This is a genomic window from Streptomyces sp. NPDC048353, from assembly GCF_055587165.1.
In genome coordinates this window covers 306632-421974 of sequence record NZ_JBVJGU010000002.1, presented here as the reverse complement: position 1 = coordinate 421974, position 115343 = coordinate 306632, and the positions used below count along the sequence as shown (strand labels likewise).

The following is a 115343-nucleotide window of genomic DNA, read 5'->3' as shown; positions in this document are numbered from 1 at the left end:
GGCGGGAGCACTGGAACGACTACGCGGAGGGCCTTCCGGAGTCGACCAAGAAATCGGTTCTCGACTACACGGACGAACACGGAGGCCAACCAGATCCCCGCTATGCCACCTACTCGGAGATGAACGCGTATCTCCGAGGAAATCCCGAGCTGGGGACTCCGGATGTCCTCCGCAACATCGAGGAGGTCGACAAGGCTCTCGCCGGCCGCCCCGTCCCGGAGGATGTCACGGTGGCACGCGGCCAAGGGGTGGCCCACCTCGGCGTCACACGACCCGAAGAGCTGGTCGGCAGGACTCTGGACGAACCGGGCTACATGTCCACCTCGCTCGGCAGCGCGGCTTTCGGCAACAAAGCGGGCATCCTGCACCTCCGCGTCCCCGAGGGAACCGATGCCCTCTGGGTGGAGAAGGTCAGTCATTACGGTATGGGCGAACGGGAACTACTCCTCGGACGCGGCATGAGCTACAACGTGACACGGGCCTTCGCGGACGACACCGGTCAATGGCACATCTACGGGGAGATCCTGCCCCGGAACTAGGGAAAGACAGCAATGAACAGCGAAAAGGAATCGCCCCGTTTCGTGAAGCGGAGAACCGGTGGCCACACCGAGGACTACGGATCCGTCGTCGTGCCAGGGCCTCCGGAATATTCGTCCCGAACCCGTGAAGCCGTGCAGTATGTCGCGCTGGCCGACACCGGCGGCACGGTGATCGGCTACCTGTGGATCAGCGACCGTGCCGACGCCGCGGGCTGGGTCCCCCGACGAGAAGGCTCCAGCGGCGACGTCGCGTGGATCGACGGGCTCCGTAAGGCGAAGGCGCGAGGGCTGACGCCGTCGGGAGCGCTGACCCGGATGACCATGGAGTCGCCCTCCCCCAGCAGCCACGTGGTACCGGGCTCCCTCGCGGAGGCCCCCCACTCGGACGCGATCCTCGATCTGGCCGGCCACCCGCCCACGGAGCGCCCGTGGCACGCGGCTACCGGGGTCCTGCTCGGCCTGGCGCTCGGTGACGCCATGGGCTACCCCACCGAGTTCCTGACCATGGAGCGCATCACCGCCACCTTCGGGCCGTGGCACACGATGGAGATGCCACTCTCCGCCGGCGATGTCGTGCGGGTGACCGACGACACCCAGATGACCTTGGCGGTCGCGGAAGCGCTCGCGGACGTCACCGTGAGTCCTCGCGTGACGGGTGGGGCCTGGGGGGCAGCCCAGACCTTCACACCGGCGCAGGTCGAGGAGGCCCTGCGACGGCACTTCGTGACCTGGCTGCGCTCCCCGGACAACGACCGGGCCCCCGGACAGACCTGCCTGGACGCCTGCACCGGACTCGAACGCGGTGTCCGATGGCAGGACGCCACGGTCATCAACTCCAAGGGCTGCGGCGCGAACATGCGCGTGGCCCCCGTCGCCCTCGTACCCGGCCTGACGGCCGAACAGCGCTCGGGCATCGCACAGCTGCAGGCCGCCATGACGCATGGCCACCCGACCGCTCTTGCCGCAAGCGATCTCACGGCCCATGCGGTGTGGCTCCTCGCTCACGGCTGCGCCCTGGACGAGCTCATCCCGCAACTGCGCCTCCACGCGACACAGTCGCGGCGGAAGTACCACGAGGCCTGGCTCGGCGACCTGGCGCACAAGGCCGGAGCACCGGACCCCGAGACCTACATCGCCTTCGGATGGGACGAGTGCCTTCGCGCCCTCGACACGGTGGCCGACGCCCTGCGCGACCCGGACGTCGACCGCGACCCCTGCGAGGCGGTCGGCGCCGGCTGGATCGCCGAGGAAGCCCTCGCGACGGCGCTGTACTGCTTCCTCGTCGTGGACGGCTACGCCCGTCGGGCCATCCAGCGCGGAGCGCACTCTTCCGGAGACTCCGATTCCATTGCCGCCCTGGCCGGCGCCTTCGCCGGAGCGAAGCACGGCCCCGCGTACTGGCTGCCCGAGTGGACCGAGGTGCTGGAGTACCGCGACCACATCCGCGCCCTGGGCCGGGCATGGGATTGAGTACCGAGAGGACGTGCCTGGAGGAGACCGCGGTGAGCGCTCGTACCCCACCCTCCAAGTGACCGCGTCGCGATCCGGCCACCCGCACTTCGGTGCCCCACGAGACAAGGACTGCCCGCATGCACCCCGAACGGGAATCCGACCCCCGCTTCGTCAAGCGGACGACCAATCCGCACTTCGAAGAGGACTTGCAGTTCCTGATCCAGCCGGGCGGGCCGCAGCGGTACGCACGCGAAAGCAGCGGGCCCGTGCAGTACGTCAGCGTGGCCGACGCCCGCGGCTCGGTGATCGGCTATGTGTGGGTCAACGACAGGGACGCCGCCGCGAACTGGATCGTACGCAAGGACGGCGGTTCCGAAGCGTTCAACGAAGGTGACGTGTGGGTGGGCCGCCTCTATGACGCCACAGCACGCGGGCTCGCGCCGTCCGAAGCGTTGGCCGAGATGATCCGTGATTCGCCCTTCGTCGAGTCCAGCCACGTCGTACCCGGCTCACTCGCCGAGGCCCCGTACCCCGGTGTACTCGAGGCACGCGCAGGACAGCGTCCGAAGGGGGCCGCGACGCGGCCGGCGAGCGGGGTGCTGTTCGGTCTCGCCCTCGGGGATGCCATGGGCTACCCGACGGAGTTCCTCACCATGGAGCAGATCGGGGCCAGGTTCGGTCCCTGGCACACCATGGAGCTGCCCCTTTCCCCGGGCGGCGGGGTGCGGGTCTCCGACGACACCCAGATGATGCTGGCCGTGGGCGAAGCGCTGGCGGAGGCCACCGGCAGTCCGGACAGCGCCGCACAGGGGCGCGCGGCACGGGGGGCCGAGGGAGAGCGGGACGTCCGAGGCGGACGCAGGCCGCAAGGAGCCGCGCAACAGGGAGGTGCCTCGCTCACGCCCGCCGCTGCGGAAACGGCCCTACGGAAACACTTCGTGCGCTGGCTGCGCGACCCGGACAACAACCGGGCTCCGGGCCGGACCTGCCTGGACGCCTGCGCGGCTCTGGAACGCGATGTCCCCTGGCAGGCCGCGAGCATCGTCACCTCCAAGGGGTGCGGCGCGAACATGCGGGTGGCCCCCGTCGCCCTCGTGCCCGGTCTGACGGCCGAGCAGCGCTCGGGCCTCGCCCAGCTGCAGGCCGCCCTGACGCACGGCCACCCGACGGCGCTCGCGGCGAGCGACCTGACGGCCCACGCCGTGTGGCTCCTCGTCAACGCCTGCCCCCTGCCGCATCTCCTCGATGAACTTCGCGCCTATGCGCGGGCCTCGCGGCGGACCTACCACGCCGACTGGCTGGGCGGCCTCGCCCAGCGGGCGGGCGCGCCGGACCCCGAGACCTACATCGCCTTCGGGTGGGACGAATGTCTGCGCGCTCTCGACCGCGTGAGCGAGGCGCTGCGCGAGCCGGACGTGGACCAGGACCCCAGCACGGTGGTCGGCGCCGGCTGGGTCGCCGAAGAAGCGCTCGCCACAGCCCTGTACTGCTTCCTGGTCGTCGGTGGCGACGCACGCCACGCACTGCGCCGCGCTGCCCACTCGTCCGGAGACTCCGACTCGATCGCGGCCCTGGCGGGCGCCTTCGCCGGGGCGGTGCACGGCATCAAGTACTGGCCGCCGGAGTGGCGCGAGGTGATCGAGTACGGGAACCGTCTCAGTGCCCTGGGCACGGCCTGGGACTGACCACCGCGTGCCGACCATGCAGACACAGAATCCGGTGCAGCAGGCGACCGCCTGGCTGAGCGCGGTCTACGGCGGGCTCGTCGAGCTCGCCGTGCCGCGCCCGGTGTACGAGACGGACACGGCATGGCTGCTGTCCTGTCGGGCCCTCCCGCAGCCGGGGTACCCGCCCTCGCCGATGCTCGCGGCCTCGCTCGTCGTGCCCAAGGACGGCAGTTCGCCGTTCCACCCCGCCTCCAGCGCCCCGTCGGCGGACCTGGAACCGGCTCCCCCGCACGAGACCGCCGCCCGGGTCCGTCGCCAGGCGCGTCGCATCAACGCCCGCGGCTGTGTGGCGGCGCTGCACCCTGCGCTCGACGGCCACCGCGCCGTCGCCCTGCCGTGGCGCCCCGCCCACGAGGCCCCCGGCTGGTGGGACCGGCTGCACCGCCGGTACTTCCCCGGCTTCGCGCCCGTGCCGGTGGACGACTGGAACGACGTGATCAAGGCCCTTCACGTACCGGGCCCGGATACCCGTGGGCTCGTCTGGGTACGCCGTGAAGCCGGTGGTCAGGAGGCGACCGGGAACCTCCTCTACGCCCATAACAACAAGGGCCAGGTCACCTTCCTGGACGGTGTCACGCGTTCCCTGGCCGTGCTGGACACCTCCGACGTCCGTCGGCTGGTCCTGCTCCGGGCGCTCCCCGCGCAGCCCTGACGGCGGGCGGCCGCCAGCCCCCGCAGCCGCCACCCCGACGCCCCGCGCCCCCCTCCCCCGCAACCCCTCGCCCATGTGACCTATCCCCGCACAACCTTTCGGGCCCTGTCGCCGTCTTCGTTAACGCTCGATGACCGGTACACAGCGCGGGGGAAGCACCACCAGTGGACGACATATCCGTGTCCGGGGCCGCTCGGCCCCGGCGGCGCAGGGTGCTCGCGGGGGCCGTCGCGGCCGCTGCTCTCGGGGGGAGCGCGGTTCTCGGGGGGTGTTCCGTGCCCGCGTCACGGCGGGCCGTGCCCGCCGCCGATCCCGCGCCCGGGATGCCGATCGCCCGCTCCGGGCGCGCGCAGCTGATGCAGTTCGCCGCGCACCCGGACGACGACCTCTACTTCATGAACCCGGACACCCAGCGCATGCTCGACGCCGGTGTCCCCCTCGTCTCCGTCTACGTCACCGCCGGCGAGCACACCGGCGTGAACCGCGTCGCGGGGATGCCCGCGGCCGCGCCCGACAAGGCCGCCTACTCCTCCGCCCGGCACCAGGGCCTGCGCCAGGCGTACGCCGAGGCCATCGGGCTCGACCGGTTCGCGACCTGGCGCCGGGACGTCGTCACCCTGCGCGGCGGCCGGCAGGCCGAGATCGACACCCTCGCCCACAACGGACGCCGGGTCGAGCTGATCTTCCTCAACCTGCCCATGCACACCCCGCGCCGGTACATGGCCCTGCCCGCCCTCTGGCGCGACCGGGCCCTCGAACTCCCCACCCACGTCTCCACCGGCTCCCCCGTCCGCCGTTCGCAGACCTACGACCACGGCCGGCTGGTCGACGTCCTCGTGGGCCTCCTGGAGCGGTACCGACCGACCGTCGTGCAGACCCTCGACCCCGACCCGGACATCCAGCTCAGCGACGAGGCCACCCGCAAGCGGGACAGCGAGCAGCCCGGCTACTCCGACCACGGCGACCACACCGCCGTCGCCTGCTTCTCCTGGGCGGCGCTCGTCCGCTGGGTCGCCGACTCCGCCCGGGACGGCGCGCCGATACCGGCGTTCGCCGCCACGGCGTTCCGCGGCTACTACAACCGCCACTGGCCCAAGAACCTCCCCCCGCAGGTCCTCCGCGAGAAGGCCGGGCACCTCGTCCCGTACGGCGGCGACCCCTCCTGGGAGTGCGGCAACCCGTCCGGCTGCGGCGACTACGGCGTCGGCGGCGACCGCCCCCTCACCAACAAGAAGGGGTGGGTGCGCGCCACCCACCACCGCTGGCCCGGGCGCGGCCCGGCCGTCCACGCCCAGCCGGACGGGCGGCTCGTCGCCCACGGCGTGCTCGGCCTGCGCGCCGTGCGCTGGCGCGAGACGGAGCGGGGCTCGGGGCTCTGGGGCGAGCCCGAGGACCTCGGGGGCGGGCCGCTCGCGCCCGAGCTGGGCTCGGCGGTGCTGCCCGACGGCCGGGTCCTCCTCGTCGGGATCCGGTTCGCCGCCCTCGGCGGCCACGGCGGTCCGAACCGGCGCGAGGTCGTGCTCCTGGAGCAGCGCTCCCCCGGCGGCCCGTTCCGCGCCTGGCGGGGCCTGGGCAATCCGGAGCGCGGCGACGACCGGGGGCGCCGGATCGGCGTGCCGGTGGCCGTCACCGCCCCCGACGGCCGCGTCCATCTCTTCGTACGCGACGCGGGCAAGGGCGTCTCGACGCGGGTACGAGCCGCCGACGGCACCTGGAGCCGCTGGCGGCCCCTCGCCGGGGACGCCGAGGTGCAGGACGGGCTGACCGCCCTCGTCGACGGGGCCGGCCGGGTCCACGTCCTCGCGGCCGGCCGGGAGAGCGTGGCGCACTGGATCGACGGGGTTCCGGCCGCGCCGCTCGCCGGCGCGGGCGACCCGGTCGCCGCCGTCCCCGCCCCCCGCGGCACCGACGGCGGTGCCGACGGCGTCGTGGTGTACCGCCGTGCGCCCGCCTCCCCAGAGCTGCTGTCGAGCACCGGCGCCGGCGTCTCCTTCGACGGGTACGGCGTGGTGACCGCCGCCGGCGACGGCCGGTCGCCCGTCCTCCTCGGCAAGGACCTGCGCGGCCGGATCCAGCTGCGCGGGGCCGGCCGGCTGCACACCCGTACGCAGGGAACGGCCGCCGTGGGCGGCACCGCCCTGCTGCTCGGCCCCGACGGGCCCACCGCCGTCGGCCTGGGCGCCGACGCCCGGCCCTGGCTGTGGCGGCCGGAGCGCGGCGCACGGAGCTGAACGCGGCCCGCCGTACACAGAGCCGTACACAGAGCTGCCCACAGAGCTGCCCACCGAGCCGCACGCAGAGCCGCATGCAGCGCAGCGCATAAAGACGCGGGCCCGCCTCCCCCGAGGGAGACGGGCCCGCGTCCGTGCGTGCGCTCAGATCACTTGGTGAAGTACCCCGTGATGTCGGCGATCAGGTCGACCGAGCCCGCGCGGTTGTAGAAGCTGACCTTGCCGTTGACGACCGGGACGACCACCAGGTTGGGGATCGTCTGGCCGGCGGTGAAGTTCAGGTTCGACGCGCTGGTACGAGCCGTTCCGTCCGGGTAGACCGAGACGAAGCTGGCCGAGGTCGGGTTGGTCGCCGTGACGTTCAGGACGACGGCGGTGACCTTGTCACCGGCCGGCACGCCCTGCACGCCCGCGACCGGCAGGGTCACCACGCCGCCGGCCGCGACCGGGGCCTTGGCGACACCGAGGCCGGAGCGGGTGTCCATCAGCCGCTTCGGACCCAGGTTGATGTGGGACGCGCCCTCACCGCCCGAGGTGAAGTAGCCCGTGATGTCGGCGATCAGATCCACCGAGCCCGAGCGGTTGTAGAAGCTGACCTTGCCGTCGACGACCGGGACGACCACCAGGTTCGGGATCGTCTGGCCGGCGGTGAAGTTCAGGTTCGACGCGCTCGTCCGGGCCGTGCCGCTGGGGTAGACCGAGACGAAGCTCGCCGAGGTCGGGGCGGTCGCCGTCACGTTCAGGACGACGGCGGTGACGTCCTCCTCCGGAACTCCCTGGACGCCCGCGACCGGCAGCGTCACGACGCTGTCCGGGCCGACCTTGGCCTTCGGAACGCCCAGACCGGCGCGCGTGTCCATGAGCCGCAGCGGGCCGTGGTTGACGTGCGTGGAGCCCGTGGTCTCGGTCGTGTAGTAGCCGGTGACGTCGGCGATCAGGTCGACGGTGCCGGCGTGGTTGTAGAAGCTGACCTTGCCGTTCACGACCGGGACGACGACCAGGTTGGGGATCGTCTTGCCGGCGGTGAAGTTCAGGTTCGAGGCGCTCGTCCGGGGCGTGCCGTTCGGGTAGACCGAGACGAAGCTCGTCGCCGTCGGGGCGGTGGCCGTCACGTTCAGCACGACCGCGCCGACGTGGGTGGCCGGAATGCCGTTGGCGCCGGTGACCTGGAGGGTCACCACGCCGGCCGGGCCGACCTTGGCCTTCGGCACGCCGAGACCGGCGCGGGTGTCCATCAGCCGGGTCGGGGTGACGGGCTTGAACGTCTTGGGACCGGGGACGGTCACGGTGACGGCCGGGCTGGTGGTCGTCTTGCCGGAGGTGTGCGTGGCCCGGATGGCGACCTGGTGGTTGCCGTAGCCCGTCACCGTGGTCGCGGCGCTGCGGATGTGGCCCCAGGACCAGCCGGCGACCTGACCGTCGACGAGGACCTCGAACTTGTGGATGAGGCCGTTGACGGTGGAGGTGGACCAGTTGACCGTCAGCGGGCCGGGCGTCTCGTAGCCGCCGCCGGCGGGTGTCGCGCCGCCGCCCAGGGAGTCGACCTTCAGGTTGGCGACGGTGCCGGTGGCGTGGCTGCGGATGGTCGGCAGCTGCGGGTAGAGCATGATGCCCGGGCACTGGGTGTTGAAGCCGTTGCGGTGGCCGGAGGTCGCGGCGAAGGAGTAGACCTTGCCGGCCTCGAACTTGTCACCGAAGTAGTTGGTCTGCGCGGCGCCGGCGGTGAGCTGGGCGGTGCCGCCCGGGTTCACGCCGTACTGCCCCAGCTTGTACGCGATGACCCGGGACGCCGAGATCAGCGCGGGGTTCGAGGCGGCCTGGCTGGTGTAGTCGCCGATGACCGCGACGCTGGTGGACTCGGAGTTCCAGCCGTACGTGTGCGCTCCCTGTACGGGCTGGTCGATGCCGCCCTCGCGGCCCTCGAAGATGGTCCCGCACTTGTCGACGAGGAAGTTGTAGCCGATGTCGCGCCACTTCTCGCCGGTCGTCACGTGGTAGCGGAGGATGCTTCGGACGATGGCCGGCGACTCCGAGCAGTCGTAGGCCTCGCTCGTCGTGTGGTGCACGAAGGCGGCCTTGATCTTCCCGCCGGGCAGGTAGATCGGGGGCTCGGGCGTGGGCACCTCGTCGTCCGCGCGCCACTCGGCGCGGGTGACGATCTTCGGCTGCGGAGCGGTCGACGCCGGACCGGGCGTGGTCGGCGGGGTGTCGGCGACGAAGGCGGCGGGCTCGGCGTCGAGCGTGCCGTTCTCCTTCGCCTCGCCACCCGCACCGCCGGGGTCCACCATGTTGAGCTGCAGGCCGGCCGGGAGCGTACCGGCGGCCGCGCCGTCGCTCACCCGGACCTCGGCGCCGTCCGATGCGCCCACCCAGATCGGCTCGGTGGCGGCGCCCGCGCCGGGCCGCTTGCCGTCCATGCCGACCGGCAGCGGCTCCAGCTCGATCCAGTCGGACCACTCGCCGGTCTCGATACTGCGGGCGCGCGCCTCTATCGTGCCCTTGATCTTCTCGTCGGAGTCCGCCCAGGAGACGCCGAGGAGGCCGAACGGCTCGGTGGTCCGCTGGGTCAGGACGGCCTCGCCCTTGCCCTTGTCGGTGAGCGCGAGCTTGTGCAGCTCGCCCCGGCCCGACACGCCGTTCCCCGCCTCGGTGCTGTACACACCGGGCTTGTCCCCCGCCCCGGCCTTGTCCTCCGTACCGAAGACGGCGCCGTTCGCCGCGGCCTGGATACCGAGGACCGCGAGGACGCCGACGGCGGTCCCCAGCGCGGTGCGGCGCACCAGCGCCGCCTTCGTCGTCCGTCTCGCTCGACGTCCGGAACTCAAGATGTCTCCCCACCCCTGATGGACATGACACACACAACTGTTCGCATGCTAACTGGCCACTCCCGCCCCATCCGTCACCGGGGCGACACAAGAAGGCCCCCGCCCCACCGCGAACGGTGGATCGGGGGCCTTCTGTTGAGGCTCCGTCAGGAGTGGCTCAGGTCAGATCGACAATTACTTGTTGATCTTGACGACCTGGCCGGCGCCCACGGTCCGGCCACCCTCACGGATGGCGAACTTGAGGCCCTCCTCCATGGCGACGGGCTGGATCAGCTCGACGGTCATGGAGGTGTTGTCGCCCGGCATGACCATCTCGGTGCCCTCGGGGAGGGTCACGACGCCGGTCACGTCCGTGGTACGGAAGTAGAACTGCGGGCGGTAGTTGTTGAAGAACGGGGTGTGACGGCCACCCTCGTCCTTCGACAGGATGTAGGCCTGGGCCTCGAAGCTCGTGTGCGGCGTGACCGAACCGGGCTTGATGATGACCTGGCCGCGCTCGACGTCCTCGCGCTTGATGCCACGGAGGAGCAGACCGACGTTCTCACCGGCCTGGCCCTCGTCGAGCAGCTTGCGGAACATCTCGATGCCGGTGACCGTGGTGGTGACCTTCTCGGTCTTGATACCGACGATGTCGACGGTCTCGTTGACCTTGAGGACACCACGCTCGATACGACCGGTGACGACGGTGCCACGACCGGTGATCGTGAAGACGTCCTCGATCGGCATCAGGAACGGCTTGTCGACGTCACGCTCGGGCTGCGGGATCGCCTCGTCGACGGCGGCCATCAGGTTCAGGACCGACTGGCCCCACTCCTTGTCGCCCTCGAGCGCCTTGAGCGCCGAGACCTTGACGACCGGCAGGTCGTCGCCCGGGAACTCGTACTCGGAGAGGAGCTCACGGACCTCGAGCTCGACGAGCTCCAGGATCTCCTCGTCGTCCACCATGTCGGCCTTGTTCAGGGCGACGACGATGTAGGGAACGCCGACCTGGCGGGCCAGGAGCACGTGCTCCTTGGTCTGCGGCATCGGGCCGTCGGTGGCGGCGACCACGAGGATGGCGCCGTCCATCTGCGCCGCACCCGTGATCATGTTCTTGATGTAGTCCGCGTGACCGGGGCAGTCGACGTGGGCGTAGTGACGCGACTCGGTCTGGTACTCGACGTGCGCGATGGAGATGGTGATACCGCGCTGGCGCTCCTCAGGAGCCTTGTCGATCTGGTCGAAGGCCGAGGCCTCGTTCAGGTCCGGGTACGCGTCGTGCAGCACCTTGGTAATGGCGGCCGTGAGGGTCGTCTTACCGTGGTCGATGTGACCGATGGTGCCGATGTTGACGTGCGGCTTAGTCCGCTCGAACTTCGCCTTCGCCACTGGGTCCTCCTGTGGAGTGGTTCTGTACGCCTTGCTTCATCGGCGCCAGGTGATCTTTGCTGGGATGCCAGGCGCCGGGGCCCGATCCCTCGGGTTTCGGGGGAATGAGCCCCAGCGACTGGTGTCAAGCCTAAAGCGTGAACTTGGGAGAGTTACTCGCCCTTGGCCTTCGCGATGATCTCCTCGGCGACGTTCCGCGGAACCTCGGCGTAGGAGTCGAACTGCATCGAGTAGCTTGCGCGACCCGAGGTCTTGCTGCGGAGGTCGCCGACGTAGCCGAACATCTCCGAAAGGGGCACGAGGCCCTTCACGACGCGAGCGCCGCTGCGCTCCTCCATGGCCTGAATCTGGCCACGGCGGGAGTTGATGTCACCGATGACCTCGCCCATGTAGTCCTCGGGCGTGGTGACCTCGACGGACATCATCGGCTCGAGGATGACCGGCGAAGCCTTGCGCGCGGCCTCCTTGAAGGCCTGCGAGCCGGCGATCTTGAACGCGAGTTCGGAGGAGTCGACCTCGTGGTAGCCACCGTCGAGAAGAATGACGCGAACGCCGGTCATCTCGTAGCCGGCCAGGATGCCGAACTGCATGGCCTCCTGCGCACCGGCGTCGACCGAAGGGATGTACTCCTTCGGGATGCGGCCACCGGTGACCTTGTTCACGAACTCGTACGAGGTGTCGCCACCCTCGATGGGCTCGATCGCGATCTGCACCTTGGCGAACTGACCGGTACCACCGGTCTGCTTCTTGTGGGTGTAGTCCATGCGCTCGACGGCCTTGCGGATCGTCTCACGATACGCGACCTGCGGCTTACCGACGTTCGCCTCGACCTTGAACTCGCGACGCATGCGGTCGACGAGGATGTCGAGGTGAAGCTCGCCCATACCACCGATGATGGTCTGGCCGGTCTCCTCGTCCGAGTGAACCTGGAAGGAGGGGTCCTCCTCCGCGAGACGCTGGATGGCTACACCCAGCTTCTCCTGGTCACCCTTGGACTTGGGCTCGATGGCGACCTGGATGACCGGCGCCGGGAAGTCCATGGACTCCAGGACGACCGGGTTCTTGTCGTCGCACAGCGTCTCACCGGTGGTGGTCTGCTTCAGGCCCATGACGGCGACGATGTCGCCGGCGCCCACCGAGTCGATCTCCTCACGCTTGTTCGCGTGCATGCGGTAGATCTTGCCGATGCGCTCCTTCTTGCCCTTGACGGAGTTCAGCACCGCGGTGCCGGCCTCCAGGCGACCGGAGTAGATCCGGACGAAGGTGAGCTTGCCGAGGTGCGGGTCGCTCGCGATCTTGAACGCGAGGGCCGACAGCGGCTCGTCGTCGGACGGCTTGCGCTTGATGACCTGCTCCGGGTCCTTGACGTCGTGGCCCTCGATGGCCTCGACGTCCAGGGGGGAGGGAAGGTAGCGCACGACCGCGTCGAGCAGGGGCTGGACGCCCTTGTTCTTGAACGCGGTGCCACAGAAGACGGGGGTGATGGTCTTCTCGCCGCCACCCTTGCCGGAGGCGATGGTGATACGACGGATCGCGGCGTACAGCTGCTCCTCGGTGGGCTCCTGGCCCTCGAGGAAGAGCTCCATGACCTCTTCGTCGTTCTCCGCGACGGTCTCGACCAGCTTGCCGCGCCACTCTTCAGCGGCCTCGGTGTGCGAGGCGGGGATGTCGACGACGTCGTACATCTCGCCCTTGGTCGCTTCCGCGGACCAGACCAGGGCCTTCATGCGGACGAGGTCCACGACACCCTGGAAGTCCATCTCGGCACCGATGGGCAGCTGCATGACGATCGGGACGGCGCCGAGGCGGTCCACGATCATGTCGACGCAGCGGTGGAACTCGGCACCCGTACGGTCGAGCTTGTTGACGAAGCAGATACGCGGGACGCCGTAGCGGTCCGCCTGACGCCAGACAGTCTCGGACTGGGGCTCGACACCGGCGACGCCGTCGAACACCGTCACCGCACCGTCGAGCACGCGGAGCGAACGCTCCACCTCGACGGTGAAGTCGACGTGGCCCGGGGTGTCGATGATGTTGATGGTGTGGTCAACGTCTTCCAGCGGCCAGTGGCAGGTCGTCGCGGCAGACGTGATCGTGATGCCGCGCTCCTGCTCCTGCTCCATCCAGTCCATCGTGGCAGCGCCGTCGTGGACTTCACCGATCTTGTAAGACACACCGGTGTAGAACAGGATCCGCTCGGTGGTGGTCGTCTTGCCCGCGTCGATGTGGGCCATGATCCCGATGTTGCGGACCTTGGCCAGGTCAAGCGAAGTGGTAGCCATAAGGCTTCAGTCTTCTCTCGGTCTCGATGTGGGGTCGAACTACCAGCGGTAGTGCGCGAAGGCCTTGTTGGACTCGGCCATCTTGTGCGTGTCCTCACGCTTCTTGACCGCAGCACCGAGGCCGTTGGAGGCGTCGAGGAGCTCGTTCATGAGGCGCTCGGTCATGGTCTTCTCGCGGCGGGCGCGGGAGTAACCCACGAGCCAGCGCAGCGCGAGGGTGGAGGCGCGACCGGGCTTGACCTCGATCGGCACCTGGTAGGTGGCGCCACCGACACGGCGGGACTTGACCTCGAGGGACGGCTTCACGTTCTCGAGGGCGCGCTTCAGCGTGATGACCGGGTCGTTGCCGGTCTTCTCGCGGAGGCCTTCCATGGCGCCGTAGACGATGCGCTCGGCGGTGGAACGCTTGCCGTCCAGCAGGATCTTGTTGATCAGCGAGGTGACAAGAGGAGAGCTGTAGACCGGGTCGATGATGACCGGGCGCTTCGGGGCGGGGCCCTTACGAGGCATTCTTACTTCTCCTTCTTGGCGCCGTAGCGGCTGCGAGCCTGCTTACGGTTCTTGACGCCCTGCGTGTCGAGGGAACCGCGGATGATCTTGTAACGAACACCCGGCAGGTCCTTCACACGGCCACCACGCACGAGCACGATGGAGTGCTCCTGCAGGTTGTGACCCTCACCCGGGATGTAGGCCGTGACCTCGATGCCGGAGGTCAGACGCACACGCGCGACCTTACGGAGGGCCGAGTTCGGCTTCTTCGGGGTGGTCGTGAACACACGCGTGCAGACGCCACGACGCTGAGGGGAACCCTCGAGTGCGGGCGTCTTGTTCTTCTCGACCTTGTCCTGCCGGCCCTTCCGGACCAGCTGCTGGATCGTAGGCACTACTTCTCCGGTTTCTGTGTGCCGTCGTAAAACTAACCTGGAACATCGCCGACCCACGCGGTCGGGTGTGTCGAATACTGCGGACCTCCGCCGAGGGCGGGAAGGCGCAGATTGCGGTGGCTGTTGACGGACTCGCCATGCGGTTGAGGACACGCACACGAGCCCAGGCACACCCCAGGCACAAGGTCTGAGCGTACCTACCGTACGGACTCCGGTCAAAACAAATGCCCGCGCGCACCGGCTCCCGGCCGGCGCGGCGGAGCGTGGAGCCGCGAACGGGCGTGGTGGGGGCGGGAGTCGGGGCGAACGGCTGGGCGGGGGCCGGAGGGCCGGGTGACGCCGCTCACGTGAGCGGGCCGGGCCCTCCTGCCGCCGCGCTCGCCGCCCTCCCGCGCCCCACGGCCCCTTCCGGCCCCAGGAGACGCCTGGTGGCCCCCGGCCGTGGTGAGCCGCCTCACCGCCCCCCACCACCGTCCTGGCAGGGCCACCGCCCCCGCGCGCGCCGGCCCTCCTCCAGGCGGCCGTCCAGACCCGGCTGGACCCCCCTGGAGCGCGCCCGCCGGCCCCTCGCGGGCAGCACCGCGCCCACCACGTGCGCGGACCCGCCCGCGCACGCCGAAGGGCGGCCGCCCCGTACGCAACGGGGTGGCCGCCCTTCAGTGCTTCAAGCGACTCGCTTACTGGTTGTACGGACCGTAGTCGTAGTCCTCCAGCGGAACGGCCTGGCCGGAGCCGGTGCCGAACGGCGAGTAGTCGATGTCGTCGTAGCCGACGGCCGAGTACATCGCGGCCTTGGCCTCCTCGGTCGGCTCGACCCGGATGTTGCGGTAGCGGGACAGGCCCGTACCGGCCGGGATGAGCTTACCGATGATGACGTTCTCCTTGAGGCCGATCAGGGAGTCCGACTTGGCGTTGATCGCCGCGTCGGTCAGAACCCTGGTCGTCTCCTGGAAGGACGCCGCCGACAGCCACGACTCGGTGGCGAGCGAGGCCTTGGTGATACCCATCAGCTGCGGACGGCCGGAGGCGGGGTGACCGCCCTCGGTGACCACACGACGGTTCTCGGTCTCGAACTTCGAGCGCTCGACGAGCTCGCCCGGCAGCAGCTCCGCGTCGCCGGACTCGATGATCGTCACACGGCGCAGCATCTGCCGGATGATGATCTCGATGTGCTTGTCGTGGATCGACACGCCCTGCGAGTTGTAGACCTTCTGGACCTCGCCGACCAGGTGGACCTGGACCGCGCGCTGACCGAGGATCCGCAGCACGTCGTGCGGGTTGGTGGCACCCACGGTGAGCTTCTGGCCCACCTCGACGTGGTCGCCCTCGCCCACCAGCAGACGGGCACGCTTCGAGATCGGGAACGCCGTCTCGTCGCTGCCGTCGTCCGGGGTGACGACGATCTTCTTGGTCTTCTCGGTCTCCTCGATGCGGACGCGGCCGGCCGCCTCCGAGATCGGGGCGACACCCTTGGGCTGACGGGCCTCGAAGAGCTCGACGACACGCGGCAGACCCTGCGTGATGTCGTCACCGGCCACACCACCGGTGTGGAAGGTACGCATCGTCAGCTGGGTACCGGGCTCACCGATGGACTGGGCGGCGATGATGCCGACGGCCTCACCGATGTCGACCAGCTTGCCGGTGGCCAGCGAGCGGCCGTAGCAGAAGGCACAGGTACCGACGGCGGACTCACAGGTCAGGACCGAGCGGGTCTTGACCTCCTCCACGCCGGCGCCCACGAGGGCGTCGATGAGCACGTCACCCAGGTCGACGTTGGCCGGCGCGATGACCTTGCCGTCCACGACGACGTCCTCGGCGAGCATCCGCGCGTACACGGAGGTCTCGACGTCGCCCGTCTTCCGCAGGATGCCGTCGGCACCCTTCTCGGCGATCTTCAGCTTCAGACCGCGCTCGGTGCCGCAGTCCTCCTCGCGGATGATCACGTCCTGCGAGACGTCCACCAGACGACGGGTCAGGTAACCCGAGTCGGCGGTACGCAGGGCGGTGTCGGCCAGACCCTTACGGGCACCGTGCGTCGAGATGAAGTACTCGAGGACGGTGAGACCCTCACGGAAGGACGCCTTGATGGGACGCGGGATCGTCTCGTTCTTGGCGTTCGACACCAGACCACGCATACCGGCGATCTGCCGCATCTGCATCATGTTTCCTCGGGCACCCGAGTCAACCATCATGAAGATGGGGTTCGTCTTGGGGAAGTTCGCGTTCATCGCCTCGGCGACCTCGTTGGTCGCCTTGGTCCAGATGTTGATGAGCTCCTGAGTGCGCTCTTCCTTGGTGATGAGACCGCGCTCGTACTGCTTCTGGACCTTCTCGTCCTGCTCTTCCCAGCCCTTGACGATCGCCTTCTTGGCCTCCGGCACGACGACGTCGGAGATGGCCACGGTGACGCCGGAACGGGTCGCCCAGTAGAAGCCCGCCGCCTTCAGGTTGTCGAGCGTCGCCGCCACGATGACCTTGGGGTAGCGCTCGGCGAGGTCGTTGACGATCTCGGAGAGCTGCTTCTTGCCGACGGAGTAGTCGACGAAGGGGTAGTCCTCGGGCAGCAGCTCGTTGAAGAGCGCACGGCCCAGGGTCGTCCGCAGACGGAACGAGTCACCCTGCTGCCACTGCGGCTCGCCCTCCTCGGCGACCGGGGGAACCCAGCCGCGCGGGGGAACGGTGCCGATGGGGAAGCGGATGTCGATGGGCGACTGGAGCGCGAGCTCACCGTTGTCGAACGCCATCGTCGCCTCGGCCGTGGAGCCGAACGCGCGGCCCTCGCCCTTGGTGTCCCGCAGCTCACCGTCGGTGGTCAGGAAGAACAGACCGAGGACCATGTCCTGGGTCGGCATCGTGACCGGACGGCCGTCGGCCGGCTTCAGGATGTTGTTCGAGGACAGCATCAGGATGCGGGCCTCGGCCTGCGCCTCCGCGGAGAGCGGCAGGTGCACGGCCATCTGGTCACCGTCGAAGTCCGCGTTGAACGCGGTGCAGACGAGCGGGTGGATCTGGATGGCCTTGCCCTCGACCAGCTGGGGCTCGAAGGCCTGGATGCCGAGGCGGTGCAGCGTGGGCGCACGGTTCAGCAGGACCGGGTGCTCGGCGATGACCTCTTCGAGGACGTCGTACACGACCGTGCGGCCGCGCTCGACCATCCGCTTGGCGCTCTTGATGTTCTGCGCGTGGTTCAGGTCGACCAGGCGCTTCATCACGAACGGCTTGAAGAGCTCCAGCGCCATGGCCTTCGGCAGACCGCACTGGTGCAGCTTCAGCTGCGGACCGACGACGATGACGGAACGCGCGGAGTAGTCCACACGCTTGCCGAGCAGGTTCTGACGGAATCGACCCTGCTTGCCCTTCAGCATGTCGCTGAGGGACTTCAGCGGACGGTTGCCGGGGCCCGTGACCGGGCGACCGCGACGGCCGTTGTCGAAGAGGGCGTCGACCGCCTCCTGGAGCATCCGCTTCTCGTTGTTCACGATGATCTCGGGGGCACCGAGGTCGAGCAGACGCTTCAGACGGTTGTTGCGGTTGATCACGCGGCGGTACAGGTCGTTCAGGTCGGAGGTCGCGAAGCGGCCACCGTCCAGCTGCACCATCGGACGCAGGTCCGGCGGGATCACCGGCACGCAGTCGAGAACCATGCCCTTGGGGCTGTTCGCGGTCTGCAGGAACGCGGAGACGACCTTGAGGCGCTTGAGCGCACGGGTCTTCTTCTGGCCCTTGCCGGTACGGATGATCTCGCGGAGGCGCTCGGCCTCCTCGTCCAGGTCGAAGGACTCCAGGCGCTTCTGCAGCGCCGCGGCACCCATCGAACCGTCGAAGTACGTGCCGAAGCGGTCACGCAGCTCGCGGTAGAGGAGCTCGTCGCCCTCCAGGTCCTGGACCTTGAGGTTCTTGAAGCGGTTCCAGACCTCGTCGAGACGGTCGATCTCGCGCTGCGCACGGTCGCGCAGCTGCTTCATCTCACGCTCGGCACCCTCGCGCACCTTGCGGCGCACGTCGGCCTTGGCGCCCTCGGCCTCGAGCTCGGCCAGGTCGGTCTCGAGCTTCTTGGCGCGGGCCTCCAGGTCGGAGTCGCGACGGTTCTCGATCTGCTGACGCTCGACGGAGACGTGCGCCTCCAGCGACGGGAGGTCGCGGGTGCGACGCTCGTCGTCGACGAACGTGATCATGTACGCGGCGAAGTAGATGACCTTCTCGAGGTCCTTCGGCGCGAGGTCGAGCAGGTAGCCGAGGCGCGACGGGACGCCCTTGAAGTACCAGATGTGGGTAACGGGAGCGGCGAGCTCGATGTGGCCCATCCGCTCGCGGCGCACCTTCGCGCGGGTGACCTCGACGCCACACCGCTCACAGATGATGCCCTTGAAGCGGACACGCTTGTACTTGCCGCAGTAGCACTCCCAGTCCCGGGTCGGACCGAAGATCTTCTCGCAGAAGAGTCCGTCCTTCTCGGGCTTGAGCGTGCGGTAGTTGATGGTCTCCGGCTTCTTGACCTCGCCGTGGCTCCACTGACGGATGTCGTCAGCGGTGGCCAGACCGATCCGGAGCTCGTCGAAGAAGTTGACGTCGAGCACTATGCGTCAATCCCTCTCAGGGTTGTAAGTCTTGGGGTCTGAAACGGGGGTCCTGGGGCCGGCCGGGGACTCAGCGATGGTGCACCGAGTCCCCGTACCGGACTCCCGTCAGACCTCTTCGACGCTGCTCGGCTCGCGCCGGGACAGGTCGATACCGAGCTCCTCCGCTGCGCGGAAGACGTCCTCGTCGGTGTCGCGCATCTCGATGGACATGCCGTCCGAGGAGAGCACCTCCACGTTGAGGCACAGGGACTGCATCTCCTTGATGAGCACCTTGAAGGACTCGGGGATGCCGGGCTCAGGGATGTTCTCGCCCTTGACGATCGCCTCGTAGACCTTCACGCGGCCGGTCACGTCGTCGGACTTGATCGTCAGCAGCTCCTGGAGGGCGTACGCGGCGCCATAAGCCTCCAGCGCCCACACCTCCATCTCACCGAAGCGCTGGCCACCGAACTGGGCCTTACCACCCAGCGGCTGCTGGGTGATCATCGAGTACGGACCGGTCGACCGGGCGTGCAGCTTGTCGTCGACCAGGTGGTGGAGCTTGAGGATGTACATGTACCCGACCGAGATCGGGTCCGGGAACGGCTCGCCGGAGCGGCCGTCGAACAGGCGCGCCTTGCCGGAGGGGAGCACCATGCGCTCGCCGTCGCGGTTCGGGATGGTGTGCTGCAGCAGACCCGCGAGCTCGTCCTCACGCGCACCGTCGAAGACGGGGGTGGCGACGTTGGTGCCCGGGGCGACCTGGTCGGCACCGATGGCCTGCAGGCGCTGCGCCCACTCGTCCGCGAGGCCGGAGACGTCCCAGCCGCGGCTGGCGAGCCAGCCGAGGTGGATCTCCAGGACCTGTCCCGGGTTCATTCGGGACGGGACACCCAGCGGGTTGAGGATGATGTCGACCGGGGTGCCGTCCTCGAGGAAGGGCATGTCCTCGATCGGAAGGATCTTGGAGATGACACCCTTGTTGCCGTGACGGCCGGCGAGCTTGTCACCGTCGGTGATCTTGCGCTTCTGGGCGACGTAGACGCGGACCAGCTGGTTCACGCCCGGAGGAAGCTCGTCGCCCTCCTCGCGGTCGAAGACGCGGACGCCGATGACCTTGCCGATCTCGCCGTGCGGGACCTTGAGCGAGGTGTCACGCACCTCGCGGGCCTTCTCGCCGAAGATCGCGCGGAGCAGACGCTCCTCCGGGGTCAGCTCGGTCTCGCCCTTGGGCGTGACCTTGCCGACCAGGATGTCGCCGGCGACGACGTCCGCACCGATGCGGATGATGCCGCGCTCGTCGAGGTCCGCGAGGACCTCCTCGGAGACGTTCGGGATGTCCCGGGTGATCTCCTCCGGGCCGAGCTTGGTGTCACGGGCGTCGACCTCGTGCTCCTCGATGTGGATCGAGGAGAGGACGTCGTCCTGCACGAGGCGCTGCGACAGGATGATCGCGTCCTCGTAGTTGTGACCCTCCCACGGCATGAACGCCACGAGCAGGTTCTTGCCGAGGGCCATCTCGCCGTCTTCGGTGGCGGGACCGTCGGCGAGGACCTGGCCCTCGATGACGCGCGAGCCCTCGTCGACCACGACCTTCTGGTTGACGGAGGTGCCCTGGTTCGACCGGGAGAACTTGTGCAGGCGGTACGTGGTGTACGTGCCGTCGTCGTTCGTGGTCGTGATGTAGTCCGCGGAGACCTCCTGGACCACACCGTCCTTCTCGGCCTTCAGTACGTCGCCGGCGTCGGTGGCACAGCGGTACTCCATGCCGGTACCGACGAGCGGGGCCTCGGACTTGATCAGCGGCACCGCCTGCCGCATCATGTTCGCGCCCATCAGGGCACGGTTGGCGTCGTCGTGCTCGAGGAACGGGATCATGGCGGTCGCGACCGACACCATCTGGCGCGGCGAGACGTCCATGTAGTCGACGTCGGTCGGCGGGACGTAGTCGACCTCGCCGCCTCGGCGGCGGACCAGGACGCGCGGCTCGGTGAACTGGAGCTCGTCGTTCAGGATCGCGTTCGCCTGGGCGATGACGAAGCGGTCCTCCTCGTCGGCGGTGATGTAGTCGACCTCGTCGGTGACCTGACCGTCGACGACCTTGCGGTACGGCGTCTCGATGAAGCCGAACGCGTTGACGCGGCCGTACGAGGCGAGCGAACCGATCAGACCGATGTTCGGGCCTTCGGGGGTCTCGATCGGGCACATGCGTCCGTAGTGGGACGGGTGCACGTCTCGGACCTCGAAGCCGGCCCGCTCACGGGACAGACCACCGGGACCCAGCGCCGAGAGACGACGCTTGTGCGTCAGACCCGACAGCGGGTTGTTCTGGTCCATGAACTGCGACAGCTGGCTGGTGCCGAAGAACTCCTTGATGGAGGCGACGACCGGCCGGATGTTGATCAGGGTCTGCGGCGTGATCGCCTCGACGTCCTGCGTGGTCATGCGCTCGCGCACGACGCGCTCCATACGAGCCAGACCCGTGCGGACCTGGTTCTGGATGAGCTCGCCGACATTGCGCAGACGGCGGTTGCCGAAGTGGTCGATGTCGTCGGTCTCGACGACGATCTCCCGGCCCGACTCGCCGACCGTCTCGGTCTCGCCCGCGTGGAGCTTCACGAGGTACTTGATGGTCGCGATGATGTCGTCGGTGGTGAGGACACCCGCGTCCAGCGGCTCATCGGCGCCGAGCTTCTTGTTCACCTTGTAGCGGCCGACCTTCGCGAGGTCGTAGCGCTTGGGGTTGAAGTAGAGGTTCTCGAGCAGCGTCTGAGCGGCCTCGCGCGTCGGCGGCTCGCCCGGACGCAGCTTGCGGTAGATGTCGAGCAGCGCGTCGTCCTGGCCCTGGGTGTGGTCCTTCTCCAGGGTGGCGCGCATGGACTCGTACTCGCCGAACTCCTGCAGGATCTGCTCGGTGGTCCAGCCGAGCGCCTTCAGGAGGACGGTGACGGACTGCTTGCGCTTGCGGTCGATGCGGACACCGACCATGTCGCGCTTGTCGATCTCCATCTCCAGCCAGGCACCCCGGGAAGGGATGATCTTGGCGGAGAAGATGTCCTTGTCGGACGTCTTGTCGATCGAGGAGTCGAAGTAGACGCCCGGCGAGCGGACAAGCTGCGACACGACGACACGCTCGGTGCCGTTGATGACGAAGGTGCCCTTGTTGGTCATGAGCGGGAAGTCGCCCATGAAGACCGTCTGGGACTTGATCTCGCCGGTCTCGTTATTGGTGAACTCGGCGGTGACGAAGAGCGGGGCGCCGTACGTGAAGTCACGGTCCTTGCACTCGTCGATCGAGTTCTTCGGCGGCTCGAAACGGTGGTCGCGGAAGGTCAGCGACATCGACCCGGAGAAGTCCTCGATCGGGGAGATCTCCTCGAAGATCTCCTCCAGACCCGACTTCCTGGGGACGTCCTGTCCCGACTCGAGAGCTGCCTCGACGCGAGCCTTCCAGGCGGCGTTACCGAGCAGCCAGTCAAAGCTCTCGGTCTGCAGCGCGAGGAGGTTCGGAACCTCGAGGGGCTCCTTGATCTTTGCAAAGGAGATGCGCAGCGGGGCGGTGCTGGCGCCGTTGTTCGTATTGGTCGAGGCGTTGCGCGAGGCGGCCAAGAGGGGGTCCTTCCGAGGGCTCGGACTCACTACGCGCGTACCGGTTCCAAGCTGTGCATGAAGACGGACGTTCCGGACAGTGGCCGTAAAGCCAGGTCAGGGCGGTCGTGTCCACGATGCTTATGCGAGGGGATGCCCCTGGTGACGGGCAGGGGGCAGCTAACAGGCAGCGCAAAGGGTCAGTGTAGCCACTCGGCTCACTGATGTCCAGGGCGTACTTTTCTCGACCCTCGTTGTTCTCAACTCCGCGGTACCTCGCGCCGTGTGGCGCACCTCGATACTGCCCGTTCCGTCGTCGATCCATGCCTCGGATACGGATCGTTGTGACGACGCGTCCTGAGAATTGCGCGCTGCGTGCGGTTCGTCAAGGCCCCCCGGTGAGCGGGGGCGCACGGCGAAGATCACCATACTCCGACAGGAACGCCCTCCACGACCCCCGACGCGCCCGCTCCGGGGAACGCGGAAGGGCGACCACCCGGATGGGTGATCGCCCTTCAGAAGGCGCCTGAGCGGCGCCTGAGCGAGTCAGGAGACTCGCGAGGTGTTACTTGACCTCGACGGAGGCGCCGGCGCCCTTGAGGGACTCGGCGGCCTTCTCCGCGGCCTCCTTGGCGACCTTCTCGAGGACGGGCTTCGGCGCACCGTCGACGAGGTCCTTGGCCTCCTTCAGGCCGAGGGAGGTCAGCTCGCGCACGACCTTGATGACCTGGATCTTCTTGTCACCGGCGCCGGTGAGGATGACGTCGAACTCGTCCTGCTCCTCGGCAGCCTCGGCGGCGGGGCCACCCTGGGCGGGGCCGGCAACGGCGACGGCCGCGGCGGCGGTGACGTCGAACTTCTCCTCGAAGGCCTTCACGAACTCGGAGAGCTCGATGAGGGTCATCTCCTCGAACTGGGCGAGGAGGTCGTCCTGAGAGAGCTTCGCCATGATGGGCGATCCTTCCACTAATTCGGCTGGTGCCGATGTACATGTAGGCGGGCGTACTGTCGGCCCGCTGCGACCGTCCCCCCTGGTGGGGTGAGGGTCATTGCGCGAGCCGAGTTACTCGGCACCGCCCTGCTCGGCGAGCTTGACGCGAAGCGCTTCCGCGGTGCGGACGAACTTCGACGGCAGCGCCTGGAAGAGCGAGGCAGCCTGCGACTGCTTGCCCTTGAAGGCACCGGCCAGCTTGCTGAGCAGAACCTCGCGGGACTCGAGGTCCGCAAGCTTCTTGATCTCGTCGGCGGACAGCGCCTTGCCGTCAAGGACACCGCCCTTGATGACGAGGTTGGGGTTGTCCTTGGCGAAGTCACGAAGACCCTTCGCCGACTCCACCGGGTCACCGGTGATGAAGGCAGCGCCCGTCGGACCGGTGAACTGGTCGTCGAGCGAGGTGATCCCGGCCTCGTTGGCCGCAATCTTGGTCAGCGTGTTCTTCACCACGGCGTACTGGGCGTTCTCACCGAGCGAACGGCGCAGCGTCTTCAGCTGCGCCACGGTGAGACCCCGGTACTCGGTCAGCACGACGGCGCTCGAGCTCTGGAACTTGTCCTTGAGCTCGGCTACCGCGGCAGCCTTGTCGGGCCTTGCCATGAGCGTCGGCCTCCTTCCGGGTGATGAGGACCGCTCAGAAGGGGCTGAACAAAACAAAACGCCCCGGCGCAGGCGCACGGGGCTCAGCTCGACCGGATCGAACGATCCGGGAACTCTTCCACGGTCACCTGCGCGGGTCGTTCGCATCTCAGCGAATCCTTCGGCCACCGCACCCCTTGCGAGAGCACGGCAACGACCAGCGGTCTTTGGCTTCTGGGGAAGAGTACGCGAAGGGATCGGCGACGAGCAAATCCGCCCGTACGGCTCAGGCGCCGCCGAGTCCGGAGCCGAGCTCCTTCAGCATCCCGAAGAGGTCCACGGTGTCCTCGGCCGGCGGGGCCTGGACGGTGGCCTGGGCGCCGTAGTCGGAGTAGTGGGCCTCGAGGCGGACCGTGCCCTGGGCCATGGTCATGTCGACGAGCATCCGTGCCGGGTAGCCGTCCTCGTCGACCCAGACCTCGGTGTCGTAGCCCTTCATGCCGGCCTTCTCGACGCTCGCGATCAGCTCCTCGCGCTCCTTGGCCGAGAGCACGGAGGAGGCGCCCTTGTTGGAGTCGAGCATCTGCTCGAAGCTGAGCGTGCCCTTGTAGTGCCGGGTGTCGACGCCGTCGATCTTCTCGGCGCCGACGTGCTTGAGGTCGGGCGACTCGAGCAGCAGGGCGAGCTGCTGGGACGGGTCCTGGTTCGCGCTCTCCAGTCCGCCGGTCAGCTGCTTCTGCAGGCCCTTGTCGCCGGAGGCGTCCGCGGCCGCCTTCAGGTCGAGCTTCATCCAGCGCTTGCCGTCCATCTCCGCGGCCCGCGCGACGCCCATGTCCATGTACATGGCGTTGTCGAGCATGATCATGCGCATCCGGCTCGGGCCGTCCCCGCCCGCCGCCCGGAGCATGGAGCCCTTCATCGTCATATCCATGACGGTGGGGTTCCACCCCTGGACGCCGGTCATGGTCATGCTGCCGCCGCCTTCCAGCGTGGCCGGCATCGTCATGGTCATCCGGACCTTCGCGGACTTGGCCGCCGAGGTCTTTTTGTACGCGGCCTGGATGACCTGTGTGGCCGTCTGGCGGTTCTCGGGCGCCCCCGCGGACTTTCCGCCCTTCTCGCCGTCCTGGCAGCCCGCCAGACCGGCCACGACGGCTACGGCCGTCAGACAGACGGCGGCGCGCTTCCCCGTGGACATGCTCATGAGTCCCCACCCTGTGGTCATCGGTACGTCTGTTCATCCGTACATCGGTCGAACTGCACGGTAACCCGAACGGCCGACATCGGCCCACGAAAAAACCGGCCCCCGGCCCCTCCGGAGAGGGGCTGGGGGCCGGTTCGACCACTCAGTGAGCCGTATGGGGCTCGGCCCGGTCAGACAGCTGCCGGGTCCTCCTCGACGAGGAGGTTGCGGGTGCGGTTGGAGTCCAGCGGGATGCCGGGGCCCATCGTCGTCGTCAGGGTCGCCTTCTTGATGTAGCGGCCCTTGGCGGCGGACGGCTTCAGACGGAGGATCTCCTCCAGCGCCGCGGCGTAGTTCTCGACCAGCTTCGTCTCGTCGAAGGAGACCTTGCCGATGATGAAGTGCAGGTTCGAGTGCTTGTCGACGCGGAACTCGATCTTGCCGCCCTTGATGTCGTTGACAGCCTTCACGACGTCGGGGGTGACGGTGCCGGTCTTCGGGTTCGGCATGAGACCACGCGGGCCGAGGACGCGGCCGAGGCGGCCGACCTTGCCCATGAGGTCCGGGGTGGCCACCACGGCGTCGAACTCGTTCAGGCGGTTGCCCTTGGAGATCTCGTCGATGAGCTCGTCGGAGCCGACGATGTCGGCGCCCGCGGCGATCGCGGCCTCGGCACGGTCACCGGTCGCGAAGACCAGGACCCGGGCGGTCTTACCGGTGCCGTGCGGGAGGTTCACGGTGCCACGGACCATCTGGTCGGCCTTGCGCGGGTCGACGCCCAGGCGGAAGGCGACCTCGACGGTGCCGTCGAACTTGGTGGCGGCGGTGTCCTTGGCGATACGGACGGCCTCGAGGGGGGCGTAGTTACGCTCCCGGTCGATCTTGGCGTCCGCGCTGCGGAGAGCCTTGCTGCGCTTCACTTCTGCTCCTGTGCAGTAGCACCATGCGGCTTACGCCGCGTGGCAGGTATGGAGTCGTGGTGCGGGCCGCGCCGGCCCTACCACTGGAGGTCACGAGGGGGTGATCAGCCCTCGACCGTGATGCCCATGGAGCGGGCGGTGCCGGCGATGATCTTCGACGCGGCGTCGAGGTCGTTGGCGTTCAGGTCGGGGAGCTTGACCGTGGCGATCTCGCGGACCTGGGCGGCCGTGAGCTTGGCGACCTTGGTCTTGTGCGGCTCGCCGGAGCCCTTGTCCACACCCGCGGCCTTGAGGATCAGCTTGGCGGCCGGCGGAGTCTTGGTGATGAAGGTGAAGGAGCGGTCTTCGTAGACCGTGATCTCCACCGGCACGACCATGCCACGCTGCGACTCGGTCGCGGCGTTGTAGGCCTTGCAGAACTCCATGATGTTGACGCCGTGCTGACCGAGCGCGGGGCCGACCGGCGGGGCCGGGTTCGCCGCACCGGCGTTGATCTGGAGCTTGATAAGCCCCGTGACCTTCTTCTTCTTGGGAGGCATTGCTCTCTCCGGGTCCTAGTGAGAGTGTTCAGCCCGCCATCCGGTCATCCGGATGGAGGCATACCGCACAACGATAACGGGTATAGACGTGCGGCTAAAAACCGAGCAGGTCAGAGCGGCTGCGAGAGCCACTCTGACCTGGGTCGGAAACCTGTGACCGGTGAGGGTCCGGGAGGGTCAGTTCTTCTGGATCTGGTCGAAGCTGAGCTCGACCGGGGTCTCGCGACCGAAGATCTCGACGAGTCCCTTGACCTTCTTCGAGTCGGCGTTGATCTCGTTGATCGTGGCCTGGAGGGTGGCGAAGGGGCCGTCGGTGACGGTGACCGAGTCGCCGACCTCGAAGTCCAGGACCTGGACCTCGACCTTGCGGGCCGGAGCCGGCTTGCCCTCGGCCTCGGCGGCCTCGCGGGCGGCCTTCTCCTCGGCCTCGGGGGCGAGCATCTTGACGATCTCGTCCAGGGTCAGCGGGTACGGGTCGTAGGCGTTGCCCACGAAGCCGGTGACGCCGGGGGTGTTGCGGACGACGCCCCAGGACTCGTTCGTCAGATCCATGCGGACGAGAACGTAGCCGGGCAGCTTGTTCTGCCGGACGTTCTTGCGCTCGCCGTTCTTGATCTGGACGATCTCTTCCTCGGGGACCTCGGCCTGGTAGATGAACTCCTCGACGTTCAGCGAGACGGCACGCTGCTCGAGGTTGGCCTTCACGCGCTTCTCGTAGCCGGCGTAGGTGTGGATGACGTACCACTCGCCGGGCAGGCCGCGGAGCTCGTCGCGGAGGGCCTGGATCGGGTCGACGGGAGCGGCGGGCTCCTCCTCGGCCTCCTCGGCCTCGTCCTCGACGGTCTCGTCGGCGGAGGCCTCGGCGTCTTCGTCGGCCTCTTCGGAGTCCACGGCGTCGGCGTCGTCCTCGACGTCCGCCTCGTCCTCGTCGATGTTCAGCGCGGCCTCTTCGGCCGCCTCGCCCGCAGCGGCGTCAGCAGCCTCAGCCTGGTCCTCGTCGGCCGCCTCGACGATGTCGAGCTCGTCCTCAACGGACTCGACAGAATCGACGGGGTCGTTCAGGTTCGGGTCAGACACGGTGGCTGCTTCTTCCTGGATACAGATGGGGTGGAACAAGAAATCAGCCGAAGACGTACTTGACTGCTTCCTGGAAGCCATAGTCAATCACGGTCACCAGACCGATCATGATGACAACGAAGATAATCACTACCGTGGTGTACGTCGTCAGCTGGCTGCGGGTGGGCCAGACGACCTTGCGGAGTTCCGCGACGATCTGGCGGTAGAAGAGCGCGAGGCGGCCCAGAGGGCCCTTCTTCCCGCGCTTGCCGCCCTTACGAGTCTTCTTCTGCGACTCAGGCGCTTCGTCCTCGGCATCAGGCATGTCGATGGAGCCCACGGCGTCCGTCACGCTTCTCACCTGATCCCGGGTCATGGCAGTGCCGTGCCGGGTGGATCCGCACGGCGGTGCATCGAAGTACGTACATGCGCACACATCCTGGCGGTGTGTGTAGCAGGGCCGGAGGGACTTGAACCCCCAACCGCTGGTTTTGGAGACCAGTGCTCTACCAATTGAGCTACGACCCTTTGTGGCTTCCCCAACCTACCGCATCGTGAGATGTGGTCGGTGAGGGCCAACGAGCAGTGAGTGTACGTGTTCATGAGCGCTGCGTCGAACAGAAAGCACGTGGGAGCCCCCGCGGGCCCTCGTGCGACCGGGAATGACCGTTCCTGTCCGCACCCTGAAACCTGTGTGCCGGCCCGCGAAGGGGTCTGGGACGATGGGCCGTATGAGCGCTGCAACCCCTCCGACCGAGCGCCGGGTCTCCGCCCGCGTCGGTGCGATCTCCGAGTCCGCCACCCTCGCCGTCGACGCCAAGGCCAAGGCCCTCAAGGCCGCAGGCCGTCCGGTGATCGGCTTCGGCGCGGGTGAGCCCGACTTCCCGACGCCGGACTACATCGTCGACGCCGCCGTCGAGGCGTGCAAGAACCCGAAGTACCACCGCTACACCCCGGCCGGCGGTCTGCCCGAGCTGAAGGCCGCGATCGCCGCGAAGACGCTGCGCGACTCCGGCTACGAGGTCGACGCCTCCCAGGTCCTGGTGACCAACGGTGGCAAGCAGGCGATCTACGAAGCCTTCGCCGCGATCCTCGACCCGGGTGACGAGGTCATCGTCCCGGCCCCGTACTGGACCACGTACCCCGAGTCGATCCGTCTCGCCGGCGGTGTCCCGGTCGAGGTCGTCGCCGACGAGACCACCGGCTACCGCGTATCGGTCGAGCAGCTGGAGGCCGCGCGCACGGAGAAGACCAAGGTCGTCCTCTTCGTCTCGCCCTCCAACCCGACCGGCGCCGTCTACACCGAGGCCGAGACCGAGGCGATCGGCCGTTGGGCCGTCGACCACGGCCTGTGGGTGCTGACGGACGAGATCTACGAGCACCTCGTCTACGGCAGCGCGTCCGCCGTCTCGCTCCCCTCGGTCATGCCCGAGCTGCGCGAGAAGTGCATCGTGGTCAACGGCGTCGCGAAGACGTACGCGATGACCGGCTGGCGGGTGGGCTGGATCATCGGCCCGAAGGACGTGGTCAAGGCCGCGACCAACCTGCAGTCGCACGCCACCTCCAACGTCAGCAACGTGGCGCAGGTCGCCGCGCTCGCCGCCGTGTCGGGCGACCTCGACGCCGTCGCCGAGATGGGCCGCGCCTTCGACCGGCGCCGCCAGACGATCGTGCGGATGCTCAACGAGATCGAGGGCGTCCTCTGCCCGACCCCGGAGGGCGCGTTCTACGTCTACCCCTCGGTGAAGGCCCTGCTGGGCAAGGAGATCCGCGGCAAGCGCCCGCGGACCTCGGTCGAGCTGGCCGCGCTGATCCTGGACGAGGCCGAGGTCGCCGTCGTCCCGGGCGAGGCCTTCGGCACGCCGGGCTACCTGCGGCTTTCGTACGCGCTCGGCGACGAGGACCTGGTGGAGGGCGTCTCCCGGATGCAGAAGCTGCTCGCGGAGGCCCGCGACTGACCGGCACGACGTTCGACGGTGGTGCGGGCCCCTGGTTCTCCGGAACCGGGGGCCCGTCCGTGCGTTCGGGCAAGGTCCCGATCGGGGAAAGGGGCTGTGTTCCGCCATTCGAGTGCGGCAAGATCCTTCAATGGAGCACGTTTCCGAGCACGCAGTCCGCGCCGTCGACCAGCTGCCCAAGGCCCATCTGCACCTGCACTTCACGGGGTCGATGCGGCCGACGACGCTCATCGAGCTGGCCGACAAGTACGGCGTCCACCTCCCCGAGGCCCTGAGCAGCGGCACCCCGCCCAAGCTGCGGGCGACCGACGAGCGCGGCTGGTTCCGCTTCCAGCGCCTCTACGACATCGCCCGGTCCTGCCTGCGCGCGCCGGAGGACATCCAGCGGCTGGTCCGCGAGGCGGCCGAGGAGGACGTCCGGGACGGCTCGGGGTGGCTGGAGATCCAGGTCGACCCGACCTCGTACGCTCCCCTGCTCGGCGGGCTCATCCCGGCGATGGAAGTCATCCTGGACGCCGTCGACACCGCCTCGCGCGACACCGGCCTCGGGATGCGGGTGCTGGTCGCGGCGAACCGGATGAAGCACCCGCTGGAGGCCCGCACGCTGGCGCGGCTCGCGGTGCGGTACGCGGACCGGGGCGTGGTCGGTTTCGGGCTCTCCAACGACGAGCGCCGGGGCATGGCCCGGGACTTCGACCGCGCCTTCGCGATCGCCCGCGAGGGCGGGCTGCTCGCGGCCCCGCACGGCGGCGAGCTGACGGGCCCGGCGTCGGTGCGGGACTGCCTTGACGACCTCAGGGCGGCCCGGGTGGGTCACGGGGTGCGGGCGGCGGAGGACCCGCGGGTGCTGCGCAAGCTGGCCGAGAGGGGCGTGACCTGCGAGGTGTGCCCCGCCTCCAACGTGGCCCTCGGGGTCTACGAGAAGCACGAGGACGTGCCGCTGCGGACGCTCTTCGAGGCGGGCGTGCCGATGGCGCTGGGGGCGGACGACCCGCTGCTGTTCGGGTCCCGGCTGGCGGCACAGTACGAGATCGCCCGTCGCCACCACGGCTTCACCGACGCGGAGCTGGCCGAGCTGGCGCGCCAGTCGGTGCGCGGCTCGGCGGCGCCCGAGGACGTCAGCCGGAAGCTGCTGTCCGGGATCGACGACTGGCTGGCGAGCCCGGGGGCCTGAAGCGGTGCAGGGGAGGGTGGGCCTGGAAGCCGATGCCGATCTCGGGGCGCTCCCACCGGTAGCCGGGTTCCAGGTAGGAGGTGAGGGAGGCCCGCAGGACGTCGTGGCCCTGGCGTGCGCGCTTGTCCAGCGGGCCGAAGCCGGCGACGGCCTCGAAGGCGGTCGCGGCGGCGCAGAAGACGTCCCGGTCGCCGCGGAGGAAGAGCGTGCGGGCGTGGACGGCGGGGTGGAGCCAGCTGCCCGCCCGTTCGTGGCGCCGTTCCTGGTCTTCGTGCCAGTCGGCGGCGTGGGCGGCGGTGCGGGCCTCGTTCGTACGGACGGTGAGGGGCGTGCCCGTACGGAGCCGGGCGCGTAGGGCGGGCCAGGCGGAGGGGCGTAGTCCGGCCGTGGGGTGGACGAGGACGAGGTCGACCGGTGTCCCGGGGGAGAAGGCGCGCGGGAGGCTCTCGCGCAGCGGCACGTGGACGATGGTGTGCCGGGAGAAGGCCGCGAAGGAGAACAGCGCCGCGAGGCGGGAGAGCCCGTCGTGGTCGCCGAGGAGACAGCTCCAGCGGGCGGCGAGCGGGTCGTCGAGGGTGGTGTGCCGCAGGGGTGGCCAGGGCTGGACGATCCGGTGGGCGTGCGGCCCCGTGCGGGGCCTGAACTCGCGGGTCTTCAGCAGCATGCCGGTCAGCGTGACCGCCGCGGGCGGGTGCCGCAAGGCATTTCCGTACGGCGGCGGGCGGTTCGGACCCCGCGTACGGCGGCCGGTTCGTGCCCCGCCGCGCGGTGTGCCGCCGGCAGCGGGCGTGTGTGCCCCCGCCGGCCGCCGCCGGGGCTCAGAGGTCGACGCCGACCGTCACCGGCTCGTTGACCAGCGTGACGCCGAAGGCCTCGCGCACTCCGGCGACGACCTCGCGGGCGAGGGCGAGGAGGTCCTCGGTGGTGGCCTCGCCCCGGTTGGTGAGGGCGAGGGTGTGCTTGGTGGAGATCCGGGCGGGGCCGGAGCCGTACCCCTTGGTGAAGCCGGCCTTGTCGATCAGCCAGGCCGCCGAGGTCTTGACGGCGGTGTCGCCGACGGGGAAGGCGGGGGCCTTTGCGTCGGGGCCGAGACGCTCCTCCACGCGCGCGTGGAAGGCGGCGAACTCCTCGGTGGTGAGGATCGGGTTGGTGAAGAAGGATCCGGCCGACCAGGTGTCGTGGTCCTCCGGGTCGAGCACCATGCCCTTGCCGGCGCGCAGCTTCAGCACGGTCTCGCGGACGGTGGCCAGCGGGGCGCGGTCGCCGACCTCCACGCCGAGGGCCCGGGCCGTCTCGGCGTACCGGACCGGCATGCTCAGGCCGTCCGCGTCGGCCAGGTCGAAGCGGACGCGGAGGACGACGTACCGCTCCGGCAGCCGCTTGAAGAGGCTGTGGCGGTACGAGAAGTCGCACTCCTGGTTGGTCAGCGTGACCACCTGGCGGTCGGCCCGGTCGTATGCGACGACCTCGGTGAGGGTGGAGGAGACCTCCTGGCCGTACGCGCCGACGTTCTGGATCGGGGTGGCGCCGGCGGAGCCGGGGATGCCGGCCAGGCACTCGACGCCGGCGAGCCCGGCCTCGACGGTCCGCTCCACGGCGTCCGTCCAGACCTCTCCGGCGGCCAGCTCCAGGCGGGTGCCGTCGAGGTGGAAGCCCCGGGTGGCGATGCGCAGACCGGTCCCGTCGAAGCCCTTGTCGCCGATGACCAGGTTGGATCCGCCGCCGATGACGAGCAGCGGGGTGGCGTCGGTGTCCGCCGCGCGGACGGCGGCGATCACCTCGTCGTCGGTGGTGGCCGTGACGAGCCGGGTGGCGGGGCCGCCGAGCCGGAAGGTGGTCAGGGGGGCGAGGGGGGCGTCGTGGAGTTCCTGCACGGGCTCAAGAGTACGGGCCCCCGGCGCCCGGGAGGGGGCACGGGTGGCGGCGGGCCGCGCGGGGAGGCGTCCCCCTCCGGCCGGGCCGGAGGAGGACGGCCGGCCGTGTCACGCGGAGGTCAGCAGGCGTTCGCCGGTTCCGTCGGCCTTCTCGACCGGGCCCTCCCCCGGTGCCGTCCGCCGGCGCGGGATGGCCAGCGCCGCGGCCGCTCCCAGGGCCACCATCCCGGCCCCGACCCAGAGGGCGGGCTCCAGGCCGTCGACGAAGTGGCGCGCGGAGTCGTAGCCGCCCTGGGCGGCGAAGATCGAGGACATCACGGCGATGCCGAGGGCGCCGCCGACCTCCCGCAGGGCGTTGTTGGCGCCGGAGGCGATGCCCTGCTCGGACGGGCGGACGCCGGACATGACGAGGTGGGCGGCGGGGGCGAAGTAGAGGGCCATGCCGATGCCGCTGACGATGAGGGCGGGGAGCTGGGCGGCGTACGACACGTCGGGGGTGACGATGAGCGCGAACCAGGCGAGGCCGACGGCCTGGAGGGCGAGGCCGGCGGCGACGACCGGGCGGCCGCCGATCCGGTCGGAGAGGTAGCCGGCGATCGGCGCGACGAGCATGGGCATGCCGGTCCAGGGGAGCATGCGCAGCCCGGCCTCGGTGGGCGAGTAGCCGAGGACGCCCTGCATGTACTGGCTGAGCAGGAAGATCGAGCCGAACATGCCGAGGAACATCAGCAGGCTCGCGGCGTTGATGCCGGCGAAGGCGCGGCTGCGGAAGAGCCGCATCGGCAGCATGGGCGCGCTGGCGCGGATGCCGTGGTGGACGAAGCCCGCGAGGAGGGCGGCGCCCGCGAGGAGCGCGGTGAGGACGGTGACGCTGGTCCAGCCGTCGACGGGGCCGCGGACGAGTCCGTACACGATCCCGAAGAGGCCGCCGCTGGCGAGGAGGGTGCCGGGGACGTCGAGCCGGGCGCCGGTGCCGTACGACTCGGTGAGGCGCAGCCGGGCGAGGGGCAGCAGGGCGAGGCCGAGCGGGACGTTCAGCCAGAAGATCCACTGCCAGGAGACGTGCTCGGTGAGGCTGCCGCCGATCAGCGGTCCCGAGGCGACGGCGAGGCCGTTGACGGCTCCCCAGATCCCGTACGCCATCCCGCGCTTGGCGGCCGGTACCGCGGCGGTGAGCAGGGTGAGGGTGAGCGGCATCATGATCGCGGCGCCGACGCCCTGGACGGCGCGGGCGGCGATGAGCGCGTCGATGCCCGGGGCGAGGGCGGCGCCGGCGGAGGCCAGGGTGAAGACGGCGAGTCCGGTGATGAAGAGCCGGCGGCGGCCGAACCGGTCGCCGAGGGCGGCGCCGAACATGAGCAGGACGGCGAAGGTGAGGGTGTAGGCGCTCACCGTCCATTCGAGGTCGTGGAGCGCCCCGCCGAGGTCTTCGCGGATGGAGGGCAGGGCGGTGGTGACGACGAGGTTGTCGAGGGCCGCCATGAAGCCGGCGATGCTGGTGATGACGAGCGCCCAGACGGCGGAGCCGCGGCGGGGTATTGGCTGGTTCATTGTCGTGTCCCCTGTTGTTAGTTATCGCTGACTAACTTTCACGCGCAGAAAAGCCGGACGCGGGGCGGCGGCGCCGCTCTATCCGTCGAGGGTCCCGAGGCGGCGGGACGAGGGATAGAACCCCTCCCAGACCCGGTGCTCGGGCGGAAACCCCATGCCGACCAGGGTGTTGATGAGCATGCCGTACGCGAGGAAGGTGGTGGTCTCGCCGATGTCGGCGCCGAGGGTGAGGTGGACGGAGTCCCAGAGCTCCATCCAGCCGGCCCGCACGGCCTCGCCGAACTCGTGGTCGCCGGCCGCCTCCGCGGCGGCGACCGTCGCGTACACCTGCATCTGCATCAGGAGCCGTTCCGGACTCTCGGCGATCATCCGGTGGTACGCCTCGGCCATGGCGTGCAGGGCCTCCTCGCCCGACAGCCCCTCGCTCGCCTCCTCGAAGACGCGGCGGACGTCGGCCGTGCAGCGCACCGAGGCGGCCAGGAAGATGGCCTTCTTGCTCGGGAAGAGCCGGAAGAGGTACGGCTGCGACACCCCGACGCGCCGGGCGATCGCCTCGGTGGACGTGCCGTAGTAGCCACCGCGGCTGAACTCGCTCATCGCCGCGCGGATGACGCTCTCGCGCCGCTCCTCGGCACTCATCCTGACCATGGGTACAAAGTTAGTGCTCAATCACTAACTAGGCAAGCGAAGAGATCGAGGCGGCCGCTCGTGGCGGCCGCCCCTCCCCCGCTACGCGAGCGCGACCACGGCCCGGGACATGCCCAGGACCTTCTGGCCGGCCGACATCGCCGTCAGGTCCACCCGGACCCGGCCGTCGTCCAGCTTCGCCGCCACCTTGGCGCTGACCTCGATCAGCGCGCCCCGGTCGTCGTCGGGCACGACGACCGGCTTGGTGAAGCGCACGCCGTACTCGACCACGGCGGCCGGGTCGCCGGCCCAGTCGGTCACGACTCGGATCGCCTCGGCCATGGTGAACATGCCGTGGGCGATGACGTCGGGAAGGCCGACCTCGAGCGCGAACCTCTCGTTCCAGTGGATGGGGTTGAAGTCCCCGGAGGCACCGGCGTACCGCACCAGCGTGGCGCGTGTCACCGGGAAGGACTGGGACGGCAGCTCCGTGCCGACCTCGACCTCGTCGTAAGCGATCTTCGCAGCCATGGCTCAGGCCTCCTCGGGCGCGCGGGACACGAGCTTGGTCCAGGCGGTCACGACGTGATCGCCGCTCTCGTCGTGCACCTCGCCGCGGATGTCGAGGATGTCGTTGCCCGCCAGGGACTTGATCGCCTCGATGGTGGAGGTCACCGTGAGCCGGTCCCCCGCCCGCACCGGCCTGCTGTACGCGAACTTCTGGTCGCCGTGCACCACACGGCTGTAGTCCAGGCCCAGCTGCGGGTCCTCGATGACCTGCCCCGCCGCCGCGAACGTGATCGCGAACACGAAGGTCGGAGGAGCGATCACCTCGGGGTGACCGAGCGCCTTCGCCGCTTCCCGGTCGGTGTAGGCGGGATTGGCGTCACCCACCGCTTCCGCGAACTCGCGGATCTTCTCGCGGCCGACCTCGTAGGGCGCGGTGGGCGGATAGGTCCGGCCCACGAAGGACTGGTCGAGCGCCATGGACTCGATACCTCCTGGATTTGTTGCCGAGATGTGTTGCCGACAAACGACACGAGGCCGCCCCCTGGTGGGGACGGCCTCGTGTACGAGCCTGATTAGCGAGTCTCGCGGTGCGCAGTGTGCGAGTTGCAGCGAGGGCAGTGCTTCTTCATCTCAAGACGGTCCGGGTTGTTACGCCGGTTCTTCTTGGTGATGTAGTTCCGCTCCTTGCACTCCACGCAGGCCAGCGTGATCTTCGGGCGGACGTCGGTGGCAGCCACGTGAGTGCTCCTTGGACGGACGGATGGACGGATGAACGCATAAAAGAGTAGCCGATCGAAGGACCGACCCCACAATCGGCTACCGTGTGTAGCGGTGACCGGACTTGAACCGGTGACACAGCGATTATGAGCCGCTTGCTCTACCGACTGAGCTACACCGCTTTGATGATCCGGTTCCCGCCCGGAGGCGGGTTCCTTCTCACCAGAGCCCCAATACGGAATCGAACCGTAGACCTTCTCCTTACCATGGAGACGCTCTACCGACTGAGCTATTGGGGCGAGCGATGAAGACATTACACGGTCCTCCGCCGATCGCCCAAATCCGTTTCGCCGCCTCCCGCGCGGTCGCGCGCACGCGGTGAGCACACCCGTCCCGTACGCCACTCGTGGCCTCATCAGTACGACTTTTGCGCTCCTCCTCGAAGGGCGGCCGGACCGCCCCTAGGCTCGGCCCCACGCTGCGTGATCTTGATCTTGAGGAGCCTTGAGGAGCCCGATGTCAGCCGACAGCAAGCAGCCCCAGCCGCCCGACGACTGGGCCGCCGACACCGCCGACTCGACCTCGCTCCTGCTCGCCAACGCCCGGCTCACCGACGGGCGGACCGTCGACGTACGCCTCGGCGGCGGCCGGATCGAGGCCGTCGGCACGGCCGGCAGCCTGGCCGCCGTCGGCGCCCGTGTCGACCTCGCCGGCTACCTCCTGCTGCCCGCGGCCGCCGAACCCCACGCCCACGCCGACACCGCGCTCAGCGCCGACACCCCCGGCCCCGTCTCGTACGCCCCCGAGGAGGTGCAGCGGCGGGCCACCGAGGCGGCGCTCCTGCAGCTCGGCCACGGCGCGACCGCGCTGCGCGCGCACGTCCGGATCGGGGACGTGCACGGGCTCGGCCCGCTCGGCGCCGTCCTCCAGGCCCGGCGCTCGCTGCGCGGCCTCGCGGACCTGACGGCCGTGGCGGTGCCCCGTCTGCTGACCGGCGTGGCCGGCGCGGACGGGCCGGCGATGCTGCGGGACGCGCTGAAGATGGGCGCCGGGGTGGTGGGCGGCTGCCCGGACCTCGACCCGGATCCGGCCGGCTACGTCGAGACGGTCCTGGAGCTGGCGGCCGAGCACGGCTGCCCGGTCGACCTGCACACGGACGGTGACGACCCGGCGCGCCTCGCCCGGCTGGCGGCGATGGCCGGCGGGCTGCGGCCCGGGGTGGCGATCGGCCCGTGCGCGGGGCTCGCCCGGCTGCCCTCCGACGCGGCGCGGCGCGCGGCCGACCAGCTCGCGGCCGCCGGGGTGACGGTGGTCTGCCTGCCGCAGGGTGGCTGCGGGGCCACCGAGACGCGGGGCGCGGCGCCGGTACGGCTGCTGCGGGCGGCGGGCGTACGGCTCGCGGCGGGCGGCGGGGCGCTGCGGGACGTCTCCAACCCGGTGGGCCGGGGCGACCCGCTGGAGGCCGCCTATCTGCTGGCCTCCCTGGGCGGTCTGCCGGCCGGTGACGCCTACGGCGCGGTGAGCGCCGGGGCGAGGGCCGCGATGGGGCTGCCGGAGGTGCGGGTGGAGGCCGGATTCCCCGCCGAACTCCTCGCCGTGCGCGGCGAAAGGCTCACCGGTGTGCTGTCTCTCGCGTACAGCCGGATCGTGGTGCACCGGGGGCGGGTGGTGGCCCGGACGAGCGCGGTGCGGGAGTACTGCGACTCGGCGGCGGCGCTCGATCTTCCGCGCCAGTCCCGGCCCGAGTCGGGAAGCCCTCCGGGCGGGCCCGTCGTACGGTCGTGAGTATGCGCATCGTCATCGCTGGAGGACACGGACAGATCGCCCTACGCCTGGAGCGCCTGCTCTCGGCGGGCGGACACGAGGCGGTCGGGCTCATCCGCAGAGCGGATCAGGCCGACGCCCTGCGGGCGGCGGGCGCCGAACCCGTCGTCCTGGACCTGGAGTCGGCGTCCGTCGACGAGGTCGCCGAGGCCCTGCGGGGCGCGGACGCGGCGGTCTTCGCGGCGGGCGCGGGGCCCGGAAGCTCGGTGGAGCGGAAGGACACCGTGGACCGGGCGGCGGCCGTGCTCTTCGCGGACGCGGCCGAACGGGCGGGTGTACGGCGCTATGTCGTCGTCTCCTCGATGGGCGCGGACTCCCGCCACCAGGGCGACGAGGTCTTCGACGCGTACCTGCGCGCCAAGGGCGGGGCGGACGACTCGGTTCGCTCCCGTGCGGCCCTGGACTGGACGATCCTGCGCCCGGGGATGCTCACCGACGACGCCGGCACGGGCCTGATCCGCCTGGAGGCCCACACGGGCCGCGGCCCGATCCCCCGCGACGACGTCGCCGCGGTCATCGCGGAACTCGTCGAGACCCCGGCGACGGCGGGCCTCACCCTGGAACTGGTGAGCGGCTCGGTCCCGGTCTCGGTGGCGGTGAAGGCGGTGGCGGGCGAGTAGCCCGCCGTCCAACCCTGACGGACGGCCAGACGGACGACGGCAAGGGCGCCGACCGGCGCGGCCTCAACCGCGCCCGCTGACCCCGGGCGCCGAGCGGCCGACGGTGCCCGTCATCAGACGTACCCCGCTCCAGTGGAGGAGCTAGGCGGACGCACCGTCGGCCATGCCCCGAGCTTGTCAGCACCCGGGGTCGGCGCAACCCAACCACCCGCCACGCCGGTGATCAAGGGAGTTTCGGCGTGGCCCGGCCTTGTCACACTTACACAGCAGAACGGCCCCTGATCAGCGTTTCCGCAGATCAGGGGCCGTTCTTATCGCGTGGCGGCGCCAGGATTCGAACCTGGGTAGGCTAAGCCGACGGATTTACAGTCCGCTCCCATTGGCCACTCGGGCACACCGCCATGGGATGTCGCTGCCGGGAGCCGCTTGTGGGCGGTGCTCCGTGGCAACGACGTAAACGATACCTGATCCGTGGGGGTGGTCCGCCACCGGATTGATCAGCCGTCGGGGTGGGTGCGGGTGACTAGGCTTGGGTCGTACATCCCACGCAACCGCAACGCATTCGACGCAAGGAGCCACACGTCATGGCCGACTCCAGTTTCGACATCGTCTCCAAGGTCGAGCGGCAGGAGGTCGACAACGCCCTCAACCAGGCGGCGAAGGAGATCTCGCAGCGCTACGACTTCAAGGGCACCGACGCCTCGATCTCCTGGCAGGGCGAGAAGATCCTGATGCAGGCCAATGGCGAGGAGCGGGTCAAGGCGATCCTCGACATCTTCGAGACGAAGCTGATCAAGCGCGGGATCTCGCTGAAGTCGCTGGACGCGGGCGAGCCGCAGCTGTCCGGCAAGGAGTACAAGATCTTCGCGACGATCGAGGAGGGCATCTCCCAGGAGAACGCCAAGAAGGTCTCCAAGGTCATCCGCGACGAGGGCCCCAAGGGCGTCAAGGCGCAGGTCCAGGGTGACGAGCTGCGGGTCAGCTCGAAGAGCCGGGACGACCTGCAGGCCGTGCAGGCGCTGCTCAAGGGCAAGGACTTCGACTTCGCGATCCAGTTCGTGAACTACCGCTAGGACGCGCGCGGGACGGCCGGCCGGACCCCCGGACTGGCTGTCCGAAAACCGCCAGCGTCAGCCCCGCGCGCCCTCGCAGACTGGACAGCGGACCGAGCGTGCGAGGAGAGGAAGAGCCATGACCCCCGAGACCGTGTACGCCCGTGTCGAGAGCCCTCTCGGGGAGATGCTGCTGGTCGGCCGGGTCGCCGAGGACGGTTGCGCGCGGCTCGCGTCGCTGTCGCTGCCCGGGCAGAAGGGTGCCGTCGCCGTCGGGGACGGCTGGCGGCACGCGCCGGGGCTTTTCTCGGCCGTCGCCGGGCAGTTGGACGAGTACTTCGCCGGGCGGCGGGACCGTTTCGACCTCGTGTACACCGAGAGCGGGACGGAGTTCCAGCGGCGCGTCTGGTCGGCGCTCGACGGCATCCCGTACGGCTCGACCGTCTCGTACGGCGACATCGCGCGGCTGGTCGGCGCCTCCGGGGCGGGGGTGCGGGCGGTCGGTACCGCGATCGGGCGCAATCCGCTGCTGGTGGTGCGGCCGTGTCACCGGGTGATCGGCGCAGACGGGAGTCTGCGCGGGTACGCCGCCGGTCTGGAGCGCAAGGAGCGGCTCCTGGGGCTCGAGGGCGCCCGGGGGTGACCGAGGGGCTGTTCCCGCGCGAGCGGGCCGTGGTCGCGCCGGGCGCGGTGCACGTGCCCGGGTGGCTGTCGCCCGCCCGGCAGCGGGAGTTGGTCGCGGCCTGCCGGGAGTGGGGGCGCGGGCCCGTGCCGTACCGGCACACCGTGCTGCCGGGCGGCGGGGTGATGTCGGTGCGGTCGCTGTGTCTGGGGCGGCGCTGGGAGCCGTACCGCTATCTGCCCGACGTGGCGGTCGGACTCCCCGACTGGCTCGCCGCGCTGGGGCGGGAGGCGCTGGTGGAGGCGTACGGCGAGCACGGCGGTTTCACGCCCGACACGGCGCTGGTGAACTTCTACGACGCCGGCGCGCGGATGGGCATGCACCAGGACAAGGAGGAGCGGTCCGGGGCGCCGGTGGTGTCGTTGAGCCTGGGTGACACCTGTGTCTTCCGGTTCGGGAACACCGAGAACCGGGGGCGGCCCTATACGGACGTGGAGTTGGCCTCCGGCGACCTCTTCGTCTTCGGCGGCCCTTCGCGTCTCGCGTACCACGGGGTGCCGAAGGTGTACCCGGGGACGGCCGACGCGGAGCTGGGCCTGACCGGGCGGCTCAACATCACCCTGCGGGACACCGGGCTCCCGGGCCCGTCGTCAGCGTGAGCGTGAGTGGCCGAAAAGGATCCGGTAGGCGATCAGCAGGACCAGCGCGCCGCCGATGGCGGAGAGCCAGGTGGCGCCGTCGTAGAACTCCGTGCTGATCGGGCGGTCCAGGAAGCGCGCGGAGATCCAGCCGCCGACGAAGGCGCCCGCGACGCCTATGAGGGTGGTGCCGATGAGGCCGCCCGGGTCCCTGCCGGGCAGCAGGACCTTGGCGATGACGCCGGCGAGCAGGCCGAGGACGATCCAGCTGATGATGCTCATGCCGGGAAGGACGCCTGCGGGGCGGGGTCCGGTTGCGGGGCCCGCCCCCGCGGGCCCGTCGCCGCGCCGCTCGGGGTCAGTACGTCCGGCGGGCGACGAAGGGCTGGTCGCTGGGGACGATCTCCTTGCCGAGGGGCAGCAGGGAGACCGGGACGAGCTTGAAGTTGGCGATGCCCAGCGGGATGCCGATGATCGTGATGCAGAGCGCGATGCCGGTGACGATGTGGCTGAGCGCCAGCCACCAGCCCGCGAGAATCAGCCACAGGACGTTGCCGACGCAGGAGGGCGCGCCGGCGTCGTGGCGGTCGACGACGGTGTAGCCGAAGGGCCAGAGGGCGTAGACGCCGATCCGGAAGGCGGCGAGCCCGAACGGGACGCCGATGATCGTGATGCACAGCAGGACGCCCGCCAGCATGTAGCCGAGGAACATCCAAAGGCCGCACAGGATCAGCCAGATGACGTTGAGGATGGTGTTCACGGGCGTCGACCTGCCATCTGCTCGAGTCGGGCGATGCGCTCCGCCATCGGCGGGTGCGTCGAGAACATCTTCGTGAGCCCCTGGCCGGGCCGGAAGGGGTTGGCGATCATCATGTGGCTCGCGGTCTCGATCCTCGGCTCGGGCGGCAACGGGAGCTGCTTCGTGCCCGCTTCGAGTTTGCGCAGGGCGCTGGCCAGGGCGAGCGGGTCGCCGGTGAGCTGGGCGCCGGAGGCGTCCGCCTCATACTCCCGCGACCGGCTGATGGCGAGCTGGATGACGGAGGCGGCGACGGGGCCGAGGATCATGATCAGGAGCATGCCGAGGAGGCCGGGGCCGTCGTCGTCGCTGGAGCGGCCGACCGGGATCAGCCAGGCGAAGTTGACCAGGAACAGGATGACGGAGGCGAGCGCTCCGGCGACCGAGGAGATCAGGATGTCGCGGTTGTAGACGTGGCTCAGTTCGTGGCCGAGGACCCCGCGCAGCTCGCGTTCGTCGAGGATGCTCAGGATGCCCTCGGTGCAGCACACGGCGGCGTTGCGCGGGTTGCGGCCGGTGGCGAAGGCGTTGGGTGCCTGGGTGGGCGAGATGTAGAGCCGGGGCATGGGCTGGCGGGCCTGGGTGGAGAGCTCGCGGACCGTCCGGTAGAGGGCGGGGGCCTCGAACTCGCTCACCGGGCGGGCCCGCATGGCCCGCAGCGCCAGCTTGTCGCTGTTCCAGTAGGCGTACGCGTTGGTGCCGAGCGCCACGACGAGCGCGACGATCAGTCCCGTACGTCCGAAGAAGCTGCCGATGAGGATGATGAGGGCCGAGAGCCCTCCGAGGAGTACGGCGGTCCTCAGCCCGTTGTGCCGGCGGTGCACGGTACGCCCTCCAAGTGGTGCGGCGGGGAACCCTCTGCCAGTTACTGGTCCACTCGTCCAGTGGACCCTCCCGTACTGGTCAACGCCAGGCGGGAGGCGCGGGTTCCCCGGGCCGTACCGGGGGGCGGTGTGGGCCGTTCGGGTGGCGGACGCCTCGGGGGGCGGGCCCCGGGCGGTGGCGGGCGGCCGGCCCCGGGGGTCAGAAGAGGCTGTCCGCCGCGAAGCGGAGGGCGATCTGCGGGTAGCCCGAGAGGACGACGCCCGCCACGGCGGTGAGGGCGATCGCCGTGGTCAGCGCGGCCGGGACGCGGACGCGGACCGGTGCGCCGTCCGCCGCCTCCGCGCCCTGCGGCGCGCGGAAGAGGAGGGCCGTCCACCGGAGGTAGTAGACCAGCCCGATCACGACGTTCACGCCCATGATCACGGCGAGCCAGCCCAGGCCCGCGTCGACGGCGGCGGAGAAGACGGTGACCTTGGCGAAGAGGCCGATGATGCCCGGCGGCAGGCCCGCCAGGTTGAGCAGGAAGAAGCCCATGACGAGGGCGGTGAGCGGCCGGGTGGCGTACAGGCCGCGGTAGTCGGCGATCCGGTTGCGCGGGTGGCTGCGGGCGACGAGCGCGGCCACCGCGAACGCGCCGAGGTTCACGACGGCGTACATCAGGGCGTACGCGACGGTGGCGCCGATCTGGTCGTCGCCGGAGTACGCGGCGGCGGCGATCGGCACCAGGAGGTAGCCGGCCTGGGCGACGGACGACCAGGCGAGGAGCCGGACCGCGCTCCACGCGCGCGTGGAGGCCTGCCGGAGGGCGGCCACGTTGCCGACGGTCATGGTGAGCGCGGCGAGGACGGCGAGGGCCGGGCCCCAGACGTCGGCGTACGAGGGGAACGCGACGACGGTCACCAGGATGAGGCCGGTGAAGCCGACGGCCTTGCCGACCACGGAGAGGTAGCCGGCGACGGGCAGCGGGGCGCCGACGTAGGTGTCGGGGACCCAGAAGTGGAAGGGGACGGCGGCCGTCTTGAAGGCGAAACCGATCAGGGTGAGGACCACGCCCGCCTCGGCGAGGGTCTCCAGCTGCCCCGGGACGTCGCCGAGGCGCTGGGCGATCTCCGTGAGGTGCAGGGTGCCGGTCGCCGCGTACACGAAGCTGACGCCGAGGAGGGTGACGGCGGTCGCGGTGACGGAGGAGAGGAAGAACTTCAGCGCCGCCTCGCTGGACATCCGGTCGCCGCGGCGAAGGCCCACGAGCGCGAAGGCGGGCAGCGACGCCACTTCGAGGGCGACGACGAGGGTCGCCAGGTCGCGCGAGGCGGGCAGCAGCGCGGCGCCGGCGGCCGAGGAGAGCAGCAGGAACCAGTACTCCCCCGCGGGCAGCTTCTCCTCGGTGTCGGAGAGCGAGAGGAGGGCGGTCAGGAGCGCGCCGCCGAGCACCAGGAGCTGGATGACCAGCGTGAAGTGGTCGGCGGTGTAGCTGCAGCCGGCGAGGCCTGCGCCGTTCTGGGCCATCTCCGCGGCCTCGGCGGCCTCGGGGGTGAGGCAGAAGGTGGAGCGGTCGCCGGCCCGCAGGGGGACCAGCAGGGCGATCGAGGCGACGAGGCCGGCGATCGCGGTCCAGCCGAGGAGCCGCTTGTGCCGGGCGGGGACGAAGAGGTCGGCGACGAGGACGGCGAGGGCGGCCACCGCGGTGAGGGTGGGGGGCGCGATCGTGAGCCAGTCGACGGACTGGACGAGGCTCGCGGTTGTAGGGGTCACTGCTTGCCTCCGGCGAGGAGCTGCTGCACGGCCGGGTCGGTGAGGCCGAGGAGGACCGCGGGCCACAGCCCGGCGAGGACGGTGAGGGCGACGAGCGGGGTCCAGGCGGCGAACTCGTAGCCCCGCACGTCGGCGACCACCGTCCCGTCGTCGGCGCGCGGCCCGCCCATGCAGACGCGGCGGACGACGAGGAGGAGGTAGGCGGCCGTGAGGAGGGTGCCGAAGGCGCCGATCACCATGAAGGTGAGGAAGGCGGGGCGGCTGAGGCCCTCGGCCGGGTCGAAGGCGCCGAAGAGGGCCAGCATCTCGCCCCAGAAGCCGGCGAGGCCGGGCAGTCCGAGGGAGGCGACGGCGGCGAAGGCGAGCAGGCCGCCGAGGCGCGGCGCGCGGCCGTAGAGGGCGGCTCCGGTGGCGCCGGCGAGGGTGTCGAGGTCGGCGGTCCCGTACCGGTCCTTGAGGGCGCCGACGAGGAAGAAGAGCAGGCCGGTGATGAGGCCGTGGGCGATGTTGGCGAAGAGCGCGCCGTTGACTCCGGTGGGGGTCATGGTCGCGATGCCGAGGAGGGCGAAGCCCATGTGGCCGACGGAGGAGTACGCGATCAGGCGCTTGAGGTCGCCCTTGTTGCCGGGCCTGGCGAGGGCGAGGCAGGCGAGGGAGCCGTAGATGATCCCGACGACGGCGAAGGCGGCGAGGTAGGGCGCGAAGACGCGCATGCCGTCGGGGGCGACCGGCAGGAGGATGCGTACGAAGCCGTACGTGCCCATCTTGAGCAGGACGCCGGCGAGGAGCACGGAGCCGACGGTCGGGGCGGCCGTGTGGGCGTCGGGGAGCCAGCTGTGCAGGGGCCACATGGGGGTCTTCACGGCGAGCCCGAGGCCGATCGCGAGAACGGCGATGACCTGCACGGACGTGGTCAGTCCACGGCCGTTGTCAGTGGCCAGTGCCACCATGTCGAACGTGCCCGCCTTCAGGCCGATGAGGAGCAGGCCGAGCAGCATGACGACGGAGCCGAGGAGGGTGAAGAGGATGAACTTCCAGGCGGCGGCCTGCCTGCCCTCGCCGCCCCAGCGGGCGATGAGGAAGTACATCGGGATGAGGACCATCTCGAAGGCCAGGAAGAACAGCACCAGGTCGAGGACGGCGAAGGTGGCCAGGGTGCCGGACTCGAGGACGAGCAGCAGGGCGACGAAGGCCTTCGGGGACGGGCCCGTGGGCATCTTGAAGTAGCTGTACAGCGCGCAGAGGAAGGTCAGCAGCGCCGTCATGACCAGGAGGGGGAGGGAGATGCCGTCGACACCGAGGTGGATCCGCACGTCGAGGGCGGGGATCCAGGTGATGTCCGTGCTCGCCTGCATCCTCGACGGCCGGTCGTGGTCGAAGCCGAGGGCGAGGGCGATCGTGGCGGCCAGGATGACGCCGGTGACGGTGACGCCGTGGCGGAGCACGGCCTGGGCGGGTGAGCTGCCCCTGAGGCCGGGGGGCGCGGGCAGGAGCGCGGCGGCGGCGCCGACGAGCGGCCCGGCGACGATCGCCACGAGAAGGAACTGCATCACGGATTCGCTGATATCGATCACGGCTCACGCTCCGGCGGCGACGAGTACGGCGGCGATCGCCAGGACGACGGAGCCGGCGAGCAGGGCGCTGAGATAGGTCTGCACGTTGCCGGTCTGGGCGCGGCGGACGAGCCATCCCAGCCAGCGGGTGCCGGTGCCCGCGCCGTTGACGTAGGTGTCGACGACCTCGCGGTCCAGGAAGCGGACCAGGGAGGCGGCGGCCAGGACGGGGCGGACGAAGAGGGTGCTGTAGACGGCGTCCAGGTGGAAGCCGGTGGCGGCGTGCCGGTGCAGCGGGCCGAGGAGGACGCGGCCGGGGTCGGCGGGGTCCTGGGCGGAGGCGACGTCGCCGTAGGCGGGGGTGTGGCCGGCGATGGCCTCGGCCTCGACGAGCCCGGCGCCGCCCTCGGGGTGGGCGGCGACCGCGCCGATCGGGGTGCGGGCCGCGAGGGCGCGGGTGCGCTGCCAGACGGCGAAGGTGACCAGCCCGCCGGCGACGGCGAGGCCCGTGCCGAGGACGGCGGTGGTGACGGTCGGGGTGAGGGCGTGGCCGTCGAACCAGTCGTCGAGGTAGGTGACGGAGAGGCCGAAGCCGAGGGAGGGGACCGCGAGCACCCACAGGACGGTGGTCATGGCGAGCGGCTGGCGGCCGTGGTCGGGGGCCTCGGTGCCCCGGCCCCGGAAGGCCAGGAGCCAGAGGCGCGTCGCGTAGGCGGCGGTCAGCAGGGCGGTGAGGAGGCCGGCGACGAGGACGGTCCAGCCGGCCCCGGCGGGGGCGACGGTGCGGTCTCCGAGGGCGGTGTGCTCGGCGGCCACGAGGACGGCTTCCTTGGAGAAGAAGCCGGCGAACGGCGGGAGCGCGGCCAGCGCGAGGAGGGCGATGGTCATCGTCCAGTAGGCGTCGGGGACCCGCTTGGTCAGGCCGCTCATCCGGGACATGGCCGAGAGGGAGTTCGTGCCGGCGGCGTGGATGACGGCGCCGGCGGCGAGGAAGAGCAGCGCCTTGAAGGCGCCGTGGGACAGGAGGTGGAAGACGGCGGCCCCGCGGTCGCCGACGGCGAGGGCGCCGGCCATGTAGCCGAGCTGGCCGATGGTCGAGTAGGCGAGGACCCGCTTGATGTCGTCCTGGGCGAGGGCGGCGAGCCCCGAGCCGACCATCGTGATCGCGGCCATCACCGCGAGCACGGTCAGGGCGGCGGCCGAGGCGGCGAAGACGGGGAGGAGGCGGGCCACGAAGTAGATGCCGGCGGCGACCATGGTCGCCGCGTGGATCAGGGCGGAGACGGGGGTCGGGCCGGCCATCGCGTCGGGGAGCCAGGTGTGCAGCGGGAACTGCGCGGACTTGCCGGCGACTCCGGCGAGGAGCAGCAGCGCGATCAGCGTCGGGTGGTCGAGGCCGCCGGCGGCGACGGCGCCGAGGATCCCGCCGATCCGGAAGGTGCCGGCGTCGGCGGCGAGCGCGAAGAGCCCGATGAGGAAGGGGACGTCGCCGAGCTTGGTGACGAGGAACGCCTTGAGGGAGGCGGCGCGCGCCTCCGGGGTCTCCCAGTAGTGCCCGACCAGGAAGTACGAGCAGATGCCCATGATCTCCCAGCCGACCAACAGCACCATCAGGTCGCCGGAGTAGACGACGAGCAGCATGGCGGAGGTGAAGAGGGAGACGAGGGCGGCGTACGAGGGGTAGCGCGGGTCGTCGCGGAGGTATCCGGTCGAGTAGATCTGCACGCAGGTGGCGACCACGCCGACCAGGACGGCGGCGAGGGCGGCGAAGCCGTCGATGCGCAGGGCCAGGTCGATGGGGACGGAGCCGGTCGGGGTGAGCCGGGTGGCGGCCTCGAGGGTGGTGCCGCCGCCTTGGCGGACGGCGACGAGGACGGCGAGGACGGCGGCGGCGAGGACCGGAAGGACGGCCAGCGGGCGGACGAAGCCGGGTGCGGTGCGGCCCAGGAGGAGGCCGGCGGCGGAGCCGAGGAAGGGCAGGAGGGGGACGAGGACGGCGAGGGTCGTGGTGGTCACGCGGTGGCCTCGGCCTTCTCGTCGTCGGACGGGTTCTCCGGCGTGCCGGGCCGGGGGCTGTCGGGGCCGGTGGGCTCGGCGGTGTCCCGGAGGCGGTCGACGTCCGAGGTGCCGCGGTTGCGGTAGACCATCAGGACGATCGCGAGTCCGATGCCGATCTCGGCGGCGGCGATGGCGATGACGAAGAGGGTGAGGGCCTGGCCGGCGTGGAGGGTGTCGCGGAGCCAGACGTCGAAGGCGACCAGGTTGAGGTTGACGGCGTTGAGCATCAGCTCGACGGACATCAGGACCAGGATCGCGTTGCGGCGGGCGAGGACGCCGTAGAGGCCGACGCAGAAGAGCAGGGCGGCGAGGACGGCGGGGTAGGCGAGGTGCATCAGTTCCCGGTCCCGTCCTTCGGCGCGGTCTTGGCGGTGCGCGGGGCGCCCTGGGGGGCGGCCGTCCTGTCGGTGTCCTTGCGGGAGAGCACGATCGCGCCGACCAGAGCGGCCAGGAGGAGGACGGACAGCGCCTCGAAGGGCAGCACCCAGTGCCGGAAGAGGATCTCGCCGGAGACCGCGGTGGAGCCCTGGGCGGGACCGTCGAGGTCGATCCAGGTCGTACGGAACGCGTCGGCCACGACCCACACGAGCGCGGCGGCCGCCGCCAGGGCGACCGCGAGGGCGACCGGCCGGTTGTTCGAGTCGGCGTCCGGGGAGCGGCCGATGGGGGCCCTGGTGAGCATGAGACCGAAGAGGAGGAGGACGACGACGGAACCGACGTAGATCAAAACCTGGACCCAGGCGATGAACTCGGCGGTGAGGAGGAGGTACTCGACGGCGATGCCGCCGAGCGCGACGACCAGCCACAGCGCGGCGTGGACGAGCTGCCGGGTGGTCACCGAGACGACGGCCGCGCCGAGGGTGACGAGACCGACGAGGAGGAAGGCGATCTCGACGCCGGTGGGCGAGAGGAAGCCGGGGTGGGCGGCGGCGAGGTTCACGCGGGGCCTCCCTCGGAGGGGCCGGAGGGGCCGGGGGTCTCGGGCGTGCCGGGCGTGCCGGGGGTCTCAGGGGTGCCGGGGGCGCCGGGGGCGCCGGGGGTCTGGGCCTCGGTCTGGGCTTCGGGCTGCGCTTGGGCGGCCTGGGCGGCGGCTTCGGCGGCGGCCTGCTTCTCGACGGCCTTGCGGGCCGCGGCGATCTCCTTCGGCTCCTCGGCGGCCGGGTCGAGCGCGGGCGGCTCGGGGACCGTCCACATCCACTCGCGGAGCTTGTCGCGCTCGTGGGTGAGTTCGTGGATGTCCGTCTCCGCGTACTCGAACTCCGGCGACCAGAACAGCGCGTCGAACGGGCACACCTCGATGCAGATCCCGCAGTACATGCAGAGGGAGAAGTCGATGGCGAAGCGGTCGAGGACGTTGCGGCTGCGCTCGCGGCCGCCGGGGGCGGCGGCGGGGACCGTCTCCTTGTGGGAGTCGATGTAGATGCACCAGTCGGGGCACTCGCGCGCGCAGAGCATGCAGACCGTGCAGTTCTCCTCGAACAGCCCGATGACCCCACGGGTGCGGGGCGGCAGCGCGGGCTGGACGTCGGGGTACTGGGCGGTGTGCGCGCGCTTGGTCATCGCGCGCAGGGTGACGGCGAGACCTTTCGCCAGACCGCTGCCGGGGATGGGGGCCATTAGACGATCGCCACCTTCACGATGCCGGTGAGCGCGATCTGCGCGAGGGCGAGCGGGACGAGGGTCGTCCAGGCGAGCTTCTGGAGCTGGTCCTCCCGCAGGCGGGGGTAGCTCACGCGCAGCCAGATGACGACGAAGGCGAGGACCGCGGTCTTCAGCAGGGTCCAGACCCAGCCGAGGCCGTCGGCGCCGAGGGGGCCGTGCCAGCCGCCGAGGAAGAGGACGGTGGTCAGGCCGCACAGGACGACGATGCCGGCGTACTCGGCGAGCAGGAAGAGAGCGAATCGCAGGCCGGTGTACTCGGTGTACGCGCCGAAGATGATCTCCGAGTCGGCGACGGGCATGTCGAACGGCGGCCGCTGGAGTTCGGCGAGGCCGGCGACGAAGAAGACGAGGGCGCCGACGATCTGCCAGGGCAGCCACCACCACTCGAAGGCGTTCAGGATGCCGGGGAGGGAGACGGTGCCGGCGGCCATCGCGACGGAGGCGGCGGCGAGGAGCATCGGCAGCTCGTAGGCGAGCAGCTGAGCGGCGGTACGGAGCCCCCCGAGCAGGGAGAACTTGTTGGCGGAGGCCCAGCCGGCCATGAGGCTGCCGAGGACGCCGACGCCCATGACGGCGAGCACGAAGAAGATGCCGGCGTCGACGACCTGGCCGACGGCTCCCTCGCTCGGGCCGATGGGGATGGCGACGAGGACGAGGAGGTACGGGAGGAGGGCGACGGCGGGTGCGAGCTGGAAGACGCGGCGGTCGGCGTCGGCCGGGACGACGTCCTCCTTCTGCGCGAACTTCACGCCGTCGGCGACGAGCTGGGCCCAGCCGTGGAAGCCGCCGGCGTACATGGGGCCGAGGCGGCCCTGCATGTGGGCCATGACCTTGTGCTCGGTCTGGCCGACGACGAGGGGCAGCACGAGGAACACGGCGAAGACGACGAGCAGCCGGAGGCCGACGTCGAGTGCGTCGTTCACGCGGGATCGCCTCCGGCGGATCGGTCGGTGGCCCCACCCTCCGTCTCCGGGCGCGCCGCCCGGTCGGGGCGGGAGGGCCGGTCTTCGGGGGAGGGCTGGGTCGGGGGGGTGGTCTCGTCTTCGGGGGCGTCGGGGGCGTCAGGGGCGTCGGGGGCTTGGGGGGCGTCGGGGGCGTCGGGAAGGGCCTCGTCTTCGGAGGGCGCCTGGCCCTCGGGGACTGCTTCGCCTCCGCGGGAGCCTTCGCCCTCGGGAGCCGGGCGGGCCTCGGGGCCTGCCTGGCCCTCGCGGGGGCCGTCGCCCTCGGGAGCCGGGCGGGCCTCGGAGGCTGCCTGGCTCTCGCAGGGGCCTTCGGCCTCCGGTGCCGGGTGGGCCTCGGGAGCCGGGCGGGCCTCGGGGCCTGCTTCGCCTCCGCGGGAGCCTTCGCCCTCGGGAGCCGGCTGGGCCTCGGAGGCTGCCTGGCTCTTGCTGGGGCCTGCGGCCTTCGGAACCGGGTGGGCCTCCGGAGCCGGGTGGGCCTCGGGGACTGCCTCGCCTTCGCGTGGACCCTCGCCCTCCGGAGCCGGGTGGCCCTCGGGGCCTGCCTGGCCCTCGCGGGAGCCTTCGCCCTCGGGAGCCGCCTGGTCCTCGGAGGCTGCTTCGCCTTCGCGAGGGCCTTCGGCCTCCGGCGCGGGCTCCGGGTCGAAGGCGGGCTTCGCGTGGTGCCAGGGGGCGTCCGTGCTGCGGGTGCGGGGCGGGGTCGTGGGGGCGGCCGGGGTCTGGCTCGCCGAGCCGTCGGCGGCGCTGCGGGAGCGGCGCGGCGGCCGGGCAGGGGCGGCCGCACCTTCCTCGGCCGGCGGCTCCGGGGCCTCGGCGCGCTGCGTCGCCGAGCCCTCGCTCACCGAGCGCGACCGGCGCGCCGGTCGCGCGGGACCGGCTTCGGGCGCCGTGGCCCGGCTCACCGAGTCCTCCGGGGTCGCCTCCGCGCCGGTCGCCTGGCTCGCCGAGCCCTCCGACACCGAACGGGTGCGGCGAGCGGGTGCGGGAGCCGTGGTCTCCGCGCCGGTCGCCTGGCTCGCCGAGCCCTCCGATACCGAACGGGTGCGGCGAGCGGGTGCGGGAGCCGTGGTCTCCGGGGCCGTCGCCTGGGTCGCCGAGCCCTCCGTCGTCGTACGGGTGCGGCGGGGCGGTCGGTCGGCGGCGGGGCGGGGGGTGCGGGCCGGGGCAGGGGGGAGCTGGCCCTTGAGGGGGCCCCACTCGTTCGGATCGGGGACGCCCGGCGGCAGCATCTGGCGGCGCTTGGGCCCGCCGTGGCCCGCACCGGCCGGAGGCTCCCCCGGTTCCTTCGCACCCGGCCACGCCTTGGCGACCCGGGCCGCCAGGACGAAGTCCTTGCGCAGCGGATGGCCCTCGAAGTTCTCGGGGAGGAGCAGCGGGACCAGGTTCGGGTGGCCGGTGAAGGTCACCCCGAACATCTCGTACGTCTCGCGCTCGTGCCAGGCCGCGCCCGCGTAGACCTCCACCGCCGTCGGCAGCGAGGCCGCCTCGTGCGGGACGGTGGTGCGTACCAGCAGGCGGCGGACCGTGCCGCCCTCCAGCGCCACGACGTGCGCGCAGACCTTGAAGCCGGTGCCCGGCTCGTCGACCGCGCTCAGCCAGTCGAAGTAGGTGCAGCCCAGCTCGTCCCGGGCGGTCTCCAGCGCGGCGATCCAGGAACCGGCCGGCACGTCGACCGTCAGCAGGTCGTAGGCGCGTTCCGCCGTCGCCTCCGCGCCGAAGACCTCGGTGACGGAGTCCGGCAGGGTGTCGTACGCGTTCACTTCGCACCGTCCGGCGGGGTGACCAGGCCGCTGGTCAGCTGGCCCACGGACGGGCCGCGGCCCGCGTAGCGCTCGCCCAGGGACTCCCGGGCGATCTTCTCCTGGAGCTTCAGGATCCCCTGGAGCAGCGCCTCCGGCCGCGGCGGGCAGCCGGGGACGTAGACGTCGACGGGGATGATCTGGTCGACGCCCTTCGTCACGGAGTACGAGTCCCAGTACGGGCCGCCGCAGTTGGAGCAGGCGCCGAACGAGATGACGTACTTGGGCTCGGGCATCTGCTCGTACAGCCGCCTGACCGCCGGCGCCATCTTGTCCGTCACCGTGCCGGAGACGATCATGAGGTCGGCCTGGCGCGGTCCGGGCGCGAAAGGGATCACGCCGAGCCGGATGAAGTCGTGGCGGGCCATCGACGCGGCGATGAACTCGATCGCGCAGCAGGCGAGGCCGAAGTTGAAGACCCAGAGGCTGTAGCGGCGGCCCCAGTTGAGGACCACCTTCATCGGCTCGGGGGCGAGCCGGGCGAGGGGCCCCAGCGTCGGCGCCGGCAGCGGCGTCGGCCCCTGGGGAGTCCGGGAAGTCCGGGGAGTCTGCGGGGTCACGTCCATGACAGGACGCCCTTCTTGTACGCGTAGAGCAGTCCCACGGCCAGGAAGCCGAGGAAGATGAACATCTCGACCAGCGTCGTCGCGCCGTAGCCGGGCGCCGCGAAGACCGTCGCCCAGGGGAAGAGGAAGATCGAGTCCACGGCGAAGATGACGTACAGAAAAGCGTAGACGTAGTAGCGGACCTGGGTGTGGGCCCAGCCCTCGCCGACGGGGTCGACGCCGCACTCGTACGTCAGCAGCTTCTCCGGCGTCGGCGCGACGGGCCGCAGCAGCCGGCCCGCGCCGAAGGCGACGGCGACGAAGAGCACGCCGAGGGCGGCGAGCAGTCCGACGACGGAGTACGTCTGGAAGTAGTCCGCCGCGAGTCCCGCCCGTACGGTCGGATCCGGCACGTCCACCCCTCGCTCCCTGCCCGTCTCGACGATCTGTACGGACGGGAGTCTAGGCCCTCCTAAAGAGCGGGTAAGTGGTCGTGCCGAGGAGTGGGCGGCGGGTGTGCGGCGGAACCCCGTGCGGGGGTCCCGGTGGGGATATCCCTACCGAGGCTCACCCACGAACCCCATGGCGTCGCCGGACCCCCGACCGGCAGGCTGGGGACCATGAGCGTCGACACCGAGAGCCCCGGCACCGACAGACTGCCGCCCGCGCGCATCACCTACGGCCGGCAGACCTGGCGGGAGGTCGCGTTCCTCCTCGCCAATCTGCCGTACGCCCTGGTGGGCTTCGTGTACACGGTGGTGACGGTCCTCCTCGGCGTCGGCCTGTCCGTCACCGTCATCGGGCTGCCGCTGCTCGCCTTCGGGCTGTCCGGGGCGCGGGGTCTCGGGCGGGCCGAGCGGGCGAGGGCCCGGGCGTTGCTCGGCGTCCGCGTGGACGAGCCCAGCCGGCTGCCGCGCCGGCACGGGTTCTTCCCGTGGCTGTGGTCGTCGCTGAAGGATCCGGTCGCCTGGCGCACCGTCCTGTACAGCTTCATCCGGCTGCCGTGGGGGGTCCTCACCTTCACGGTGACCCTGGTCGCCCTGCTGGTGCTGTGGCCGGTGCTGCCCTTCGTCGCGCGCGGTCTCACCAACGCCGACCGGGGCATGGTCCGCGGTCTGCTCTCGCCCTCCGACGAGCTGGAACGGCGGGTCGCCGAGCTGGAGTCGGACCGGGGCGTGGTCGTGGACACGGCCGCCGCCGACCTGCGCCGGATCGAACGCGACCTGCACGACGGGGCGCAGGCCCGGCTGGTGGCGCTCGCCATGGGACTCGGCCTGGCGAAGGAGAAGCTTCTGGAGGACCCGGAGGCGGCGGCCGCGATGGTCGACGAGGCGCACGGCGAGGTGAAGCTGGCGCTTCAGGAGCTGCGCGATCTCGCGCGGGGCATCCACCCGGCGGTCCTCACCGACCGCGGCCTGGACGCGGCCCTCTCCTCGATCGCCGCCCGCTGCACGGTCCCGGTGAAGGTGACCGTCGATCTCGACCGGCGCCCGGCCGAGGCCATCGAGGGCATCGCGTACTTCACCGTCTCGGAGCTGCTCCAGAACGTGTCCAAGCACGCCCGGGCGCGGTCCGCCTCGGTGGAGGTGTGGCGCCGGGACGACCGGCTGCTGCTCCAGGTGAGCGACGACGGGTGCGGCGGGGCCCGGCTGGACGGCGGTACGGGGATGGCGGGGCTGGCCGAGCGGCTGGGGGCGGTCGACGGGCTGTTCGTCCTCGACTCGCCGGAGGGCGGGCCGACGACGGTCACCGCCGAGCTGCCGTGGCGGGAACGTTCCGCCGCCGCGACCTCTTCTTCCTCCTGAGGCCCGCCCGGGACACCCCGGCCGTCACGCGCTGCCCCGGGCGCCCTGCCGTGCCCGGGTGCGCCCTGCCCCGGAGGTAGGGGAAACCCCCGGGCGAGGACGCCCACTCGCCTCATGGTCCGGCGCGGCGCGGAACGGAAGTCTTGAGCCGTGGGGCGGGGAGGGCGGGCGCCGCCGACGGCAGACGTTCCCCGCCCCACCGCCCGCGCCCCCTCACCTCGGCTTACCGCCCGCGCCCCCGCCCCTACCCCTACCGCCCGCACCCCGGCCTACCGATCCGCGACCCCGACCCGACCCCTTCCAGCAGAAACGGACACCAGCGATGGCCACCCCTCGTCTCCCCGCCGCGATCCGCGCGCCGTTCGAGGCCCGTACCTGGCGCGAGTTCGGCTACCTTCTGCTCGGACTGCCGCTCGGCACCCTGTACTTCTCCCTCACCGTCGCCATGGTCGCGGCCGGCGCCGGTCTGCTGATCACCTTCCTCGGCATTCCGGTCCTGGCCGGCGGGCTGGCGATGTGCCGGGGCTTCGGCGCGGTGGAGCGGGCCCGGGCGCGCGGTCTGCTCGGCCTCGACGTGGCGGCGCCGGAGCCGGTGCGGGGCCGTAGCGGCGGGCCGATGTCGTGGATGGGGGCGACGCTGAAGAGCGGGGCCTCCTGGCGGCACGTGCTGTACGCCTTCCTCCACTTCCCGTGGGCGGTCTTCGCCTTCTCGGTGGCGCTGACGCTGTGGGCCTGGGCCTGGGCCCTCTTCACGTACCCGCTGTGGCAGTGGGTCTTCCCGCTGTACGCGGGGCAGGACGGCATCCAGCTGTACGGCGACGGGACGCACCACTTCTATCTGGACTCGCCCTTCGAGATCGCGGTCACCAGCGCCGTCGGTCTGCTCTTCGTGCTCGTCGGGCCGTGGGTGATCCGCGCGCTGGTCGCCGTCGACCGGCTGATGGTGTCCGGGCTGCTCGGTCCGTCGCGTCTGGCGACGCGGGTCACGGAGCTGGAGTCGGACCGGGGCGTGGTCGTGGACACGGCCGCCGCCGACCTGCGCCGGATCGAACGCGACCTGCACGACGGCGCGCAGGCCCGGCTGGTGGCGCTCGCGATGGACCTGGGTCTGGCGAAGGAGAAGCTGGCCGAGGACCCGCACACGGCGGCGCGGATGGTGGAGGAGGCGCACGGCGAGGTGAAGACCGCGCTGCAGGAGCTGCGCGATCTCGCCCGGGGCATCCACCCGGCGGTCCTCACCGACCGCGGCCTGGACGCGGCCCTCTCCTCGATCGCCGGCCGCTGCACGGTCCCGGTGACGGTGGAGGTCGACCTGCCGGCCCGCCCGGTCCCGGCGATCGAGGGCATCGCGTACTTCACCGTCTCCGAGCTGCTCCAGAACGTGTCCAAGCACGCCGAGGCCCGCCGTGCCTGGGTGGAGGTGTGGCGGTCGGGCGACCGGCTGCTGCTCCAGGTCCGGGACGACGGCCGGGGCGGCGCGGACGTCGCCGCGGGCCACGGCCTCGCCGGGCTGACGGAGCGGCTCGACGCCGTCGACGGCGTCCTGGCGGTCGACTCCCCGGCCGGCGGCCCGACGACGGTCACGGCCGAGCTGCCCTGGCGCGCGTGACGGCGGGGCGGGCGGGAGACCCGGGCGCGCATTGAGCTGCCTGGCGCGTGACGCTGGGGCGGGCATGGAGCCCGGGCAGGTGCGCCGCCCGAGGAGTGACGGCGCGGCACGCGGGCCCCGGCCCCGATCCCGGCTCCGCTCCCGAGCCCGACCCCGCCCCCGGCCCCCGACCCCCGACCCCCGACCCCCGACCGATCAAGCCTCCGCCGTCCCTGAACCCGATCACGCTCCCCCGCGTCCCTCTTCCTGCGATGCTGGAACCGCGCCGGATCATCACACCGGCGCACCAGGGATCGCAGGGATCGCAGCGCCGCGAGGTCGACAGATCGCGACGGCGCACGTCGGAACGAGGGCAGCGGGGTCGTGGGCGTGGAAGACGTGGCGGACAGGGTACGGGTGGTCATCGCCGAGGATTCGGTGCTGCTCCGCGAGGGGCTGACCCGGCTCCTGACCGACCGGGGGCACGAGGTCGTCGCCGGTGTCGGGGACGGCGAGGCGCTGGTGAAGACCGTGGCCGGGCTCGCCGGGGAGAACGCGCTGCCGGACGTGGTCGTCGCCGACGTGCGCATGCCGCCCACCCATACGGACGAGGGCGTCCGCGCGGCGGTGCGGCTGCGCAAGGAGTACCCGGAGGTCGGGGTGCTCGTGCTCTCGCAGTACGTGGAGGAGCAGTACGCGACCGAGCTGCTGGCGGGCTCCAGCCGGGGCGTGGGCTATCTGCTGAAGGACCGGGTGGCGGAGGTCAGGGAGTTCGTGGACGCCGTGGTCCGGGTGGCCAGGGGCGGTACGGCGCTGGACCCGGAGGTCGTCCAGCAGCTTCTGGGCCGCAGCCGCAAGCAGGACGTTCTGGCCAACCTCACCCCGCGTGAGCGGGAGGTGCTGGGCCTGATGGCGGAGGGGCGGACGAATTCGGCGGTCGCGAAGCAGCTGGTGGTGAGCGACGGTGCGGTGGAGAAGCACGTCAGCAACATCTTCCTGAAGCTGGGGCTCTCCCCGAGTGACGGGGATCACCGTCGGGTACTCGCGGTGTTGACCTACCTGAAGTCCTGAGGACCTGACACTCTGTCAGATAAGGAGAGCGGCCTGGAGGGTCCTCGAAGGCGGAAAATAAGCGGAGCGTGAAGCTCCAGCAACACAGCGGGAGCGACAGAACGTAACAATCCAGGGCAAGAGGGCGTCTCACGAAGAGGTCCACGATGCGAGAAGTCCCGGGAAGGCCCTATCCCCCGTCGTAGGGTGGGCCACGGGACGGCCGGTCCGACCGGTCGTCTCCCGAGCCTTCTCCCGCTTCGGCGGAGAAGACCCTTGCCGCGAGGGAGGTCCAGTTCAGTGACCAGCCAGGTCAGCAACGAGGCCGGTGAGGCCCTGGTCGGGGAGCAGCGCAGCGCCCCGGCGGCGCCCCACCACGGCCCGGACAAGGAAGTACGCCGACTCGATCGGGTGATCATCCGCTTCGCGGGCGACTCCGGGGACGGCATGCAGCTCACGGGTGACCGGTTCACCTCCGAGACGGCGTCCTTCGGGAACGACCTCTCGACGCTGCCGAACTTCCCCGCCGAGATCCGGGCCCCCGCCGGCACCCTGCCGGGCGTCTCCTCGTTCCAGCTGCACTTCGCCGACCACGACATCCTGACCCCGGGCGACGCCCCGAACGTCCTGGTCGCGATGAACCCGGCCGCGCTGAAGGCCAACATCGGGGACGTGCCGCGCGGCGGCGAGATCATCGTCAACACGGACGAGTTCGCCAAGCGCGCCATGGCCAAGGTCGGCTACGACACCTCCCCCCTGGAGGACGGCTCGCTGGACGCGTACCGGGTCCACCCGGTCCCGCTGACCACGCTGACGGTCGAGGCGCTCAAGGAGTTCGGCCTGTCCCGGAAGGAGGCCGAGCGCTCCAAGAACATGTTCGCGCTCGGGCTGCTCTCCTGGATGTACCACCGGCCGACCGAGGGGACCGAGACGTTCCTGCGGCAGAAGTTCGCCAAGAAGCCGCAGATCGCCGAGGCGAACGTGGCCGCGTTCCGGGCCGGCTGGAACTTCGGCGAGACGACCGAGGACTTCGCCGTCTCCTACGAGATCGCCCCGGCGACCACGGCCTTCCCGCCCGGCACGTACCGCAACATCTCCGGGAACCTCGCCCTCTCCTACGGCCTGATCGCCGCCTCCCGGCAGGCGGACCTCCCGCTCTACCTGGGCTCCTACCCGATCACGCCCGCCTCGGACATCCTGCACGAGCTGTCCCGGCACAAGAACTTCGGCGTCCGCACCTTCCAGGCCGAGGACGAGATCGCCGGCATCGGCGCCGCGCTCGGCGCCGCCTTCGGCGGAGCGCTCGCCGTCACCACCACCTCCGGCCCCGGAGTCGCGCTGAAGTCCGAGACCATCGGCCTCGCGGTCTCCCTGGAGCTGCCGCTGCTGATCGTCGACATCCAGCGCGGCGGCCCGTCCACCGGCCTGCCCACCAAGACCGAGCAGGCCGACCTCCTCCAGGCCATGTACGGCCGCAACGGCGAGGCCCCGGTGCCGATCGTGGCGCCGCGGACCCCCGCCGACTGCTTCGACGCGGCCGTGGACGCGGCCCGGATCGCGCTCACGTACCGCACACCGGTCTTCCTCCTGTCCGACGGCTACCTCGCCAACGGCTCCGAGCCGTGGCGGATCCCGGACCTCGACGAACTGCCCGACCTGCGCGTGCAGTTCGCCTCCGGACCCAACCACGAGCTGGCGGACGGCACCGAGGTCTTCTGGCCGTACAAGCGCGACGAGCGGACCCTGGCCCGGCCGTGGGCCCTGCCCGGCACGCCCGGCCTCGAACACCGCATCGGCGGCATCGAGAAGCAGGACGGCACCGGCAACATCTCCTACGACCCCGCCAACCACGACTTCATGGTCCGCACCCGCCAGGCCAAGATCGACGGCATCGAGGTCCCGGACGTCGAGGTCGACGACCCGGACGGCGCGACGACCCTGGTCCTCGGCTGGGGCTCCACCTACGGGCCGATCACGGCGGCCGTCCGCCGGCTCCGCCGCGAGAGCCGCCCCATCGCCCAGGCCCACCTGCGCCACCTCAACCCCTTCCCCCGGAACCTCGGGGAGGTCCTGAAGCGGTACGACACGGTGGTGATCCCCGAGATGAACCTCGGGCAGCTCGCCACGCTCGTCCGGGCGACGTACCTCGTCGACGCCCGCAGCCACACCCAGGTGAACGGCATGCCGTTCAAGGCGGAGCAGCTCGCCACGGCACTCAAGGAGGCCATCGATGCCTGAGTCACTCCTGAAGCTCGTGCCCAAGGCAGAAGCCGCCCAGTCGATGAAGGACTTCAAGTCCGACCAGGAGGTGCGCTGGTGCCCGGGGTGCGGCGACTACGCCGTCCTCGCCGCCGTGCAGGGCTTCATGCCGGAGCTGGGCCTGGCGAAGGAGAACATCGTCTTCGTCTCCGGCATCGGCTGCTCGTCCAGATTCCCGTACTACATGAACACCTACGGGATGCACTCCATCCACGGCCGCGCCCCCGCCATCGCCACCGGCCTGGCGACCTCGCGCCGTGACCTGTCGGTCTGGGTGGTCACGGGCGACGGCGACGCGCTCTCCATCGGCGGCAACCACCTGATCCACGCCCTGCGCCGCAACGTCAACCTCAAGATCCTCCTCTTCAACAACCGGATCTACGGCCTGACCAAGGGGCAGTACAGCCCGACCAGCGAGGTCGGCAAGATCACCAAGTCGACGCCGATGGGCTCGCTCGACGCGCCCTTCAACCCGGTGTCGCTGGCGATCGGCGCCGAGGCGTCGTTCGTGGCGCGGACGGTCGACTCCGACCGCAAGCACCTCACCGAGGTGCTGCGGCAGGCCGCCGACCACCCCGGCACGGCGCTCGTGGAGATCTACCAGAACTGCAACATCTTCAACGACGGCGCCTTCGAGGTCCTGAAGGACAAGCAGCAGGCGCAGGAGGCCGTGATCCGGCTGGAGCACGGTCAGCCGATCCGCTTCGGCACCGACCTGGCCAAGGGCGTCGTGCGGGACCCGGCGACCGGCGACCTGAAGGTCGTCCCGGTCACCCCCGAGAACGAGAGCGCCGTCCTCGTCCACGACGCCCACGCCACCTCCCCGACCACCGCGTTCGCGCTGTCCCGGCTCGCCGACCCGGACACGCTGCACCAGACCCCGATCGGGGTCTTCCGGTCGGTGGAGCGGCCGGTGTACGACACGCTGATGGCCGACCAGCTGGACGCGGCGATCGAGCAGCACGGCAAGGGCGACCTGGGCCAGCTGCTCGCGGGAAACGACACCTGGACCGTGATCGGGTAGCGGCGACGAGGACGTCACGAGGGGCGCGGCGGCTCGGCTGCCGCGCCCCTCGTCCGTCTCCGGATCCGTCTACGTGTTCGGCTTCGGCTTCAGCGCCTGCGCCGCCTTCTCGAAATGCCCGAGGAAGCGGGGCGCGCCCCGCTCGATCCGGTACAGGAACAGCTCCGTGCGCGCCTTCGCCGGCTTGAAGAAGGTGGGGTTGGAGGGATCGAAGCCGTACGCCTTGGTGATGCCCTGGTACGGGAAGACCCGGAGCCTCTCCCGTACGGCGCCCCGCTCGATGCCCTGGTGGGTGCTGACCAGCTCCCTCAGGCCGTCGGCCAGGCCGAGGACCACGTCGTACGCCTCCGCCGCGAACCGCTCGACCGGCGCGGAGGGGGCCAGGCCCCAGCGGGTGCGGTAGGCGGCGGTGAAAGCCGCCGCCGCGGGGACGAGCGCCGGGTCGACGTAGGTGGTGCCGAAGTACCAGCCGTCGGCGGCCCGTCCGGCGAGGGAGAGGAACTCGGGGCCGAGGGCGTACTCGACGCTGCCGCGCAGGCCGGTGTACCCCTGGCGCGCGAGTTCCCCCGCGCAGAGTGCGGCCCGGCTCGGGGAGGCGCCGGAGTAGAACACGGCGTCCGGGCGGGTGGCGAGGGCCTCGCGGACCGCCGGTCCGAAGTCGTCCTCGTCCGCCGGCACGCGGTGGTCGGTGGTGGTGCCGCCTTCCACTTCCTTCATGCTCGCCCTGACGGAGTTGAGGGTCCGCCAGGCGAAGTCGCCCGCCGCCCGGTCGTGCACCACGGCCATCCGCCGGGCGCTCCGCACGAGGGCGACGCTGGTCACGGGCAGCAGGTGCATGTCGTGGTGGACGCGCAGCTCCCGGTAGGTGGGGGTGGTGGTCTGGCCCACGATGTCGACCTGGTCGACGCCGATGGCGACGCTCAGCAGGACCAGCCGGTTGCGGTGGTAGGTCGCGGAGCCGGCGACGACGGTCTCGCGGGTGGTCGGGCCGATGACGGCCATGACGGAGGCGTCCTTGACGAAGGCGTTCGCCGCCTCTGCGGCGCGGCGCGGGTCCCCGCCGTCGTCGCGGACCGTCACCGCCAGGTCGAAGGGCCGGTCCCGGCGGGCGTTGAAGGTCTCGACGGCGAGCCGCACCCCGCGCTCCTGGGCGAGGCCGTCGGCCTTGCGGGGGCCGCTCCGATCCGTCTGGACGCCGATGCGGTACGTCGGCCGGGGGCCGGCCCGGCCGCCGCCGGCGGGGGCGGCGGGCGGGCGATTCGCCAGCCAGGCGGTCAGGCCGCCGGCCCCAGCGACGGCGGCTGCCGAGCCGAGCACGAGGAGACGCCGACGCGAGGGCGCGGCGCGGGCGGGAGCGGGCGGGGCGACCAGCAAGGTCGGCTCCGCCACCGGCAGATCCAGGACGCGGGCGGACCGCTGCGCGATCAGCGCGGGCAGCCCGGGCGGCAGCCAGTCCGCGGCGGCCCCCAGGGGGGTGGGGGCGGACAGGGCGGCCCGGATCTCGGGGGCCGTGGGGCGGGTCGTCGGGTCCTTGGCCAGGCAGGCCGCGACCAGGGCCGTGAGGGCGGGCGGCAGGCCGTCCAGGTCGGGTTCCTCGTGGACGGTGCGGTAGACGACCACGGCCACCGTCCCCGTACCGAACGGGCGGCGGCCGGTCGCCGCGTGGGCCAGGACGCAACCCAGCGAGAAGACGTCGCTCGCCGGGCCGACCGCGCCCGCCCCGGCGGCCCGCGCCTGTTCCGGCGAGAGGAAGCCGGGCGTGCCGATCATCACGTCGGTGGCGGTGAGGGCGGTCGCCCCGGCCGAGCGGGCGATGCCGAAGTCGATCAGGCGCGGCCCGTCGAGGGCGAGGAGGACGTTGGCGGGTTTGACGTCCCGGTGCACGAGCCCGGCCCGGTGCAGGTCCGTCAGCGCCTCGGCGAGCCGGGCCCCCAGGGCCCGTACGGTCGTCTCGGGCAGCGGCCCGTGCACGGCGACGGCCTCCGCGAGCGAGGGGCCGGGGACGAATTCGGTGGCCAGCCACGGCTCCCGGGCCTCCGGGTCGGAGCCGAGGACCTTGACCACCCACCGGCCGGTCAGCGACTCGGCGACCGCCGCCTCGCGGCGGAACCGCTCTCGGAATCCGGGGTCGGCGGCGTGTTCGGCCCGGATGAGCTTGAGCGCGGCGAGCGCCCCGCCGGACGAGCGGGCGAGGTAGACCACCCCCATGCCGCCCGCACCGAGGCGGCCCAGGAGCCGGAATCCGGCGATCGTCGACGGATCGGCCGGGCGCAGGGCCTGCACGGTCACGCCCCACGGGTCTTGGGCGGGCCGGCGGGGGCGAAGCCGAGCGGTTTGTAGCGCCCGTTCTCGACGGCGTACAGGAAGGTCCCCACCGCCCCCGTCGCCAGGTCGCCGGTCTTCGCGTCGAAGACGTACCCGCCCATGGCTCCTTCGTAGGTGGCCTTGCGCAGCCGGGGCGCGAGGGCGGTGCGGTCCGGTGAGCCGCCCGCCGCCTTCCCGGCCTTCACGGCCTCCGCGGCGAACAGGGTGACCAGGTCGTAGGCCTCCCCCGCGTAGAAGGGCGGGACGGTGCCGTACCGCCGGCGGTACGCGGCGACGAAGCCGGCGGCCTGCTTCCTGGTGGTGGGGTCGACGACCGGGGCGCCGACCACCCAGCCCTCGGCGGCGGGCCCGGCCTCCTTCAGGAAGCGGGGGCCGAAGACGTGCTGGCCGGTGATCCTCATGCCGGTGAAGCCGAGTTCGTCGAGCGCCTTCGCGGCCAGGACGGCGCTGTCGGTGAGGCCGCAGTGGACGTAGGCGTCGATGCCCTCGGCCATCATCTCGGCGACGATCCGCCGGTAGTCGGTGGTCGCGGCCGGGACCACCCGGGGGTGGGGGACGACCTCGGCGTAGCGGAAGCCGAAATCGGTGCCGCGCATGTACTGCCAGGCGTACGTGTCGTCGACGCGCTCCTGGAGGAGACCCGGCCGGGTGCTCCGCGTGCGGTGCAGCACGTGGTACGCCAGGTGCATGCCGGCGGTGGCGTGCTGCGGGCAGGCCCGCAGCACGGTGGTGCCCTTGCCCTCGGCCTGGCCGGCGGTCAGCAGGTTAAGGCCCGGGGAGACCATGAGCAGGGGCATGCGGGCCTCGTCGTACGCGGGCAGCGCGTTCTGGGCGGTGTAGTCGGAGGTGGGGCCGAGGACGCCGAGGACGCGGGGGTCGGTGGTGAGCCGGCGGGCCGCCGCCAGGGCGCGTTCCTTGTCCCCGCCGTCGTCGGAGACCTTCACGTCGAGGGTGAAGGGCTTGTCGGCGCGGGCGTTGAACCGCTCGACGGCGAGGCGGGCGCCGCGCTCCTGGGCGGTGCCGATGTCCTTGGCGGGGCCGGTGAGGTCCGCCTGGACGCCGATGGTCCAGCGCGGGGCGCCGCCCGCGCCGTCGCTTCCGCCCCGCTCGTCGTCCCGGAGCCCGGCCCAGGCGGCCGCGCCGCCGCCCGCGGCGAGGACGGCCGCCCCGGAGGCGAGGAGCAGGAACCTCCGTCTGCTGGTCCCGGCGGCCCCGGCGCCCTCGCCGGTCCGGCCGGCGCCGACGTGGGTGGCGTCGATGTCGGGGAGGGCGAGCATGCGTGCGGAGCGTTCGGCGATGGTGCGGACGACGGGAGCGGGGAGCCAGTCGGCGTCGGGGCCCGGGTCGTCCTCGGCGAGGAGGGCGACGAGCCCCTGGGTCGTGGGCCTGGCGGCCGGGTCCTTGGCGAGGCAGGCCCGCAGGACGTCCCGCAGCCCGTCCGGTACGCCGACGAGGTCGGGCTCGTCGTAGACCGTGCGGTAGAGCAGCGCGTCGACGCCTCCCGTACCGAACGGCGGGCGGCCGGTCGAGGCGTACGCGAGGAGGCCGCCGAGCGAGAAGACGTCGCAGGCCGGGCCGAGGGCGGCGCCGTGCGCCTGGGCCTGTTCGGGGGCGAGGAAGCCGGGGGTGCCGACCACCATGTCGGTGGAGGTGAGCGAGGTCTCGGCGACGGCCCGGGCGATGCCGAAGTCGATCAGGCGGGGGCCGTCGACGGCGAGGAGGACGTTCCCCGGCTTGACGTCGCGGTGGACGATCCCGGCGGTGTGGACGGCGTCGAGCGCGCGGGCGAGGGCGCCGCCGAGGATCCGTACGCTCCGCTCGGGCAGCGGCCCGTGGTCGCGGATGGCCTCGCCGAGGGAGGGGCCGGGGACGAAGGCGGTGGCCATCCACGGGTGGGGGGCGTCGGGGTCGGCGCCGGTGACGGGGACGGCCCAGGGGCTGGAGACCCGGCGGGCGGCCTCGACCTCGCGCCGGAAGCGGGCCCGGAAGTCGGGGTGGTCGGCGTGGTCGGCGTGGGTGACCTTGACGGCGGCGAGTTCGCCGTGGTCCGTACGCCCGAGGTAGACGACGCCCATTCCACCGGCCCCGAGACGCCCGAGGAGCCGGTACCCGGCGAGCGAGGAGGGATCGCCCGCGGCCAACGGCTGAAGATCCCCGGGCGCGCGGGCGGGGACGGGGGGCGGGGGCGGGGCGGGGGTGGCGGGGAGTTCGGGGACGGCGGCGTCCTCGGGGAGGCCGGGGGTGGCGGGGGCCGCAGGGCCCTCGGGGGCGTCGGGTCTGCCAGGCTCGCGGGCGTCGGGTCTGGCGGGGTCAAGGGGGCCGGGTCTGCCGGGCGCGGGGGCGGTCCCGCCGCCGCCGGGGCGCTCCGGCCGGCCGTCGTTCTCGCGCGCCTCGCCGCCCTCTCGGTTCTCCCGGCTCATGACTGCGCCTCCAACTGCGTCTCCGCGCGCCCGATCATGGCCACGAGTGCCTGGACCTGGGCGCTGTCGATCTCCTGGTCGGTGTGGCCGGGCGCGCCCTTGGCGACGGCCGCGACCGTGACCTGTCCGACCCGGGACTGGTACCAGGCGTACTTCTGGCCCTGCGGCCCGTCCGCGACGGCGTCGTTGTGGTACCGGCCCATCTCGCCGAGGGAGTCGGAGGCGGTGAAGTTACCGCCGACGCCGAAGGGGTTGCCGATGGAGATGAGGCCGGTGATGCGTTCGCCGTCGCGCAGCCGCTGGTCCGGGCAGCGCAGTGCCTCTTCGAGGGTCTGGGCCATCTCCCAGTCGGCGGCGGTCTCGGTGCGGTGGACCGTGACGGTGGCGGAGACCCGCAGGAGTCCCTTGCCCGCCCCGGCGGGGATCTCGCTGGAGGCGGTGACGCTGTAGAGCACGGTGGCCGGGCGGCTGCCGCCCTCCCAGTCGCACCCCCGGCCGAGGACCGGCCAGTAGTCGTCGGCGCTGAGGTACGGGGCGCGTTTCACGAAGTCGGGGCCCCAGGAGTCGGGTCCCGCGACGACCGCGAGGGCGAGCCTCTTCGCGTCGGCGGTGGTCTTCGGCGCCCGTGCCGGGTCGGCGGTGAAGCCGAGCCGGGTCGGTGTGGGGCTCGGCGCCGGGTCCCCGGGCGGTGCACCCGTTGTAGGAGAGGTCGCCTTGCCGTCGGGCCGTCCGCCGTCGGCGCCGTCGTCCGAGCAGCCGGTCAGGATCAGTCCGCCCGCCAGCACGGCGCAGCAGAGCAGCAGTCTTCGGTGTCCGTACGTCACGCATCCCCCACGCACGCTCACGCATTCCCCGGATGGTGGGCAGATCGTACGCTCAGTAAGCGCCAACATGCCCTGCGTACAACATCATTGGGACCAACCGGTTGCCCTCCCGCGACATACCGGGGCGGACCGCCACCGAGCCGGAAGGTCATGACCGTATGGCGGTACGGACATGACAGCCCGCCCTTCGCGGCGCTACCGTCGACAGGACGGCGCGGCGCGGGGCAGGAGCTTTTACGTGGACAAGCACAGCGAGGGACGAGCGGGGCTCTTGTACGGGATCGGTGCCTACGGGATGTGGGGCCTGGTCCCGCTCTTCTGGCCGCTCCTGAAGCCGGCCGGGGCGATCGAGATCCTCGCCCACCGGATGGTCTGGTCGCTGCTGGCGGTCGGCGTCGCGCTGCTCGCGCTGCGCCGCTGGGGCTGGATCCGCGAGCTGGCGCGGGAGCCGCGCAAGCTGGGCCTGATAGCCGTGGCCGCGGCCGTGATCAGCGTCAACTGGGGCGGATACATCTGGGCCGTGAACTCCGGCCAGGTCGTCGAGGCCTCCCTGGGGTACTTCATCAACCCGCTCGTCACCATCGCCATGGGCGTGCTGCTCCTGAAGGAGCGGCTCCGGCCGGTGCAGTGGACGGCGGTCGGCATCGGCTTCGCGGCGGTGCTCGTCCTCGCGATCGGCTACGGGCGGCCGCCGTGGCTCTCGCTGATGCTGGCGTTCTCGTTCGCCGTCTACGGCCTGGTGAAGAAGAAGGTCAACATCGGCGGCCTGGAGTCGCTGGCCGCCGAGACCGCGATCCAGTTCCTGCCCGCCCTCGCCTATCTGCTCTGGCTCGGCGCGAGCGGGAACATCATCTTCGGCACGCAGGGCGCGGGCCACGCGGCGCTGCTCGCGGCGACCGGCCTCGTGACGGCCGTGCCGCTGGTCTGCTTCGGGGCGGCGGCGATCCGGGTGCCGCTGTCGACGCTGGGGCTGCTGCAGTACCTGGCGCCGGTCTTCCAGTTCGGCCTCGGCGTCGTCTACTTCCACGAGGCGATGCCGCCGGAGCGCTGGGCCGGCTTCTCGCTGGTGTGGCTGGCCCTGACGCTGCTGACGTGGGACGCGCTGCGGACGGCCCGCCGGAGCCGCGCGGCGGTCGAGGCGGCGACGGCGCAGGCGCTGGCCGACGCGGTCCGGGCGGCGGAGACGGCGGGAACGGCGGGGGCGGCGGGGACGGTCGAGGCCGCGCAGGCCGCGACGGCCGGGGCGAAGGCCCCCCTCACGGAGGGAGACCGCGGCCCCCGCGCGTAAGCCGTCCCCGGCTCGGGTGCGCCAGGTGTGGCACCCGACAGGGCTCCAGCGGCGGGCCGCCGAGCCCTTTCCACCGCGAGAGGGTCGGTGGTGAGGGGACACGGCCGGTCGCGTTCCCACCACCCTCCGCCACGTGATCCGCGTCACACCATGATCACGCCACCGTGCGGCTGATTTGCCTGGGCATTACCATCCATCCCACCATCCGGCCGCGGGGCTGCAACCGTCTGACCAGGCGGATCGCGATGCCGGTGTGCACACAAGAGCGCGGGGGGCTCGAGATGGTGGCAACAGGCATGCGGGTATTGGGACTCTCCGAACTGGAGGAGAGCATCTACCGCCATTTCCTTAGAAATCCGGACACGACCGACGGCGACATCCACCTCCTGCTACGCGCCGACCGCGCGGCCGTGGCCGACGCCCAGGCCCGGCTGCGCGAGCTCGGGCTGCTGTACCCGACCGACCGGCAGACCGTGTGCCCGACCGACCCGGCGGTCGCCGTGGACCGGCTCACCGACCTGCGGCTGCGCGAACTGCACCAGGAACTGCAGGAAGTCACCCGCTCCCGGCACCTCGTCGCCGAACTGCGGGACGAGCAGTGCCCGGCGCTGGCCTCGCCGCAGTCCGTCGAGCGGATGGAGAACGTGGCGCAGATCCGCGGACGGATCGACGACCTCGCCTTCTTCGCCCGCGAGGAGATCCTCTCCGTCGAGCCGTACACCGCGCTCACGCCCGAGAACATCGAGCACTCCCGCCCGCTGGACCTGCGCTGCCTGAGCCGGGGCGTCCGCATCCGCAACGTGGTGCTCCGGGAAGCCCTCGACGACCCGCTGACCGTCGGCTACCTGCGCGAACTCACCGCGAAGGGCGCGCAGATCCGGGCGACGGACGACCTCTCGGAGCGCATCCTGGTCTACGACCGGCGCACCGCCCTGGTCCCGATCGACCCCGAGAACACCTCGCGCGGCGCGCTGGTCGCACGGGAGACCGGCCTCGTCTCCGGCATCCTCGCCCTCTTCGAGAAGATCTGGTGCCAGGCCACGGACCTGTCGGCGATCATCGCCGACACCGAGGAGTGCCCGGGCGGTCTCGCCGAGACCGAGCGCGAGGTGCTGAAATCCATGTGCCACGTCGGCAAGGACGAGATCGGCGCCAGAGACCTGGGCATGTCGGTCCGGACCTACCGGCGCCACGTCGCCGACCTGCTGCGCGTCCTGGGCGCCTCCAGCCGGCCGCACGCCGCACTGCTGGCACGCGAACGCGGCTGGATCTGACCGACACCGGGGCGGACGGGCGACGCCGGGCGGGCGGGCGACGCAGGGGCGGAAATAGCGGCGCCGGGCCGGACCCGGGCCCCGGCGGACGGAGGGCGGGTCCCGGCGGACAGAGGGCGGGCCCGCCATCAAGACACGCCCTAGGAGACGGCCGCGCCCTGGAGGTCCTGGACGGCACGGCGGACCGCCGCCGAGACCGGGGCGGCGGCGTCGGACAGGGCCGTCAGGCGGTCCTTGAGGGCGCGGCGCCGGTCGGCCGGCAGGGCCGTGCCCAACTGGCCGCCCGCGTACGCGAGTCCGGCCAGGAGCGCGGCCCGGTCGCCCGCCGCGCCGGAGGCCGGGTCCTCCGCGGCGGCGGCCACCGCGGCCCGTACCTCCCCGGCGGCGGCGAGGCCGGCCGGGGTGAGACCGGCACGGTTCAGCGGGAAGACGCCGAAGACCCGGCTGGTGCTCTGCTCCAGCAGGCCGTCCTTCTCCAGCCCCCGCAGCACCTCGTGGATCGACGCCCGGCCGTCCTTGCGGACCCAGTGCAGCCACTTCCGTCCGGGCTCCGCCGAGATCCGCTGCCACACCTGCCGGAGCGCAGCGTCCCGCGGGGCCTCGCCCGCCGCCTCGGCCGTGCCCGCCTCGTCCACCAGGGCGCCGCCGTCGAGCAGTTCGGCAAGCAGCGCTCCGCGCACCGCCGGTGCCAGGGACTGCCGGACCGGAAGCCCGTCCCCGTCCGCGTCGAAGGCGAGCAGGATCATGTCGCCTGCCAGGGTCATCTCAGGTGTTCCTCTCATACGGGCACCGCGCCGGCAACTGCCGCCGGTTTCCTGGCAGTCTGCCCTGCCAGCATGCCGAGCGCCGCCTCCTCGCCCGGCGGGAAGCCCAGCCGGTTCATCACCATGTGCAGATGGTGCAGCAGCTGGTGGTCCCGGGAGCCGGGAGCCCTCAGGACGAGTCCGGCCAGCGCGTCGGCGTGCGCCTCGACCCGCTCCCGTACGGCGGGGGCGGGCACGCCCTGCTCCCGCACGCCGGCCGAGACGCCGCGCAGCAGCGGCCGGAGCTGCTCGCCGTCAGCGGCCATGCGCAGCTGCCAACCCCACCGGGTGCGGTGCCGGACCCAGAAGACGTCCCGCTCCTCCTCGGTCAGGACCCGGGCCGTGAGCGCCCGCGCGAGGTGGACGGCGTACGCGGCGCGCTCGAAGCGCCGGGGCAGGCCGGCGAGGTCCAGCTCGGCGTGCAGCGCGCTGTCCAGGCGGAAGACCCGCTCGGCGACCGCGACGCCGCCCGGGCCGCCGTACTTGGCCAGTTCGGGCGCGTACAGCGCGGGGGTGACGCCCCGGGCCGTGGGTCCGGCCGGCAGCGCGCCGGGCAGCAGCCCTTCGGTGTCCCCGGGCCGCTCCTCCAGCGTGTCCAGGAGGCCGGTCAGCTCCTCGCGGGCGGCGCCGTCCAGCGCGTCCACCGCGTCGGACCCGGCGCGCAGCCGCAGGCGCAGGTGGTGGCCGGTGGCGTCCCAGTACCGGAGGAAGAACCACTCCTCGCTGCCCAGCCGCCCGGCCTGCGCGGCCAGCCACGGCACGACGGTGCGGGCCGCCGCGTCCATCAGGCGGGGGCCGCCCGGGTAGACCCGTACGTACCACCAGTCCCGGTCGGGAACCGTCACGCTCATGCCTCCTCCTCCGGTCGCCGCCAGCGCAGCAGCGAGATGTGCTCGGCCGCCCGTGTGCCGCCCGCCCCGTCCCGCAGCGGATGCGCGGCTCTGTCGGGCAGTGCTTCGACGAGGCGCAGGTGCCCGGTGGCCGGTCCGGCCCACTGGGCCAGGACGGACAGGGAGAGCGGAGAGGTCAGCGAGACCCACAGGGGTTTGCGGTCCGTGCCCTGCTCGGCCGGTCCGAAGCCGGTCAGCCGGTGGCAGAAGACCTCCTCCGGCATTCCGTGCGCGCGCCGGAACTCCTCGGCGCGCAGCGCCGTCTCGGCGTCGCTCTCGCCCGGCCTCGGCACCGGCAGCGCGGCCGCCGGGACGACCCACGAGGCGCGGTTGACGGTGACCCGGCCGAAGGTGGTGCGGGTGGTCGGCACGACCTCGTCGCGGCGCTGTTCCTGAAGACCGAACGGCAGGACGTAGTCCGAGTGCGGTGATCCGTTGACCCACGGATCGGCGAGCACGGCGAGCAGTCGGGCGAACGGCGGGAAGAGGTGCGGCGGGACCAGCCCGAGGTAGGCCAGGCCGACCGGTTCGCCGGTGCGGTCGCGCAGCGCGAGGGTGCCCTGCGCGGGGTCGTGTGTGAGGACGGTGTCGGCGAGGTCCAGTCCGTCGGCCGCCGGGGTCTCGCCGGGCAGCAGCAGGGGCGGCAGCAGACCGGCCGACCGCGACTGGGCGGTGTTGATCTCCGTCCACAGGACGAGCTCCCGGCAGGTGCGGTCGGGCCAGCAGGCGCGGACGTGCTCGCGCAGCCGGTCGCGGAAGCCCTGGCCGAGGAGCGGTCCGAAGCGGGTCACGAGCCCGCCCGTGCCGGGGTTGAACTGGTTGACGACCAGCCGGTAGTCGCCGTCGTGGACGGCCTGCCGGCCGGAGGCGGCGAGCTGGAACAGGACGGACGCGGCGGGCGGCGCGCTGCTCGGCCCGACCGGGAGCCAGGCCCGCTCCCCCGCCGTCTCGCGCGCGGCTCGGTCGGCGACGGACGCCTGGTCGAGGTCGGGCTGCGCGTCGCCGTCGACGGCGACGCGCATGAGGAACCCGAGCACGTCGGCGCAGCTCCCGCCCGGTCCGTACTCGGCGGTGAAGCGGTTCACGAGCACGTCGTAGAAGTGCGAGCGGAAGATGAACGGGCGCATGCGGCGGCCCAGTTCGGTGAGGTCGGCGCGGACCTGGGGCACGTCGAGGACGTCGGGCAGGGCGAGGTCGGTCGCGACGTCCTCGTAGAGCACCTCCCCGGAGGCGAAGCGGTCGAGGCCCGCCCGCCGGGCCCAGCGCCGGGCGGTGTGCCGGGCCCGGGTCAGGATCTCGGTCCGGGCGCTCTCGTCGGCGGCGGCGAGGGCGGCGGCGGAGTCCCGCAGCTCCCGGACCTCGGCCGCGAGCCCGTCGTCCGGGTGGTCGGCGAGCAGCTCCGCCAGGGCGCTCACCGGGTCCTCGTCGCGCCGCCACGGCGGTACGGGAGTGATGAGCCCGGTGTCGAGGAGGCGCCGGAAGCGGCGGAACGGGTCGGGGCCGCCGAGCCCGGAGAGCAGTCCGTCCAGGGAGTGTTCGGTGTCGGACGCGAAGCCGGCGAGCCAGGGCGCCGCGTGGTCGGCCTCCACCACCCGGTCGAGCCGCCAGGCCAGACCGCCGTCGGCGACGGGTTCGGGGACCAGGACGAGCCCGCCCGGGGCGTCGGGGCCGCCGGGCCTGACCGGCGCAAGCCGGTAGCGCAGCAGGCCGGCGGTGTCGGCCTCGCGGGCCAGGCAGCGCAGGGCCAGCTGGGCGAGGGCGGTGGCGGCGTAGCTGTGGGCGGCGGGGGCCGCCGTCCCGGTGGAGCCGGCCGTGCCGACGGTGGTCAGCGTGGAGAACGGGCTGGTCTTCACCGCGGCGCGGGAGACGTAGGAGTAGAGGGTGCGCAGGTTGCGGGTCTCGGCGGGGCGGCGGCGCGGGCGGCCGTGCCGCAGCCAGTCGGGGGCGGCCAGGGCCGCCGCACGGGCGAACCCCGGGTCGTCGAGGTGGCCGGCGAGCGCGGTCGGGGCCGCCGCCCGGTCCTCGGCCAGCAGGGCGTCGAGGCGTCGGGTGGTCTCGTCGCGCCGCCGGGCGGCGGCCTGCCAGCCGGTGAAGGCCGCGGTCCCGTCGGGGCCCGCCAGTTCGGCGATCCGGGGCGGCAGTGCGTCGCCCCAGGGAAGGGCCCGCAGCCGGTGGACGGCCCGCTTGGCGGCCAGCACCTGGCGGCGCAGCGGCACTTCGTCGTCGAGGAGGGGCACCAGCGGGAAGCAGACGTCCTCCAGGGCGGGGCGCCGGCGCTCCAGTTCGGCGTGGGCGTCCGCGGCCTCGGCGATCGCCCGCCGGGTGGCGGGGCCGGTGAGGTCGAGGGCCTCGGTGGGCAGGCCGCCCACACGGGTGAGCAGCGGTCCGGAGATCTCGGGGGTGGTCTCGAAGGCGGTCTCGAAGGCTGTCTCGGAGGCGGTCGGCGCGTCGGGGGCGGGGCGGGTGCCGGCGGCGGCGGTCTCGAAGGCTGTCTCGGAGGCGGTCGGCGCGTCGGGGGCGGGGCGGGTGCCGGCGGCGGCGGCGGACTCGGGGGGCGGCTTCATGGCGGGGACCACATCGGTGTCGGGGGCGGTCACGGCATCGACCGTCCGACCAGTGCGAACGACCAGATCAGGGACTGGATGACGAAGTAGCCGAGCGCCACGGTGTAGACGCTGCACACGATGCCGTACGTGACGTGGAGGCGGCGGCTGCGGGCCGGCATCCGCTCCAGGAAGCCCGGCAGCGGGCGGCCCAGCAGGCGGTGCTTCAGCAGTGCGAAGGCGCGGCCCCGCGCGTCGACGAGGCCGAAACCGGCTTCGAGCGCCGCGTAACCGTCGCTCGGAAGCATCGGATTGATGTTGGTGACCAGGTTGAGCATCTGGAAGAGGAGGAGCGCTCCGGCCACCTGGGCGACCGGTCCGTCCGCGGTCAGGACGAGCAGGGCGGCGGCTCCGGTGAACCAGCCGTCGCTGAGCGGTCCGGCGACGGCGAGCAGGACCCGGCCGCCTCGGGAGCGGACGCGGTAGGCGTCGGTGCGGTCGACGTAGGCGAGCGGCATGAAGTAGAAGAGCAGCGCCACTCCGAGACCCCGTACGGGCACCTTGAGCACCTGGCAGACCATGGCGTGCGCGCTCTCGTGCACGAGGATCTGGAAGAGCATCAGGCCGATGGCGACGAGGGTGCCGGTGCCCAGCAGCTCCTCGGCGGGCGGGGCCGAGGTGAGGACGGTGTAGAGGCCGAGCAGGATGCCGAGGAGGCCGCCGCCGGCGAAGACGCCGACCGACAGCCAGGCCGGGACCTGGCGCAGCAGCCGGGCCGCGGGCTCCAGGACCGTCGGGAGCGAGCGGGTGATGACGAAGCGGGGCATCAGCATGGTGGTGCCGAAGCGGCCGCCGGCGCGCTTCTTGGGCGCGCGCTCGGCTTCGGTGCCGACGAGCAGGCCGCTGCGGGTCAGTTCGCTCACGAAGGTGTCGAGCTCTCCGCGTACGCCTTCGGCGGGGACGCCCCGGCGTTCGGCCATGAGGGTCGACAGCTCGTCAAGCGAGTGCGTTCCGTCGAACTGGCGGAGCAGGGCCGCCGCCGACTTGGTCAGCCGGTGGTAGGTCCCGCCCTGCGGGTCGAACACCAAGGGGTGGTCGTCCATCCCTCGGATGATCTCCAGATCCTCCCGGAGTTTGGGTGCAGTGCACACATCCACGGCGCGGTTCCTCCCTCCGCTGCGGCGGCCGGGCCCGCTGTCGTGCCGGGCCGCCTGGCTCTAATCTGGTGTGGTGCGGTCCGGTTCGGGGAAAGCGAACCGGACTGGTGACGAAGGGCCCTGGGCCCCGGGGTACTAGGACCACCCCGGAGCCCAGGATCCGACTCGGCTGATCAGCCGCCCTGGCTGGAGACGCTGCTCATGGAGCCGACGCAGCCGACGGGGCAGCTGGCGGAGCCGGCGCAGGCGCCGCAGAAGGCGGTGGTGAAGCCGGGGCTCACCGCGTCCTGGAGGACCTCCAGGTCCAGGGACTCCGACCACAGTTCGAGCTCGTTGTCGAGGTTCTCGTTCATGCGTTCACTTCCTTTCGTTTCGTTCGCCTGACGGTCAGGCGGTCGAGGGTGGGGACGGTGGGGCGGTGGGACGGGCGTTCTAGCCGAAGCTGGAGGCGCTCGCCGAGGAGGAGGCGGTGCTCGTCGGGCACGAGGCCGTCGAGGCGGTGCCGGCGGTCGCCCAGGTGCCGAGGGCGACGCCCTCCTTCAGGGGCTCGAGACCGAGCGCGTCCGAGGCGAGCTCGTCGGCGGACAGGTCCAGTTCGAGGTCGTCGAAGTCCTGCATGTGAGGAGTTCCTTTCCGTTGGTGGGAGGGGCGGGCGGGGCGGAACGTCAGCCGATGGTCGAGGCGGACGACGCGGTGGCCGCGGACGTGCCGGGGCAGGACGCGGTCGAAGCGGATCCGGCGCAGAAGAAGCAGCCGAGGGCGTTGCCCTCCGGGAGCTCCTCGATGGCCAGCTCGTCACCGTCGATGACGTAGAGCTCGAGGTTGTTCTCCATGGTGTTCACCTCCGTGTGGTGGGTGGCTCGGGCGGCCCGGCGGGCCGTCCGGGGGGACGGGTGGATCACCCGTGGGTGGATGCGCCGCCGTGGGACGACGCGGACGTCGCCGGCCCGGCGGGCCTCCGGTGGGACGGGTGGATCACCCGTAGGTCGACGCGCTGCTGACGGACGACGCGGACGTCGCCGGGCAGGACGCGGTCGAGGCGGATCCGGCGGACGCCCAGCTCGCGAGGGCGTTGCCCTCGGGCAGCTCCTCGATCGCCAGCTCGTCGGCGTCGACGGCGTACAGCTCGATGTCCTCCATGCGAGGCACCTCCTCAGGTGTCGTGGAATGGTTCTCGTGCTCCCGCTCCCGATCGGGGGCGGGAAGTCTCAGGGGCCGGCGGCGGCATGCGGGCCGGCTCGCCGTGGGCGGGACGTCTCAGGGGGCCGGCGGCAGGCCCAGGGCCAGCGCGAAGATCTGCTGGCGGCTCGTTCCGTCGCTGAGCAGCGGGCCGCGTACGGCGGCGGGGATGAAGCCGGCGAAGACGCTGCCGACCAGCCCGTGGGCGACTCCGTCCAGCCACATCGCGTACGCGGCGGAGCCGGCGCGGGTGAGGAGCAGCCGGTAGCCGTGCCCTCCGTGGCGGTGGACGGCGGCGTCCAGCGGCACACCGATGGAGATGATCGCGGCGGCGTCGGAGAACTCCGGCTGCAGCGTCAGGCCGTAGCGGGCCGCTCCGCCGGGCAGTTCCATCACCGGGGTGAAGGAGCGAGCCGCGGGGTCGAAGCGGTGGATGGCGGGCTCGACGCCGGTCAACCGGTGGGCGACGACGGTCAGTTCGAGCGGACAGTCCGGCCCGGTCTCCGGGTCGGTCTCCGGGTCGGTCCGGTCCCCGCCGTCGGCGGCGTCCCGGGGGCCGGAGACGTTTCCGCCGTCGGCGGAGTCCAGGTCCAGGGCACGGGTCATGATCCCGGCGAGGAGTCCGGCGGGCAGCGGCTCCGGCGAGAAGCCGCGCAGCGAGCGCCGGTGTTCGAGGGTGGTCAGCAGGTCGTGGGGCGCGGTCGGGGGTGTGTACGGGTCGACCGTGACGGCCGGTCCGAGGGGCGCCGGGTCGGGTACGGTCCTGAACGCCAGGGCCGGCGCGGGGCGTTCGGCGAGAGCAGTGGCGGTGGCGGTGGCGGTGGTGCCGCGCTGCTCGCGGAAGGACGCCAGCATGTCCATGGCCAGTTCGTGCGGGGCGCTCACGGGGCTCCTCCCAGGTCGACGAGGGTGGTGATCGGTTCCAGATCGGGGTCGATCCCCAGGGCCGCCGCCACCGCGAGGTCGTCCCAGCGGGTGCGGACGGTGCACGGCAGGCCCAGTGCGGTCGCCGCGGCGCGGAGCGTGGTGGTGGCGCAGCCGGCGTCGAGCAGGACGATCCGCAGGGCGAACGCGGCGTACTTCTTGGCGACCTTGGTGAAGTCGCCGGTGAGGACGACGGTCAGGGGCGCCTCGCCGGGAACGGCGCCGGGGTCGGCCGCGAGCCGGGCGAGCCGGTGTTCGGAGGCGACGTAGCCGTAGACGCCGGGCTCCAGACCGGGGACGTCGCGGACGACGAGGTGGGCGACGACGGAACCGATGTTGCCGCCGCTCGCCGTCCAGCGCTGCACCCGGCCGGGCATGACGCCCCTGCGGCCGGCGGTGACGGCGAGGAGCAGGGCGGCGGTCCGGTCGTCGAGGGCGGTGGGCAGCGGGGTGCGCAGCAGCTCCAGCGGAGGCTCCGGCAGGGGCACGGCCGCCGCGACGGGCCAGGTCTTCTCGTCGTTCTGCAGGGCGATGTTCGACGGCTTGTAGTGGGCCTGGTGGGCCTTGCCGTCGGCGTACTCCTTGGGCGGGAAGGCGATCGCCGCCTCGTAGCGCGCGGCGAGCGGTGGGGCGACGGGGTCGCCGGGCGCCGCCGAGCAGTGCGGGCAGCCGGGGCGGGTGGCGGCCGAGCGGCGCTGCTGGGAGAGGTCGGCCAGGTCGACGGTGCGCCACTGGGACGGCAGCGGACCGGGCGTGCTCCGGGAGAGCAGCGCGAACAGGTCGCGGGCGAAGAGCGCGGCGGCCAGGTCGGCGTCGCCGGGCAGCGGAGGACGGTCGTCCGCCGGATCCTCGGCGGTGCGGCAGGCCAGGCAGGGCGTGAAGGCGAGGTCGACGTACGGCCCGAGGTGGGCGGTGCGGCCGGTGAGCGCCAGGCGGATCAGCGGGACGCCGGCCAGGGCGCAGGAGGCGGCGAGCGCCGCCGAGGCGTCCGGGTCGAGGCCGGCGGCGACGGCGAGGGTGGTCCCGGGTGCCGGTGCGGTGCCCGAGCCGGTACGGGCGTCCACGAGCGAGCCGGAGAGGTGGCGGCGGGCGGCGTCGGCCAGGGGGCCGCCGCCGAAGACGTCCACACGGGCCCGGGCCAGCCGGTCCAGGGCCTCCTCCCAGGCGTGGTTGGCTCCGGTGGAGTCGCCGATACGGGAGAGGAAGTCGGCCAGGGTGTCGGGCACCGCCGCCGCCCGGGAGGCTCTCTCCGGGGAGGCGGCCTCCTCGATCAGACCGCAGGTCCACAGCAGAGAGAGGGCCTTGAAGACGGTGCCGGCCGGGATGCCCAGGGCGTCGGCGACGTCCTCGTGGCCTCGGCTGCCGTCGAGCAGCGGGAGCATCCGGGGCAGCAGTTCCCGGGCGGCGGCGCCGCGCAGCAGCTGCTTCTTGGGGGTGCCTTCGACGACCAGGGCCTCCGGCGTGTGGTGCAGGGAGAGTCCGCGCCGGAGCCTGGGGCGGGCCGGGACGTGGAACTGCGGGTCGTTCAGGGCGGCCGAGGCCATGGCTTCGGCGGTGATCACAGAGTGGTCCGGCATCGAGGCCTCCTTTCCGGTTCGGGTCGTACGAGCGGGTGGTGCGGGGCGCGGCGTACGGGCTCGGCGCGCGGGGCCCCGCGTACGGGCTGCCGGGCGGCGGGCTCACGGGCGGTCGGGGTCATCGGCCCGGGAGGGCCGCGAGCTCCGCCGCGATCGCGGTGAACCGCTCCAGGCGGCTCTCGGGGGTACGGGCCGGCCGGCAGCGGGCGCACCGGTCCACGGCGACGACCGCCGAGGTGGACGTGGCGCCCTCCACGAGCCCGAAGGTGCGGACGGTGGCGCCGATGCCCTCGGCCGCGCCCGGCTCACCGGGTCCGGCCAGGGCCTCGCGGACCGCCTGGTCCGCCAGACCCACGGCGATGGCGACGTGGTGCGGGGCGTGTCCGGAGACCGGGGGCGCGGTGGCCCCGCCGTCCGGGGTGTGGTCGGCCGCCGGGGCGGTGTGCTGGGCGCGGCGGCGGGTGTAGCAGCGGTGGCACGCGGTGCGGCCGGGCACGACCACCGGTCCGCACCGCAGATCGAGGGGGCCGGCCTGTACGGGGAACCAGGGCCGTTCCCAGGCGTGGGCGCTGGCGTCCACCATGTCGGCCAGCACCTCCCGGCCCTGGCCGGTGGCCAGGACGATCAGGTCGCTGTCGGGCCACAGGCTGGGGTGGGTGCCCTGGTTCACGTCGAGCACGGTCGACCCGGGGTAGCGGGCGGCAAGACCTTCGGCGACGGCCGCGCCGAAGGCTCCCGCGGTCAGGACCAGCAGGCGCGGATCGGTCATCTTCGGACTCCTCGTCGGACGTTCACAGCGGGTGGTCCCGGGCGGAGGGCCGCCCGGTCGGGATCAGGCGAAGGGCTGCGGGTGCGGCTGCGGCTGCGGGTACGGCTGCGGGTACGGGTACGGGTACGGCTGCGGCTGCGGCTGCGGCTGCGGGGTCAGGCGAAGGGCTGCGGGTGCGGGTTGATGTCGGCCTCGCCGCGTACCGGGTGGCCCATGGCGGCGGGCGCCGCGTAGAGCCGGGGGTGCGCCAGGTAGCGGGCGCGGTGGACGAAGGACAGCGGCATGAGCTGGGGGATGAGCATCCGTACGACGGTGGCTCCGACCTGCTCGGCCTCGTCGGTGGTGAGGTCGACGGCGATGACCTCGCAGCCCGCGGCGTGCAGCCGCTCCAGCAGCCAGGCCAGGGCCGGCAGTGGTTCCTCGGACGGGGCCCGGGGAAGGTCGCGCAGCCCGTGCACCGGGCGTTCGCCCTCCAGGAGGAAGTCGAAGCGGTGCCGCTGGGAGAGCGGGCCGGAGAGCAGGGCGCCGTCGACAACGCTGACGATGTCCTCCTCGGCCACCGGGGTGCCGGCGGTGGCGGCGTCCTTCTCGGCGGCCCGCGCCATGTGGCGCAGCGCGATCCGCAGGGAGGACGCCTCGCGGTAGAGCTTGGCGATGCCCTTGCCGGGGTCCAGTTCGGCGGTCGCCGCGACGAGCTGGGCGATGACCCGGTCGTCGTCGGCGAGTTGCACTCCGTAGATCACCGGGATGCCGAGGTCGGTGGTCGCGTCGTAGAGGTGGGTCCGCAGCCGTTCGCTGCTGCCCCGCTCCACGAAGGCCCGGAACTCCGGCGCCAGTTCGGCCGGGTCGAACTCCAGCCGGGGCAGTCGCAGCCGCTGGAGCCAGGTCAGCGCGATGGCGTCGCGTTCGACGATCTCCAGGATGCCGTTGACGACGGCGGCGGCGGGGTCGGAGTGCGCGGCGCAGCCGGTCGAGACCGGGTGGACGTAGCGCTCCGCCATGGATTCCACCGGGTTCTTCAGCCAGACCTGCATGGCCGGGACGTACACCGGGCGGTTGCGGGTGAAGGACCAGCCGCGGACCCAGCGCATCGGGCCTTCGGGGTCGGTGGGGACCAGGCCGCTGCGGGGGTCGGCCAGTTCGGCAGGCGAGCAGCGGGGCCAGCGGTCGCTGGGGACGGCGTCCTCGCCGAGCTCGGCGGCGGTCGCCCAGATGATCTGCTCGGGGTCGCGGGCGCAGGAGGAGTAACGTTCCAGCGATTCGGCGACCGCGAGGTGGGCGGCGCGTTCCGGGTCGAGGTCGCCGCCGGCTCCGTCGAAGTTCCCGGAGCTGGGGTTGTGCTCCCAGCCGGTCTGTTCGCTGAGTACTTCGCCGGGGTTGCCGAGCGAGGCGGTGAAGATCGGGAAGTCGGGCTCGCCCTCGGCCACGGGGAGCCGGGTCACCCGGTTCACCAGGCCGTAGGAGGAGGCCAGTTGACCGATCCGGAGGAGCGATTCGGGGAGGGGCGGGTGGTCCGCGGTCGCGGGCCCGGTCACGGTGTTGGTTCCGGTCGCGGTCGGGATCGTGCTTCTGGTCACGGTCGCGGTCGTGCTTCTGGTCGTGGTCGTGCTTCTGGTCGCGGTCTTGGTTCCGGTCTCGGCCGGCGGGTAGGTCGTCATCATCCACGCTCCGTGTCCCAGCGGAACGTCCGTGCCGCGAGGGCCGTGAGCCCCGCGGCCGTCGCCGCCATCACTGTCCAGTCGAGCCACAGGGCGTGGCGGGTGATCCCGCCGACCACGTCGTGGCGCAGGGCGTCTCCGAACATCGCCAGCGGGGTCCAGGAGAGCGGCCCGGCCACCGAGTCGGGGAGGAGTTCGAGGGGGAAGAGCAGTCCGGTGCTCATCAGCAGGACCGGTGTGAGCAGCCCGGAGATCGCGTTGGTCACCTCGGGTGAGGAGAGCAGTCCGCCGAGCAGGTAGCCCAGGGCGAGCAGCATCACCAGTCCGATGGCGGTGGTCAGCAGCAGCCGCAGCATCGAGGCCGGCTCCAGCAGTCCGCCGGCGACGGCGCCCGCTCCCATCAGGGTCAGCACGGCCAGTGCCAGCAGGCCGCGGCCCGGGAGCAGCGAGAGCAGGACGGCGGGCCGGCGGGCCGGTGTCGTGGACAGCAGCCGCAGGGTGCCGCTGGCCCGCATCGCCACCAGGGCGGAGGCGGTACCGGTCAGGGCGAGCGAGAGCAGCGCGAAGGCGAGGACGCCGGGGATCACGAAGGCCATGGGGTCGAAGAGCGCGGATCCGTCGGTGCCGACGGCCGTCACCTCCCAGCCCTCCCAGGCGGTGCCCTCCAGGGCGCCGCGCACGGCGGCGACCACGGACGGCTGCTCCGGATCGACGGCCATCCGCAGGGTGCGGGCGGCCGCGTCGGGGACGATCACCGCCGTCTTGCCGGGTTGCGGACCGGCCTCGGGGACGGCGACGGCGGTGCTGCCGTCGCCGATGGCCTGCTGGAGGGCGGTCGCCTGGGTGGTGGGGCCGACCACGGCGAGGTCGAAGGGGCCCCTGATCCAGGTGAGCTGCATGAGGACGACGAAGAACACCGCCATCAGCAGCGGGAAGACCACGCTGAAGAAGAGCGCCGCGGGATCCCGCAGGAGCTGCCGGGTCATGGCCCGGGAGAGCGCCTTCCATTGGCGCGTCGTCGATACGGGTGGTGCGCTGAGGCCGATGGGGGTCATCGCTTCTCCTCCTGTTCCGGTCCCGGTTCCAGCGAGGTTCCGGTGAGGCGGAGGAACACGTCCTCCAGGGTCGCGGGGCGCGGCCGGACGTCGGCCGTGGAATCGAGCCCGGTGATCCAGGCCGCGGTGGCGTGCGGGTCGTCCGCCGTCACCTCGAACCGCATCCGGCCCGAGCGGCCGGTCGCCTCGACGGCCGTCATGGCGTCGCCGAAGCGTGCCCGCACCCGGTCGGCGAGGCCGGCGTCCTCGGTCCGTACGGCCACGACGCCGTCGGGGGCGTGCCGGGCGATCAGCTCCGTCGGGGAGCCGGCCGCCACCATCCGTCCTTCGTGCATGACGGCGAGCCGGTCGCACATCTCCTCGGCCTCGGCCATGGCGTGGGTGGTGAGCAGGAAGGTGGTGCCGCCGGCCTGGGCCCTGCGGATCAGGTCCCAGACGGCGTGCCGGGCGTGCGGGTCGAGGCCGGTGGTGGGCTCGTCGAGGACCACGACGGGGGTGTCACCGACCAGTGCGGTGGCGAGGAGCAGCCTCTGCTGCTGACCGCCGGAGAGCCGGGCGGAGCGTGCCCCCGCCTTCTCGGTCAGTCCGATCTCGTCGAGCAGGGCGTCCACGTCCCGGGGCGCCGGGTAGAGCGCGGCCCAGGTCTCCAGGGTCTCCCTGACCTTCAGTCGGGGAAAGAGACTGGCCTGTTGGGGCTGGAGGGCGAGGGAGGCGCGCAGGACGTCGGTCCGTGCGAGCGCGTCCTCGCCGAGGATGCGGATCCGTCCCGCATCGGGCCGGCGCAGACCGGCGATGGCCGAGATGGTGCTGGTCTTGCCGGCTCCGTTGCGGCCGAGGAGTCCGAAGATCTCGCCCGGTGTGACGGAGAAGGAAATCCCCGCCACCGCCTCGATGTCGGCGTATCTGACCCGGAGGTCGGCGACTTCGAGGACGTTTTCCGCACTTCCCTGGTATTGCGTGGCACTGGGGAGCTGACGTGTCATGGCCATCTCTGCTCTCGCCCTTCGAATCTGCGGTCGGAGAAAGGGGCGGGAACTACTGCCAGCCGTTGACCGGCTTGCAGTGCGGGATCTGAATCGGGTGCGGCCCGTGCGGCAGGTGCGGCAGGTTCTGGAGGCCGGCCTGGATGGCGCACATCAGGTCGCTGACCTCGGGCGGTACGGACACCGGCCACTGGTCGCCGCCGTGCTGTCCGTCGTACTGGCCGGCGGTCCGCACGTCGGTCCGCCCCTCGCCCTGCCCGGCGGCGGCCGCATTGCCCGCCGCCGCGGTGAAACCGGCGATCGTCAGAGCCAGACAAACCGCTGCCGAAGTGAATCGGTTCCGCACTGTTTCCCCCTGGGTTCCGTTTCCGTGTTCCCTCTGCGTTTCCGCTGAGAAAGACAATGCCAGCGGGATAGGGGGCGTTCCATGGAATCCGGTGTCAGCTTGCTGCAGGAGGGCTTGCAACAAGCTGACGGAGGAGGGAAATCGCTGGTCGGCGCGGTGGCCCGACCGGGATCCGGGCGGGCGCCCGCCCCCGGGGACCGGTCGGCGTCCGAGCGGGATGCGGGGCGGGGCCGGCCCCGGAGGCCGGACGCGCGCGAGCCCCGACTCGGAGACGAACTCCGGGAGCCGGGGCGGGTTCAGGCCGTGTATCGAAGTGCGTCGTGAGCGATGACTGATCACGGTTCACGGGGGCGGGGAGATCTCACGGACGAGCAGCGGTCGGCGCTGGAGCCGTTGTTGGCTCGGCTCCCTCGGTGGCCGACCGCCACCTTTCGACCGTCCTCATCGCGGCCGTCAACGAATGGCTGCGAGCGGCACCTATCGCTAGAGCTCGTAGTCCTGAGCCAGCTCTTCCCAGGGAAGGCTGCACAGCGCAGGGTCGGCGTCCTCGCCCGAGGGGACATCCAACCCAGTCTGGAACCAGACCACAGTGAGGGCGGAGCGGTGCAGCACCGGGTCAAGCTCAGGGGCGACCGCTGTCGAGCGGAAGGCGCCGATACAGGTCACGGCAGGTAGTACCTCGACGGGGCCGAAAGGGCCGGCGGTCTGGTCCGGGTACTCGCAGGAGGGGAGGGCCAGATGGACCGGCGTGGAGGGAAACGCACTTTCAGCCTGCCACTGAGCCCCGCGCACCTTCATGTCGTTGATGGGCTTGCACGGGTAGCCCTCCAACATCCCCCCGTAGGTCGAGGACATGCGCAGCTCGGTGAGCTCGATCGAACGGCCGGACGAGAGGACTAGTTGGCTCAGCGACATGGCGACACCCTATGCGCGTGATCCACTTTCGATGCACGGCCCAGAGGCGGGCGTTCACAGCCCCCTACCAGGGTCTGTGTCGAAAGTGGATCAAGCGGTTGCTGACTCGGCGAACGATGGGGCAGTGCGTACTCTCCCAAGGCCTCGATCGTTCGCGCTTGGAGAACCCGTATGAGCTTGGATCTGGTGCCCGTCGACCGCGAGTCGGCCGCCGGGGCCGTCCTGCTGACCGGCATCCCCGGTAGTGGCAAGTCGACGGTGGCCGCTGCGCTGGCCGGCCGGTTCCGAATGTCTGCCCGTATCGAGGTGGACGCGCTCCAGCAGATGATCGTCAGCGGTGGGCAATGGCCCTCACCAGCCGCGAATGCGGAAGCCGACCGGCAGATTTTCCTGCGAGCCCGCAACGCGTGCCTTCTGGCGGACAGTTTCGTGCGCGCCGGTTTCATCCCGGTACTCGATGATGTCGTGGTCCGTCGTTCCCACCTCGACTTCTATCGCACGACGCTGGCGGCCGTGCCGCTCCACCTCGTCATCCTGGCTCCCGGCCCGGCAGAGGCGTGGCGGCGCAACCAGGCTCGGGAGAAGGCCCTGGCCACGGACTGGTCGCCACTGGATGAGGCGATGCGCTCCGAGCTCGGGCAGCAGGGAATCTGGATCGACAACGCTGCGCAGACGGTTGAAGAGACAGTCGAAGCGATCCTGTCTGCGACCGGTCTAGCATCCGGTTCGGCAGTCGATCAGCCTCTGCGCTGATCGCCAGGTGGCGCGTGGAGAACTGACGGATACCCAGTGGGAACGGTTGGCGCCGTTGCTGCCCGGGGGCAGGGCGCCGGGGCGTGGAAAAGGGGGATCTGCACAAGGAGCCGCCCGGGGGTGTCGGCACCGAGCCGGACGACCAAGGCCTTGGACGGTCGCGTGGCGGTCTGACGACCAAACTGCATCTGGCCGTCGAGCAGGGCCAGAAGCCGATGTCTATCGTGATCACTGCCGGGCAGCGAGGGGACCCTCCGCAGTTCGGACCCGTCCTGGAGAAGATCCGCGTCTCCCGTCCCGGTCCAGGACGCCGCGTACCTACGAAGCGACCGTCCTCATCGCAACCATCAATGGATGGCTGTGACCAGGACATTCGAGACACGCCCTCGGACGGGTTCCGGCGTTCCGTCGCCGGGCGGCGGGGCTGGCCATCAGGGTGACGCGGCAGCACGCCTGTGGCCGCCCGCGTCATGTCGGCAGTAGAAGGGGTGACATGACTCCGATCCACTGGAAACTCGTGCTCGACTGCACCGACCCGCACGCCCAGGCGGCGTTCTGGGCCGCCGCCCTCGGCTACGAAGAGGAGGACCACAGCGCCTTCATCGACCACCTCCTCTCCATCAAAGCCGCGCCCGCCGAGGCGACCCAGATGGTCTCCGGCCGCCTCGCATGGCGTGATCTCGCCGGTGTCCGGCACCCGGACGACCCCCGGGACGAGAGGTCGGACGCCGGTCTCGGCCGCCGCATCCTCTTCCAGCGGGTCCCGGAGAAGAAGACGGTCAAGAACCGCCTCCACCTCGACCTCCACCCGGGCCCGGACGCCCGCGACGCCGAGGTCGCCCGGCTGGAGGGGTTGGGGGCGTCGGTCCAGCGCCGGGTGTCGGAGCAGGGGGGTACGTGGGTGGTGATGACGGACCCCGAGGGCAACGAGTTCTGCGTGCAGTAGGGGCGGTCCGCGGCCCCCGCGCGGCCGGGCGTCGCACGGCCGCGCCGCCCTACCGCGACGGGGGACGCTCGGGGGCCGTGGACCACCGAAGGTGTGCGGCCGGCAGAGCGCTGCGGCGACCCCGTGCGCAGTGTCGCCTCGGCGGTCGTTCCGACCCTGCGCCGGGCGCGCGCACCTGCCCCTTCTTCGCCTTGGAGTAGCTCACCGCGCGGTGCACGGCGCGGTCGTGCGGATACGGTCAGCTCTGAGGGGGAGTCGATCACCTGCTGTAGTGGAGCCAGGCGGCCGCCATGGTCGCCCGGTCGGTGGTGGGCACCTCACGCATGGCAATCCTTGGTGGAACCGATGTGGCGCATCCTTCTGTACATCAACTCGTACTCCGTGGCAGTGCTTCTCGTAGGGCTTCTGGCTGTCTGCACGAGCGTTTTCAGGGGCGAGCAAAGGGGACGGGCGCCCTCCCGCGGCGCGCGCGCAGCCCTCGCCGTCCTCGTGGTCCTGGTGCTCGTGGCGACGTTGACGCCCCACCAGGCGATCGGGTCGAGCGACTACCAGGTATGGCTGGTTCCCGGCCAAGGGATCCTTTTCGATCACGCAGCCATGGAAGGGCTCGAACGGTCGATGTACGTACGTCAGCAGATCGCCAACCTGCTGATGTTCGTTCCCTTGGCAGTCGCCTTTCGCTTCGCTTACCCCACGTACGGCTCCTGGGGGCCCGTGGCGATGGGAGCGCTGCTCAGCTTGTCGATCGAAGCCGTGCAGTGGGTGATGGCGGCCGGGCGGGTCGTGGACATCGATGATGTGATCGTGAACTCCGCCGGCGCCGCACTCGGCGCGCTCATCTGCCTGATGGGCGGTCGACTGGCCCGGATGGATCGGCGCGGGCGCCCACAGAAGCAGGCGCCCTCCCACCGGCGCGGTTGACGAGAAGACCCGCGGAGCGGGCCCCCTCACGCCCCTCAGGGATACGGAGTGAGGGCGCGGAGCCGCCCCGGTGGACGTCCGGTAAGCGAACGGGGGTGACCGGTTTCCGCTCTTGACGGCACGTCAAACTCTCACTGAACATTCAGCACGCACAGCCGTACGACGCACACACGCACCATGTTCAGCTCCAGCGCCTCGTGGCCCATGCCGCGGGGCGTCTCGCACGTTCCGTCCCATCCCCGTTCGGAATCCGGAGCCCCCACATGAAGTTCTCCGTTCCCAGACGTACCGCCACGCTCGCCGCCGTCGCGGCGATGGCCCTCGGCGGGCTCGCCGGGACCACGGCGTCCGCGGCCCCCGCGGCCCCCGGTGCCGCGCTCGCCGCGCCCGACATCCCGCTGGCCAACGTCAAGCAGCACCTGAACGACCTCCAGTCGATCGCCTCCGCCAACGGCGGCAACCGCGCCCACGGCCGGCCCGGCTACAAGGCGTCCATCGACTTCGTGAAGGCCAAGCTGGACGCAGCCGGATACACCACGAGCATCCAGCAGTTCACCTCCAGCGGCGCCACCGGCTACAACCTGATAGCCGACTGGCCCGGCGGCGACCCGAACCAGGTCCTCATGGCCGGTGCCCACCTCGACTCGGTCAGCTCCGGCGCCGGCATCAACGACAACGGCTCCGGCTCCGCCGCCGTCCTGGAGACCGCGCTCGCCGTCTCCCGGGCCGGCCTCCAGCCCACGAAGCACCTGCGCTTCGGCTGGTGGGGCGCCGAGGAGCTCGGGCTCGTCGGGTCGAAGTACTACGTCAACAACCTGCCGTCCACCGAGCGGTCGAAGTTCAGCGGCTACCTGAACTTCGACATGATCGGCTCGCCGAACCCGGGCTACTTCGTCTACGACGACGACCCCACCATCGAGCAGACGTTCAAGAGCTACTTCTCCGGTATCGGTGTCCCCACCGAGATCGAGACCGAGGGCGACGGCCGCTCCGACCACGCCTCCTTCAAGAACGTGGGCATACCCGTCGGCGGTCTGTTCACCGGTGCCAGCCGGGTCAAGAGCAGTGCCCAGGTCCAGAAGTGGGGCGGCACGGCCACGGCCTTCGACCGCTGCTACCACTCGTCCTGCGACACGACCTCGAACATCAACGACACGGCCCTCGACCGCAACAGCGACGCCGTCGCCCACGCGATCTGGACCCTGTCGGCCGGTACGACCACCCCGCCCGGCAAGGTCTTCGAGAACACCGCCGACGTGTCCGTCCCGGACAACGGCGCCGCGGTGACCTCCACGGTCAACGTCACCGGCGTCACCGGCAACGCCCCCTCCACCCTCAAGGTCGACGTCAACATCGTCCACACCTACAAGGGCGACCTCGTCGTCGACCTCGTCGCCCCCGACGGCTCGGTCTACAACCTGCACAACCGCTCCGGCGGCAGCGCCGACAACATCGTCCAGTCCTACACCGTGAACGCCTCCTCGGAGGTCGCCAACGGCGCCTGGAAGCTCCGCGTCCAGGACAAGGCCTCCGTCGACACCGGGTACATCAACTCCTTCAAGCTGACGTTCCCGTAAGCGGTACGCGCCGGCAGGACGCACCGGCGCGTACGCGTGCGAACTCCCGGGTGGGTCGGTGACCATCGCCCCCGACCCGCCCGGGGTCCCCTCCGGCCCTACTTCGCGGCGTCGGCCGCGTCCACCAGCGCCTGCTGCGTCACGGCGCCGACGTAGACCTTGCCGTCGTCCGTCATCAGCGCGTTCACCAGCTTCGTCTTGAAGACGGTGCCGGAGCCGAACTTGCCGGTGACCTTGTCCCCGAGCGCGTCCAGGAAGCCCTGGAACTCCGCCGGGGCCTCGTCCGTCTTCGGGGCCGCGGCCCCGGTGTCGAACGTGGCGATCGAGGTCCAGCCCTCGCCGATGACGTTCGGGCCCTCGGCGCCCGCGCCGCCCTTGCCGCCGAAGAGGCCCTCGAGGCCGCCGAACTCCTTCTCCAGGTCCTCGGGCGACTTGCCGTGATCCGCCCCGTCCAGGCCCTCGGTCACCTTCGCGCCCTTGGGCACCTCGAAGTCGAACGTCGAGGCCGCCGGCTTGCCGAAGTCGACCTTCGTGAAGCCCGCGTCGAGGACCGGCTTGCCGCCCTGCACCGACGCCAGCGTGAACTTCAGCGGCGTCCCGGTCTTCGCGTCCACCGCGATCTTCACCGAGTCGACCGTCGAACCGCTCTGCTTCGGCTTGATCACCAGCTGGTACGCGTCCCGGCCGGCGACCTTCGCCGTCCCGCCCACCGTGATCGACGTCGTGTCGCCCGCCGCCTTCAGGACCTCGTCCGCGAGCTCCTTGGGGGTGCCCGGGAGCTCCTTCTCCGGCGCCTTCCCGGCCCCGTCCGCCTTCTCGTGGAGGACCTCGTTCGACTTGCTGTCGTACGCCCAGACGTCGCCGCCGTTGTGGATCAGGCTGTACTCCTCCGAGCCGTCCAGGAACGTCAGCTTCTGCCGGTCGGGGCCGTCCGCCGCGACGCGCAGCGTGTGGGTGCCCGAGATCAGCTCCGTCAGCTTGTCCTGCGGGTCGGCCGAGGAGGACCCCGACCCGCCGCCCAGGCCCTGCGCGAAGCCGGCCAGCGACGGCAGCCCCAGGTCCGTGCTGACCTTGAACGTGCCGGAGAGGGTCTGCGTGTCCGAGGCGGCGATCTTCTCGACGAGCTCCTGGGCGGTGATCTCCGGCAGCTCGGGGTCGCCCGAGGCCGCCAGGGCCGGGACCAGGCCTATGGTCGCGGCGGCCACGCCGGCCACCGCGACCGGGACGACGTAACGGCTCAGCTTGCGGCTCGTGCGCCCGGTGGTCTCAGTACTGTCGTTCGGTGCCATGGTCTGCTCTACCTCCGTGGTCGATGACATCCATCTGACCAAATCGGCGGTACGGAATCGTCAGACTCCGGGCGCAACCTTGCGTACTGCTACGGGATGAGAGAACCCTGGGAACCCCTAGCCCGCGCGGTGGATCACGGCGCCGGCCTGGGAACCCCTAGCCCGCGCGGTGGACCACCGCGTCGCACAGCTCCCGCAGGGCCGCCTTCGCGTACCCCTCCGGCAGCGGTGCCAGCATGTCCCGGGCCTCCTGGGCGTAGCGCACGGTGTCCCGGCGGGCCTGCTCCAGGGCCGGGTGGGCGCGCAGGCGGCGGAGGGCCTCCGCGTGGCGGACGTCGTCGGTGAGGTCGCTGTCGATGAGCTCGACCAGCTCGACGTCCTCGGGGCGCCCGTGCGCCGCCGCGGCGGCGCGCAGCCGCAGCACGGGGAGGGTCGGGATGCCTTCGCGCAGGTCGGTCCCGGGGGTCTTGCCGGACTCGTGGGAGTCGGACGCGATGTCGAGGACGTCGTCGGCGAGCTGGAAGGCGACGCCGAGCCGTTCGCCGTACTGGGTGAGGATGTCGACGACGCTCTCGTCCGCGCCGGCCATCATCGCGCCGAAGCGGCAGGAGACGGCGACCAGCGAGCCGGTCTTGCCGCCGAGGACGTCGAGGTAGTGGTCGACGGGGTCGCGGTCGCCCTGCGGTCCGGCGGTCTCCAGGATCTGGCCGGTGACCAGGCGCTCGAAGGCCTCGGACTGGATGCGGACGGCCTCGGGTCCGAGGTCCGCCAGGGTGTGCGAGGCGCGGGCGAAGAGGAAGTCACCCGTGAGGACGGCGATGGAGTTGTCCCAGCGCGCGTTGGCGCTCGGGACGCCCCGGCGGACGTCCGCCTCGTCCATGACGTCGTCGTGGTAAAGCGTCGCCAGGTGGGTGAGCTCGACGACGACGGCCGAGGGCACCACGCCGGGCGCGTACGGGTCGCCGAACTGGGCGGCGAGCATCACCAGCAGCGGCCGGAAGCGCTTGCCGCCGGCCAGGACGAGGTGCTGCGCGGCCTCCGTGATGAAGGGGATCCCGCTCTTGGTGGCGTCGAGGAGACCTGCCTCCACGGCCGCCAATCCGGTCTGGACATCGGCCTCAAGAGCCTGGTCCCGCACGCTAAGACCGAACGGCCCGACGACGGTCACGAGGGAGTCTCCTGTCTGATGACGCCTGCTGATACTGCCGACGATCACACGGATTGTCGATGTGTCGCTCGATTCGCTCAAGTCAGCGTATCCGGTCGGCTTTCGATCACCATGGGCGCCCGCCCGCCACCCCCGGTATGTTCGTGATCACCTCATACGACCAGGAGAAGGCGTTTTGTCCGGAACGGCGATCGACAGCGACACGAACGACGAGCGGCCACCGCCCGAAGACGATCATGCCTTCTTCGGGCAGCCGAAGGGGCTGCTCACCCTGTCGGGCCTGGAGGTCTGGGAGCGCTTCTCGTTCCTGGGCATGCAGGCGATCCTCGTCCTCTACTTCGCCGACTCCGTGGCGAACGAGGGTCTCGGGATGGACCCGGGCACGGCCGCCTCCGTCTCGGCCGCGTACGGCACGCTCGTCTACCTCGTCTCGGTGGCCGGGGGCTGGCTCGCCGACCGGATCCTCGGCTCCTACCGCGCGGTCCTCTGGGGCGGCGTCCTGATCGCCTGCGGCCACTACTCCATGGCGGTGCCGACGGCCGCCATGACCTGGGTCGGACTCGGCCTGATCAGCGCCGGAACCGGCCTGCTCAAACCCAATGTGGCCACCATGGTCGGCAAGCTCTACCGCACCGACGACGACCGCAGGGACGCCGGCTTCGCCCTGTACTACATGGCGATCAACATCGGCGCCTTCGCCGGCCCGCTGATCACCGGCTGGCTCGGCGAGCACCAGGGCTGGCACTGGGGCTTCTCGGCCGCCGCGGTCGGCATGACCTTCGGTCTCGTGCAGTACGTGATGGGCCGCCGTCACCTGGCCGGGCGAAAGCACTCCGCCGAATTCGCGCTCGCCCCGGACGCCATGCGCCGGGCCGTCCTGACGATTGTCGGCGGGGTGGTCGCCGTGGCCGCCGTCGGGGGCCTGCTCGCCGGGGTCGGCTGGCTGACCATGGACCGCTTCGTCGACCTGCTGACCCTGATCTCGGTGATCGCGCCGGTCGTCTACTTCTGGGTGATGTTCCGCAGCCCCCGGGTCACCCCAGAGGAGCGCGGCCGCCTCCGGCCGTACGTCGTGCTCTTCCTGGCCTCGGTCGCCTTCAACTTCATCCTCTTCCAGGCGTACTCCACGATGATGCTGCTGGCGGCGAACAACGCCCGCACCACCATCCTCGGCTTCGACTTCCCGGCCAGCTGGTACGCCTCCGCCCTCGGCGCCTTCGAGGTGGCGCTGGCGCCCGTCGTGGCCGCCGTCTGGGTCCGGATGGGGCCCCGGCAGCCGCACGTCTCCAACAAGATCGCCTTCGGGGTGGTGCTGGGCGGCCTGTCGTTCCTCCTGATGGTGCTGCCCACCTCGGGCCACGCGGACGAGACGTACCGGATGGCGGCGTGGTGGATCGTCGGCTCCTATCTGCTGCTCGGCCTCGGCGACGTCCTCCTGGAGACCTCCGGGATGTCCGCCACCAGCAAGCTCGCCCCGAAGGCGTTCAGCAGCCAGACGATGTCCCTCTGGTTCCTCTCGCTCGCTCTCGCCAACGGCATCCAGGCACAGACCGTGAAGCTGTACGACGACGTCTCCAAGCCCGTGTACTTCGGCGTCAACGGCGCCGTCGCGGTGGCGGTGGGCCTCGTCGTGATCGCGATGGCGCCCTGGCTGCGCCGGACCATGCACCCCGTCCACTGAGGACCTGACATGCGCATCCGCACCGAGTTCCCGTACGAGACCACCCGCGAGGACGTCCGCGTCCCCCTTCCGGACGGCACGCGGCTGTACGCCCGCGTCTGGCGGCCGGTCACGGACGAGCCCGTGCCGGCCCTCCTGGAGTACCTGCCGTACCGCCTCTCCGACTGGACCGCGCCGCGCGACTGGCAGCGGCACCCCTGGTACGCCGGGCACGGCTACGCCTCCGTACGCGTCGACGTGCGCGGCCACGGCAACAGCGAGGGGCTGCCGGGCGACGAGTACGACGCGACGGAGCTGGCCGACGGCGTGGCGGTGGTGAACTGGCTCGCCGAGCAGCCCTGGTGCACGGGGAAGGTCGGCATGTTCGGCATCTCCTGGGGCGGCTTCAACTCGCTCCAGATCGCCGCGCTGGCCCCCGAGCCGCTGAAGGCGGTCGTCACCGTCTGCTCCACCGACGACCGCTACGACAACGACGTCCACTACATGGGCGGCTCCGTCCTCGCGGTCGACATGCACGCCTGGGCGGCCACCATGCTCGCCTTCGTCTGCCGCCCGCCCGACCCGCTGCACGTGGGCGAGGAGTGGCGGGAGATGTGGCTGCGGCGCCTGGAGGCCGTGGACCCCTTCATCCACACCTGGCTGGCCCACCAGACCCGGGACGACTACTGGCGGCACGGCAGTGTCTGCGAGGACTACGGCGCGATCCGGGCAGCCGTCCTGGCGGTGGGCGGCTGGCACGACCCGTACCGGGACACCGTCCTGCGGCTGGTCGAGCACCTCGCCCCGGACCGGGTCCGCGGGATCATCGGGCCGTGGTCGCACCAGTACCCGGACCGCGGTCTGCCGCCGGGCCCGGCGATCGGCTTCCTGCAGGAGACCCTGCGCTGGTGGGACCACCACCTCAAGGGCGCCGACAACGACGTGATGGCGGAGCCGCTGCTGCGCTCGTGGATCAGCGGGACGCACCCGCCGTCCACCGTGTACGAGGAGCTGCCGGGCCGCTGGGTCGCCGACCCCGCCTGGCCCTCGCCGCACGTCGCCCCGGTGACGTACGGCTTCCAGGGTGAACCGGTCGTGGTCGACTCGCCCCAGCAGACCGGCCTGGACGCGGGGCGGTTCTTCCCCTTCGGCAACGACGGCGACCTGCCGCCCGACCAGCGCGACGAGGACGCCCACTCGGCCTGCTTCGACTTCCCGGTGCCGGAGGACGGCGGGCCCATCGAGATCCTGGGCCGGCCGCGGGCGAGCCTGACGCTGCGCCCGGCGGCGCCGACGGGGCAGGTGATCGCCCGCCTCTGCGACATCGCCCCGGACGGCTCCTCGACGCTCGTCACCCGGGGGGTGCTGAACTTCTCCGCCCGCCACGGCCGGGACCGGGTGGTGCCGGCGCGGCCCGGCGAGAGCGAGGAGTTCGTCGTCGAGCTGAACGGCATCGGCCACACCTTCCCGCCCGGCCACCGGGTCCGGCTCGCGGTCTCCTCGGCGTACTGGCCGTGGATCTGGCCCCAGCCGGACGCGGGGGGCTTCACCCTCGACCCTGCCGCCTCGCACCTCACCCTTCCGGTCCGCCGCCACACGGACGACACCGTCCGGTGGGAGGAGCCGGAGCAGTCGGAGCCGCTGGGCGTCAGCTTCCCGGCGACCCTGGAGGAGCCCCGCCCGGAGCGGGTGGTGGTGCGGGACGTGGCCAAGGGCGAGTGGCGCCTGGAGGTCGATCCCCGGTACGGCGGGACGCGGGTCTATCCGGACGGCCTCGAATTCAGCGAGGACGCGCTGGAGACTTACACGATCGAGGAGAGCGGGCCGCTGTCGGCGCGTACCCGTTCGGAATGGTCGATCCGGCTGCACCGGCCGGAACTGGCGTGGGACGTCACCGTCGACAGCCGTTCCGAGATCAGTTGTGAGGCGGAGGTATTCGTCACCTCGAACGAAGTGGTGTGCAAGGAGGGCGACGACGTTCTCTTCCACCGGACGTGGGAGAAGCGGATTCCGCGCACGGCGGGATGACGTCCGGATGGACGAAAGGGAAAGGGCCCGCATTCCGGAGTGGAATGCGGGCCCTTTCTCACGCTGCGTGTCAGGCGTCCGCACCGGCCTTGCGGCGGCGGACGACGAACATGGCACCGGCGCCGAGGGCGACGGCCGCCGCGCCCGCGAGGGCGATCCGCGGCATGGCGTCGTCGGAACCGGTGGTGGCGAGCGCGCCGTTGGTGGCGGTGTTGCCGTTGCCGCCGCCGTTCACCGGGGTGGTGGAGGTGCCGCCCTGCTCGGTGGTGTTGCCGTTGCCGCCACCGGTGCCGGTGCCGGTGCCGGGCTTGGAGGCGGCGACGATGCCGAACTCGAGGTCGGCGGCCTCCTTCGACCAGCCGCAGGAGCCGTTCTTGTTCTCGTAGCCGCCCGCGGCGAACAGCATGCCGTCACCGGCCGGGGACTTCGCGTCGACGGTGAGGCGCAGCTTGATGTCGACGTGACCGCCGGGCTTCACCGCGCCGCCGATCGCGCCGGTCTCGCCGTCGAAGGACTGCCAGGTCGGGTTGGCCGTGGTGGACCAGGTCAGGTCCAGGTGCTTGTCGAAGTCCTTCTCCTCCGTCGAGTCCATGTTGAAGGCCTCGGCGTAGGCACCGACCTCGTCCAGCGACTTCGTGGTGCCGTTGCTGATCTTCAGCGTGAAGACGGCGCTCGTCCCGGCGACGACCTTCTTCGGGCCGGTCAGCGCGGCCGTCAGCTTGGACTCCTCGACGCAGTCCTCGCCGGGCTCCTCGCCCTCCCCGTCCTCGGCGGCGGCGAGGGCCTTCTCGGCGGCCTTGAGGGCCTTGTGGGCCGCTTCCTTGGCCTGCAGGGCGGCGCTCTCGGCACGAACCGCTCCGACGCGCTCGTCGTCCCGGGCCGTCGAGGCCGCGGTCAGCTTGGCGTCGGCCTCGGTCTTGGCGGTGGCGGCGGCTTCGGCGGTCTTCGTCGCCTCGTCCAGGACCTTCTGGGCCTCGGCCTTGGCGGTTTCGCCGACGGCCGCGTCCACCTTGGCCTGGGCGTCGACGACGGCCTTGTCGGCCTCGGCCTTGGCGGTGGCGGCGGCGTCGGCGGTCTTCTTCGCCTCGGCCGCGGCCTTGGCGAGCACCGTGTCGTCCTTCAGCGCGGCCTCACGCGCCTTGGTGGCGTCGCTCGCGGCGATCACCGCGGCGTCGTACGTCTTCTGCGCCGCGGCGACCGCGAGCTTCAGCTGCTCGATCGTCGGCTTCTGTTCCTGCGTCTGGGCCCCGGCCGGCTTCGTGTCCGCGAAAGCGGGAGCGGCGGAGAGGAATACGACCGGCGTGGTCACGGCGGCGGCCACGGCGGTGGCGAGAATGCGGCGGATCTTCAAGGCGGACCTTTTCTGGTCGAAGAAGATGACAACAGTCGGGGAGGCCGCGCCCGCGGATACGTCACGCGGCGCGGCACGGGAGCGATCGTATGACCCGAATAAGCGCGCGGAATAGCGGGATTCACGGGATCTCGCGCGCACAGGAGCCGCACAGGACGCATAAAGCCCTCGAACGTGGACAGTTGTGCACATGGGGCCCACTTTCTGTGTGACCCATGTCATCTGCGCCGCGCGGTACGACCCGTAACGTGTCCCCCACACCCGTGGAAAGCGAGGCAAGCACCGATGCCCGAGCAGTCCCCGCTCGACCTCGCCGAAGGCGATCCCTTCGGCCCGCACAACCTTCCGTACGGCGTCTTCTCCACCGCCGACGAGCCCGACCGGCGGAGGGTCGGCGTCCGCATCGGCGGGCATGTCCTCGACGCGGGGGCGGCGGCGCAGGCGCTCGGCTCGCCCTACGCCGCCCTGCTCGCCCGCCCCAGCCTCGACCCCCTGCTCGCCGCCGGCCGCACCGCCTGGCGGGACGTGCGCCGCGCGCTGACCGCCTGGGTGACCGTGCCCGCGCACCGCCCGGACATAGAGCCGCTGCTGCACCCGCTGGACTCCGTCACGCTGCACCTGCCGTACGCCGTGGCGGACTACGTCGACTTCTACGCGAGCGAGCACCACGCCACCAACGTGGGCCGGATCTTCCGCCCCGACGGCGACGCGCTCACCCCCAACTGGAAGCACCTGCCCATCGGCTACCACGGCCGGGCGGGCACGGTCGTGGTCTCCGGCACCGAGGTCGTCCGCCCCGCCGGCCAGCGCAAGGCGCCCACGGACCCGGCGCCGGTCTTCGGCCCCTCGGTGAAGCTGGACATCGAGGCGGAGGTCGGCTTCGTCGTCGGCACCCCCTCCACGCTCGGCACCCCGGTCGCGCTGGGCGACTTCCGGGACCACGTCTTCGGCCTGACGCTACTCAACGACTGGTCGGCACGTGACATCCAGGCCTGGGAGTACGTCCCGCTCGGCCCGTTCCTCGGCAAGTCGTTCACGACGTCCGTCTCGGCCTGGGTGACCCCCCTGGAGGCCCTGGACGCGGCCCGCGTGGCCCCGCCGGCCCGGGACTTCGACCTGCTGCCGTACCTCGACGACACCGACGACGAGGAGCCCGGCGGCTTCGACCTGCGGATCACGGTCGCGATCAACGGCGAGGTCGTCTCCGAGCCGCCGTTCTCGACGATGTACTGGACGGCCGCCCAGCAGCTCGCCCACATGACGGTCAACGGCGCCTCGCTGCGGACCGGTGACCTCTACGGCTCCGGCACCGTCTCGGGCCCTGAGGTGGGGCAGCGCGGCTCGCTGCTGGAGCTGACCTGGAACGGCCGCGACCCGCTCGACCTGAGCACCGGGAAGCGCACCTTCCTGGAGGACGGCGACGAGGTCACGCTGACCGCCTGGGCGCCCGGCCCCGACGGCACCCGGGTCGGACTCGGCGAGGTCACCGGACGGATCGCGCCCTCCGCCTGAGCCCGCCGTACCGCCCGGCGCCGCACGCGCGAAGAGGCCCCGGCACCCCGATCAGGGGTGCCGGGGCCTCCCGGCGCCGCGCTCCGGCGGGCTCTGCCGTGCGTCGGCGCCTCGGCGGTCCTGAGGAGCGTCTCCACACTCCGAGCACGGACCCGGGGGCGCGCCGGTTCAGACGGCGCGCCAGAGGGCCGGCACCGACGGCGGTTCCCAGCCCGGCTGGGCGAGGTGGGACTGGAGGCAGACGTAGGCGACGGAGCCGTGGGTGGCCCGGTCGCCCGCCGTGTAGGAGGTGCCCGGGCGCCAGGTGCCGGCGGGGGGCGGGGTGGTGGGGCCGCCGGTCGGCGACGGGCCGGGGCCGGGGCCCTGAGGCAGGTCGAGCACCACGTCGAAGGCGGCCTCCTTCGCCCCTCCCGCGTCCCGCACGGTCATCAGCAGCCGCGGGTCGAACAGCGCGTCGGTGTTGTTGCGCGGCTCGCCGGGGAAGTACAGCTGCGTCGTGAGGACGGGACGGCCCGGGGCCTGCACCTTCACATGGAGGTGCCGGGTGCGCCCCGGGTAGAGGCCCGGGACGATCGTGGTGAGCCGGAAGGCGCCCTGCGCGTCGGTGAACTGGTGCCCGCGGAAACGGAATCCGGTGTTGTCGTACGCGCCGTTGACATCGGCCTGCCAGAAGTCGAGCAGGACACCGGGGACGGGCAGGCAGGCCCGTCCGAAGACGTATCCGGTGACGGTGAGCCGGGTGCCGGGCGTCCCGGCCTCCAGGAGCGAGGTCCGGCGCGGCGAGTTCGGCTTGAAGTAGGGGCCCTCCATCTGCGGCGGGGTCGGGTCGTCGCCGTCGTCGCAGGCGGGGGTGAGCGCGGGTGCCGCCCCGTCCCGGACGGTGGTACGGGCCAGGGCGGGGACGCCCATCAGGGTGGCCGGCACGGCCACGGAGGCGGCCAGCGCCGCCCGCAGCACCGCCTTGCGGCTCGGCCGCGGCGCGGAGGAGGGGGCGGTGTGCGGGGTCGTCTCGCCGTGGGAGGTCGTCTCGCCGTGCGGGGTCGTCTCGCCGTCCATGTCTGCTCCTTGTGGGGGCTTCGGGGATCGGCAACGAACCTAGGCGGGCGCCCCGGGGCGATCGATGGACGGAACACGGGGGTCGTGGTGAATATCGGCGCCGCGCCGGAAGTCGCCCGGGCTGAGCCCGGTCTCCCTGCGGAAGAACCGGCAGAAGTAGGCGGGATCCCCGAACCCGGTCCGGTCGGCGATCTGGCGCACCGACAACTCCGTACGGACGAGCAGCCGTTTGGCCTCGTGGGTGCGGGCCGCGCGGAGGAGCTGGCCCGCGGTACGGCCGGTGGCGGCCTTGACGGCCTCGGTGAGGTAGCCGGGCGTGACGCCGAGGTGCCCGGCGCAGTCGCCCACCGACCACAGGGCGGGCTCCGCGCGGGCGAGCAGCCGGACGAACTCCTCCGCGACGGCCCCGGCCCGGCCCGCGGACGCCGGGTGGGACCCGCCGGCGGACCCGCCGTCCCCACCCGCGCCGGCGGCCGCCGGGTCCGTCGCGCGGGCGGCCCGGACGACGAGGACGTGGAGGAGGGCCCGCAGGACGGAGTCGAACCCGTCGGCCCGGCGGTGGTGTTCGGCCGCGAGCTCGCCGAGGATCCGCGCGGTCTCCTCGTGGGCCGCCTGCCCCAGCGTCGCCCAGGGCCGCGCGGCGACCCGGCGCAGCAGGTCCCGGTCGCCGGGGTGGTCGATCAGGAAGTCCTCCGTGAAGAGGACGACGGTGCCGTCGAGGCCCCGGAGGCGCTCCCAGTGGTGGACCTGGCCGGGGGCGATCACGCCGAGATGGGGCGGGGCCAGCTCCGCGCGGGTGAGGTCGACGACATGGGCGCCCGCGCCGGCGGTGACGTGGACGATCTCGTAGAAGGTGTGCCGGTGCGGGAAGTCGGCGCGGGACATCGGCCCGATGGTGTCGAAGGTGCCGATCGCGAACGGCATCGTGTTCGGCATCGGCACCTCCAGCCGGTGCATGGGCGGCGATCCCTCCCGGGGCGCCTCGCAAGGGGTGCCCGGTAAGACGGTGGACCCGCGCATCGCCGTTCTCCTCTCCCCTCCCGCCGGCGGTCCGGCGGAAGGCCTGCGGCCCGGCTCCGGAACCCGGCCCGGGCCGCTCGCCGGGCCGCCACCCTGCCACGCGCGGCCGGACCACGGAACCACGCGCCCGGGCCCGCCCCTGTCCGCCAGGTGGGACGGAGCGCCGTCCGGCGGCGCGGCAGGTGGCAGATCTTGCCCACCGTCCCCGGAAACCGCAGGTCAGAGCCGTGCTGTTACGGCATCAGATGGCGCAATGCTGTGGCAACACCACCGCCGCGGGCGCCTCGGTATGGTCCGTCGCATGCCAGCCGAACGCCTTCGTGAGCACACCGTCCCGGTCGCCGCCGCGCGCCGTCGGCGGCTGCGCGCGGACCAGGCGCGACAGCTCGCCGACCTCCTGCGCCACCAGATCCTGGCCGCCCGCTTCCCCGGCGGCGTCCTGCCCCTGGAGGACCGGATCGGCGCCGACTACCGGGTCTCCCGCAACACCGTCCGCCAGGCCCTGGACCTGCTCCGCGCCGAGGGCCTGGTCGAGCGGCAGCCCGGTGTGGGCACGGTCGTGGTGTGCGAGAAGTACCCGCACGGCCTCGACCGGCTCCAGGGCCTCGCCGAGACCCTGCACGAGCACGGCACGGTCACCAACGAGGTCCGTACGGTCGGACCGGTCGCCGCCCCGGCGCCGGTGGCCGGGCGGCTGGGGATCCCCGAGCACAGCGACGTCCTCTACATCGAGCGGCTGCGCCGGCTCGGCGGCCTCCCGCTCTCCCTCGACCTCACCTACGTCCCGATGGACATCGGCGCCGAACTCCTCGGCTGCGATTTGGAGAACACCGATGTGTTCCGCCTCATCGAAGCGCTGACCGGCACGCCCCTGGGCCACGCCGAGATCACCCTGGAGGCCGTCAACGCCGACGCGCACTCCGCCGCCGTCCTGCAGGCACCGCGCGGCGCGGCGCTGCTGATGCTGGACCGGCTCACCCACCTGCGTGACGGGCGCCCCGTGGACCTGGAGTTCATCCGGTTCCGGGGCGACCGGATCACGATGAGCGGCCTGCTCCACCGGTCCGCGTAACCCTCCGCCCCCCTCCCCCGCCATCCACTGGAGACAGCCATGCCCTTGGCGCCCCAGCGGGCCGACGTGCCCGTGACCATCGACGAGTCGAAGTGCATCGACGGCTGCACGCTCTGCGTGGAGATGTGCCCGCTGGACTCCCTCGCCATCAACCCCGACAGCGGCAAGGCGTACATGCACGTGGACGAGTGCTGGTACTGCGGCCCGTGCGCGGCCCGGTGTCCCACCGGCGCGGTCACGGTCAACATGCCCTATCTGCTCCGCTGAGAGGCCCGAACGCCCATGTCCCGCAAGCTTGTCGTCCCCCTCGCCGCCCTGGCCCTCGTCCTGCCGCTGGCCGGCTGCGGCGGTCCCGCGGAGGCCGGAAACGGCTCGACGGTCACCGTGACCGTCGGCTACCAGTCCAAGACCATCAACACCGTCACGGCCGGCACCCTCCTGCGCACGCTCGGCGCCTTCGAGGACGAGCTGCGCGCCCAGGGCCGGAAGGACGGCAGGACGTACGAGGTCGTCTGGCAGGACTACGCCACCGGCGCGCCGATCACCGCCCAGATGACCGCGGGGAAGATCGACATCGGCTCGATGGGCGACTTCCCGCTGCTCCTCAACGCCGCCCGCGGCACCCAGCTGAAGCGCCCGACGAAGCTCGTGTCGGTGACCGGCTACAACCTGCGCGGCGGCCTCAACACCGTCGTCACCGCGCCCGGTTCCGCACGGCGGTCGCTGAAGGAGCTGCGCGGCGGGAAGGTGTCCACCAGCGTCGGCTCGGCCGCGGACGGCACGCTCGTACGGGCGCTGCAACGCGCCGGGCTCGACCCGGACAAGGACATCCGCAAGCTCAACCAGCAGCCGGCCGTGGGGGCCTCGGCCCTGACCGCCGGGAGCGCCGACGCGCTGTCGCAGTTCGTCGCCTGGCCGGGGCTGCTCGCCTTCCAGGGCAAGGCGAAGGTGCTGTACGACGGCGCCGAGCTGAACCTCCCCACCTTCCACGGGGTCACCGCCCGCGCCGACTTCGCCGAGCGGCACCCGGCCGTGGTGGAGGCGTTCCTGCGGGCCCAGCGCACCGCGACCGCCTATCTCCGCGAGCACCCGGTGGCCGCCAGCGAGAAGGTCGCCGCCGAGACGGGCCTGCCGGCCGAGGTCGTCCACCTCTACAACGGCCCCAACGGCATCGCCACCTTCGATCCGACCCTCAAGCCACGGCTGGTCGCGGCGCTGAAGGAGGACGTGCCGGTGCTGCGGTCGGCCAAGCTGGTGAAGGACGTGGACGTGGACGGCTTCGTCGACGACACGTACGTACGGAAGGTCTACGGCTCCGCCTACGACCGGCAGCTCGCGACGCTCGCCCCGCCGTCCCGCAGCGAGGTCTGGCTGAAGGGCGCCGACCGTACCGTCTCCTTCGCCACCCCGGCCGAGGCGCTGCGGCACGTCGCGGCGAACCGGGCGAAGGTGCGGGTGGCGTACGTCCCCGACACGGTGACCGGGACGCTCTGGTTCGCGGACCGGGCGGTGTGGGTCGCCGACGGCGGGACGGTGAAGCCGTTCGTCACCGAGGCCGGCGCGGCCGCCTACCGGGCCGCGCACCCGACGGCGCGGATCGTCGACTACGCGCGGGCGCTGGCGTCATGAGGTACGTGCTGCGGGTGCTGTCGCTGGTGGCGGCGCTCGGTGTGTGGCAGGCGGTGACGTACTACGACGTCAGTCTCTGGCTGCGCTTCGACCAGTTCCCGACGGTCACGGAGGTCGGGGAGGCGTTCGCGGCGCGGCTGACGACGGACGCGTACTGGCAGGACCTGGTCGACAGCCTGACCCGTATCGTCACCGGCTTCACGCTCGCGGCGGTCGCGGGCATCGCGCTGGGGACGGCGATCGCCCGCTCCGGACTCGTGTCCGACCTGCTCGGTCCTGTCCTGGAGGTCCTGCGGCCGATCCCGGCGATCGCGCTGGTGCCGGTGGCGATCCTGCTGTTCCCCAGCAACGAGCAGGGCATCGTCTTCATCACGGGCGCGGCCGCGTTCTTCCCGGTCCTGGTCTCCACCCGGCACGCCGTACGGGCGCTGCCCCCGCTGTGGGAGGAGGCCGTCGTCACGATGGGCGCGGGGCGGGTCCGGGTGCTGTTCTCGGTGATCCTGCCGGGGGCGCTGCCGGGGATCTTCAGCGGCCTTTCGGTGGGGATCGGCGTCTCGTGGATCTGTGTGATCTCGGCGGAGATGATCTCCGGGGAGTACGGGGTGGGGTACCGCACCTGGCAGGACTACACGGTCGTGGACTACCCGGCGGTCTTCGTCGGCATGGCGACGATCGGCGCGCTGGGCTGGCTGACCTCGACGGCGGTCGAGGCGGCGGGGCGCCGTGTGGTGGGGCCGCGCTCGGCCGCCCGCCCCACGAAGTCCGCCGCCCCGAGGCCGTTCGCACCGGCGCCGGCCGGTGGTGCGGAAAGCTCCTCCGCGGCCCCCGCCGTCGCGGGCACACGCCCCGCCGGGGCCGCAGGCCCGGGCGGCCCCCCGGCCGGGCGGTCGCGTCGGCCCGTCGCCCCGCAACCGCTCCAGGAGCAGCCGTGATCGTTCTCGACGACGTCGTCCTCGGGCGGCCCCACTCCCCGCTCCCCACCCCCGTCCACCTCACCGTCCCCCCGGGCGAACTCCTCACCGTCGTCGGCCCCTCCGGCTGCGGCAAGTCCACCCTCCTGCGCACCCTCGCCGGGCTCCTGCCGCCGCTCGCCGGCACGGTCACCGTCCCGGCCGACCACCGGGCCCTGGTCTTCCAGGAGGACGCGCTGCTGCCCTGGCGCACCGCCCGCGCCAACGTCGAACTGCCCCTCGCCATCCGGGGCGTCCCGCGTGCCGAGCGGCGGGCCGCCGCCGAGGAGTGGCTCGGCCGGGTCGGGCTCGCCGACCAGGCGCGGCGCCTGCCGCACCAGCTCTCCGGCGGTCAGCGCCAGCGCGTCCAGCTCGCCCGGGCCCTCGCTCCCGCGCCCCGGGCGGTCTTCATGGACGAGCCGTTCGGCGCCCTGGACGTGCAGACGAGGGCCGGCATGCAGGACCTCCTGGTCGAGGTGCTGCACGGCACCGGCGCGACCGTCGTCTTCGTGACGCACGACGTCGACGAGGCCCTCTATCTCGGCGACCGGATCGCGGTCCTCGGCACCGGCACGGTCCTCGACAACCCGCGGCCGCGCGACCGGGGCGCCGACCTCTCCGGTCTGCGCCGCGACCTCCTCTCCTCCCTGACCTCCCTTCCCGCCTGACGCCCGAGGCCCCGCACCCCGGAAACCGCCCGCCCCACGACGCCCGACGCCCGAAAGGCCCTCCGATGCAGATCCCCGCCCTCGCGGACGCCGAGGAACTCTCCTGCGACGTCCTCGTCATCGGCGGAGGCACCGCCGGCACGATGGCCGCGCTCACCGCCGCCGAACACGGTGCCGACGTCCTCCTCCTGGAGAAGGCGCACGTCCGCCACTCCGGGGCCCTCGCCATGGGCATGGACGGCGTCAACAACGCGGTCATCCCCGGCCGGGCCGAGCCCGACGACTACGTCGCCGAGATCACCCGCGCCAACGACGGCGTCGTCGACCAGTCCACCGTCCGCCAGACGGCGACCCGCGGCTTCGCGATGGTCCAGCGCCTGGAGTCGTACGGCGTGAAGTTCGAGAAGGACGAGCACGGGGAGTACGCGGTCCGCCAGGTCCACCGCTCGGGGTCGTACGTCCTGCCCATGCCGGAGGGCAAGGACGTCAAGAAGGTCCTCTACCGGCAGCTGCGCCGCCGCGAGATGCGCGAGCGCATCCGGATCGAGAACCGGGTGATGCCGGTCCGGATCCTCACCGACCCGGACGGGCGGGCCATCGGCGCGGCCGGCCTCCACACCCGTACCGGCGGCTTCGTCACCGTACGGGCGGGCGCGGTGATCCTGGCGACCGGCGCCGCCGGCCGGCTCGGGCTGCCCGCCTCGGGCTATCTCTACGGCACGTACGAGAACCCCACCAACGCGGGCGACGGCTACGCCATGGCGTACCACGCGGGCGCCGAGCTGACCGGGATCGAGTGCTTCCAGATCAACCCGCTGATCAAGGACTACAACGGCCCGGCCTGCGCCTACGTCGCCAACCCGTTCGGCGGCTACCAGGTCAACCGGCACGGCGAACGGTTCGTCGACTCCGACTACTGGTCGGGGCAGATGATGGCCGAGTTCGCCGAGGAGCTGGCCTCCGACCGCGGCCCGGTCTACCTCAAGCTGAGCCACCTCCCCGAGGAGTCCGTCGCCGCCCTCGAATCGATCCTGCACACCACCGAACGCCCCACCCGCGCCACCTTCCACGCGGGCCGCGGCCACGACTACCGCACCCACGACATCGAGATGCACATCTCGGAGATCGGCCTGTGCGGCGGGCACTCGGCCTCCGGGGTCCGGGTCGACGACCACGCCCGGACCACCGTCCCCCGCCTCTACGCCGCCGGCGACCTGGCCTGCGTCCCGCACAACTACATGATCGGCGCCTTCGTCTTCGGCGACCTGGCCGGTGCGGACGCCGCCAAGTACCGTGCTTACGAAGGGGAGTTGCCGCAGGACCAGCTCCGGGCGGCGCACGAGCTGGTCTACCGGCCGCTGCGCCACCCCGACGGTCCGCCGCAGCCCCAGGTCGAGTACAAGCTCCGCCGGTTCGTGAACGACTACGTCGCCCCGCCCAAGTCGGGGGCCCGGCTCTCCCTGGCGGTCGAGCACTTCGAGCGGATGCGGACGGAGATCGACGCCATGGGCGCGACGACCCCGCACGAGCTGATGCGCTGCGCGGAGGTCTCCTTCATCCGGGACTGCGCCGAGATGGCGGCCCGCTCGTCCCTCGCCCGCACGGAGTCCCGCTGGGGCCTCTACCACGCGCGGACGGACCACCCCGAGCGGGACGACCGGGACTGGCTGCACCACCTGGACCTGCGCAAGTCGCCGTCCGGGACGATGGAGTTCACGGCCCGGCCGGTCGCGCCCTATCTCGTACCGGTCGACGACTACGCCCCCGTCGGCGGCGCCTCCCGGCATCTCGGCGAGGTCCACCCGGAGCACGTCGCCACGGCGGGCCCCCGCGACCTCGCCCCCGTCGGCTCCGGGGCACGCGCGCCGGAGGTACGGGTGGCGGACGGCGCCGTCAGCCACGCGCCCCGGATCCTGGAACTGCACGCCCTGGCCGAGGCGGAGCCGGACCTGGACGCGCTGCGGCCCTATCTGACCGATCCGGACCCCGCCGTGCGGCGGGCGGCGGTGGCCACCCTCACCGAGACGGTCCCGACCGGTACGGGTCCGGCGCTGGCGGGGGCGCTGCTCGACGCCGACGCGGCGGTACGGGCCGTGGCCGGGGACTCGCTGCGCGAGCTGGTCGAGACGCTGCCGCCGGAGGCCGCCCTGCGGGCGCCGCTCGTCGCCGCGCTCGCCGGCCCGGACCCGGGCGCCCGGGCCGCCGCCCTGACGGTGCTGCGGGTGCTGCGGCTCGGTTCGGCCACGCTCTTCGCCGGCCTGCTGTCCGACCCGCGCCGGGAGGTCCGGGCGGAGGCGGTCCGCGCGCTGGTCTCGGTCGACGCGCTCGGCCCCCTCGCCGACGCGGCGGGCGACCCGTCCCGCGAGGTGCGGGTGGCGGTGGCGAAGGGCCTCGCGGCGGCCCGGGGCACGACCCCCGACCTGCTCGCCCCGCTCCTGGGCGACGAGGACGCCCTCGTGCGGGCCGCGGCCTTCCAGGCGCTCGGGACGGTCGGATGCCCGGAGCCGTACGCCGCGGACGCCGTCCGGGCGCTCGGCGACCCGGCCTGGCAGGTCCGGGCGGGCGCGGCGGCCGGTCTCGCGGCGGCGGCCCCGGGGACGGCGGTGCCCGCCCTCGCCGAGGCGCTCGGGGACGCCAACGCGGACGTCCGCAAGGCGGCGGTCCTGGCGCTGCTGCGCCATCCGGGGACGGGCCCGGTGCTGGCGCGGGCGGCGGGCGACCCGGACGCCGACGTCCGGGCCTACGCCGCCCGGGGCGAGGTCGCCGCCGCCCGGTGACGGCCCCTCGGAGCGGGCCGGCGGCCGGCACCGGGGCTCCGGGACACGGATCAGGGCCCGGCCCCCGCCTGAGCGGGGGCCGGGCCCTGTCGTCGTCGGGCGCCGTGCGGCCTACCGGACGAACACGCTCGCCTGGTTCGCGAGGTCCAGGAAGTACTGCGGCGCGACGCCGAGCACCAGCGTCACCACCACACCGGCCGTGATCGTGACCGTCGTGAAGCCCGAGGGCACCGCGACCGTCGGTCCGTCGGCCTTGGGCTCGCTGAAGAACATCAGCACGATCACCCGGATGTAGAAGAACGCGGCGACCGCCGACGAGACGACACCGACGACGACCAGCGCGCCCGCGCCGCCCTCCGCCGCCGCCTTGAAGACCGCGAACTTGCCGGAGAAGCCGGACGTCAGCGGAATGCCGGCGAAGGCGAGCAGGAAGACCGCGAAGACCGCCGCGACGAGCGGCGAACGGCGGCCCAGACCGGCCCACTTGGACAGGTGGGTGGCCTCGCCGCCCGCGTCGCGCACCAGCGTGACGACCGCGAACGCGCCGATCGTCACGAAGGAGTAGGCGCCGAGGTAGAACAGCACCGACGAGACGCCGGTGGGCGTGGCCGCGATGACACCCGCCAGGATGAACCCGGCGTGCGCGATCGAGGAGTACGCCAGGAGCCGCTTGATGTCGGTCTGGGTGATCGCGACGACCGCGCCGCCCAGCATGGTGATGATGGCGACGCCCCACATGACCGGCCGCCAGTCCCAGGTGAGGCCGGGCAGCACCACGTACAGCAGGCGGAGCATCGCGCCGAAGGCGGCGACCTTCGTCGCGGCGGCCATGAAGCCGGTGACGGGGGTCGGGGCGCCTTGGTAGACGTCCGGGGTCCACATGTGGAACGGCACCGCGCCGACCTTGAACAGCAGGCCCATCAGCACCATGGCGAAGCCGATGAGCAGCAGGACGTCGTTGCCCATGGTGGCGGCGAGCGCCGGGTCGGCCGAGGAGACGTTCCCGTCGACGACGTTCGCGATGGTGGCGTACGAGACGGAGCCGGCGTAGCCGTACAGCAGGGCGATGCCGAACAGCAGGAACGCGGAGGAGAAGGCGCCGAGGAGGAAGTACTTGACCGCGGCCTCCTGCGACATCAGCCGCTTGCGGCGGGCGACGGCGCAGAGGAGGTACAGCGGGAGGGAGAAGACCTCCAGGGCGATGAACAGCGTCAGCAGGTCGTTGGCGGCCGGGAAGACCAGCATGCCGGCCACCGCGAACAGCGCCAGCGGGAACACCTCGGTGGTGGTGAACCCGGCCTTGACCGCCGCCTTCTCCTGGTCGCCGCCGGGCACGGCGGCCGCCTCGGCGGCGAAGGAGTCGACCTTGTGGCCGTGGTCGGCCGGGTCGAGCCGGCGCTCGGCGAAGGTGAAGACGGCGACGATCGAGGCGAGGAGGATCGTGCCCTGCAGGAAGAGCGCCGGGCCGTCGACGGCGATGGCGCCCATGGCGGCGATGTGCGCCTTGGTGGAGCCGTACCCGCCGGCCGCGAGGCCGACGATGGCAGCGAACGCGGCGACGAGGGCCAGGACGCTGAGGAAGACCTGGCTGTAGTACCGGCCCCGGCGGGGCACGAAGGCCTCGACCAGGACGCTGAGGATCGCCGCGCCGACCACGATGAGGACGGGCGAGAGCTGGACGTACTCGATGTGGGGTGACGGGATCTTGTTCAACGGCTCGGCGGCCGCCGTCCACAGGCTGTGGACGGCTGGCGCGACGGCGGATGTGCTCACTTGGCCGCCTCCACTTCGGGCTTGGGGTCCTTCTGCTGCACGTCGGACATGGTGTGGCTGACGGCCGGGTTGACGATGTCCGTCAGCGGCTTCGGGAACACCCCGAGGAAGATCAGCAGGGCGATCAGGGGGGCCACGACGGCCAGTTCCCGCGCCCGCAGGTCCGGCATGGTCCGGACCTCCTCCTTCACCGGGCCGGTCATCGTCCGCTGGTAGAGGACGAGGGTGTAGAGCGCGGCCAGGACGATGCCGGTGGTGGCGATGACGCCGGCCACCGGATAGCGGGCGAAGGTGCCGACCAGGACCAGGAACTCGCTGACGAAGGGCGCGAGGCCGGGCAGCGAGAGGGTGGCCAGACCGCCGATCAGGAAGGTGCCGGCGAGGACCGGGGCGACCTTCTGCACACCGCCGTAGTCGGCGATGAGCCGGGAGCCGCGCCGGGAGATCAGGAAGCCGGCCACCAGCATCAGCGCGGCCGTCGAGATCCCGTGGTTGACCATGTAGAGCGTGGCGCCACTCTGGCCCTGGCTGGTCATCGCGAAGATGCCCATGATGATGAAGCCGAAGTGCGAGATCGAGGCGTAGGCGACCAGGCGCTTGATGTCCCGCTGGCCGACGGCGAGCAGCGCGCCGTACACGATGCTGATCAGGGCGAGGGCGATGATCACCGGCGTCGCCCACTTCGAGGCCTCCGGGAAGAGCTGGAGGCAGAAGCGGAGCATCGCGAACGTGCCGACCTTGTCGACGACCGCGGTGATGAGCACGGCGACCGGCGCGGTCGCCTCCCCCATCGCGTTCGGCAGCCAGGTGTGCAGCGGCCACAGCGGCGCCTTCACCGCGAAGGCGAAGAAGAAGCCGAGGAAGAGCAGCCGCTCGGTGTTGGTCGCCATCTCCAGCTGACCGCTCGCCCGCGCCTCGGCGATCTCGGTGAGGGAGAAGTTCCCGGCGACGACGTACAGCCCGATGACCGCGGCCAGCATGATCAGTCCGCCGACCAGGTTGTAGAGCAGGAACTTCACCGCCGCGTACGAGCGCTGGGCGGCGGCGTTCTCGTCGGAGCCCGCGTGCGCCCGGTCGCCGAAGCCGCCGATGAGGAAGTACATCGGGATGAGCATGGCTTCGAAGAGGATGTAGAAGAGGAAGACGTCGGTGGCCTCGAAGGAGAGGATCACCATCGCCTCGACCATCAGGATCAGGGCGAAGAAGCCCTGCGTCGGCCGCCAGCGGCTGGACTTCGTCTCCAGGGGATCGGCGTCGTGCCAGCCGGCCAGGATGATGAACGGGATGAGCAGCGCGGTGAGCGCGATCAGCGCCACCCCGATGCCGTCCACGCCCAGTTCGTAGCGGACCCCGAAGTCCTTGATCCAGGAGTGGGACTCGACGAGCTGGTACCGCTCGCCGCCGGGCTCGAAGCGCGCGAACACGAGCGCGGCGAGCACGAGCGTGACGAGCGAGACGAACAGCGCCAGCCACTTGGCGACGGTGCGGCGGGCCGCGGGCACGGCGGCGGTGAGGATCGCACCGACCGCCGGCACCGCTGCCGTCACCGTCAGGAGAGGGAAGGACATGGGAGTTACACCGCCCTCATCAGCAGGGTCGCGGCGATCAGCACCGCCGTACCTCCGAACATGGAGACCGCATAGGTGCGGGCGTAGCCGTTCTGCAGCCTGCGCAGCCGGCCGGACAGTCCGCCGACGGAGGCCGCGGTGCCGTTGACCACGCCGTCGACCAGGGTGTGGTCGACGTAGACCAGCGAGCGGGTGAGGTGGGTGCCGCCCGTGACGAAGACGGCGTGGTTGAGGTCGTCCTGGAGCAGGTCGCGGCGGGCGGCCCGGGTGAGGAGCGAGCCGCGCGGGGCGACCACCGGGACGGGCCTGCGGCCGTACTGGACGTAGGCGGTCGCGACACCGATCACCATGACGGCGACCGTGGCGGAGGTGATGACCGCGGCGCTGAGCGGGGGGTGCCCGTGCTCGAACGAGGTGACAGGCTCCAGCCAGTGGACGAAGCGGTCGCCGATGCCGAAGAAGGCGCCGGCGCCGACGGAGCCGACGGCCAGCAGGATCATCGGGACCGTCATCGACTTCGGGGACTCGTGCGGCTGCGGCATCTCGCCCTTCTCGTCGGCCTGCCACCGCTTCTCGCCGAAGAAGGTCATCAGCATCACGCGGGTCATGTAGTACGCGGTGATGGCGGCGCCGAGCAGGGTGACCGCGCCGAGGATCCAGCCCTCGGTGCCGCCCTTGGCGAACGCCGCCTCGATGATCTTGTCCTTGGAGAAGAAGCCGGACAGGCCCGGGAATCCGATGATCGCGAGGTAGCCGAGGCCGAAGGTGACGAAGGTGACCGGCATGTACTTCCGCAGGCCGCCGTACCTCCTCATGTCCACCTCGTCGTTCATGCCGTGCATGACCGAACCGGCGCCCAGGAAGAGCCCGGCCTTGAAGAAGCCGTGCGTCACCAGGTGCATGATCGCGAAGGCGTAGCCGATGGGGCCGAGGCCGGCCGCCAGGATCATGTAGCCGATCTGGGACATGGTCGAGCCGGCGAGCGCCTTCTTGATGTCGTCCTTCGCGCAACCGACGATCGCACCGAAGAGGAGCGTGACCGCGCCGACCACGGTGACGGCGAGCTGCGCGTCCGGGGCGGCGTTGAAGATGTCGGCGGAGCGGACGATGAGATAGACACCGGCGGTGACCATGGTGGCCGCGTGGATCAGGGCCGAGACCGGGGTCGGGCCCTCCATCGCGTCCCCGAGCCAGGACTGCAGCGGCACCTGGGCCGACTTGCCGCAGGCCGCCAGGAGGAGCATCAGGCCGATGGCCGTCAGGGTGCCCTCGGACGTCTCCCCCACCGAGCCGAGCACCGGCCCGAAGGCGAAGGTCCCGAAGGTGGTGAACATCAGCATGATCGCGATCGACAGGCCGATGTCGCCGACCCGGTTGACCAGGAACGCCTTCTTCGCGGCGGTCGCCGCGGTGGGCTTGTGCTGCCAGAAGCCGATCAGGAGGTACGAGGCGAGGCCGACGCCCTCCCAGCCGAAGTACAGCAGGAGGTAGTTGTCCGCGAGGACGAGCAGCAGCATCGCCGCGAGGAACAGGTTCAGATAGCCGAAGAAGCGGCGGCGGCGCTCGTCGTGCTCCATGTACCCGATGGAGTACACGTGGATGAGCGAGCCGACACCGGTGATCAGCAGGACGAAGGTCATCGACAGCTGGTCGAGCTGGAAGGCGACGTCCGCGTGGAACCCTTCGACGGGGATCCAGGTGAACAGCCGCTGGTGCAGGGCGCGGTCCTCGGCGCCCTTGCCCAGCATGTCGGTGAACAGCACGACGCCGATGACGAAGGAGGCGGCCGCGAGCAGCGTGCCGAGCCAGTGCCCGGACTTGTCCAGGCGCCGCCCCCCGCACAGCAGGACGGCCGCTCCCAGCAGAGGCGCCGCGACCAGCAGCGCGATCAGGTTCTCCACGATTCAGCCCCTCACAGCTTCATCAGGCTGGCGTCGTCGACCGAGGCCGAGTGGCGGGAACGGAACAGCGACACGATGATCGCGAGCCCGACGACGACCTCCGCGGCGGCGACGACCATCGTGAAGAAGGCGATGATCTGGCCGTCGAGGTTGCCGTGCATGCGGGAGAAGGCGACGAACGCGAGGTTGCACGCGTTGAGCATCAGCTCGACGCACATGAAGACCACGATCGCGTTCCGCCGGATCAGCACCCCGGCCGCGCCGATGGTGAACAACAGGGCGGCGAGGTACAGATAGTTGACGGGGTTCACCGCGAGGCCTCCTCTTCGTCCCGGTCCCGGCCGAGCCGCTCCTCCGCGCGCTGCTCCAGCGCCTTGAGGTCGGACAGCGCCTCGGAGGACACGTCGCGGATCTGGCCGCGCTTGCGCAGGGTCTGCATCACGGTCAGCTCGGCGGGCGTGCCGTCGGGCAGCAGGCCGGGGACGTCCACGGCGTTGTGCCGGGCGTAGACACCGGGCGCCGGCAGCGGCGGCACGTGCCGGCCCTCGCGCACCCGCTGTTCGGCGAGTTCGCGCTGGGTGCGGGCCTTCTCCGTGCGCTCGCGGTGGGTGAGGACCATGGCACCGACGGCCGCCGTGATGAGCAGCGCGCCGGTGATCTCGAAGGCGAAGACGTACTTCGTGAAGACCAGGGCGGCGATGCCCTCGACGTTCCCGCCGTAGGCGGCGTTGGCCGCGCCCAGGCCGTTGAACTCCGTCAGCGAGGCCCGGCCGATCCCGGCGACGAGCAGGGCGCCGAAGCCGAGCCCGCAGGCCGCGGCCCACCAGCGCTGCCCCTTGATGGTCTCCTTCAGCGAGTCCGCGGCCGTGACACCGACCAGCATGACGACGAAGAGGAAGAGCATCATGATCGCGCCGGTGTAGACGACGATCTGGACGATGCCGAGGAAGTACGCGCCGTTGGCGAGGTAGAACACCGCGAGGATGATCATCGTGCCGGCCAGGCAGAGCGCGCTGTGCACGGCCTTGCGCATCAGGATCGTGCACAGGGCGCCGATCACGGCGATCGTGCCGAGGACCCAGAACTGGACGGCCTCGCCCGAGGAGGTGGCGTACGCCGCCAGCGTGGTGGCCGTGAGGTCGGCGCTCATGCGTCCACCTCCTTCTCGCCCTTCTCCCCCTTGGACGTGGCCACCTGACGGACCGTGCCCGGGGCGGCCTCGGTGACGAGGCCCCGGTAGTAGTCCTGCTCGTCCGTGCCGGGGAAGATCGCGTGCGGCGCGTCGACCATGCCCTCCTCCAGACCCGCGAGGAGCTGCTCCTTGGTGTAGATCAGGTTCTCGCGGGAGGAGTCGGCCAGTTCGAACTCGTTGGTCATCGTCAGCGCCCGGGTCGGGCACGCCTCGATGCACAGACCGCACAGGATGCAGCGGGCGTAGTTGATCTGATAGACCGCGCCGTACCGCTCGCCCGGGGAGTAGCGCTCCTCGTCGGTGTTGTCCGCGCCCTCCACATAGATGGCGTCGGCGGGACAGGCCCAGGCGCACAGCTCGCAGCCCACGCACTTCTCAAGGCCGTCCGGATGACGGTTGAGCTGGTGCCGGCCGTGGAAGCGCGGCGCCGTCGTCTTCTGCTGCTCCGGGTACTGCTCGGTCAGTCGCTTCTTGAACATGGCCTTGAAGGTCACGCCGAAGCCGGCCACCGGATTCTGGAAATCAGACACCGTCCGTCTCCTTTCCATCACTCGCAGTAGCAGTATCGGGGGCGCCACTGACAACCAGCTCCGCCTCGTGGCGGGACCGGCGCCGCGGCACCGGCGGCAGGGACTGCCCCGGCTTGGGCGGTACGGGGAACCCGCCGGCCATCGGGTCGAACGGGGCCTCGGGGCCCTCCTTCTCCGCCGCGCCCTTCGCCCTCTTGTCGCGGAACATGTCGGCGATGAAGGAGAGCAGCAGCACGGCCAGGACCGCGCCGGCGACGTAGAGGACGATCGTCTGGAAGTCGTAGTTCTCGTTCCGCAGCGCCCGGACGGTGGCGACCAGCATCAGCCAGACCACCGAGACGGGGATGAGGACCTTCCAGCCGAGCTTCATCAGCTGGTCGTAGCGGACGCGGGGCAGAGTGCCGCGCAGCCAGATGAAGAAGAACAGCAGCAGCTGCACCTTGAGGACGAACCAGAGCATCGGCCACCAGCCGTGGTTCGCGCCCTCCCAGAAGGTGGACACCGGGTACGGCGCCCGCCAGCCGCCCAGGAAGAGCGTCACCGACACGGCCGAGACCGTCACCATGTTCACGTACTCGGCGAGCATGAACATCGCGAACTTGATCGAGCTGTACTCGGTGTTGAAGCCGCCGACCAGGTCGCCCTCGGACTCGGGCATGTCGAACGGCGCGCGGTTGGTCTCGCCGACCATCGTGACCACGTAGATGATGAAGGAGACCGGCAGCAGGATGATGAACCACCGGTCTGCCTGCGCCTCGACGATCGCCGAGGTCGACATCGACCCGGAGTAGAGGAAGACCGAGGCGAACGCGGCGCCCATCGCGATCTCGTAGGAGATCATCTGCGCGCAGGAGCGCAGCCCGCCCAGGAGCGGGTACGTGGAGCCGGAGGACCAGCCGGCGAGCACGATGCCGTAGATGCCGACGGAGGCGATCGCCAGGACGTACAGCATGGCGATCGGCAGGTCGGTCAGCTGCATCGAGGTGCGGTGGCCGAAGATCGAGACCTCGTTGCCGGCCGGGCCGAAGGGGATCACGGCGATCGCCATGAACGCCGGGGCCGCGGCGATGATCGGCGCGAGGATGTAGACGACCTTGTCGGCCCGCTTGACGACCACGTCCTCCTTCAGCATCAGCTTGATGCCGTCCGCGAGGGACTGGAGGAGGCCCCAGGGGCCGTGCCGGTTGGGGCCGATGCGCAGCTGCATCCAGGCGACGACCTTGCGCTCCCACACGATGGAGAAGAGCACGGTGATCATCAGGAAGGCGAAGCAGAAGACGGCCTTGATCGCGACGAGCCACCAGGGGTCCGTGCCGAACATGGACAGGTCTTCGGCGGCCAGGACGCTGTGCGGCGCCTGTGCGAGTGGGGCGAGGGCGGTCACGCGCGCACCTCCGGTACGGGGAGGGCCGGGCCTGCGGCCGGCCGGACGACGTGGGCGCGGGGCGCGAACACCGCGCCGGAGCCGGCGGGGACGCCGTCCCCGGCCCGGGAGCCGGCGGCGCCCGGGCGGGCGAGGGAGACGGTCATGACCGGACCTCCGCCGCTTCGACGGTGCCCGCGGGACCGATGCGGACCAGGTCGCCCGGGTGGGCGCCGGTGTCCGAGAGGACGCCGCCGCCCGCCGAGTTCAGCGGCAGCCAGACGACCCGGTCGGGCATCTCGGTGACCTGGAGCGGGAGGTGGAGCGAGCCCGCCGGGCCGGTCACCGCGAGGAGGTCGCCGTCCTTGACGCCGGTCTCGGCGGCGGTGGCGGCCGAGAGGCGGGCGGGCGCGGCGTGCCGGGTGCCCGCCAGCGCCGCGTCGCCCTCCTGGAGCCGGCCGAGGTCGAGCAGGAGCCGGTGCCCGGCGAGGACGGCCTCGCCCTCGCTCGGCCGGGGCGCGGGCTGCGCCGGCTCGACGGGCTCGGAGGCCCGCTCGCCGGTCCAGCCGCCGAGCCGGTCCAGCTCCCGCCGTGCGGCCCGCAGGTCGGGCAGCGCCAGGTGCGCGTCGAGGGCGTCCGCCAGCATGTGGAGGACGCGCCCGTCCGCCGGGGGCAGGCGGCGGGTCATCTGCTCGGGCTTGAGCGCGGCCTCGAAGAGGCGGGCCCGGCCCTCCCAGTTGAGGAAGGTGCCCGCCTTCTCGGCGACGGCGGCGACGGGCAGGACCACGTCGGCCCGCTCGGTGACCTCGCTCGGCCGCAGCTCCAGCGAGACCACGAAGGCCGCGTCGAGGGCTTCACGCGCGCGTGCCGGGTCCGGCAGGTCGCGGACCTCGACGCCGCCGACGAGCAGCGCGCCCAGTTCGCCGGTGGCGGCGGCCTCCACGATCTGGCCGGTGTCCCGGCCGTAGCCGTGCGGGAGTTCGCGTACGCCCCAGGCGGCCGCGACCTCCTCACGCGCGCGGGGGTCGGTCGCGGGGCGGCCGCCGGGCAGCAGCGTGGGGATCGCGCCGGCCTCGAGCGCGCCGCGCTCGCCCGCCCGGCGGGGGATCCACACCAGCGTCGCGCCGGTCGCCGCCGCGGTCCGTACGGCGGCGGTCAGTCCGCCCGGGACGGCGGCCAGGCGCTCGCCGACGACGAGGACCGCGCCGTCCTGCCGCAGCGCCTCCGCCGCGTCCGTGCCGGGCCCGTCGAGCCCGACCCGGGAGGTGAGGGCGTCCAGCCACTCGGTCTCGGTGCCGGGGGCGGCGGCCAGCAGCGTGCCGCCCGCCTTCACCAGGCCGCGGGTGGCGTGCGAGGCCAGGGCGTAGGTCTTCTGGCCGTTCTTGCGCCAGGCCTTGCGCAGCCGGAGGAAGACGCCGGGGGCCTCCTCCTCGGACTCGAAGCCGGCCAGCAGCACGGCCGGGGCGGCTTCGAGGGCGGTGTACGTGAC

At 71.7% G+C, this 115343-nt stretch carries 99 protein-coding genes, 4 tRNA genes and 1 pseudogene (2 of these 104 running past the window's edge); 33 read left to right on the top strand and 71 right to left on the bottom strand.

Annotation, left to right across the window (positions count from 1 at the left end; all coding sequences use genetic code 11):
• The 5 genes from ACZ6RC_RS07300 to ACZ6RC_RS07280 form a co-directional block, all read left to right on the top strand.
• Positions 1–539, top strand: partial view of a putative T7SS-secreted protein gene (locus ACZ6RC_RS07300; RefSeq protein ID WP_469579876.1) — the 3' end only. It extends 1648 nt beyond the left edge of the window; only the last 539 of its 2187 coding nucleotides appear in the window; its start codon lies off the left edge, out of view; its stop codon occupies positions 537–539.
• A gap of 399 nt (positions 540–938) precedes the next feature.
• Complete coding sequence (locus ACZ6RC_RS07295; RefSeq protein ID WP_469580776.1) at positions 939–2009, top strand: ADP-ribosylglycohydrolase family protein; 1071 nt, start codon at positions 939–941, stop codon at positions 2007–2009.
• A gap of 578 nt (positions 2010–2587) precedes the next feature.
• Positions 2588–3676, top strand: coding sequence for an ADP-ribosylglycohydrolase family protein (locus ACZ6RC_RS07290; RefSeq protein ID WP_469580773.1), 1089 nt, complete (start codon positions 2588–2590; stop codon positions 3674–3676).
• Between the two features lie 16 nt (positions 3677–3692).
• The gene (locus ACZ6RC_RS07285; RefSeq protein WP_469579875.1) at positions 3693–4370 is read left to right on the top strand and encodes a toxin glutamine deamidase domain-containing protein; all 678 of its coding nucleotides are present in this window, start codon (positions 3693–3695) and stop codon (positions 4368–4370) included.
• Positions 4371–4645: 275 nt separating this feature from the next.
• Positions 4646–6601 carry a PIG-L family deacetylase gene (locus tag ACZ6RC_RS07280; RefSeq protein ID WP_469579873.1) on the top strand — a complete coding sequence of 652 codons (1956 nt, stop codon included), beginning with the start codon at positions 4646–4648 and terminating at the stop codon, positions 6599–6601.
• 149 nt (positions 6602–6750) lie between these two features.
• On the opposite strand, the gene ACZ6RC_RS07275 is transcribed toward ACZ6RC_RS07280, so the two are convergent.
• From ACZ6RC_RS07275 to ACZ6RC_RS07205, 15 genes are all read right to left on the bottom strand, one after another.
• Positions 6751–9426 carry a peptidoglycan recognition protein family protein gene (locus ACZ6RC_RS07275; protein WP_469579872.1) on the bottom strand — a complete coding sequence of 892 codons (2676 nt, stop codon included), beginning with the start codon at positions 9424–9426 and terminating at the stop codon, positions 6751–6753.
• A gap of 174 nt (positions 9427–9600) precedes the next feature.
• Entirely contained in the window at positions 9601–10794 is a 1194-nt protein-coding gene (gene tuf / locus ACZ6RC_RS07270) for an elongation factor Tu (protein ID WP_147980746.1), read from the bottom strand.
• Positions 10795–10946: 152 nt separating this feature from the next.
• Positions 10947–13076 carry an elongation factor G gene (fusA, locus tag ACZ6RC_RS07265; RefSeq protein WP_469579870.1) on the bottom strand — a complete coding sequence of 710 codons (2130 nt, stop codon included), beginning with the start codon at positions 13074–13076 and terminating at the stop codon, positions 10947–10949.
• A 39-nt stretch (positions 13077–13115) separates the two neighbouring features.
• Positions 13116–13586: a 30S ribosomal protein S7 gene (gene rpsG, locus ACZ6RC_RS07260; protein WP_007445917.1), complete on the bottom strand. Its 471-nt coding sequence runs from the start codon at positions 13584–13586 to the stop codon at positions 13116–13118.
• Between the two features lie 2 nt (positions 13587–13588).
• Positions 13589–13960: a 30S ribosomal protein S12 gene (rpsL, locus tag ACZ6RC_RS07255; RefSeq protein WP_003948652.1), complete on the bottom strand. Its 372-nt coding sequence runs from the start codon at positions 13958–13960 to the stop codon at positions 13589–13591.
• Positions 13961–14637: 677 nt separating this feature from the next.
• Entirely contained in the window at positions 14638–18537 is a 3900-nt protein-coding gene (locus tag ACZ6RC_RS07250; protein WP_391144173.1) for a DNA-directed RNA polymerase subunit beta', read from the bottom strand.
• 108 nt (positions 18538–18645) lie between these two features.
• A complete protein-coding gene (gene rpoB, locus ACZ6RC_RS07245) occupies positions 18646–22128 on the bottom strand; it encodes a DNA-directed RNA polymerase subunit beta (RefSeq protein WP_391144171.1) in 3483 nt (1160 codons plus the stop codon).
• Positions 22129–22672: 544 nt separating this feature from the next.
• Entirely contained in the window at positions 22673–23056 is a 384-nt protein-coding gene (gene rplL, locus ACZ6RC_RS07240) for a 50S ribosomal protein L7/L12 (RefSeq protein WP_469579867.1), read from the bottom strand.
• 114 nt (positions 23057–23170) lie between these two features.
• Positions 23171–23701, bottom strand: coding sequence for a 50S ribosomal protein L10 (gene rplJ, locus ACZ6RC_RS07235; RefSeq protein ID WP_365715440.1), 531 nt, complete (start codon positions 23699–23701; stop codon positions 23171–23173).
• 265 nt (positions 23702–23966) lie between these two features.
• The gene (locus tag ACZ6RC_RS07230; RefSeq protein WP_469579865.1) at positions 23967–24884 is read right to left on the bottom strand and encodes an SCO4651 family lipoprotein; all 918 of its coding nucleotides are present in this window, start codon (positions 24882–24884) and stop codon (positions 23967–23969) included.
• Between the two features lie 170 nt (positions 24885–25054).
• The gene (gene rplA, locus ACZ6RC_RS07225) at positions 25055–25783 is read right to left on the bottom strand and encodes a 50S ribosomal protein L1 (RefSeq protein ID WP_391144164.1); all 729 of its coding nucleotides are present in this window, start codon (positions 25781–25783) and stop codon (positions 25055–25057) included.
• Between the two features lie 104 nt (positions 25784–25887).
• Positions 25888–26322 carry a 50S ribosomal protein L11 gene (gene rplK / locus ACZ6RC_RS07220; RefSeq protein WP_030318720.1) on the bottom strand — a complete coding sequence of 145 codons (435 nt, stop codon included), beginning with the start codon at positions 26320–26322 and terminating at the stop codon, positions 25888–25890.
• A 177-nt stretch (positions 26323–26499) separates the two neighbouring features.
• Entirely contained in the window at positions 26500–27399 is a 900-nt protein-coding gene (gene nusG / locus ACZ6RC_RS07215) for a transcription termination/antitermination protein NusG (RefSeq protein ID WP_469579863.1), read from the bottom strand.
• A 43-nt stretch (positions 27400–27442) separates the two neighbouring features.
• Complete coding sequence (gene secE / locus ACZ6RC_RS07210; protein WP_391144159.1) at positions 27443–27730, bottom strand: preprotein translocase subunit SecE; 288 nt, start codon at positions 27728–27730, stop codon at positions 27443–27445.
• Between the two features lie 103 nt (positions 27731–27833).
• Positions 27834–27906 (bottom strand) — tRNA-Trp (locus tag ACZ6RC_RS07205).
• A gap of 203 nt (positions 27907–28109) precedes the next feature.
• Between ACZ6RC_RS07205 and ACZ6RC_RS07200 the strand changes: the two genes are divergently transcribed.
• Positions 28110–29336, top strand: coding sequence for a pyridoxal phosphate-dependent aminotransferase (locus ACZ6RC_RS07200; RefSeq protein WP_391144157.1), 1227 nt, complete (start codon positions 28110–28112; stop codon positions 29334–29336).
• 130 nt (positions 29337–29466) lie between these two features.
• A complete protein-coding gene (locus tag ACZ6RC_RS07195) occupies positions 29467–30510 on the top strand; it encodes an adenosine deaminase (RefSeq protein WP_391144154.1) in 1044 nt (347 codons plus the stop codon).
• Here ACZ6RC_RS07195 and ACZ6RC_RS07190 read toward each other — a convergent pair.
• The 9 genes from ACZ6RC_RS07190 to ACZ6RC_RS07150 all read right to left on the bottom strand — a co-directional run bounded on the left by ACZ6RC_RS07190 (position 30455) and on the right by ACZ6RC_RS07150 (position 36088).
• The gene (locus tag ACZ6RC_RS07190; protein ID WP_469579860.1) at positions 30455–31174 is read right to left on the bottom strand and encodes a hypothetical protein; all 720 of its coding nucleotides are present in this window, start codon (positions 31172–31174) and stop codon (positions 30455–30457) included. The two genes, ACZ6RC_RS07195 and ACZ6RC_RS07190, sit on opposite strands and share 56 nt — an antisense overlap.
• A gap of 154 nt (positions 31175–31328) precedes the next feature.
• Positions 31329–32384, bottom strand: a complete 1056-nt coding sequence (locus tag ACZ6RC_RS07185) for a UDP-N-acetylmuramate dehydrogenase (protein ID WP_469579858.1) — start codon at positions 32382–32384, stop codon at positions 31329–31331.
• A gap of 108 nt (positions 32385–32492) precedes the next feature.
• Entirely contained in the window at positions 32493–33935 is a 1443-nt protein-coding gene (locus tag ACZ6RC_RS07180) for an MFS transporter (RefSeq protein WP_469579856.1), read from the bottom strand.
• 78 nt (positions 33936–34013) lie between these two features.
• Positions 34014–34583 carry a TetR/AcrR family transcriptional regulator gene (locus tag ACZ6RC_RS07175; protein WP_453612913.1) on the bottom strand — a complete coding sequence of 190 codons (570 nt, stop codon included), beginning with the start codon at positions 34581–34583 and terminating at the stop codon, positions 34014–34016.
• Between the two features lie 81 nt (positions 34584–34664).
• Positions 34665–35093, bottom strand: coding sequence for a MaoC family dehydratase (locus ACZ6RC_RS07170; protein WP_469579854.1), 429 nt, complete (start codon positions 35091–35093; stop codon positions 34665–34667).
• Positions 35094–35096: 3 nt separating this feature from the next.
• Entirely contained in the window at positions 35097–35549 is a 453-nt protein-coding gene (locus ACZ6RC_RS07165) for an FAS1-like dehydratase domain-containing protein (RefSeq protein WP_469579852.1), read from the bottom strand.
• Positions 35550–35644: 95 nt separating this feature from the next.
• Positions 35645–35809 (bottom strand): 50S ribosomal protein L33, encoded by a 165-nt coding sequence (gene rpmG / locus ACZ6RC_RS07160; RefSeq protein ID WP_003956487.1) that lies wholly within the window; start codon positions 35807–35809, stop codon positions 35645–35647.
• A gap of 89 nt (positions 35810–35898) precedes the next feature.
• A tRNA-Met gene (locus ACZ6RC_RS07155) sits at positions 35899–35971 on the bottom strand.
• 44 nt (positions 35972–36015) lie between these two features.
• A tRNA-Thr gene (locus ACZ6RC_RS07150) sits at positions 36016–36088 on the bottom strand.
• A 217-nt stretch (positions 36089–36305) separates the two neighbouring features.
• Between ACZ6RC_RS07150 and ACZ6RC_RS07145 the strand changes: the two genes are divergently transcribed.
• Positions 36306–37574, top strand: a complete 1269-nt coding sequence (locus ACZ6RC_RS07145; protein WP_453612909.1) for an amidohydrolase family protein — start codon at positions 36306–36308, stop codon at positions 37572–37574.
• Between the two features lie 2 nt (positions 37575–37576).
• Positions 37577–38233, top strand: coding sequence for an NAD(P)H-binding protein (locus ACZ6RC_RS07140; RefSeq protein WP_469579851.1), 657 nt, complete (start codon positions 37577–37579; stop codon positions 38231–38233).
• A gap of 319 nt (positions 38234–38552) precedes the next feature.
• Here ACZ6RC_RS07140 and ACZ6RC_RS07135 read toward each other — a convergent pair.
• A tRNA-Tyr gene (locus ACZ6RC_RS07135) sits at positions 38553–38634 on the bottom strand.
• A 183-nt stretch (positions 38635–38817) separates the two neighbouring features.
• On the opposite strand from ACZ6RC_RS07135, the gene ACZ6RC_RS07130 reads away from it, so the two are divergent.
• From ACZ6RC_RS07130 to ACZ6RC_RS07120, 3 genes are all read left to right on the top strand, one after another.
• Complete coding sequence (locus tag ACZ6RC_RS07130; RefSeq protein WP_356886185.1) at positions 38818–39306, top strand: YajQ family cyclic di-GMP-binding protein; 489 nt, start codon at positions 38818–38820, stop codon at positions 39304–39306.
• 118 nt (positions 39307–39424) lie between these two features.
• Positions 39425–39928, top strand: coding sequence for a methylated-DNA--[protein]-cysteine S-methyltransferase (locus tag ACZ6RC_RS07125; RefSeq protein ID WP_469579849.1), 504 nt, complete (start codon positions 39425–39427; stop codon positions 39926–39928).
• Positions 39925–40566, top strand: a complete 642-nt coding sequence (locus ACZ6RC_RS07120; RefSeq protein WP_469579847.1) for an alpha-ketoglutarate-dependent dioxygenase AlkB family protein — start codon at positions 39925–39927, stop codon at positions 40564–40566. The genes ACZ6RC_RS07125 and ACZ6RC_RS07120 overlap by 4 nt, the downstream gene beginning before the upstream one ends.
• On the opposite strand, the gene ACZ6RC_RS07115 is transcribed toward ACZ6RC_RS07120, so the two are convergent.
• The 13 genes from ACZ6RC_RS07115 to ACZ6RC_RS07055 all read right to left on the bottom strand — a co-directional run bounded on the left by ACZ6RC_RS07115 (position 40558) and on the right by ACZ6RC_RS07055 (position 52907).
• On the bottom strand, positions 40558–40827 hold the full coding sequence (locus ACZ6RC_RS07115; RefSeq protein ID WP_391144133.1) for a GlsB/YeaQ/YmgE family stress response membrane protein: 270 nt from the start codon (positions 40825–40827) through the stop codon (positions 40558–40560). The two genes, ACZ6RC_RS07120 and ACZ6RC_RS07115, sit on opposite strands and share 9 nt — an antisense overlap.
• Before the next feature lie 76 nt (positions 40828–40903).
• Positions 40904–41305, bottom strand: coding sequence for a YccF domain-containing protein (locus ACZ6RC_RS07110; protein ID WP_391144131.1), 402 nt, complete (start codon positions 41303–41305; stop codon positions 40904–40906).
• Positions 41302–42165, bottom strand: a complete 864-nt coding sequence (gene htpX, locus ACZ6RC_RS07105) for a zinc metalloprotease HtpX (RefSeq protein WP_391144129.1) — start codon at positions 42163–42165, stop codon at positions 41302–41304. Before htpX ends, ACZ6RC_RS07110 begins: the two co-directional genes overlap by 4 nt.
• 199 nt (positions 42166–42364) lie before the next feature.
• Positions 42365–43918, bottom strand: a complete 1554-nt coding sequence (locus ACZ6RC_RS07100; RefSeq protein ID WP_469579844.1) for an NADH-quinone oxidoreductase subunit N — start codon at positions 43916–43918, stop codon at positions 42365–42367.
• Positions 43915–45468 (bottom strand): NADH-quinone oxidoreductase subunit M, encoded by a 1554-nt coding sequence (locus ACZ6RC_RS07095; protein WP_469580770.1) that lies wholly within the window; start codon positions 45466–45468, stop codon positions 43915–43917. Before ACZ6RC_RS07095 ends, ACZ6RC_RS07100 begins: the two co-directional genes overlap by 4 nt.
• Positions 45469–45495: 27 nt before the next feature.
• Entirely contained in the window at positions 45496–47487 is a 1992-nt protein-coding gene (locus ACZ6RC_RS07090; RefSeq protein WP_469579842.1) for an NADH-quinone oxidoreductase subunit 5 family protein, read from the bottom strand.
• A complete protein-coding gene (gene nuoK, locus ACZ6RC_RS07085; RefSeq protein WP_391144122.1) occupies positions 47484–47864 on the bottom strand; it encodes an NADH-quinone oxidoreductase subunit NuoK in 381 nt (126 codons plus the stop codon). Before nuoK (ACZ6RC_RS07085) ends, ACZ6RC_RS07090 begins: the two co-directional genes overlap by 4 nt.
• Positions 47864–48469 (bottom strand): NADH-quinone oxidoreductase subunit J family protein, encoded by a 606-nt coding sequence (locus tag ACZ6RC_RS07080; RefSeq protein WP_469579839.1) that lies wholly within the window; start codon positions 48467–48469, stop codon positions 47864–47866. The genes nuoK (ACZ6RC_RS07085) and ACZ6RC_RS07080 overlap by 1 nt, the downstream gene beginning before the upstream one ends.
• Positions 48466–49146, bottom strand: coding sequence for a NuoI/complex I 23 kDa subunit family protein (locus tag ACZ6RC_RS07075; protein WP_469579837.1), 681 nt, complete (start codon positions 49144–49146; stop codon positions 48466–48468). Before ACZ6RC_RS07075 ends, ACZ6RC_RS07080 begins: the two co-directional genes overlap by 4 nt.
• On the bottom strand, positions 49146–50114 hold the full coding sequence (locus tag ACZ6RC_RS07070; RefSeq protein WP_453612893.1) for a complex I subunit 1/NuoH family protein: 969 nt from the start codon (positions 50112–50114) through the stop codon (positions 49146–49148). Before ACZ6RC_RS07070 ends, ACZ6RC_RS07075 begins: the two co-directional genes overlap by 1 nt.
• Positions 50111–51910 carry an NADH-quinone oxidoreductase subunit C gene (locus tag ACZ6RC_RS07065; protein WP_469579834.1) on the bottom strand — a complete coding sequence of 600 codons (1800 nt, stop codon included), beginning with the start codon at positions 51908–51910 and terminating at the stop codon, positions 50111–50113. Before ACZ6RC_RS07065 ends, ACZ6RC_RS07070 begins: the two co-directional genes overlap by 4 nt.
• Positions 51907–52515, bottom strand: a complete 609-nt coding sequence (locus ACZ6RC_RS07060; RefSeq protein WP_469579832.1) for an NADH-quinone oxidoreductase subunit B — start codon at positions 52513–52515, stop codon at positions 51907–51909. Before ACZ6RC_RS07060 ends, ACZ6RC_RS07065 begins: the two co-directional genes overlap by 4 nt.
• A complete protein-coding gene (locus ACZ6RC_RS07055; protein ID WP_469579830.1) occupies positions 52506–52907 on the bottom strand; it encodes an NADH-quinone oxidoreductase subunit A in 402 nt (133 codons plus the stop codon). The genes ACZ6RC_RS07060 and ACZ6RC_RS07055 overlap by 10 nt, the downstream gene beginning before the upstream one ends.
• Positions 52908–53114: 207 nt before the next feature.
• Between ACZ6RC_RS07055 and ACZ6RC_RS07050 the strand changes: the two genes are divergently transcribed.
• From ACZ6RC_RS07050 to ACZ6RC_RS07030, 5 genes are all read left to right on the top strand, one after another.
• Positions 53115–54299 (top strand): sensor histidine kinase, encoded by a 1185-nt coding sequence (locus ACZ6RC_RS07050; RefSeq protein ID WP_453612887.1) that lies wholly within the window; start codon positions 53115–53117, stop codon positions 54297–54299.
• A gap of 322 nt (positions 54300–54621) precedes the next feature.
• Positions 54622–55908, top strand: coding sequence for a sensor histidine kinase (locus ACZ6RC_RS07045; RefSeq protein ID WP_391144103.1), 1287 nt, complete (start codon positions 54622–54624; stop codon positions 55906–55908).
• 378 nt (positions 55909–56286) lie between these two features.
• Positions 56287–56958 carry a response regulator gene (locus ACZ6RC_RS07040; RefSeq protein ID WP_391144100.1) on the top strand — a complete coding sequence of 224 codons (672 nt, stop codon included), beginning with the start codon at positions 56287–56289 and terminating at the stop codon, positions 56956–56958.
• Positions 56959–57237: 279 nt separating this feature from the next.
• Entirely contained in the window at positions 57238–59175 is a 1938-nt protein-coding gene (locus tag ACZ6RC_RS07035) for a 2-oxoacid:acceptor oxidoreductase subunit alpha (RefSeq protein WP_391144099.1), read from the top strand.
• Positions 59168–60220, top strand: coding sequence for a 2-oxoacid:ferredoxin oxidoreductase subunit beta (locus ACZ6RC_RS07030; protein ID WP_453612879.1), 1053 nt, complete (start codon positions 59168–59170; stop codon positions 60218–60220). Before ACZ6RC_RS07035 ends, ACZ6RC_RS07030 begins: the two co-directional genes overlap by 8 nt.
• A gap of 69 nt (positions 60221–60289) precedes the next feature.
• Here ACZ6RC_RS07030 and ACZ6RC_RS07025 read toward each other — a convergent pair whose 3' ends face one another.
• The 3 genes from ACZ6RC_RS07025 to ACZ6RC_RS07015 are packed head-to-tail and all read right to left on the bottom strand — an operon-like array spanning position 60290 to position 65789.
• The gene (locus tag ACZ6RC_RS07025) at positions 60290–62503 is read right to left on the bottom strand and encodes a bifunctional serine/threonine-protein kinase/ABC transporter substrate-binding protein (protein WP_469580768.1); all 2214 of its coding nucleotides are present in this window, start codon (positions 62501–62503) and stop codon (positions 60290–60292) included.
• Between the two features lie 2 nt (positions 62504–62505).
• The gene (locus ACZ6RC_RS07020) at positions 62506–64965 is read right to left on the bottom strand and encodes a bifunctional serine/threonine-protein kinase/ABC transporter substrate-binding protein (protein ID WP_469579824.1); all 2460 of its coding nucleotides are present in this window, start codon (positions 64963–64965) and stop codon (positions 62506–62508) included.
• Positions 64962–65789 carry a hypothetical protein gene (locus tag ACZ6RC_RS07015; protein WP_391144092.1) on the bottom strand — a complete coding sequence of 276 codons (828 nt, stop codon included), beginning with the start codon at positions 65787–65789 and terminating at the stop codon, positions 64962–64964. The genes ACZ6RC_RS07020 and ACZ6RC_RS07015 overlap by 4 nt, the downstream gene beginning before the upstream one ends.
• A 295-nt stretch (positions 65790–66084) precedes the next feature.
• On the opposite strand from ACZ6RC_RS07015, the gene rarD reads away from it, so the two are divergent.
• Positions 66085–67077, top strand: coding sequence for an EamA family transporter RarD (rarD, locus tag ACZ6RC_RS07010; RefSeq protein WP_469580765.1), 993 nt, complete (start codon positions 66085–66087; stop codon positions 67075–67077).
• A 296-nt stretch (positions 67078–67373) separates the two neighbouring features.
• The gene (locus ACZ6RC_RS07005; RefSeq protein WP_469579822.1) at positions 67374–68351 is read left to right on the top strand and encodes a helix-turn-helix transcriptional regulator; all 978 of its coding nucleotides are present in this window, start codon (positions 67374–67376) and stop codon (positions 68349–68351) included.
• 140 nt (positions 68352–68491) lie between these two features.
• Here ACZ6RC_RS07005 and ACZ6RC_RS07000 read toward each other — a convergent pair whose 3' ends face one another.
• The 16 genes from ACZ6RC_RS07000 to ACZ6RC_RS06925 all read right to left on the bottom strand — a co-directional run bounded on the left by ACZ6RC_RS07000 (position 68492) and on the right by ACZ6RC_RS06925 (position 83150).
• Positions 68492–69115, bottom strand: a complete 624-nt coding sequence (locus ACZ6RC_RS07000; protein ID WP_469579820.1) for a GPP34 family phosphoprotein — start codon at positions 69113–69115, stop codon at positions 68492–68494.
• 14 nt (positions 69116–69129) lie between these two features.
• A complete protein-coding gene (locus ACZ6RC_RS06995) occupies positions 69130–70005 on the bottom strand; it encodes a lantibiotic dehydratase C-terminal domain-containing protein (protein WP_469579818.1) in 876 nt (291 codons plus the stop codon).
• A complete protein-coding gene (locus ACZ6RC_RS06990; RefSeq protein WP_469579816.1) occupies positions 70002–72641 on the bottom strand; it encodes a hypothetical protein in 2640 nt (879 codons plus the stop codon). Before ACZ6RC_RS06990 ends, ACZ6RC_RS06995 begins: the two co-directional genes overlap by 4 nt.
• A complete protein-coding gene (locus ACZ6RC_RS06985) occupies positions 72638–73690 on the bottom strand; it encodes a PqqD family peptide modification chaperone (protein ID WP_469579814.1) in 1053 nt (350 codons plus the stop codon). Before ACZ6RC_RS06985 ends, ACZ6RC_RS06990 begins: the two co-directional genes overlap by 4 nt.
• A 227-nt stretch (positions 73691–73917) precedes the next feature.
• Complete coding sequence (locus ACZ6RC_RS06980; RefSeq protein WP_055642953.1) at positions 73918–74097, bottom strand: thiocillin family RiPP; 180 nt, start codon at positions 74095–74097, stop codon at positions 73918–73920.
• 79 nt (positions 74098–74176) lie between these two features.
• The gene (locus ACZ6RC_RS06975; protein ID WP_260615470.1) at positions 74177–74362 is read right to left on the bottom strand and encodes a thiocillin family RiPP; all 186 of its coding nucleotides are present in this window, start codon (positions 74360–74362) and stop codon (positions 74177–74179) included.
• Between the two features lie 47 nt (positions 74363–74409).
• The gene (locus tag ACZ6RC_RS06970) at positions 74410–74577 is read right to left on the bottom strand and encodes a thiocillin family RiPP (RefSeq protein WP_141302866.1); all 168 of its coding nucleotides are present in this window, start codon (positions 74575–74577) and stop codon (positions 74410–74412) included.
• A 142-nt stretch (positions 74578–74719) separates the two neighbouring features.
• The gene (locus ACZ6RC_RS06965) at positions 74720–74884 is read right to left on the bottom strand and encodes a thiocillin family RiPP (RefSeq protein WP_391144078.1); all 165 of its coding nucleotides are present in this window, start codon (positions 74882–74884) and stop codon (positions 74720–74722) included.
• A gap of 117 nt (positions 74885–75001) precedes the next feature.
• On the bottom strand, positions 75002–75808 hold the full coding sequence (locus ACZ6RC_RS06960; protein WP_469579810.1) for a hypothetical protein: 807 nt from the start codon (positions 75806–75808) through the stop codon (positions 75002–75004).
• On the bottom strand, positions 75805–77424 hold the full coding sequence (locus ACZ6RC_RS06955) for a nitroreductase family protein (RefSeq protein WP_469579808.1): 1620 nt from the start codon (positions 77422–77424) through the stop codon (positions 75805–75807). The genes ACZ6RC_RS06960 and ACZ6RC_RS06955 overlap by 4 nt, the downstream gene beginning before the upstream one ends.
• A gap of 118 nt (positions 77425–77542) precedes the next feature.
• Positions 77543–78193: a TOMM precursor leader peptide-binding protein gene (locus tag ACZ6RC_RS06950; RefSeq protein WP_391144071.1), complete on the bottom strand. Its 651-nt coding sequence runs from the start codon at positions 78191–78193 to the stop codon at positions 77543–77545.
• A 155-nt stretch (positions 78194–78348) separates the two neighbouring features.
• Positions 78349–79770, bottom strand: coding sequence for a YcaO-like family protein (locus ACZ6RC_RS06945; protein WP_469579805.1), 1422 nt, complete (start codon positions 79768–79770; stop codon positions 78349–78351).
• A gap of 80 nt (positions 79771–79850) precedes the next feature.
• A complete protein-coding gene (locus ACZ6RC_RS06940) occupies positions 79851–80906 on the bottom strand; it encodes an ABC transporter permease (RefSeq protein WP_469579804.1) in 1056 nt (351 codons plus the stop codon).
• The gene (locus ACZ6RC_RS06935) at positions 80903–81889 is read right to left on the bottom strand and encodes an ABC transporter ATP-binding protein (protein ID WP_469579802.1); all 987 of its coding nucleotides are present in this window, start codon (positions 81887–81889) and stop codon (positions 80903–80905) included. Before ACZ6RC_RS06935 ends, ACZ6RC_RS06940 begins: the two co-directional genes overlap by 4 nt.
• 52 nt (positions 81890–81941) lie before the next feature.
• On the bottom strand, positions 81942–82124 hold the full coding sequence (locus ACZ6RC_RS06930; RefSeq protein ID WP_469579800.1) for a hypothetical protein: 183 nt from the start codon (positions 82122–82124) through the stop codon (positions 81942–81944).
• A 594-nt stretch (positions 82125–82718) separates the two neighbouring features.
• Positions 82719–83150: a hypothetical protein gene (locus ACZ6RC_RS06925; RefSeq protein ID WP_469579798.1), complete on the bottom strand. Its 432-nt coding sequence runs from the start codon at positions 83148–83150 to the stop codon at positions 82719–82721.
• Positions 83151–83321: 171 nt separating this feature from the next.
• Here ACZ6RC_RS06925 and ACZ6RC_RS06920 point away from each other — a divergent pair, with 171 nt between their 5' ends.
• From ACZ6RC_RS06920 to ACZ6RC_RS06900, 5 genes and pseudogenes are all read left to right on the top strand, one after another.
• Entirely contained in the window at positions 83322–83903 is a 582-nt protein-coding gene (locus ACZ6RC_RS06920; RefSeq protein WP_469579796.1) for an AAA family ATPase, read from the top strand.
• Between the two features lie 140 nt (positions 83904–84043).
• Positions 84044–84235: pseudogene (locus ACZ6RC_RS06915) on the top strand (IS5 family transposase); the annotation flags it as partial.
• A 161-nt stretch (positions 84236–84396) separates the two neighbouring features.
• The gene (locus ACZ6RC_RS06910; RefSeq protein WP_391144058.1) at positions 84397–84849 is read left to right on the top strand and encodes a VOC family protein; all 453 of its coding nucleotides are present in this window, start codon (positions 84397–84399) and stop codon (positions 84847–84849) included.
• 381 nt (positions 84850–85230) lie between these two features.
• Positions 85231–85770 (top strand): VanZ family protein, encoded by a 540-nt coding sequence (locus ACZ6RC_RS06905; protein WP_469579794.1) that lies wholly within the window; start codon positions 85231–85233, stop codon positions 85768–85770.
• Positions 85771–86033: 263 nt separating this feature from the next.
• A complete protein-coding gene (locus ACZ6RC_RS06900) occupies positions 86034–87347 on the top strand; it encodes a M28 family metallopeptidase (protein ID WP_469579792.1) in 1314 nt (437 codons plus the stop codon).
• A gap of 98 nt (positions 87348–87445) precedes the next feature.
• Here the strand turns inward: ACZ6RC_RS06900 and ACZ6RC_RS06895 are convergent, their stop codons facing one another.
• The gene (locus tag ACZ6RC_RS06895; protein ID WP_469579790.1) at positions 87446–88636 is read right to left on the bottom strand and encodes a LolA family protein; all 1191 of its coding nucleotides are present in this window, start codon (positions 88634–88636) and stop codon (positions 87446–87448) included.
• Positions 88637–88793: 157 nt separating this feature from the next.
• A complete protein-coding gene (locus tag ACZ6RC_RS06890; RefSeq protein ID WP_453612851.1) occupies positions 88794–89804 on the bottom strand; it encodes a polyprenyl synthetase family protein in 1011 nt (336 codons plus the stop codon).
• 175 nt (positions 89805–89979) lie between these two features.
• Here ACZ6RC_RS06890 and ACZ6RC_RS06885 point away from each other — a divergent pair, with 175 nt between their 5' ends.
• Positions 89980–91485: a peptide MFS transporter gene (locus ACZ6RC_RS06885; protein ID WP_391144050.1), complete on the top strand. Its 1506-nt coding sequence runs from the start codon at positions 89980–89982 to the stop codon at positions 91483–91485.
• 9 nt (positions 91486–91494) lie between these two features.
• A complete protein-coding gene (locus tag ACZ6RC_RS06880; RefSeq protein ID WP_453612849.1) occupies positions 91495–93492 on the top strand; it encodes a CocE/NonD family hydrolase in 1998 nt (665 codons plus the stop codon).
• Positions 93493–93562: 70 nt separating this feature from the next.
• Here the strand turns inward: ACZ6RC_RS06880 and ACZ6RC_RS06875 are convergent, their stop codons facing one another.
• Positions 93563–94843: a peptidase gene (locus tag ACZ6RC_RS06875; RefSeq protein WP_469579787.1), complete on the bottom strand. Its 1281-nt coding sequence runs from the start codon at positions 94841–94843 to the stop codon at positions 93563–93565.
• A gap of 285 nt (positions 94844–95128) precedes the next feature.
• On the opposite strand from ACZ6RC_RS06875, the gene fahA reads away from it, so the two are divergent.
• Positions 95129–96355, top strand: a complete 1227-nt coding sequence (gene fahA, locus ACZ6RC_RS06870) for a fumarylacetoacetase (protein WP_453612845.1) — start codon at positions 95129–95131, stop codon at positions 96353–96355.
• 168 nt (positions 96356–96523) lie between these two features.
• On the opposite strand, the gene ACZ6RC_RS06865 is transcribed toward fahA, so the two are convergent.
• The gene (locus ACZ6RC_RS06865) at positions 96524–97411 is read right to left on the bottom strand and encodes a dioxygenase family protein (RefSeq protein WP_391144041.1); all 888 of its coding nucleotides are present in this window, start codon (positions 97409–97411) and stop codon (positions 96524–96526) included.
• 39 nt (positions 97412–97450) lie between these two features.
• Positions 97451–98431 (bottom strand): helix-turn-helix domain-containing protein, encoded by a 981-nt coding sequence (locus ACZ6RC_RS06860; RefSeq protein ID WP_469579784.1) that lies wholly within the window; start codon positions 98429–98431, stop codon positions 97451–97453.
• A gap of 301 nt (positions 98432–98732) precedes the next feature.
• On the opposite strand from ACZ6RC_RS06860, the gene ACZ6RC_RS06855 reads away from it, so the two are divergent.
• The 6 genes from ACZ6RC_RS06855 (at position 98733) to ACZ6RC_RS06830 (ending at position 105527) form a co-directional block, all read left to right on the top strand.
• Positions 98733–99503, top strand: coding sequence for a GntR family transcriptional regulator (locus ACZ6RC_RS06855; protein WP_391144037.1), 771 nt, complete (start codon positions 98733–98735; stop codon positions 99501–99503).
• Positions 99504–99542: 39 nt separating this feature from the next.
• A complete protein-coding gene (locus ACZ6RC_RS06850; protein WP_384238753.1) occupies positions 99543–99770 on the top strand; it encodes a 4Fe-4S dicluster domain-containing protein in 228 nt (75 codons plus the stop codon).
• Between the two features lie 15 nt (positions 99771–99785).
• On the top strand, positions 99786–101132 hold the full coding sequence (locus ACZ6RC_RS06845) for an ABC transporter substrate-binding protein (RefSeq protein WP_469579780.1): 1347 nt from the start codon (positions 99786–99788) through the stop codon (positions 101130–101132).
• Positions 101129–102064 carry an ABC transporter permease gene (locus ACZ6RC_RS06840; protein ID WP_469579778.1) on the top strand — a complete coding sequence of 312 codons (936 nt, stop codon included), beginning with the start codon at positions 101129–101131 and terminating at the stop codon, positions 102062–102064. The genes ACZ6RC_RS06845 and ACZ6RC_RS06840 overlap by 4 nt, the downstream gene beginning before the upstream one ends.
• Positions 102061–102750: an ABC transporter ATP-binding protein gene (locus ACZ6RC_RS06835; RefSeq protein WP_469579776.1), complete on the top strand. Its 690-nt coding sequence runs from the start codon at positions 102061–102063 to the stop codon at positions 102748–102750. Before ACZ6RC_RS06840 ends, ACZ6RC_RS06835 begins: the two co-directional genes overlap by 4 nt.
• 65 nt (positions 102751–102815) lie before the next feature.
• Entirely contained in the window at positions 102816–105527 is a 2712-nt protein-coding gene (locus ACZ6RC_RS06830; protein ID WP_469579775.1) for a fumarate reductase/succinate dehydrogenase flavoprotein subunit, read from the top strand.
• Positions 105528–105638: 111 nt separating this feature from the next.
• Here the strand turns inward: ACZ6RC_RS06830 and nuoN are convergent, their stop codons facing one another.
• The 9 genes in view from nuoN to ACZ6RC_RS06785 are tightly spaced (at most 11 nt apart) and all read right to left on the bottom strand, a layout consistent with a single transcriptional unit that may run on beyond the window.
• On the bottom strand, positions 105639–107300 hold the full coding sequence (gene nuoN, locus ACZ6RC_RS06825; protein WP_469579773.1) for an NADH-quinone oxidoreductase subunit NuoN: 1662 nt from the start codon (positions 107298–107300) through the stop codon (positions 105639–105641).
• Positions 107297–108868: an NADH-quinone oxidoreductase subunit M gene (locus ACZ6RC_RS06820; RefSeq protein WP_469579771.1), complete on the bottom strand. Its 1572-nt coding sequence runs from the start codon at positions 108866–108868 to the stop codon at positions 107297–107299. The genes nuoN and ACZ6RC_RS06820 overlap by 4 nt, the downstream gene beginning before the upstream one ends.
• Positions 108869–108873: 5 nt before the next feature.
• On the bottom strand, positions 108874–110769 hold the full coding sequence (nuoL, locus tag ACZ6RC_RS06815) for an NADH-quinone oxidoreductase subunit L (protein ID WP_469579769.1): 1896 nt from the start codon (positions 110767–110769) through the stop codon (positions 108874–108876).
• 11 nt (positions 110770–110780) lie between these two features.
• A complete protein-coding gene (gene nuoK / locus ACZ6RC_RS06810) occupies positions 110781–111080 on the bottom strand; it encodes an NADH-quinone oxidoreductase subunit NuoK (protein ID WP_069927518.1) in 300 nt (99 codons plus the stop codon).
• Positions 111077–111919 carry an NADH-quinone oxidoreductase subunit J gene (locus ACZ6RC_RS06805; RefSeq protein ID WP_391144017.1) on the bottom strand — a complete coding sequence of 281 codons (843 nt, stop codon included), beginning with the start codon at positions 111917–111919 and terminating at the stop codon, positions 111077–111079. The genes nuoK (ACZ6RC_RS06810) and ACZ6RC_RS06805 overlap by 4 nt, the downstream gene beginning before the upstream one ends.
• Positions 111916–112509, bottom strand: a complete 594-nt coding sequence (gene nuoI / locus ACZ6RC_RS06800) for an NADH-quinone oxidoreductase subunit NuoI (protein ID WP_453612824.1) — start codon at positions 112507–112509, stop codon at positions 111916–111918. The genes ACZ6RC_RS06805 and nuoI overlap by 4 nt, the downstream gene beginning before the upstream one ends.
• Entirely contained in the window at positions 112484–113875 is a 1392-nt protein-coding gene (nuoH, locus tag ACZ6RC_RS06795) for an NADH-quinone oxidoreductase subunit NuoH (protein WP_391144012.1), read from the bottom strand. Before nuoH ends, nuoI begins: the two co-directional genes overlap by 26 nt.
• A complete protein-coding gene (locus ACZ6RC_RS06790; protein ID WP_391144009.1) occupies positions 113872–114021 on the bottom strand; it encodes a hypothetical protein in 150 nt (49 codons plus the stop codon). The genes nuoH and ACZ6RC_RS06790 overlap by 4 nt, the downstream gene beginning before the upstream one ends.
• A protein-coding gene (locus ACZ6RC_RS06785; protein ID WP_469579766.1) for an NADH-quinone oxidoreductase subunit G crosses the window boundary here: on the bottom strand, positions 114018–115343 show its 3' portion. It continues 1164 nt past the right edge of the window; 1326 of the gene's 2490 nt are visible here — the last part of the coding sequence; its start codon lies beyond the right edge, outside the window; the stop codon is at positions 114018–114020. The genes ACZ6RC_RS06790 and ACZ6RC_RS06785 overlap by 4 nt, the downstream gene beginning before the upstream one ends.

Excerpts from the sequence above, each read along its gene's own strand:
- ACZ6RC_RS07285 (WP_469579875.1), top strand. The coding sequence starts at position 3,693 with ATGCAGACACAGAATCCGGTGCAGCAGGCGACCGCCTGGCTGAGCGCG.
- fusA (WP_469579870.1), bottom strand. The coding sequence starts at position 13,076 with ATGGCTACCACTTCGCTTGACCTGGCCAAGGTCCGCAACATCGGGATC.
- rpsG (WP_007445917.1), bottom strand. The coding sequence starts at position 13,586 with ATGCCTCGTAAGGGCCCCGCCCCGAAGCGCCCGGTCATCATCGACCCG.
- rplL (WP_469579867.1), bottom strand. The coding sequence starts at position 23,056 with ATGGCGAAGCTCTCTCAGGACGACCTCCTCGCCCAGTTCGAGGAGATG.
- rplJ (WP_365715440.1), bottom strand. The coding sequence starts at position 23,701 with ATGGCAAGGCCCGACAAGGCTGCCGCGGTAGCCGAGCTCAAGGACAAG.
- ACZ6RC_RS07230 (WP_469579865.1), bottom strand. The coding sequence starts at position 24,884 with ATGAGCATGTCCACGGGGAAGCGCGCCGCCGTCTGTCTGACGGCCGTA.
- rplK (WP_030318720.1), bottom strand. The coding sequence starts at position 26,322 with ATGCCTCCCAAGAAGAAGAAGGTCACGGGGCTTATCAAGCTCCAGATC.
- ACZ6RC_RS07200 (WP_391144157.1), top strand. The coding sequence starts at position 28,110 with ATGAGCGCTGCAACCCCTCCGACCGAGCGCCGGGTCTCCGCCCGCGTC.
- ACZ6RC_RS07195 (WP_391144154.1), top strand. The coding sequence starts at position 29,467 with ATGGAGCACGTTTCCGAGCACGCAGTCCGCGCCGTCGACCAGCTGCCC.
- ACZ6RC_RS07190 (WP_469579860.1), bottom strand. The coding sequence starts at position 31,174 with ATGCTGCTGAAGACCCGCGAGTTCAGGCCCCGCACGGGGCCGCACGCC.
- ACZ6RC_RS07180 (WP_469579856.1), bottom strand. The coding sequence starts at position 33,935 with ATGAACCAGCCAATACCCCGCCGCGGCTCCGCCGTCTGGGCGCTCGTC.
- ACZ6RC_RS07175 (WP_453612913.1), bottom strand. The coding sequence starts at position 34,583 with ATGGTCAGGATGAGTGCCGAGGAGCGGCGCGAGAGCGTCATCCGCGCG.
- ACZ6RC_RS07170 (WP_469579854.1), bottom strand. The coding sequence starts at position 35,093 with ATGGCTGCGAAGATCGCTTACGACGAGGTCGAGGTCGGCACGGAGCTG.
- ACZ6RC_RS07165 (WP_469579852.1), bottom strand. The coding sequence starts at position 35,549 with ATGGCGCTCGACCAGTCCTTCGTGGGCCGGACCTATCCGCCCACCGCG.
- ACZ6RC_RS07145 (WP_453612909.1), top strand. The coding sequence starts at position 36,306 with ATGTCAGCCGACAGCAAGCAGCCCCAGCCGCCCGACGACTGGGCCGCC.
- ACZ6RC_RS07140 (WP_469579851.1), top strand. The coding sequence starts at position 37,577 with ATGCGCATCGTCATCGCTGGAGGACACGGACAGATCGCCCTACGCCTG.
- ACZ6RC_RS07130 (WP_356886185.1), top strand. The coding sequence starts at position 38,818 with ATGGCCGACTCCAGTTTCGACATCGTCTCCAAGGTCGAGCGGCAGGAG.
- ACZ6RC_RS07125 (WP_469579849.1), top strand. The coding sequence starts at position 39,425 with ATGACCCCCGAGACCGTGTACGCCCGTGTCGAGAGCCCTCTCGGGGAG.
- ACZ6RC_RS07115 (WP_391144133.1), bottom strand. The coding sequence starts at position 40,827 with ATGAGCATCATCAGCTGGATCGTCCTCGGCCTGCTCGCCGGCGTCATC.
- ACZ6RC_RS07095 (WP_469580770.1), bottom strand. The coding sequence starts at position 45,468 with ATGCAGTTCCTTCTCGTGGCGATCGTCGCCGGGCCGCTCGTCGGCGCC.
- nuoK (WP_391144122.1), bottom strand. The coding sequence starts at position 47,864 with ATGCACCTCGCCTACCCCGCCGTCCTCGCCGCCCTGCTCTTCTGCGTC.
- ACZ6RC_RS07075 (WP_469579837.1), bottom strand. The coding sequence starts at position 49,146 with ATGGCCCCCATCCCCGGCAGCGGTCTGGCGAAAGGTCTCGCCGTCACC.
- ACZ6RC_RS07060 (WP_469579832.1), bottom strand. The coding sequence starts at position 52,515 with ATGGACGTGACCCCGCAGACTCCCCGGACTTCCCGGACTCCCCAGGGG.
- ACZ6RC_RS07050 (WP_453612887.1), top strand. The coding sequence starts at position 53,115 with ATGAGCGTCGACACCGAGAGCCCCGGCACCGACAGACTGCCGCCCGCG.
- ACZ6RC_RS07045 (WP_391144103.1), top strand. The coding sequence starts at position 54,622 with ATGGCCACCCCTCGTCTCCCCGCCGCGATCCGCGCGCCGTTCGAGGCC.
- ACZ6RC_RS07030 (WP_453612879.1), top strand. The coding sequence starts at position 59,168 with ATGCCTGAGTCACTCCTGAAGCTCGTGCCCAAGGCAGAAGCCGCCCAG.
- ACZ6RC_RS07020 (WP_469579824.1), bottom strand. The coding sequence starts at position 64,965 with ATGAGCCGGGAGAACCGAGAGGGCGGCGAGGCGCGCGAGAACGACGGC.
- rarD (WP_469580765.1), top strand. The coding sequence starts at position 66,085 with ATGTGGGGCCTGGTCCCGCTCTTCTGGCCGCTCCTGAAGCCGGCCGGG.
- ACZ6RC_RS07005 (WP_469579822.1), top strand. The coding sequence starts at position 67,374 with ATGCGGGTATTGGGACTCTCCGAACTGGAGGAGAGCATCTACCGCCAT.
- ACZ6RC_RS07000 (WP_469579820.1), bottom strand. The coding sequence starts at position 69,115 with ATGACCCTGGCAGGCGACATGATCCTGCTCGCCTTCGACGCGGACGGG.
- ACZ6RC_RS06995 (WP_469579818.1), bottom strand. The coding sequence starts at position 70,005 with ATGAGCGTGACGGTTCCCGACCGGGACTGGTGGTACGTACGGGTCTAC.
- ACZ6RC_RS06985 (WP_469579814.1), bottom strand. The coding sequence starts at position 73,690 with ATGGACGACCACCCCTTGGTGTTCGACCCGCAGGGCGGGACCTACCAC.
- ACZ6RC_RS06980 (WP_055642953.1), bottom strand. The coding sequence starts at position 74,097 with ATGAACGAGAACCTCGACAACGAGCTCGAACTGTGGTCGGAGTCCCTG.
- ACZ6RC_RS06975 (WP_260615470.1), bottom strand. The coding sequence starts at position 74,362 with ATGCAGGACTTCGACGACCTCGAACTGGACCTGTCCGCCGACGAGCTC.
- ACZ6RC_RS06970 (WP_141302866.1), bottom strand. The coding sequence starts at position 74,577 with ATGGAGAACAACCTCGAGCTCTACGTCATCGACGGTGACGAGCTGGCC.
- ACZ6RC_RS06965 (WP_391144078.1), bottom strand. The coding sequence starts at position 74,884 with ATGGAGGACATCGAGCTGTACGCCGTCGACGCCGACGAGCTGGCGATC.
- ACZ6RC_RS06955 (WP_469579808.1), bottom strand. The coding sequence starts at position 77,424 with ATGCCGGACCACTCTGTGATCACCGCCGAAGCCATGGCCTCGGCCGCC.
- ACZ6RC_RS06950 (WP_391144071.1), bottom strand. The coding sequence starts at position 78,193 with ATGACCGATCCGCGCCTGCTGGTCCTGACCGCGGGAGCCTTCGGCGCG.
- ACZ6RC_RS06940 (WP_469579804.1), bottom strand. The coding sequence starts at position 80,906 with ATGACCCCCATCGGCCTCAGCGCACCACCCGTATCGACGACGCGCCAA.
- ACZ6RC_RS06935 (WP_469579802.1), bottom strand. The coding sequence starts at position 81,889 with ATGACACGTCAGCTCCCCAGTGCCACGCAATACCAGGGAAGTGCGGAA.
- ACZ6RC_RS06925 (WP_469579798.1), bottom strand. The coding sequence starts at position 83,150 with ATGTCGCTGAGCCAACTAGTCCTCTCGTCCGGCCGTTCGATCGAGCTC.
- ACZ6RC_RS06920 (WP_469579796.1), top strand. The coding sequence starts at position 83,322 with ATGAGCTTGGATCTGGTGCCCGTCGACCGCGAGTCGGCCGCCGGGGCC.
- ACZ6RC_RS06910 (WP_391144058.1), top strand. The coding sequence starts at position 84,397 with ATGACTCCGATCCACTGGAAACTCGTGCTCGACTGCACCGACCCGCAC.
- ACZ6RC_RS06900 (WP_469579792.1), top strand. The coding sequence starts at position 86,034 with ATGAAGTTCTCCGTTCCCAGACGTACCGCCACGCTCGCCGCCGTCGCG.
- ACZ6RC_RS06895 (WP_469579790.1), bottom strand. The coding sequence starts at position 88,636 with ATGGCACCGAACGACAGTACTGAGACCACCGGGCGCACGAGCCGCAAG.
- ACZ6RC_RS06880 (WP_453612849.1), top strand. The coding sequence starts at position 91,495 with ATGCGCATCCGCACCGAGTTCCCGTACGAGACCACCCGCGAGGACGTC.
- fahA (WP_453612845.1), top strand. The coding sequence starts at position 95,129 with ATGCCCGAGCAGTCCCCGCTCGACCTCGCCGAAGGCGATCCCTTCGGC.
- ACZ6RC_RS06865 (WP_391144041.1), bottom strand. The coding sequence starts at position 97,411 with ATGGACGGCGAGACGACCCCGCACGGCGAGACGACCTCCCACGGCGAG.
- ACZ6RC_RS06860 (WP_469579784.1), bottom strand. The coding sequence starts at position 98,431 with ATGCGCGGGTCCACCGTCTTACCGGGCACCCCTTGCGAGGCGCCCCGG.
- ACZ6RC_RS06855 (WP_391144037.1), top strand. The coding sequence starts at position 98,733 with ATGCCAGCCGAACGCCTTCGTGAGCACACCGTCCCGGTCGCCGCCGCG.
- ACZ6RC_RS06850 (WP_384238753.1), top strand. The coding sequence starts at position 99,543 with ATGCCCTTGGCGCCCCAGCGGGCCGACGTGCCCGTGACCATCGACGAG.
- ACZ6RC_RS06845 (WP_469579780.1), top strand. The coding sequence starts at position 99,786 with ATGTCCCGCAAGCTTGTCGTCCCCCTCGCCGCCCTGGCCCTCGTCCTG.
- ACZ6RC_RS06840 (WP_469579778.1), top strand. The coding sequence starts at position 101,129 with ATGAGGTACGTGCTGCGGGTGCTGTCGCTGGTGGCGGCGCTCGGTGTG.
- ACZ6RC_RS06830 (WP_469579775.1), top strand. The coding sequence starts at position 102,816 with ATGCAGATCCCCGCCCTCGCGGACGCCGAGGAACTCTCCTGCGACGTC.
- ACZ6RC_RS06820 (WP_469579771.1), bottom strand. The coding sequence starts at position 108,868 with ATGTCCTTCCCTCTCCTGACGGTGACGGCAGCGGTGCCGGCGGTCGGT.
- ACZ6RC_RS06805 (WP_391144017.1), bottom strand. The coding sequence starts at position 111,919 with ATGAGCGCCGACCTCACGGCCACCACGCTGGCGGCGTACGCCACCTCC.
- nuoI (WP_453612824.1), bottom strand. The coding sequence starts at position 112,509 with ATGGAAAGGAGACGGACGGTGTCTGATTTCCAGAATCCGGTGGCCGGC.
- ACZ6RC_RS06790 (WP_391144009.1), bottom strand. The coding sequence starts at position 114,021 with ATGACCGTCTCCCTCGCCCGCCCGGGCGCCGCCGGCTCCCGGGCCGGG.